Source organism: Gracilibacillus boraciitolerans JCM 21714 (assembly GCF_000521485.1).
Taxonomy (GTDB): Bacteria; Bacillota; Bacilli; order Bacillales; family Amphibacillaceae; genus Gracilibacillus; species Gracilibacillus boraciitolerans.
On the sequence record NZ_BAVS01000001.1, the window covers coordinates 173015 to 288357 of the forward strand.

The 115343-nt window shown below is 34.1% G+C and carries 123 protein-coding genes, 1 other RNA gene, 22 pseudogenes and 1 riboswitch (1 of these 147 cut by a window edge); of the genes and pseudogenes, 127 read left to right on the forward strand and 19 right to left on the reverse strand.

Features of this window, described 5'->3' with window-relative positions:
• The first annotated feature begins 1 nt into the window (after nt 1).
• The 3 genes from JCM21714_RS00880 to JCM21714_RS00890 all read left to right on the forward strand — a co-directional run bounded on the left by JCM21714_RS00880 (nt 2) and on the right by JCM21714_RS00890 (nt 2514).
• Complete coding sequence (locus JCM21714_RS00880; protein WP_035721788.1) at nt 2-1282, forward strand: dihydrolipoamide acetyltransferase family protein; 1281 nt, start codon at nt 2-4, stop codon at nt 1280-1282.
• 148 nt (nt 1283-1430) lie between these two features.
• The gene (locus JCM21714_RS20660) at nt 1431-1715 is read left to right on the forward strand and encodes a hypothetical protein (protein WP_052000309.1); all 285 of its coding nucleotides are present in this window, start codon (nt 1431-1433) and stop codon (nt 1713-1715) included.
• Nucleotides 1716-1875: 160 nt separating this feature from the next.
• Nucleotides 1876-2514 carry a trimeric intracellular cation channel family protein gene (locus JCM21714_RS00890; RefSeq protein ID WP_035720969.1) on the forward strand — a complete coding sequence of 213 codons (639 nt, stop codon included), beginning with the start codon at nt 1876-1878 and terminating at the stop codon, nt 2512-2514.
• Here JCM21714_RS00890 and JCM21714_RS00895 read toward each other — a convergent pair.
• Entirely contained in the window at nt 2501-3205 is a 705-nt protein-coding gene (locus JCM21714_RS00895; RefSeq protein WP_052000310.1) for a TerC family protein, read from the reverse strand. The two genes, JCM21714_RS00890 and JCM21714_RS00895, sit on opposite strands and share 14 nt — an antisense overlap.
• Before the next feature lie 205 nt (nt 3206-3410).
• Between JCM21714_RS00895 and JCM21714_RS00900 the strand changes: the two genes are divergently transcribed.
• The 3 genes from JCM21714_RS00900 to JCM21714_RS00910 all read left to right on the forward strand — a co-directional run bounded on the left by JCM21714_RS00900 (nt 3411) and on the right by JCM21714_RS00910 (nt 6759).
• Nucleotides 3411-4400: a BMP family ABC transporter substrate-binding protein gene (locus JCM21714_RS00900; protein ID WP_035720972.1), complete on the forward strand. Its 990-nt coding sequence runs from the start codon at nt 3411-3413 to the stop codon at nt 4398-4400.
• Nucleotides 4401-4430: 30 nt separating this feature from the next.
• On the forward strand, nt 4431-6230 hold the full coding sequence (locus JCM21714_RS00905; protein WP_035720975.1) for a sensor histidine kinase: 1800 nt from the start codon (nt 4431-4433) through the stop codon (nt 6228-6230).
• A 94-nt stretch (nt 6231-6324) separates the two neighbouring features.
• On the forward strand, nt 6325-6759 hold the full coding sequence (locus tag JCM21714_RS00910) for a BrxA/BrxB family bacilliredoxin (RefSeq protein WP_035720977.1): 435 nt from the start codon (nt 6325-6327) through the stop codon (nt 6757-6759).
• Nucleotides 6760-6835: 76 nt separating this feature from the next.
• Here JCM21714_RS00910 and prli42 read toward each other — a convergent pair whose 3' ends face one another.
• On the reverse strand, nt 6836-6940 hold the full coding sequence (gene prli42, locus JCM21714_RS20025) for a stressosome-associated protein Prli42 (RefSeq protein ID WP_158413458.1): 105 nt from the start codon (nt 6938-6940) through the stop codon (nt 6836-6838).
• Nucleotides 6941-7034: 94 nt separating this feature from the next.
• Here prli42 and JCM21714_RS00915 point away from each other — a divergent pair, with 94 nt between their 5' ends.
• Together JCM21714_RS00915 and JCM21714_RS00920 are read left to right on the forward strand one after the other, a co-directional pair.
• Nucleotides 7035-8159: a M20/M25/M40 family metallo-hydrolase gene (locus JCM21714_RS00915; RefSeq protein WP_035720979.1), complete on the forward strand. Its 1125-nt coding sequence runs from the start codon at nt 7035-7037 to the stop codon at nt 8157-8159.
• Between the two features lie 58 nt (nt 8160-8217).
• Nucleotides 8218-9275, forward strand: a pseudogene (locus tag JCM21714_RS00920) (DNA polymerase IV).
• A 232-nt stretch (nt 9276-9507) separates the two neighbouring features.
• Here the strand turns inward: JCM21714_RS00920 and rnz are convergent.
• Nucleotides 9508-10425 carry a ribonuclease Z gene (gene rnz / locus JCM21714_RS00925; RefSeq protein ID WP_035720981.1) on the reverse strand — a complete coding sequence of 306 codons (918 nt, stop codon included), beginning with the start codon at nt 10423-10425 and terminating at the stop codon, nt 9508-9510.
• 17 nt (nt 10426-10442) lie between these two features.
• The gene (locus JCM21714_RS00930; protein WP_035720982.1) at nt 10443-11174 is read right to left on the reverse strand and encodes a glycerophosphodiester phosphodiesterase; all 732 of its coding nucleotides are present in this window, start codon (nt 11172-11174) and stop codon (nt 10443-10445) included.
• A gap of 172 nt (nt 11175-11346) precedes the next feature.
• Between JCM21714_RS00930 and JCM21714_RS22630 the strand changes: the two genes are divergently transcribed.
• From JCM21714_RS22630 to JCM21714_RS00940, 3 genes are read left to right on the forward strand one after another with little or no spacing between them, the layout of a single operon-like run.
• Nucleotides 11347-11619 (forward strand): SDR family NAD(P)-dependent oxidoreductase, encoded by a 273-nt coding sequence (locus JCM21714_RS22630; RefSeq protein ID WP_268748259.1) that lies wholly within the window; start codon nt 11347-11349, stop codon nt 11617-11619.
• Nucleotides 11570-12136, forward strand: a complete 567-nt coding sequence (locus JCM21714_RS00935) for an SDR family NAD(P)-dependent oxidoreductase (RefSeq protein WP_268748260.1) — start codon at nt 11570-11572, stop codon at nt 12134-12136. Before JCM21714_RS22630 ends, JCM21714_RS00935 begins: the two co-directional genes overlap by 50 nt.
• A gap of 11 nt (nt 12137-12147) precedes the next feature.
• On the forward strand, nt 12148-12378 hold the full coding sequence (locus JCM21714_RS00940; protein ID WP_052000313.1) for an iron-sulfur cluster biosynthesis family protein: 231 nt from the start codon (nt 12148-12150) through the stop codon (nt 12376-12378).
• Nucleotides 12379-12763: 385 nt separating this feature from the next.
• Here JCM21714_RS00940 and JCM21714_RS00945 read toward each other — a convergent pair whose 3' ends face one another.
• On the reverse strand, nt 12764-13678 hold the full coding sequence (locus JCM21714_RS00945; RefSeq protein ID WP_035720983.1) for an aldo/keto reductase: 915 nt from the start codon (nt 13676-13678) through the stop codon (nt 12764-12766).
• A gap of 102 nt (nt 13679-13780) precedes the next feature.
• Here JCM21714_RS00945 and JCM21714_RS00950 point away from each other — a divergent pair, with 102 nt between their 5' ends.
• The 17 genes and pseudogenes from JCM21714_RS00950 to JCM21714_RS01030 all read left to right on the forward strand — a co-directional run bounded on the left by JCM21714_RS00950 (nt 13781) and on the right by JCM21714_RS01030 (nt 27849).
• Nucleotides 13781-14326: an NUDIX hydrolase gene (locus JCM21714_RS00950; RefSeq protein ID WP_035720984.1), complete on the forward strand. Its 546-nt coding sequence runs from the start codon at nt 13781-13783 to the stop codon at nt 14324-14326.
• Between the two features lies 1 nt (nt 14327).
• Complete coding sequence (locus tag JCM21714_RS00955; RefSeq protein WP_035720985.1) at nt 14328-15500, forward strand: endonuclease Q family protein; 1173 nt, start codon at nt 14328-14330, stop codon at nt 15498-15500.
• 99 nt (nt 15501-15599) lie between these two features.
• Nucleotides 15600-16247 carry a stage II sporulation protein M gene (spoIIM, locus tag JCM21714_RS00960; RefSeq protein ID WP_084040553.1) on the forward strand — a complete coding sequence of 216 codons (648 nt, stop codon included), beginning with the start codon at nt 15600-15602 and terminating at the stop codon, nt 16245-16247.
• Between the two features lie 104 nt (nt 16248-16351).
• Nucleotides 16352-16840 carry a ferric iron uptake transcriptional regulator gene (fur, locus tag JCM21714_RS00965; RefSeq protein ID WP_035720986.1) on the forward strand — a complete coding sequence of 163 codons (489 nt, stop codon included), beginning with the start codon at nt 16352-16354 and terminating at the stop codon, nt 16838-16840.
• A gap of 61 nt (nt 16841-16901) precedes the next feature.
• Nucleotides 16902-17120, forward strand: a complete 219-nt coding sequence (locus tag JCM21714_RS00970; protein ID WP_035720987.1) for a DUF4227 family protein — start codon at nt 16902-16904, stop codon at nt 17118-17120.
• Nucleotides 17121-17132: 12 nt separating this feature from the next.
• Nucleotides 17133-18019, forward strand: a pseudogene (gene xerD / locus JCM21714_RS00975) (site-specific tyrosine recombinase XerD).
• A gap of 168 nt (nt 18020-18187) precedes the next feature.
• A pseudogene (locus tag JCM21714_RS00980) lies at nt 18188-19496 on the forward strand (pyrimidine-nucleoside phosphorylase).
• A 163-nt stretch (nt 19497-19659) separates the two neighbouring features.
• Nucleotides 19660-20862 (forward strand): D-alanyl-D-alanine carboxypeptidase family protein, encoded by a 1203-nt coding sequence (locus tag JCM21714_RS00985; protein ID WP_235182531.1) that lies wholly within the window; start codon nt 19660-19662, stop codon nt 20860-20862.
• Between the two features lie 132 nt (nt 20863-20994).
• Nucleotides 20995-21351 carry an anti-sigma F factor antagonist gene (spoIIAA, locus tag JCM21714_RS00990; protein ID WP_035720988.1) on the forward strand — a complete coding sequence of 119 codons (357 nt, stop codon included), beginning with the start codon at nt 20995-20997 and terminating at the stop codon, nt 21349-21351.
• Nucleotides 21348-21788: an anti-sigma F factor gene (spoIIAB, locus tag JCM21714_RS00995; RefSeq protein ID WP_035720989.1), complete on the forward strand. Its 441-nt coding sequence runs from the start codon at nt 21348-21350 to the stop codon at nt 21786-21788. Before spoIIAA ends, spoIIAB begins: the two co-directional genes overlap by 4 nt.
• 9 nt (nt 21789-21797) lie before the next feature.
• Nucleotides 21798-22544, forward strand: a complete 747-nt coding sequence (gene sigF / locus JCM21714_RS01000; RefSeq protein ID WP_035720992.1) for an RNA polymerase sporulation sigma factor SigF — start codon at nt 21798-21800, stop codon at nt 22542-22544.
• A 150-nt stretch (nt 22545-22694) separates the two neighbouring features.
• The gene (locus JCM21714_RS01005; protein WP_035720994.1) at nt 22695-23312 is read left to right on the forward strand and encodes a stage V sporulation protein AA; all 618 of its coding nucleotides are present in this window, start codon (nt 22695-22697) and stop codon (nt 23310-23312) included.
• Nucleotides 23302-23740, forward strand: a pseudogene (locus tag JCM21714_RS01010) (stage V sporulation protein AB). The gene JCM21714_RS01005 and the pseudogene JCM21714_RS01010 overlap by 11 nt, the downstream one beginning before the upstream one ends.
• Nucleotides 23741-23755: 15 nt before the next feature.
• Nucleotides 23756-25225 carry a spore germination protein gene (locus JCM21714_RS01015; RefSeq protein ID WP_035720996.1) on the forward strand — a complete coding sequence of 490 codons (1470 nt, stop codon included), beginning with the start codon at nt 23756-23758 and terminating at the stop codon, nt 25223-25225.
• Between the two features lie 213 nt (nt 25226-25438).
• Nucleotides 25439-26770, forward strand: a complete 1332-nt coding sequence (gene lysA / locus JCM21714_RS01020) for a diaminopimelate decarboxylase (RefSeq protein ID WP_052000314.1) — start codon at nt 25439-25441, stop codon at nt 26768-26770.
• On the forward strand, nt 26751-27191 hold the full coding sequence (locus JCM21714_RS01025) for a peptidylprolyl isomerase (protein ID WP_035720998.1): 441 nt from the start codon (nt 26751-26753) through the stop codon (nt 27189-27191). Before lysA ends, JCM21714_RS01025 begins: the two co-directional genes overlap by 20 nt.
• Before the next feature lie 292 nt (nt 27192-27483).
• A complete protein-coding gene (locus JCM21714_RS01030; RefSeq protein WP_035721001.1) occupies nt 27484-27849 on the forward strand; it encodes a GNAT family N-acetyltransferase in 366 nt (121 codons plus the stop codon).
• A gap of 385 nt (nt 27850-28234) precedes the next feature.
• Here the strand turns inward: JCM21714_RS01030 and JCM21714_RS01035 are convergent, their stop codons facing one another.
• The gene (locus JCM21714_RS01035) at nt 28235-28318 is read right to left on the reverse strand and encodes a YjcZ family sporulation protein (RefSeq protein WP_035721003.1); all 84 of its coding nucleotides are present in this window, start codon (nt 28316-28318) and stop codon (nt 28235-28237) included.
• A 135-nt stretch (nt 28319-28453) separates the two neighbouring features.
• On the opposite strand from JCM21714_RS01035, the gene JCM21714_RS01040 reads away from it, so the two are divergent.
• The 16 genes and pseudogenes from JCM21714_RS01040 to JCM21714_RS01110 all read left to right on the forward strand — a co-directional run bounded on the left by JCM21714_RS01040 (nt 28454) and on the right by JCM21714_RS01110 (nt 40379).
• The gene (locus JCM21714_RS01040; protein WP_035721005.1) at nt 28454-29182 is read left to right on the forward strand and encodes a segregation/condensation protein A; all 729 of its coding nucleotides are present in this window, start codon (nt 28454-28456) and stop codon (nt 29180-29182) included.
• 20 nt (nt 29183-29202) lie between these two features.
• Nucleotides 29203-29787: an SMC-Scp complex subunit ScpB gene (gene scpB / locus JCM21714_RS01045; RefSeq protein ID WP_035721007.1), complete on the forward strand. Its 585-nt coding sequence runs from the start codon at nt 29203-29205 to the stop codon at nt 29785-29787.
• Nucleotides 29788-29888: 101 nt separating this feature from the next.
• On the forward strand, nt 29889-30998 hold the full coding sequence (locus JCM21714_RS01050; protein ID WP_035721008.1) for a D-alanyl-D-alanine carboxypeptidase family protein: 1110 nt from the start codon (nt 29889-29891) through the stop codon (nt 30996-30998).
• Entirely contained in the window at nt 30991-31569 is a 579-nt protein-coding gene (locus tag JCM21714_RS01055) for a nucleoside recognition domain-containing protein (protein WP_035721009.1), read from the forward strand. Before JCM21714_RS01050 ends, JCM21714_RS01055 begins: the two co-directional genes overlap by 8 nt.
• A 32-nt stretch (nt 31570-31601) precedes the next feature.
• Nucleotides 31602-32134: pseudogene (locus JCM21714_RS01060) on the forward strand (spore maturation protein).
• A gap of 103 nt (nt 32135-32237) precedes the next feature.
• Nucleotides 32238-32963 (forward strand): pseudouridine synthase, encoded by a 726-nt coding sequence (locus JCM21714_RS01065; RefSeq protein ID WP_035721011.1) that lies wholly within the window; start codon nt 32238-32240, stop codon nt 32961-32963.
• Between the two features lie 95 nt (nt 32964-33058).
• Nucleotides 33059-33604, forward strand: a pseudogene (gene resA, locus JCM21714_RS01070) (thiol-disulfide oxidoreductase ResA); the annotation flags it as partial.
• An 18-nt stretch (nt 33605-33622) separates the two neighbouring features.
• Nucleotides 33623-35251: a cytochrome c biogenesis ResB family protein gene (locus tag JCM21714_RS01075; RefSeq protein WP_035721013.1), complete on the forward strand. Its 1629-nt coding sequence runs from the start codon at nt 33623-33625 to the stop codon at nt 35249-35251.
• A gap of 35 nt (nt 35252-35286) precedes the next feature.
• Nucleotides 35287-36482, forward strand: a pseudogene (ccsB, locus tag JCM21714_RS01080) (c-type cytochrome biogenesis protein CcsB).
• A gap of 121 nt (nt 36483-36603) precedes the next feature.
• Nucleotides 36604-37319, forward strand: a pseudogene (locus JCM21714_RS01085) (response regulator transcription factor).
• An 8-nt stretch (nt 37320-37327) separates the two neighbouring features.
• Nucleotides 37328-37509, forward strand: a riboswitch (cobalamin riboswitch).
• Between the two features lie 102 nt (nt 37510-37611).
• Nucleotides 37612-37992, forward strand: a complete 381-nt coding sequence (locus tag JCM21714_RS01090; RefSeq protein WP_035721014.1) for a DUF4430 domain-containing protein — start codon at nt 37612-37614, stop codon at nt 37990-37992.
• A 1-nt stretch (nt 37993) separates the two neighbouring features.
• Nucleotides 37994-38278 carry an ECF transporter S component gene (locus JCM21714_RS20670; RefSeq protein ID WP_235182532.1) on the forward strand — a complete coding sequence of 95 codons (285 nt, stop codon included), beginning with the start codon at nt 37994-37996 and terminating at the stop codon, nt 38276-38278.
• A gap of 31 nt (nt 38279-38309) precedes the next feature.
• Nucleotides 38310-38498, forward strand: coding sequence for a hypothetical protein (locus JCM21714_RS20675; protein WP_235182533.1), 189 nt, complete (start codon nt 38310-38312; stop codon nt 38496-38498).
• A 135-nt stretch (nt 38499-38633) separates the two neighbouring features.
• Nucleotides 38634-39179 (forward strand): sigma-70 family RNA polymerase sigma factor, encoded by a 546-nt coding sequence (locus JCM21714_RS01100; protein ID WP_035721015.1) that lies wholly within the window; start codon nt 38634-38636, stop codon nt 39177-39179.
• Complete coding sequence (locus JCM21714_RS01105; protein WP_035721017.1) at nt 39166-39792, forward strand: hypothetical protein; 627 nt, start codon at nt 39166-39168, stop codon at nt 39790-39792. The genes JCM21714_RS01100 and JCM21714_RS01105 overlap by 14 nt, the downstream gene beginning before the upstream one ends.
• Nucleotides 39792-40379, forward strand: a complete 588-nt coding sequence (locus JCM21714_RS01110; RefSeq protein WP_035721019.1) for a hypothetical protein — start codon at nt 39792-39794, stop codon at nt 40377-40379. Before JCM21714_RS01105 ends, JCM21714_RS01110 begins: the two co-directional genes overlap by 1 nt.
• A gap of 462 nt (nt 40380-40841) precedes the next feature.
• Here the strand turns inward: JCM21714_RS01110 and JCM21714_RS01115 are convergent, their stop codons facing one another.
• Nucleotides 40842-41063 carry a ferredoxin gene (locus JCM21714_RS01115; protein WP_035721026.1) on the reverse strand — a complete coding sequence of 74 codons (222 nt, stop codon included), beginning with the start codon at nt 41061-41063 and terminating at the stop codon, nt 40842-40844.
• A 129-nt stretch (nt 41064-41192) separates the two neighbouring features.
• Between JCM21714_RS01115 and JCM21714_RS01120 the strand changes: the two genes are divergently transcribed.
• The 4 genes from JCM21714_RS01120 to JCM21714_RS01135 are packed head-to-tail and all read left to right on the forward strand — an operon-like array spanning nt 41193 to nt 44835.
• Complete coding sequence (locus tag JCM21714_RS01120) at nt 41193-42251, forward strand: YpbB family protein (protein WP_035721029.1); 1059 nt, start codon at nt 41193-41195, stop codon at nt 42249-42251.
• Nucleotides 42244-43788: a RecQ family ATP-dependent DNA helicase gene (locus tag JCM21714_RS01125; protein ID WP_035721031.1), complete on the forward strand. Its 1545-nt coding sequence runs from the start codon at nt 42244-42246 to the stop codon at nt 43786-43788. Before JCM21714_RS01120 ends, JCM21714_RS01125 begins: the two co-directional genes overlap by 8 nt.
• The gene (locus tag JCM21714_RS01130; protein ID WP_035721033.1) at nt 43775-44347 is read left to right on the forward strand and encodes a CPBP family intramembrane glutamic endopeptidase; all 573 of its coding nucleotides are present in this window, start codon (nt 43775-43777) and stop codon (nt 44345-44347) included. Before JCM21714_RS01125 ends, JCM21714_RS01130 begins: the two co-directional genes overlap by 14 nt.
• Complete coding sequence (locus JCM21714_RS01135; RefSeq protein WP_035721035.1) at nt 44347-44835, forward strand: LysM peptidoglycan-binding domain-containing protein; 489 nt, start codon at nt 44347-44349, stop codon at nt 44833-44835. The genes JCM21714_RS01130 and JCM21714_RS01135 overlap by 1 nt, the downstream gene beginning before the upstream one ends.
• 58 nt (nt 44836-44893) lie before the next feature.
• Here JCM21714_RS01135 and JCM21714_RS01140 read toward each other — a convergent pair whose 3' ends face one another.
• From JCM21714_RS01140 to JCM21714_RS01150, 3 genes are read right to left on the reverse strand one after another with little or no spacing between them, the layout of a single operon-like run.
• On the reverse strand, nt 44894-45463 hold the full coding sequence (locus JCM21714_RS01140; protein ID WP_035721037.1) for a manganese catalase family protein: 570 nt from the start codon (nt 45461-45463) through the stop codon (nt 44894-44896).
• An 18-nt stretch (nt 45464-45481) separates the two neighbouring features.
• A complete protein-coding gene (locus JCM21714_RS01145; protein ID WP_035721039.1) occupies nt 45482-45751 on the reverse strand; it encodes a spore coat protein CotJB in 270 nt (89 codons plus the stop codon).
• Nucleotides 45748-45972: a spore coat associated protein CotJA gene (locus tag JCM21714_RS01150; protein ID WP_035721042.1), complete on the reverse strand. Its 225-nt coding sequence runs from the start codon at nt 45970-45972 to the stop codon at nt 45748-45750. The genes JCM21714_RS01145 and JCM21714_RS01150 overlap by 4 nt, the downstream gene beginning before the upstream one ends.
• Nucleotides 45973-46132: 160 nt before the next feature.
• Between JCM21714_RS01150 and JCM21714_RS17910 the strand changes: the two genes are divergently transcribed.
• Genes JCM21714_RS17910 through JCM21714_RS01160 form a run of 4 tightly spaced genes read left to right on the forward strand, consistent with a single transcriptional unit; the run spans nt 46133 to nt 48396 of the window.
• Nucleotides 46133-46639 (forward strand): Glu/Leu/Phe/Val dehydrogenase dimerization domain-containing protein, encoded by a 507-nt coding sequence (locus JCM21714_RS17910; protein WP_052000315.1) that lies wholly within the window; start codon nt 46133-46135, stop codon nt 46637-46639.
• 34 nt (nt 46640-46673) lie between these two features.
• The gene (locus tag JCM21714_RS22635; protein WP_268748270.1) at nt 46674-47114 is read left to right on the forward strand and encodes a 2-dehydropantoate 2-reductase N-terminal domain-containing protein; all 441 of its coding nucleotides are present in this window, start codon (nt 46674-46676) and stop codon (nt 47112-47114) included.
• Complete coding sequence (locus JCM21714_RS22640) at nt 47107-47370, forward strand: Glu/Leu/Phe/Val dehydrogenase (protein WP_052000317.1); 264 nt, start codon at nt 47107-47109, stop codon at nt 47368-47370. Before JCM21714_RS22635 ends, JCM21714_RS22640 begins: the two co-directional genes overlap by 8 nt.
• Nucleotides 47371-47412: 42 nt before the next feature.
• Nucleotides 47413-48396 carry a YpdA family putative bacillithiol disulfide reductase gene (locus JCM21714_RS01160; RefSeq protein ID WP_035721045.1) on the forward strand — a complete coding sequence of 328 codons (984 nt, stop codon included), beginning with the start codon at nt 47413-47415 and terminating at the stop codon, nt 48394-48396.
• A 140-nt stretch (nt 48397-48536) separates the two neighbouring features.
• Here JCM21714_RS01160 and JCM21714_RS01165 read toward each other — a convergent pair.
• A pseudogene (locus tag JCM21714_RS01165) lies at nt 48537-49503 on the reverse strand (asparaginase).
• Nucleotides 49504-49597: 94 nt separating this feature from the next.
• Between JCM21714_RS01165 and prsW the strand changes: the two are divergent.
• From prsW to nth, 56 genes and pseudogenes are all read left to right on the forward strand, one after another.
• A pseudogene (prsW, locus tag JCM21714_RS01170) lies at nt 49598-50255 on the forward strand (glutamic-type intramembrane protease PrsW).
• Between the two features lie 162 nt (nt 50256-50417).
• Nucleotides 50418-51287: a spore cortex-lytic enzyme gene (sleB, locus tag JCM21714_RS01175; protein ID WP_052000318.1), complete on the forward strand. Its 870-nt coding sequence runs from the start codon at nt 50418-50420 to the stop codon at nt 51285-51287.
• Between the two features lie 17 nt (nt 51288-51304).
• On the forward strand, nt 51305-52639 hold the full coding sequence (gene ypeB, locus JCM21714_RS01180; protein WP_035721048.1) for a germination protein YpeB: 1335 nt from the start codon (nt 51305-51307) through the stop codon (nt 52637-52639).
• Between the two features lie 114 nt (nt 52640-52753).
• A complete protein-coding gene (locus JCM21714_RS01185) occupies nt 52754-53398 on the forward strand; it encodes a flagellar brake protein (RefSeq protein ID WP_035721051.1) in 645 nt (214 codons plus the stop codon).
• 27 nt (nt 53399-53425) lie between these two features.
• Entirely contained in the window at nt 53426-54088 is a 663-nt protein-coding gene (gene cmk, locus JCM21714_RS01190; RefSeq protein WP_035721055.1) for a (d)CMP kinase, read from the forward strand.
• 14 nt (nt 54089-54102) lie between these two features.
• A complete protein-coding gene (locus JCM21714_RS01195; RefSeq protein WP_035721058.1) occupies nt 54103-54696 on the forward strand; it encodes a lysophospholipid acyltransferase family protein in 594 nt (197 codons plus the stop codon).
• Between the two features lie 91 nt (nt 54697-54787).
• Complete coding sequence (gene rpsA, locus JCM21714_RS01200; RefSeq protein WP_035721061.1) at nt 54788-55933, forward strand: 30S ribosomal protein S1; 1146 nt, start codon at nt 54788-54790, stop codon at nt 55931-55933.
• Nucleotides 55934-56295: 362 nt separating this feature from the next.
• Nucleotides 56296-56601: a YphA family membrane protein gene (locus JCM21714_RS24625; protein ID WP_439644438.1), complete on the forward strand. Its 306-nt coding sequence runs from the start codon at nt 56296-56298 to the stop codon at nt 56599-56601.
• On the forward strand, nt 56594-56896 hold the full coding sequence (locus tag JCM21714_RS20685; RefSeq protein WP_035721065.1) for a YphA family membrane protein: 303 nt from the start codon (nt 56594-56596) through the stop codon (nt 56894-56896). The genes JCM21714_RS24625 and JCM21714_RS20685 overlap by 8 nt, the downstream gene beginning before the upstream one ends.
• Complete coding sequence (locus tag JCM21714_RS01210; RefSeq protein ID WP_035721069.1) at nt 56893-57780, forward strand: YIEGIA family protein; 888 nt, start codon at nt 56893-56895, stop codon at nt 57778-57780. Before JCM21714_RS20685 ends, JCM21714_RS01210 begins: the two co-directional genes overlap by 4 nt.
• Before the next feature lie 6 nt (nt 57781-57786).
• On the forward strand, nt 57787-57972 hold the full coding sequence (locus JCM21714_RS01215; RefSeq protein ID WP_035721073.1) for a capping complex subunit for YIEGIA: 186 nt from the start codon (nt 57787-57789) through the stop codon (nt 57970-57972).
• A gap of 135 nt (nt 57973-58107) precedes the next feature.
• Nucleotides 58108-59418, forward strand: a complete 1311-nt coding sequence (gene der / locus JCM21714_RS01220; RefSeq protein WP_035721075.1) for a ribosome biogenesis GTPase Der — start codon at nt 58108-58110, stop codon at nt 59416-59418.
• 11 nt (nt 59419-59429) lie between these two features.
• Nucleotides 59430-60473 (forward strand): NAD(P)H-dependent glycerol-3-phosphate dehydrogenase, encoded by a 1044-nt coding sequence (locus JCM21714_RS01225; protein ID WP_035721800.1) that lies wholly within the window; start codon nt 59430-59432, stop codon nt 60471-60473.
• 59 nt (nt 60474-60532) lie between these two features.
• Nucleotides 60533-60793: a stage VI sporulation protein F gene (locus tag JCM21714_RS01230; protein ID WP_035721079.1), complete on the forward strand. Its 261-nt coding sequence runs from the start codon at nt 60533-60535 to the stop codon at nt 60791-60793.
• A gap of 272 nt (nt 60794-61065) precedes the next feature.
• Nucleotides 61066-61263 (forward strand): DUF2768 domain-containing protein, encoded by a 198-nt coding sequence (locus JCM21714_RS01235; RefSeq protein WP_035721081.1) that lies wholly within the window; start codon nt 61066-61068, stop codon nt 61261-61263.
• Nucleotides 61264-61285: 22 nt separating this feature from the next.
• Nucleotides 61286-62014: a YphF family lipoprotein gene (locus JCM21714_RS01240; protein ID WP_084040534.1), complete on the forward strand. Its 729-nt coding sequence runs from the start codon at nt 61286-61288 to the stop codon at nt 62012-62014.
• A gap of 624 nt (nt 62015-62638) precedes the next feature.
• Nucleotides 62639-64116: pseudogene (spoIVA, locus tag JCM21714_RS01245) on the forward strand (stage IV sporulation protein A).
• Nucleotides 64117-64464: 348 nt separating this feature from the next.
• Nucleotides 64465-64737, forward strand: coding sequence for a non-specific DNA-binding protein Hbs (gene hbs / locus JCM21714_RS01250; RefSeq protein ID WP_035721086.1), 273 nt, complete (start codon nt 64465-64467; stop codon nt 64735-64737).
• Nucleotides 64738-64919: 182 nt separating this feature from the next.
• On the forward strand, nt 64920-65702 hold the full coding sequence (locus tag JCM21714_RS01255; RefSeq protein WP_035721087.1) for a heptaprenyl diphosphate synthase component 1: 783 nt from the start codon (nt 64920-64922) through the stop codon (nt 65700-65702).
• Nucleotides 65699-66409 (forward strand): demethylmenaquinone methyltransferase, encoded by a 711-nt coding sequence (locus JCM21714_RS01260; RefSeq protein WP_035721090.1) that lies wholly within the window; start codon nt 65699-65701, stop codon nt 66407-66409. Before JCM21714_RS01255 ends, JCM21714_RS01260 begins: the two co-directional genes overlap by 4 nt.
• 18 nt (nt 66410-66427) lie before the next feature.
• Nucleotides 66428-67399 carry a heptaprenyl diphosphate synthase component II gene (gene hepT / locus JCM21714_RS01265; RefSeq protein WP_035721092.1) on the forward strand — a complete coding sequence of 324 codons (972 nt, stop codon included), beginning with the start codon at nt 66428-66430 and terminating at the stop codon, nt 67397-67399.
• Nucleotides 67400-67414: 15 nt separating this feature from the next.
• On the forward strand, nt 67415-67864 hold the full coding sequence (gene ndk / locus JCM21714_RS01270) for a nucleoside-diphosphate kinase (protein ID WP_035721093.1): 450 nt from the start codon (nt 67415-67417) through the stop codon (nt 67862-67864).
• A 31-nt stretch (nt 67865-67895) separates the two neighbouring features.
• Nucleotides 67896-68673 (forward strand): annotated as a pseudogene (locus tag JCM21714_RS01275) (CheR family methyltransferase).
• Nucleotides 68674-68751: 78 nt separating this feature from the next.
• Complete coding sequence (gene aroC, locus JCM21714_RS01280) at nt 68752-69921, forward strand: chorismate synthase (protein ID WP_035721094.1); 1170 nt, start codon at nt 68752-68754, stop codon at nt 69919-69921.
• The gene (gene aroB, locus JCM21714_RS01285; RefSeq protein ID WP_035721801.1) at nt 69921-71000 is read left to right on the forward strand and encodes a 3-dehydroquinate synthase; all 1080 of its coding nucleotides are present in this window, start codon (nt 69921-69923) and stop codon (nt 70998-71000) included. The genes aroC and aroB overlap by 1 nt, the downstream gene beginning before the upstream one ends.
• A pseudogene (gene aroH, locus JCM21714_RS01290) lies at nt 70997-71361 on the forward strand (chorismate mutase). Before aroB ends, aroH begins: the two are co-directional and overlap by 4 nt.
• Nucleotides 71362-71481: 120 nt before the next feature.
• Entirely contained in the window at nt 71482-72177 is a 696-nt protein-coding gene (locus JCM21714_RS23420; RefSeq protein ID WP_369403411.1) for a pyridoxal phosphate-dependent aminotransferase, read from the forward strand.
• Nucleotides 72168-72488, forward strand: coding sequence for an aminotransferase class I/II-fold pyridoxal phosphate-dependent enzyme (locus JCM21714_RS23425; protein WP_369403412.1), 321 nt, complete (start codon nt 72168-72170; stop codon nt 72486-72488). The genes JCM21714_RS23420 and JCM21714_RS23425 overlap by 10 nt, the downstream gene beginning before the upstream one ends.
• Before the next feature lie 3 nt (nt 72489-72491).
• On the forward strand, nt 72492-73592 hold the full coding sequence (locus tag JCM21714_RS01300) for a prephenate dehydrogenase (protein WP_200868424.1): 1101 nt from the start codon (nt 72492-72494) through the stop codon (nt 73590-73592).
• Nucleotides 73593-73604: 12 nt separating this feature from the next.
• Nucleotides 73605-74904, forward strand: a pseudogene (gene aroA / locus JCM21714_RS01305) (3-phosphoshikimate 1-carboxyvinyltransferase).
• Nucleotides 74905-75056: 152 nt separating this feature from the next.
• Entirely contained in the window at nt 75057-76331 is a 1275-nt protein-coding gene (locus JCM21714_RS01310) for a tetratricopeptide repeat protein (RefSeq protein ID WP_235182535.1), read from the forward strand.
• Between the two features lie 18 nt (nt 76332-76349).
• A complete protein-coding gene (locus JCM21714_RS01315) occupies nt 76350-76913 on the forward strand; it encodes a ReoY family proteolytic degradation factor (protein ID WP_035721098.1) in 564 nt (187 codons plus the stop codon).
• Nucleotides 76914-76997: 84 nt separating this feature from the next.
• The gene (locus JCM21714_RS01320; RefSeq protein ID WP_035721099.1) at nt 76998-77459 is read left to right on the forward strand and encodes a DUF2487 family protein; all 462 of its coding nucleotides are present in this window, start codon (nt 76998-77000) and stop codon (nt 77457-77459) included.
• Nucleotides 77460-77578: 119 nt separating this feature from the next.
• Complete coding sequence (locus JCM21714_RS01325) at nt 77579-78103, forward strand: QcrA and Rieske domain-containing protein (protein WP_035721101.1); 525 nt, start codon at nt 77579-77581, stop codon at nt 78101-78103.
• A gap of 23 nt (nt 78104-78126) precedes the next feature.
• Nucleotides 78127-78801 (forward strand): menaquinol-cytochrome c reductase cytochrome b subunit, encoded by a 675-nt coding sequence (gene qcrB / locus JCM21714_RS01330; protein WP_035721103.1) that lies wholly within the window; start codon nt 78127-78129, stop codon nt 78799-78801.
• A 26-nt stretch (nt 78802-78827) separates the two neighbouring features.
• Complete coding sequence (locus tag JCM21714_RS01335) at nt 78828-79619, forward strand: menaquinol-cytochrome c reductase cytochrome b/c subunit (protein ID WP_035721104.1); 792 nt, start codon at nt 78828-78830, stop codon at nt 79617-79619.
• 74 nt (nt 79620-79693) lie between these two features.
• A pseudogene (gene lhaT / locus JCM21714_RS01340) lies at nt 79694-80274 on the forward strand (lipoprotein heptaprenylglyceryl N-acetyltransferase LhaT).
• Nucleotides 80275-80417: 143 nt separating this feature from the next.
• A complete protein-coding gene (locus JCM21714_RS01345) occupies nt 80418-80849 on the forward strand; it encodes a hypothetical protein (protein ID WP_035721105.1) in 432 nt (143 codons plus the stop codon).
• Nucleotides 80816-81145, forward strand: a complete 330-nt coding sequence (locus tag JCM21714_RS01350) for a sporulation protein YpjB (protein ID WP_035721107.1) — start codon at nt 80816-80818, stop codon at nt 81143-81145. The genes JCM21714_RS01345 and JCM21714_RS01350 overlap by 34 nt, the downstream gene beginning before the upstream one ends.
• Before the next feature lie 264 nt (nt 81146-81409).
• Nucleotides 81410-81757: a nucleotide pyrophosphohydrolase gene (locus tag JCM21714_RS01355; protein ID WP_035721110.1), complete on the forward strand. Its 348-nt coding sequence runs from the start codon at nt 81410-81412 to the stop codon at nt 81755-81757.
• A pseudogene (gene dapB, locus JCM21714_RS01360) lies at nt 81754-82556 on the forward strand (4-hydroxy-tetrahydrodipicolinate reductase). Before JCM21714_RS01355 ends, dapB begins: the two are co-directional and overlap by 4 nt.
• Nucleotides 82557-82567: 11 nt before the next feature.
• Nucleotides 82568-82961: pseudogene (mgsA, locus tag JCM21714_RS01365) on the forward strand (methylglyoxal synthase).
• A gap of 78 nt (nt 82962-83039) precedes the next feature.
• Nucleotides 83040-84170 (forward strand): N-acetyl-alpha-D-glucosaminyl L-malate synthase BshA, encoded by a 1131-nt coding sequence (gene bshA / locus JCM21714_RS01370; RefSeq protein WP_035721112.1) that lies wholly within the window; start codon nt 83040-83042, stop codon nt 84168-84170.
• On the forward strand, nt 84163-85344 hold the full coding sequence (locus JCM21714_RS01375) for a CCA tRNA nucleotidyltransferase (protein WP_035721115.1): 1182 nt from the start codon (nt 84163-84165) through the stop codon (nt 85342-85344). The genes bshA and JCM21714_RS01375 overlap by 8 nt, the downstream gene beginning before the upstream one ends.
• The gene (locus JCM21714_RS01380) at nt 85334-86311 is read left to right on the forward strand and encodes a biotin--[acetyl-CoA-carboxylase] ligase (RefSeq protein ID WP_035721805.1); all 978 of its coding nucleotides are present in this window, start codon (nt 85334-85336) and stop codon (nt 86309-86311) included. The genes JCM21714_RS01375 and JCM21714_RS01380 overlap by 11 nt, the downstream gene beginning before the upstream one ends.
• A 12-nt stretch (nt 86312-86323) precedes the next feature.
• Nucleotides 86324-87160 carry a 3-methyl-2-oxobutanoate hydroxymethyltransferase gene (panB, locus tag JCM21714_RS01385; protein WP_035721117.1) on the forward strand — a complete coding sequence of 279 codons (837 nt, stop codon included), beginning with the start codon at nt 86324-86326 and terminating at the stop codon, nt 87158-87160.
• Nucleotides 87161-87194: 34 nt separating this feature from the next.
• Nucleotides 87195-88034: a pantoate--beta-alanine ligase gene (panC, locus tag JCM21714_RS01390; protein WP_035721120.1), complete on the forward strand. Its 840-nt coding sequence runs from the start codon at nt 87195-87197 to the stop codon at nt 88032-88034.
• Nucleotides 88035-88047: 13 nt separating this feature from the next.
• Nucleotides 88048-88431 carry an aspartate 1-decarboxylase gene (gene panD, locus JCM21714_RS01395; protein ID WP_035721122.1) on the forward strand — a complete coding sequence of 128 codons (384 nt, stop codon included), beginning with the start codon at nt 88048-88050 and terminating at the stop codon, nt 88429-88431.
• 161 nt (nt 88432-88592) lie between these two features.
• Nucleotides 88593-91244 (forward strand): ATP-dependent DNA helicase DinG, encoded by a 2652-nt coding sequence (gene dinG, locus JCM21714_RS01400; protein ID WP_035721123.1) that lies wholly within the window; start codon nt 88593-88595, stop codon nt 91242-91244.
• 61 nt (nt 91245-91305) lie between these two features.
• Nucleotides 91306-92142: a ComEC/Rec2 family competence protein gene (locus tag JCM21714_RS01405; RefSeq protein WP_200868425.1), complete on the forward strand. Its 837-nt coding sequence runs from the start codon at nt 91306-91308 to the stop codon at nt 92140-92142.
• Between the two features lie 74 nt (nt 92143-92216).
• Nucleotides 92217-92405: a YpmA family protein gene (locus JCM21714_RS18980; RefSeq protein ID WP_084040535.1), complete on the forward strand. Its 189-nt coding sequence runs from the start codon at nt 92217-92219 to the stop codon at nt 92403-92405.
• A complete protein-coding gene (locus tag JCM21714_RS01410) occupies nt 92371-92898 on the forward strand; it encodes a cell wall elongation regulator TseB-like domain-containing protein (protein WP_035721125.1) in 528 nt (175 codons plus the stop codon). Before JCM21714_RS18980 ends, JCM21714_RS01410 begins: the two co-directional genes overlap by 35 nt.
• A 17-nt stretch (nt 92899-92915) precedes the next feature.
• Nucleotides 92916-94097: a pyridoxal phosphate-dependent aminotransferase gene (locus JCM21714_RS01415; protein WP_035721126.1), complete on the forward strand. Its 1182-nt coding sequence runs from the start codon at nt 92916-92918 to the stop codon at nt 94095-94097.
• Nucleotides 94098-94120: 23 nt separating this feature from the next.
• Nucleotides 94121-95418 (forward strand): annotated as a pseudogene (gene asnS, locus JCM21714_RS01420) (asparagine--tRNA ligase).
• Nucleotides 95419-95511: 93 nt separating this feature from the next.
• On the forward strand, nt 95512-96186 hold the full coding sequence (locus tag JCM21714_RS01425) for a DnaD domain-containing protein (protein WP_035721128.1): 675 nt from the start codon (nt 95512-95514) through the stop codon (nt 96184-96186).
• A 10-nt stretch (nt 96187-96196) separates the two neighbouring features.
• Nucleotides 96197-96880 carry an endonuclease III gene (nth, locus tag JCM21714_RS01430; protein ID WP_035721131.1) on the forward strand — a complete coding sequence of 228 codons (684 nt, stop codon included), beginning with the start codon at nt 96197-96199 and terminating at the stop codon, nt 96878-96880.
• On the opposite strand, the gene JCM21714_RS20690 is transcribed toward nth, so the two are convergent.
• The 4 genes and pseudogenes from JCM21714_RS20690 to JCM21714_RS20455 form a co-directional block, all read right to left on the reverse strand.
• A complete protein-coding gene (locus JCM21714_RS20690; protein WP_369403413.1) occupies nt 96868-98919 on the reverse strand; it encodes a penicillin-binding transpeptidase domain-containing protein in 2052 nt (683 codons plus the stop codon). The two genes, nth and JCM21714_RS20690, sit on opposite strands and share 13 nt — an antisense overlap.
• Before the next feature lie 36 nt (nt 98920-98955).
• Nucleotides 98956-99653, reverse strand: a pseudogene (locus tag JCM21714_RS20695) (transglycosylase domain-containing protein); the annotation flags it as partial.
• Nucleotides 99643-100257, reverse strand: a complete 615-nt coding sequence (gene recU / locus JCM21714_RS01440; RefSeq protein ID WP_035721133.1) for a Holliday junction resolvase RecU — start codon at nt 100255-100257, stop codon at nt 99643-99645. The pseudogene JCM21714_RS20695 and the gene recU, both read right to left, overlap by 11 nt.
• A 232-nt stretch (nt 100258-100489) precedes the next feature.
• A complete protein-coding gene (locus tag JCM21714_RS20455) occupies nt 100490-100603 on the reverse strand; it encodes a spore protein (protein WP_200868426.1) in 114 nt (37 codons plus the stop codon).
• 154 nt (nt 100604-100757) lie between these two features.
• Here JCM21714_RS20455 and JCM21714_RS20030 point away from each other — a divergent pair, with 154 nt between their 5' ends.
• From JCM21714_RS20030 to JCM21714_RS01470, 8 genes and pseudogenes are all read left to right on the forward strand, one after another.
• The gene (locus JCM21714_RS20030; RefSeq protein ID WP_158413459.1) at nt 100758-100910 is read left to right on the forward strand and encodes a hypothetical protein; all 153 of its coding nucleotides are present in this window, start codon (nt 100758-100760) and stop codon (nt 100908-100910) included.
• Between the two features lie 70 nt (nt 100911-100980).
• Complete coding sequence (locus JCM21714_RS01445; RefSeq protein ID WP_084040536.1) at nt 100981-101337, forward strand: DUF1798 family protein; 357 nt, start codon at nt 100981-100983, stop codon at nt 101335-101337.
• 90 nt (nt 101338-101427) lie between these two features.
• Complete coding sequence (locus JCM21714_RS18985; RefSeq protein WP_084040537.1) at nt 101428-101718, forward strand: CotD family spore coat protein; 291 nt, start codon at nt 101428-101430, stop codon at nt 101716-101718.
• A gap of 585 nt (nt 101719-102303) precedes the next feature.
• Nucleotides 102304-102864: an SLOG family protein gene (locus tag JCM21714_RS01455; protein WP_035721136.1), complete on the forward strand. Its 561-nt coding sequence runs from the start codon at nt 102304-102306 to the stop codon at nt 102862-102864.
• A 61-nt stretch (nt 102865-102925) separates the two neighbouring features.
• Nucleotides 102926-103213: a cell division regulator GpsB gene (gene gpsB, locus JCM21714_RS01460; protein WP_035721137.1), complete on the forward strand. Its 288-nt coding sequence runs from the start codon at nt 102926-102928 to the stop codon at nt 103211-103213.
• An 85-nt stretch (nt 103214-103298) separates the two neighbouring features.
• An RNA gene (gene rnpB, locus JCM21714_RS18990) (RNase P RNA component class B) lies at nt 103299-103691 on the forward strand.
• 115 nt (nt 103692-103806) lie between these two features.
• Nucleotides 103807-104967: pseudogene (locus tag JCM21714_RS01465) on the forward strand (THUMP domain-containing class I SAM-dependent RNA methyltransferase).
• A gap of 146 nt (nt 104968-105113) precedes the next feature.
• Complete coding sequence (locus JCM21714_RS01470; protein WP_035721140.1) at nt 105114-105389, forward strand: DUF6123 family protein; 276 nt, start codon at nt 105114-105116, stop codon at nt 105387-105389.
• Here the strand turns inward: JCM21714_RS01470 and JCM21714_RS01475 are convergent.
• Both JCM21714_RS01475 and JCM21714_RS01480 read right to left on the reverse strand, forming a co-directional pair.
• Entirely contained in the window at nt 105386-105781 is a 396-nt protein-coding gene (locus JCM21714_RS01475) for a ribonuclease HI family protein (protein WP_035721143.1), read from the reverse strand. The genes JCM21714_RS01470 and JCM21714_RS01475 overlap by 4 nt on opposite strands.
• Before the next feature lie 51 nt (nt 105782-105832).
• Complete coding sequence (locus JCM21714_RS01480; RefSeq protein WP_035721145.1) at nt 105833-106507, reverse strand: queuosine precursor transporter; 675 nt, start codon at nt 106505-106507, stop codon at nt 105833-105835.
• 357 nt (nt 106508-106864) lie between these two features.
• Here JCM21714_RS01480 and JCM21714_RS01485 point away from each other — a divergent pair.
• Nucleotides 106865-107739 (forward strand): annotated as a pseudogene (locus tag JCM21714_RS01485) (DUF72 domain-containing protein).
• Here JCM21714_RS01485 and JCM21714_RS23325 read toward each other — a convergent pair.
• Nucleotides 107731-108810, reverse strand: a complete 1080-nt coding sequence (locus JCM21714_RS23325; protein WP_035721148.1) for a C40 family peptidase — start codon at nt 108808-108810, stop codon at nt 107731-107733. The pseudogene JCM21714_RS01485 and the gene JCM21714_RS23325 sit on opposite strands and share 9 nt — an antisense overlap.
• Nucleotides 108811-108934: 124 nt before the next feature.
• Between JCM21714_RS23325 and JCM21714_RS01495 the strand changes: the two are divergent.
• The 6 genes and pseudogenes from JCM21714_RS01495 to JCM21714_RS01520 all read left to right on the forward strand — a co-directional run bounded on the left by JCM21714_RS01495 (nt 108935) and on the right by JCM21714_RS01520 (nt 112028).
• Nucleotides 108935-109888, forward strand: a pseudogene (locus JCM21714_RS01495) (thymidylate synthase).
• A 17-nt stretch (nt 109889-109905) separates the two neighbouring features.
• Entirely contained in the window at nt 109906-110406 is a 501-nt protein-coding gene (locus tag JCM21714_RS01500; protein WP_035721150.1) for a dihydrofolate reductase, read from the forward strand.
• Between the two features lie 88 nt (nt 110407-110494).
• The gene (locus tag JCM21714_RS01505; RefSeq protein WP_035721153.1) at nt 110495-110683 is read left to right on the forward strand and encodes a twin-arginine translocase TatA/TatE family subunit; all 189 of its coding nucleotides are present in this window, start codon (nt 110495-110497) and stop codon (nt 110681-110683) included.
• 86 nt (nt 110684-110769) lie between these two features.
• Nucleotides 110770-110943: a twin-arginine translocase TatA/TatE family subunit gene (locus JCM21714_RS01510; RefSeq protein ID WP_035721155.1), complete on the forward strand. Its 174-nt coding sequence runs from the start codon at nt 110770-110772 to the stop codon at nt 110941-110943.
• An 87-nt stretch (nt 110944-111030) separates the two neighbouring features.
• The gene (tatC, locus tag JCM21714_RS01515) at nt 111031-111786 is read left to right on the forward strand and encodes a twin-arginine translocase subunit TatC (RefSeq protein WP_035721158.1); all 756 of its coding nucleotides are present in this window, start codon (nt 111031-111033) and stop codon (nt 111784-111786) included.
• A gap of 11 nt (nt 111787-111797) precedes the next feature.
• A complete protein-coding gene (locus JCM21714_RS01520; protein ID WP_369403378.1) occupies nt 111798-112028 on the forward strand; it encodes a YozE family protein in 231 nt (76 codons plus the stop codon).
• A 21-nt stretch (nt 112029-112049) separates the two neighbouring features.
• Here the strand turns inward: JCM21714_RS01520 and JCM21714_RS01525 are convergent, their stop codons facing one another.
• The gene (locus JCM21714_RS01525) at nt 112050-112388 is read right to left on the reverse strand and encodes a YolD-like family protein (protein ID WP_035721166.1); all 339 of its coding nucleotides are present in this window, start codon (nt 112386-112388) and stop codon (nt 112050-112052) included.
• A 209-nt stretch (nt 112389-112597) separates the two neighbouring features.
• Between JCM21714_RS01525 and JCM21714_RS01530 the strand changes: the two genes are divergently transcribed.
• The 4 genes from JCM21714_RS01530 to msrA form a co-directional block, all read left to right on the forward strand.
• The gene (locus JCM21714_RS01530; protein WP_035721168.1) at nt 112598-113056 is read left to right on the forward strand and encodes a P-loop NTPase family protein; all 459 of its coding nucleotides are present in this window, start codon (nt 112598-112600) and stop codon (nt 113054-113056) included.
• A 46-nt stretch (nt 113057-113102) separates the two neighbouring features.
• Complete coding sequence (locus JCM21714_RS01535) at nt 113103-114035, forward strand: hypothetical protein (RefSeq protein WP_035721171.1); 933 nt, start codon at nt 113103-113105, stop codon at nt 114033-114035.
• Nucleotides 114036-114197: 162 nt separating this feature from the next.
• Entirely contained in the window at nt 114198-114704 is a 507-nt protein-coding gene (gene vrrA / locus JCM21714_RS17925; RefSeq protein ID WP_052000320.1) for a VrrA/YqfQ family protein, read from the forward strand.
• Between the two features lie 80 nt (nt 114705-114784).
• On the forward strand, nt 114785-115343 hold the 5' portion of the coding sequence (msrA, locus tag JCM21714_RS01545; RefSeq protein WP_035721173.1) for a peptide-methionine (S)-S-oxide reductase MsrA. 407 nt of this gene lie beyond the right edge of the window; 559 of the gene's 966 nt are visible here — the first part of the coding sequence; its start codon is at nt 114785-114787; the stop codon falls past the right edge of the window.

The following is a 115343-nucleotide window of genomic DNA, read 5'->3' on the forward strand; positions in this document are numbered from 1 at the left end:
GATGACACTACAGCGAATTAACATGCCACAGCTTGGGGGGGAAAGTGTGACTGAGGGGGGGACGGTTAGTAATTGGTTAGTTAAAGTCGGAGATTATGTAGAAAAATATGATGCGATAGCAGAAGTAATGACAGATAAAGTCAATGCTGAGGTTCCTTCTTCCTATTCTGGTGTTATTAAAGATCTAATTGCAGACGAAGGAGAAACGATTGAAGTCGGACAACTAATGTGTTACATAGAAGTAGAAGGACAATTAAGGGAACCAGTTACTACAGTATCTGAAACGCCGGCAAAAGAAGAAAAACTGGACAGTCAAAATATGAAAACTCGTTATTCACCAGTAGTTATGCGCTTAGCACAGGAACATAATATCGAACTACAAACAGTAAATGGAACCGGAAAGAGCGGGCGGATCACAAGAAAGGATATTGAGAAATATATTAATAATCAGCACCATACCAATGAAGCTGAGATTCAAGAAAATCCTACAGAGGATATGGAACAACATGGGTCTGATGCTGTAGAAGAGATTGAAGAATTCACACCACCTATTATTCGTCGAAAGCCGGTAAAGGCAAAACCAGGTGATCGTGAGATTCCTGTCACAGGTTTGCGACGTACCATTGCACAAAATATGGTGCGATCAAAGACAGAAATTCCGCATGCATGGATGATGATTGAAGTGGATGTTACTAATTTAGTTGCCTACCGAAATGATGAAAAGAATAACTTTAGAGAAAATGAAGGTTACAATTTATCTTATTTTGCATTTTTCTTAAATGCAGTTGCAAAGGCATTGAAAAAATTTCCAGAATTAAATAGTTGCTGGGCAGGCGATAAAATTATCCAACGTAACGAAATTAACTTATCTATTGCTGTTGCACATGAACATGAATTATATGTTCCTGTTATAAAAAATGTCGACGAAAAAAGTATAAAAGGAATAGCTAAAGAAATAGCACAACTTTCTAAAAAAGCACGTACTGGAACACTAGCAAAAGAGGATATGGAAGACGGAACTTTTACTGTCAATAATACTGGTTCATTTGGTTCAGTAGAATCGATGGGTGTGATAAATTATCCGCAATCAGCAATTTTACAAGTAGAATCCATTGTCAAAAGACCAGTTATTATCGATAACATGTTCGCTGCTCGGGACATGGTCAATCTATGTTTATCTTTGGATCATCGAGTTTTAGATGGAGTAATCTGCGGAGCATTTATGTCACATGTAAAAGCAATCCTGGAGAACATTTCAAGTGACACAACGCCTATTTACTAATTAAATGAGACGTGAAATTAGCGTTGCAATAAATAAAACTAACTGTTTCATTTTATGATCAAAAACAGTATACTATGTAAGGTAAGGGAAACCGACAATTAAATTATGAGGTTTCCCTTTACTTGTATATAGATGTGGTGTGATAAATATGCAAAATAAAGCGAGAATTTTTTATGACGTATTCATGATATTCTTAGTAATGCTCACGATATTAACTCTTTGGGTAGATCATACTGTTAATTCAACAATCAATGTTATAGTTTGGTTGATTTTTTTGATTGATTATATGATACGCATTGTGCTATCCCCCCCACGCAAATGGGAGTTTATAAAGAAAAATCCATTTTTACTACTTGCTGTTATACCGTTTGATCAATTTTTTCAAGTAGCTCGCATTGTTCGACTACTCTATTTATTTTTGCGAATAGTTTAGAAACGATTAATCACTTCCCAAGTATTTTATTATTAACAATTTCCTCTATCTTGGGTGTAATTATTCAAGGTTTAGTATTACAATGGTTATTTGATAAATTGGAAGTATTATGGCGGGATCGCAAGAAATTTTTGTCATCATTAAGAAGTGGGGGCTAATCATGTTTTTAATAGAAATGTTTGTTTACATCGGGACAATTGCATTTGCTATTTCTGGTTCTTTAGTTGCGATTAAAAAAAATTTAGATGTTTTTGGTGTTTTATTATTGGGATTAACGACGGCTCTGGCTGGTGGAGTCATAAGAGATCTAATGATTGGTAATATTCCACCTACAAATCTGGCAGATCCAAAATATTTTTTTGTTAGCTTATTGGCTAGTATTGCAACAATTATATTTTATGAAAGAATTAATCGATTTAAACATGGCATTATATTCTCCGATGCTATTGGCCTTGGAGTTTTTACAGCGGTTGGAGCCAATGCAGCGCTAAACTTAGATTATTCTCAACCATTTTTAATTGTTGCGATGGGATTAGTAACTGGTATTGGCGGTGGTGTACTAAGAGATGTATTTGTACGAGAAGTTCCACTGGTATTTCGTAAAGAAATCTATGGTATTGCTTCAATTGCCGGATCCATCGCACTAATTAGTACGTATGAATTAATATCCCCCCCAACGGTAAGTTTGTATATATGTCTTATCATCACCCTGACGATTCGAATACTTGCTGTAATATGGAAATGGAATGTACCGATTGTTCATAAAAAGCAAGCAAATAAAAGAACTATCCATTCATAATATTCTGTTCTTCTATTTGCTTGTTAGAAATATAACCGGAAATGATAACTGCTAAAGTTATAATGATACTAATTAGTACGGTAAGCATACCTGTTTGTAATTGAAAGAAACGATAAATAAATGGTTCGTGTACAAGCATATCAACACCTGTGTAAACTAATATCGCAGACCCTAAGTACATTAAGTAGCCATAACGTTGTAATAAATGGACGATAAATTTAGCTCCAAAAATCATTAGTGGTATACTGACCATTACGCCAATTGCTAATAAAGAAACACTTCCCTTCGAAGCGCCAGCAATTGCTACGACATTATCCAGACTCATTATTACATCTGCCATGATGATGGTTAGAATAGCTTTTAACAAAGATTGATGTGATGCGATTTTTTCTGTTTCTTCTTCTTTAATTAAAATTTTATAGCTGATCCAAATGAGTAATATTCCACCTATTAAATAGATCAAGGGAAACTTTAATAAAAAAATAATACCACTGGCAAATAAAATGCGCAATATAATGGCGCCTGCAACACCGATTAAAATAGCTTTTGTTTGTAGTCTCTTATCTAAACTTTTGGTTGCCATGGCAATAACTAAGGCATTATCTCCTGAGAGAACGATATCAATAGAAATAATCTGTAATAAACTGATTAAATCAAAATCAACAAAAGGCGTAGTTAATATGATAGGCATTTTATATTCTCCTTTGCATCATTTTTTGATATGTAAAAATTATAAAAGATGATTCTTTCACATTATATGCTTGTCTTCCTTTTATATATTACGATTATTTTTTTTTGCGTATTTTGTCGAAAATATTTGGAGATTTAAAATATATGTGCAAATTATGTCTAATTAGGTATTATGAAACTGTTATTAACAATGAAGGAGAAAGTCTATGGAGACTAATAATCATTTAAAATTCATATTAGGAATGGCTTTGCTTATTTCAACTCTATTTGTTGTGTTTTTAATTGTGAAATCTAATCAAATCATTGATAATATGGAAGTCTCACAAACAAAACCAGTCAAGGTATTAATTTTATCTGGTGATACTTTAAATGATCAAAGCTGGGGGGGAAGCTTAGCCTATAAAGGAAAACTCCTTGTAGAGGAGGAATTAAATGCAGAAGTAGAAGTTATAGGCGATGTCAATCTCAGTAATGACCTTACCCCTATTGTTAAAGAGTACGTGGAGAATAATTATCAACTGATTATTGGGCATGGCCGAGAATTTTCTGAACCATTCTATCGAATTGCCAATCAATTCAAACACACACAATTTGTGACCTTACATGGAGAATATGTAGATAAAAATCTAGCAGTATACACGTTTAATCAAAGGGAAATAGAAGTAGTTGCAGGGATGGCAGCAGCTCTTAAAACAAAAACTAATAAAATAGGGATTATTGACACACATGATAATGATTATTCAGACTGGGGGGGGTTTCCTCAGGGTATTAAAAAGATAGATACAAACATCGAGCTTATATATGAAGTAGTCCCTGAAAGGACAGACAAGTCAGCTGCTAAGCATGTAACATCCAATATGATCGATAATGGAATTGATGTCATTTACACTAGAGGAAATAGCTATAATCAAGAAGTGATTAACTTCGCTAAAGAAAAAGGGGGGGTCTATCTGATCGGTTATCTGGAGGATCAATCGTATATGGCTGAAAATGCAATATTAACGAGCGTATTAAATAATATTCCATATGTTTATAAGACTATTTTAAAGGATCATCTTAAGGATACTAATATGATATCTGAGAAAAGAATACTGGATTCAAATGATGGTGTTTATGGTTTAGCACCATTTGGTCCTATGTTCACTCAAGAGGAAATTACCTTTTTAAATAACTCAAAAAAACAATTGAATCAATAGTAAGTAGATAGAGGTTAGGAGCTATGTCATATGTTATCTTTTTTTAATAAATTCTCATTAAGAAATAAAATATTGAGCATGCTCCTGTTTGTGATGATAATTTTTAGTGGATTTTCTCTTTTATTAATTCAATCAATAGATGATGTGAATACAGTAACCCACTCTATTAAAAGAGATAATATACCAGCTTTGGTGTGGTATAGTCAATGGGAAAAAGAACTGAAAATTAAAAAGCAATTAGTTATCAAGCAGGTTGAAATAAATTTCGAAAATGATTTCCAATCTGATTTCAACAATTATGATACCGTCCATAATACAGCAGTTCTGCAGAAAGAGGTGCATATTCCAGAAGAATTAAAGTCTATACAAAATCAAATAATGGCTTTGGACTTTACAATAAGAAATAAGGTGTTTGGTTTATTAGAATATCAGGAAAAAGATGCTGCGAAAAACGTAATCGAAACGGAATATTTACCTAAGTTAGAAACTTTAACAGAAACGATAGTTACAAAGCGTAATGCAGAATTTAATGCGCTCCAGAACAATACAGGTTCCTATCCAAAAATTATCGAACAATCCCTTTATTTCTTGTTGATTATTACAGTTGCAGGTTTCTTCATTTCTATGTGTTTTTCATTTAAAATGAGTAGAAATATTACAAAGCCTATCGAGACAATGATAGAGAAAGTTAATAAAATTGCCAATGGTAATTATGGTGAAACAATATCCAGTTCTACACAATTGGAGTTTCAAAGTTTAGCAAATTCGATTAATCAAATGTCTATTAGTTTGCAACAATCCTTTCAGCAAATCATTTTTGACAAACGGAAACACGAACAAACTTTAAATTCATTACCTGTTGGTATTATTACATATGATATGAAAGCAAAAAAATATTTAGCAAATTCTTATGCAAGAGATCTCTTGGATTTGAATCAAGAATTAATTAATGACAATGATATTATCGAAAAACAAAAACAATTTCCATTTCTCCAAAAGCTTTTATCTGACCAGTCGTTTCAAAACAGTAAATTTAAATTAACGATTAAAGAGAAACAATATGACCTGCTAGTATCTCAGAGTATATTAAAAGACCATTCTAAAATAACGACAGGAAAAATTCTTTATTTTATTGATATAACAGAATCGGCAAAATTAGAAAACAGGATGATTCAGTCCGAAAAGTTAGCTTTAGTAGGTGAAATGGCAGCTAGTTCAGCACATGAAATACGTAATCCATTAACTGTAATTCATGGCTTTCTAACGCTTTTAAAAGAATCCTTAACAAAACAGGAAATTCAAAAATATAATATTGAATTAATGATGAAGGAAATAGAAAGGTTATATTCGATTGTGGAGCAAATGTTATTAATGTCCAATCATCAAAAGCCAGAAAAAGTTGTGATAAAATTGTCTAATTTATTAGAGGATTTATTACCATTAATGAACAACACATTAGAGGCAAAAAATATAAAAATAAAGACCAATTTAACGGAACAATATTTATTTGCTGATCAAAAACAAATAAAACAGGTGTTTTTAAATTTAATTCGCAATAGTAAAGATGCAATAGAACAGAATGGAGAAATAACCATCGTTTCTGAAGTGGAAGGAGAAAAATATATTATTTATTTTTCTGATACAGGGTCTGGTATTCCTAGTTCCATCAAACAAACACTGTTTGAACCATTTTCTACTTCGAAATCAAATGGAACGGGTTTGGGTCTAAATGTGGTATGTCGCATTATTAAAAATCATCAAGGTAAAATTATATTATATTCAAGTGATCAATCTGGTACTACATTTAAAATTGTATTACCTCTAAATTAAATTCGCACAATTTGAAGCTTTGAGAATTGAAAAAAATAATAGATGTTGTTATTCTTTAAGAAAGGTATTTAAATGTGAGGGGGGGCGATGTAAAATGGAATTTAATCTATTTATGGATGATATTGTACAATCAGCGAGAAATGAAATTTCCCAAGCTGGTTATGATGAATTAAAGACTACTGAAGAGGTAAGAACGGCATTAGAAAAAGAAGGTACTACATTAGTGATGGTAAACTCTACATGCGGTTGTGCTGGAGGGGGGGTTGCTCGTCCTGCAGCAGCGAGTGCTATTCACTATGATAAACGCCCAGATCAATTAGTCACTGTATTTGCTGGTCAAGACCGAGAAGCAACTGAATTGGCACGTCAATATTTTGAAGGATATCAGCCGTCTTCTCCATCATTCGCATTATTAAAGGACGGGAAAATTCAAAAAATGGTCGAAAGACATGAAATTGAAGGCCATAGTCCAGTGGAAGTTGTTAATAAACTGCAAGAATTATTTGATGAATATTGTGACGAACTATAGGTGAAAGAAGAAGACATCCAGCAAGTGGATGTCTTCTTGTATTCTTGTAAAGTTTTAAAAATATAAATGATATATTTTAATTTGCAATCATTGCTAAGCCTGCTGTAAATGTTGATAAAACCATTGCAAGAATCATAATATACACAATTAATTTAATTCTTTTCTCTCGTTTTGATGCCATTGTAATTCCTCCTTTATCAGCACAATACATATATCCATTTTACAACTTCTCTATTCATAGGACAAGTAAATTATAGTTAAAAGGAGATTAAAGTGTGATAAATAAAGAAAGAGTTATCCAGCAATTTTTAAAATTAGTTCAAATAGATTCTGAAACAAAGAATGAAAGAAACATAGCAAATTATTTAATCGACCGTTTTAAAGTTATGGATTTAGTAGTATTTGAAGATAGCTCCCATCAAGAAAATGGGCATGAAGCGGGTAATATTATTGCAAGGTTAGAAGGAACTAATCCTCAACTTCCAGCTCTTTACTTTACAGCACATATGGATACGGTTGTTCCCGGAAAAAATATTAGGCCAGAAATTCATAATGGTGTGATTCATTCTGACGGATCGACGATCTTAGGTGCTGATGATAAAGCAGGAATTTCTGCTATCTTAGAATTAATTCATCTAATTCATGAAAATCCAATTCATCATGGTGATCTATATTTCGCTATTATGAGTGGTGAAGAATCAGGTTTAGTCGGTTCTCAGCATTTTGATATTTCTTCGTTACCAGTCAAGTATGGTTATGCACTGGATAGTGATGGTGAAGTGGGTACGATTATCACAGCAGCACCGTCGCAAATAAAATTATTTACAACGATTAAAGGAAAAGCATCCCATGCAGGTCTTAGTCCGGAAAAGGGAATATCAGCTATAAGTATGACTGCAAAGGCGATTACTAAAATGCCATTAGGAAGAATTGACGAAGAAACTACAGCTAATATTGGAAGTTTTGAAGGGAAAGGTCCAACCAATGTTGTATGTGATCAGGTGCTTTTAATTGCAGAAGCACGCTCATTATCAAAAACTAAATTAGACAAACAGATAGACAAAATGTGCAGTGCACTCCGAGAAACTACTTCTCAAATGGGTGGTGACGTTGACATAGAGTTAAAGTATATGTATCCTAGTTATCATTTTGATAAATCTGATCAAGTTGTTCAAGTAGTGAGTAATGCGATTCGTGCCTTAGGAAAAGAACCTCTCCTAAAGGTAAGTGGGGGGGGTGGCAGTGATGCCAATCATTTATCCGGAAAAGGAATTCCTACCGTTAATTTGGCAATGGGGGGGTATGAAAATATTCATACTAAAAATGAACGGATAAGTATTTCTCATCTATTAGAGGTTCCAGTTTTACTGTATGAAATAATAAAAGAATCAACTAAATGAGAGTGATGATATGAAGCAATGGTATCCGAAAAGTGGACGAGTGATCTTGCATGTAGATATGAACAGTTTTTATGCATCTGTTGAAATAGCTGACGACCCTGCTCTTAAAGGAAAACCAGTAGCAATTGCCGGTAATCCTGATGAAAGAAAAGGTATTATTGTGACAAGTAGTTATGAAGCAAGAAACAAAGGTGTAAAAACAACGATGTCGCTTTGGCAAGCTCGCAAGCTATGTCCAAATTTAATTGTTTTAAGACCTAATTTTGAGCGCTATCGAGAAGTATCTCATCACATATTTCGCTTGTTAGAAGAATACACACCTATCGTAGAACCAGTATCAATAGATGAAGCGTTTATGGATATTACGGATAGTTATGAGTATGGCACACCCATTGAGATTGCAATAGATATTCAAAATCAACTAATGGAGCAACTATCTCTTCCTTGCAGTGTGGGTGTTGCACCAAATAAATTTTTGGCGAAAATGGCATCAGATATGAAAAAACCAAATGGTATAACAATTTTAAGAAAAAGGGATGTTGCTACTAAGTTGTGGCCTCTTCCCATTGAAGAAATGTATGGAATCGGTAAAAAAACGAAGGATAAATTAAAAATATATCAAATAGAGACGATAGAGGACTTAGTTAAAACCGATACGATGTTATTAAAAGGCATATTGGGAGTAAATGGAGAAAAATTAAAAGCCAGAGCATTAGGAGAAGATCCTAGAATAGTAGATCCAGAAAATGCAGCTAGTTTTAAAAGCATCGGCAGTTCCCAAACTTTTCCGAGTGATATTACTCAATTTGACATTTTAATAGATCAATTAAGGAAGCTGTCAGAAACTGTAGAAAAACGGCTGGCAAGAAAATCAGCAGTGGGGATACTGTTCAAATTATAATTCGATACAGTGATAGGAAAACGATCACGAGAAGAATGAAACTATCTCAATTTATTGAAAAAGCTTCAGATGTTTTATATTATAGTGAACTACTTCTGGAGGAACATTGGAATGGCGAACCGATCCGACTATTGGGAATAACAATTCAAAATGCTCTGCCCAAAAACGACTTAACCTATCAACTCGATTTATTTCGATATTTAGAGGAGCAATAAAACAAAAACTAGAACATAATTGAATAAAAGGACAATAGTGGTGGTTATGAAAGAACTAATATGCGTTATTTCCGCTCTGGCATGCCCTCAGGAAGGGAAAGCGGGCAAGCCGGATCGGTTGTTAAGCGATACTTTCGTTTCATAATTACTCTTAGTGAACTTTAACTTTCTGATGTGTCGTTAGTTACTCTTTTGCTAATATAAGGTCTTCGTAATCAGTTCAAACTAGCTCTTATAAGGGATAGGTATAGAAATCTTCTGCTATCGTTGCATTTTCAAATTGTTGTTTTGCTTCTGTTTCCAATTGGACTGTGTCATCCTTTTGAAAACGAGAAGATATATGAGTGAGAATTATTTTTTTAACTTGAGCTCTCGCAGCAATTGTTGCAGCTTGATCAGTTGTGGAGTGAAAATAATCATAAGCTAATTGCTCCTGTCCTTTAGCGAACGTTGCTTCATGCACTAATAGATCTACATTAGCTACAAACGGAATGACATCCGTCTTTGCCCTTGTATCACCAAGAATCGCAACACTCTTTCCTTGTTTAGGATCGCCGATATAGTTTGATGATGGAACCACGGTACCATCAGTTAATTTTACAGTATCCTGACTTTTAAATAATTGATATATTGGACCAGGATAAATCCCGTCGGCTTTTAACTTATCAACCAGAAGAGATCCCTTCGACTCTTTTTCATCAATGCGAAAACCAAAGGACTCAATCACATGTTCCAGCCTCTTAGCTTTAACGATAAATTGGTCATCTTCATATATAATTCCTTCTTTAATTTCTATGATGTCAATTGGATAAGAAGGTTTTGATTTATTAACAGATAACGACGTATTAATAAATGACTTTATCCCTGCAGGACCAAAGATTGTAACTGGATCGACGCCACCCTGAAAGGAACGACTGCTTAAAAATCCCGGAAGTCCATAAATATGATCACCATGAAGATGGGTTATAAAAATTTTATTAATTTTTCTGGGTTTAATTGAGGTATATAAAATTTGATGTTGTGTTGATTCCCCGCAGTCAAACATCCACATATTATTGGTTTCCTGTAAAAGATCTAAAATAATTGATGTTACATTTCTGTTTTTACTCGGTAAACCAGCCCCCCCAGTTCCTAAAAATGTTACTTTCATATTTAAATTCCTTTCTTTTATTTTGTTTGTTGCTTTAACTTTACTGCAAGGTTTGGCACATCGGTTATTAATGCGTGACATCCTAATCGTAATACTTTAGCGATCAATATCGGATGATTAACAGTGTAAACTGCTACGTATAAATTGTTTTTCGTTGCATTTTCAACTAATCGATAGGACAAGAGGCGATATCGAATATGGATTCCTTTGGCGTTAATTTCTTTGCTGAAAGGAATCAGATTTTTCATCTGCTTACTAGTTAATAATGCATAGTCAATAGTAGTTTTCATTTTATCCAGTTTAGCAATACTAGTATGATTAAAGCTAGAAATAACTGTGTGTTCCACCATCTTATGTTGTTGCAATTTCTCGCAAACAATTTCTTCGATATCTGGATAGGATATCAAATTATTTTTCAATTCTATATTTAATTTTAAATCTTTATCCTTATTCCAAGCAAGTAATTCGTCTAATGCAGGAATTTTTGAATCGGAATAGACCGGTGATTTCCAACTACCTGCATCTAAGCTTTGTAATTCCTGATATGTCAAATCTTTTATGTAACCAGTTCCGTTTGTTGTTCTATCTGCTGTTTCATCATGAATTAAGACGGGTATGCCGTCTTTAGTGAGTTGTACATCTGTTTCAATACCATTTGCCCCCTGATCATAAGCAAGATCAAAGGCAGCCATCGTATTCTCCGGAGCTTGTTTACTAGCTCCACGGTGCGCATATATAATGATAGACATTTTCTCCCCCCCCTCGTAAGGAATGTACTTCTCACTGATTGTCATAAAAAAATACAAAAAAGTCAACGACTGAGGTATTATTTTTTTGAAAAATTACAATCTTTTAACATGAAGCATGTTCATTATCAGTAAAATTAGTAATATGTTATCCTTAATTTGTGGAGTTGATGTGATGAGTAAGTTAAAAGGAAAATTTGTATTGATAACAGGAGCTTCAAGTGGAATTGGGAAATCATTATCTTTTCAAGTCGCAGCACATCAAGCAATCCCAATTTTAATTGCTAGATCAGAAGAAAAACTCGTTTCTATTTCTAAGAAAATCGAACAAGAATATCAAATAAAAGCACTATATTATGCTGTTGATATTACGGATCAGGAAAGATGGGGGAGCTATATTGCAGGAAATACAATTAGCTGTTCATCCAATAGATGTTCTGATCAATAATGCGGGTATTGGTTATTTTGAGTCTTTTGAAAAGATGGAATGGGATTATGTTAATTCAATGCTGCGCCTTAATCTTGAATCCCTTTATTTCACCACATACAAGCTTTTACCAAACATGAAATTGCATTCACCAGCACATATTGTGAATATTGGATCACAAGCAGGTAAAATAGCTACACCAAAATCTGCTGTGTACAGTGCGACTAAAGCTGGTGTAATAAATTTTTCTAATGCTTTAAGAATGGAATTAGAGCCCGAAGTATTTGTGACATCTGTAAATATTGGTCCGGTAAGAACGGCTTTTTTTGATCAAGCAGATCCCAGCGGCAGTTATCAAAAAAGTATCTCAAAATATATGCTAGATCCAGACGATGTTGCAAAAAGTATCGTGAAATACTTGTTTACAAAAAAACGGGAGATTAATTTACCTTATTGGATGCACATAGGTAGTAGATTTTATCAGAATTTCCCAAGAATTATGGAGCAATTGTTAAAGCCTGCATTTAAGAGAAAATAAGGAGAGATAAAATGGAATTAATGATAACAAATCAAGCTCTCGATAAGTTAACTGAACTGGATAGTAGCCGTTTGATGATTTTAGCGCTCACATACGATACAGAGGGTTGCGGCTGTGGCGTTAATGGTATGCCAACCTTTGCTCTTATTACAAAAAAGCAAAGAAATCATATCGACGTGATGTGCAAGGACCGGGAAGTTGTTGTAGATAAAATGGAATCGGTTTTTTTCGCAGAAAAATAACTCTGGATTATAATGGAGCAACTTTTCGTCTAACAAGTCCAAATGAAATGTTGAATCCCTTTATTCACACTAACTCTGTACTGATTAAAGCATAAGAAAGATAATGTAAAATAACTTCGATTTACTAAGTAGTTATTTTGAAATGTATATTAGCTGTAACAACAACTCCGGCTTGCCCACTTCGCTTTCCGGGGGGGCGATGCTCTTTAGCTAACTTTGAAAAGAAGATCACTTTACAAAGTGGATCTTCAGATCACGCTGATCCCCCAGGAGTCGAAGTGGACGCCTGCGCTGTATAATATCTACAATGAACGCAAGCAGTAGAATTTCGACCTTTCAATCTCGATTTATAGTCATCTTCCTTTTGTGTCGTAAGTTATTTTGATTAACGATGTTGTTGATATGTGTTAGCACGTGTTATCTCTTTTACTTGATCGAATTGCTTTTGATCAAAATTTTGTTCCAGTGCATTCACATTTTCTTTTATTTGATCCATGGAACTTGCACCAGAAACAATGGATGAAACAGCGTCATTCTGTGCAACATACTGTAAAGCAAGGCCTGTTAATGTCTGCCCTTTATTGAGTATTTCATTTAATTTATTTACTACTTCAATTAAATGGTCAGGCTGATAGTCTAAATAACCTTTCTGACCTTTTTGCTTAGCTATTTCAACACCTTTTTTACTTAATATGCCTTTAGCCAGTGAGCCTCTTGTAACGACACTAATGTGATTTTGATGCAATAGATCTAACATTTCCTCTTCGGGGCGGCGATCTAAAATGCTATATTGCATCATTACACTGACTATTTTAGATTTCATTACATATTCCCGGATCACATTAGGTCTAATGGAAGAAATACCATAGTATCGGATGGTTCCTTCACTTACTAGTTCATCAAATGCTTCAATTGTTTGCTCAATCGGATCTTCAATTGTCCCTCCGTGTAATTGATATAAATCAATATAATCGACTTGCAATCTTCTTAAGCTTTCTTTTACTTGTTCTTTAATATAAGCTTTACGAGGATCCCAAAACCAGCTTCCGTCATATTTTAGATGGTTGCCAACTTTAGTGGCTAAGATAAATTGATCGCGTTTATTTTTGATGGTCTGACCGATAATTTCTTCATTTTGTCCACTGTCGTATAAATCAGCCGTATCCAAATAATTTATGCCAAGATCTAATGCTTCATCAATTATGTTTGATGCTTTAGTTAAATCGGTTCCTAGTGACATACAGCCTAGCGAGATTGGTGAAACACGTAAATCTGATGATCCTAATTGAATTTTATCCATATTATTCAACCTTTCCATAAGTTTTTTTATAAATTCATTGTACAAATATAAAGAAAGAAATACAATAAAAGGGATTGTTCTAATATAGAAGGGATGAAAAAAATGAATCAATTTGAAGAAAAAACAATAAAATCAGAAACTGTTTTTAACGGAAGAATAATAGATGTACAAGTAGATGATGTGATGTTACCAAATGGAAAAACCTCGAAGCGTGAAATTGTAAAACATCCTGGTGCAGTAGCAATTATTCCAGTCTCTAAGAATAATAAAATAATCTTTGTTAAACAATATCGTAAGCCATTAGAAAAAGTATTAGTAGAAATACCAGCAGGAAAACTAGAAGAGGGAGAATCACCGGAAATAACAGCATTAAGGGAATTAGAAGAGGAAACAGGATTTACTACTAAAAATATGAATTATGTCTCTTCCTTTTATACGTCTCCAGGCTTTGCAGATGAGATCATTTATCTATATGAAACCAATTCCTTAGAAAAATTAACAGAGCTAAAAGAACTGGATGAGGATGAATTTGTCGAATTAATCGAATTATCGATAGATGAGGCAGAAAAATTAATTGCTACTCAAGAAATTCATGATATAAAAACGATATATGCAATTCTATATCTGAAATCCAAAGGTATGAAATAGAATGTTACATGACTTTTTTGTTGATTTACATATTCATGTTGGCCGCAATTATAAAGGAAAACCAGTAAAGATTACGGCCTCTAAAAATCTTACCATTACAAATATTATGGAAGAAGCAAGTCAAAGGAAAGGGATAGATATAGTGGGTGTGATAGATTGTCATGCACCGACTGTTCTAACAGAAATAGAAGAATCTATAGCAATGGATAATGCGTTTGAATTGGAAGAGGGAGGAATTCGTTATTCGAATACTACCTTAATTTTAGGCTCCGAGATTGAAGTGTACGATGAGAACTGTAACGGTCCCATTCACGTGCTTTGTTATTTCCCTTACTTAGATAATATGCAGCAATTTTCTAACTGGCTTTCTCAGCATATGAAAAATATTGAGCTTAGTTCGCAACGATATTATGGCAGTGCGATCGATCTGCAGAAGAAGACAAAAGAACTTCAGGGTATCTTTATTCCTGCACATGTATTCACCCCTTTTAAGAGTTTATTTGGAAAAGGGGGGGTGTCTAGCACTTTAGAGGAGATATTTGATCCCAATTTAATTGATGCAATAGAACTTGGTTTAAGCTCTGACAGTTTCATGGCAGATCAAATAGCAGAATTACACAGATTCTCTTTTGTAACTAATTCTGACGCGCATTCATTAGGTAAAATAGCGAGAGAGTATCAGCAGATGTATCTGGAAAATCCAACCTTCCTTGAATTAAAAGCGGCTTTATTGACACAAAATAATCGAAGGATCAAACAAAATTTTGGTATGAATCCTCGCTTAGGTAAATATTATGCAACGGTTTGTTCTCAATGTTTATCACGAACATCTGAAGAAGGAAAATGTTCAGAATGTGGATCAACTAAGTATATTAAAGGGGGGGTAGCAGATCGAATTCAAGAGTTATCTTCACAGCAGAGCGATCCTCCTGTTAGACCTGACTATATTTATCAGGTTCCGCTTGAATACTTACCAGGTTTGGGACCAAAAACACTGGATCGTTTATTACAACATTTTGGTACCGAAATGAATGTCATCCACTATGTTCCTGAGCAAGCTTTAATAGAGATAGTGGGAGAAAAACTTACCCAATTAATTATTAATCTGCGACAAGGGAGGATCAATTTAACAGAAGGTGGTGGCGGAAAATACGGAAAGATAAGAAATGAATGAGAGTAATTTGTTTGTCTAAATAGCATACTTTGATCAGTTCTATTTCTATCTAGTATTTCATAGATTGAAGAAAGAACTTAATTGAAGGATGTGGAAAGTTTGAAACTAGCAAAAAATAGAAAACCTTTGACAACACATTTCACTAAATATCATACCATCTATATATTTACGGTAATTCTTTTTATTACCGGTATTATCTTTGGTGCTATTATTGTAAATAGTATGACGTTTGTCCAAAAACAAGATTTATTTTTTTATTTAGAGCGTTTCTTTCTGAGCTTTTTACAAGAGGATCCTATTGCAAAACAAAGTTTATTTAAAAATTCGTTTCTTTACCATATGCAATTTCTGTCCTTACTATTTTTTTTAGGCTTAGCAGTTATTGGATTGCCAATTATCTGGATCCTGTTATTTATAAAAGGTGTAGCGATAGGATTTACAGTTGGCTTTTTTGTGAATCAGTTAGGTTTATTAGAAGGTCTATTATTTTCGTTTTCAGCTATTGCGCCACAAAATTTGATTATCATACCGATTTATATAATTGCAAGTAGCTTTGCCATGATCTTCTCATTAACACTATTGCAAAGCATGTTTTCTAAAAGATATAAGCAACCTATTTTACAATTATTTTCTCGTTATATTGGTCTGTTTATCTCCCTGGTAATAGTAATTAGCCTAGCAGCATTATTAGAATCCTTCATTTCATTTGAAGCGATGAAGATGATTTCAGATCGAATTATTAAATAATAATAGTTATTAAATAATAATAAAAAATAGCCTATTTTATAATTATTTTAATTGACACCTTACATATGTCTCTTTATAATTAGCTTTGTAAGGAGGTCTTCGAGATGGAACACCGTTTAGACCGTATAAAAAAGGAATTGCATGCACAAAGTTATAAATTAACTCCACAACGTGAAGCTACAGTACGTGTTTTATTAGAAAGAGAAGAAGATCATCTCAGTGCAGAAGATGTGTATTTATTAGTTAAAGATAAATCACCTGAGATTGGTTTAGCTACCGTATACAGAACCTTGGAATTGCTTACTGAATTAAAAATTGTAGATAAAATAAATTTTGGTGATGGAGTATCTCGTTTTGATCTTCGTAAAGAGGGTGCTAAACACTTTCATCATCATTTAGTGTGCACGGAATGCGGATCGGTAGAAGAGATCATGGATGACCTGTTAGATGATGTAGAAGAAATTGTACAATCAGATTGGGGGGGATTTTTGGTGAAGGATCATCGATTAACATTTCACGGGATTTGTCAAAAGTGTCAGGATCGAATATGTAAAAATTGCGAGGCCAAAAAATTAGCAACAAAACAGGTATAATTTTCAATAATCTCGGTATAAATTCTAATAGAGTATATAAATTCTATTAGGAGAATGTACTATGTCGTCTTTTATCAAGATATCGATGGAAATGATTAAGTTTTTTATTATTTTTGTGCTATGTACGCTCTTATTTTTTTATGTTATAAAGGCAGTACACAGTGAATATGAAAAATTAGATCGTTATGAATATCCTCAAGGGAATGCTGTTAAAGTATTTCAGCAGGAAGACCAGAATGTTTGGGAGCGTTTAAGTATTTTTTTTCGATTGGGTGAATAAAATATGAGTGAGATGCAATATCCCATAGAAGAGTTTTTTCACTTTGTGCGGATTGAGAGAGGTTTATCTAACAATACTATTCAAGCGTATAAACGTGATCTATCACACTATTATGAATATATAAAAGAGAAACAGAAGATAACCAGCTGGCAAGAAGTTGGGCGACATGATGTACTGAAATTTATTTATATGTTAAATGACCAGGGTAAATCTGCTGCCACATGTGCAAGAATGCTATCTACTTTACGATTATTTCATCAGTTCTTAATAAGGGAGTATCAATTGAAGGTAGATCCAAGCTTACATATTGAAACTCCTAAAGCAAACCGTAAGTTACCGAAAGTATTATCACCTAAAGACATTGATAAATTACTTGATATACCTGATACAGATAGATATTCCATACGCAATAAAGCATGTTAGAAACCTTGTATGCAACAGGATTACGTGTGTCTGAATTAATCAATTTAAAAATGGAGGATTTGCATTTAACGATGGGATTTGTTCGTTGTTTCGGCAAAGGATCAAAGGAACGAATTGTTCCATTGGGAGATATTGCAAATGATGCTTTAGAAATCTATTTAAATAAAGCTAGATCACAATTCGTCAAACAAAAGGCTACTGATACAGTTTTTGTTAATCATCATGGTAATCCCTTATCACGACAAGGCTTTTGGAAGATTATTAAAGATATCGCAGCAACGGCAGGGATAGAGAAGAATTTATCACCTCACACATTGCGGCATTCATTTGCAACGCATTTGTTGGAAAATGGAGCTGATTTAAGGGCTGTCCAAGAAATGCTTGGACATGCTGATATTTCTACTACGCAAATATATACACATGTTTCCAAATCACGATTAAAGGACATCTATAAGACACATCATCCAAGAGCCTGAAAACGTCACGAATTAATTCGTGACGTTTTTCTGGTATTATAAAATAAAGAAATGTAGGCATATTATATAGATGGACAGGGTATAGAAAATTAGTAGCAAAATTTATAAGAAGTACTATTTAATAATATTAAATGTGAAATTCAGTAAGAAATATTGGAGGTCATTATCATGAGAATGGTAGATATTATTGCAAAAAAAAGAAATGGTGAATCTTTGGATGAAAAAGAAATAGCTTTTTTATAGAAAATTATATGGCAGGAGTAATTCCAGATTATCAGGTATCCGCTTTAATGATGGCTATTTATTATCAAGGTATGTCACAAGAGGAGACTGCATATTTAACGAAACACATGGTCGCGTCAGGGATATAATAGACTTATCTCCAATTAAAGGTCATAAAGTGGACAAACATTCAACAGGTGGCGTAGGAGATAAAACCACGTTTATTGTAGGACCATTAGTAGCAGCGGCTGGACTTCCTGTTGCCAAGATGTCTGGACGAGGTTTAGGTCATACTGGGGGGGGAACCATTGATAAATTAGAATCTATTCCTGGATTTAGAGTTGAATTATCTAATCAACAATTTATTGATAATGTGAATACTTATAAATTAGCAGTTGTCGGACAAACAGGCAATCTTGCACCGGCTGATAAAAAATTATACGCTTTAAGAGATGTTACAGCGACGGTTGACTCTTTACCGCTTATTGCCAGTTCTATTATGAGCAAAAAGATTGCCTCCGGAGCTGATAGTATAATTTTAGATGTAAAAACAGGTTCTGGTGCTTTTATGAAAACGTTGGAAAACTCAAAAAAACTGGCTGAAGAAATGGTTACAATTGGTAAGCAATTAAATCGTAACACTATTGCTGTGATTAGTGATATGAATCAACCTCTCGGTTTTGAAATCGGAAATGCAAGTGAAGTGAAGGAAGCAGTAGAAATCTTACAAGGAAAGAGAATTGATGATTTAAGAGAATTGGCAATCGAACTGGCAGCACATATGACAATTGTTGCTGGGGGGGTCTATTCTGATTATGTAGAGGCGACTAGTTCATTAAATGAATTAATCGATAATGGGGGGGAGGCATTAAAATGCTTTAAGAATTTTGTCAAGGCGCAGAATGGAGACGTGTCTGTAATAGAAGATTTAACAAAACTTCCAACCTCTCAATATAAAATCCCAGTAAAAGCAGAACAACAAGGTTACATTCATGAAATGGAAGCTGATCAAATTGGAATTGCTGCTATGCATCTAGGTGCTGGCCGCGCAACGAAAGAAGATAAAATAAATCATGGTGTTGGCATTACTCTCAAAAAGAAAATTGGAGATTTTGTAAATGCAGGAGATACGATTGCTATTTTAAATAGTGACCAACAACAGGTCGATGAGATTGCATCTATCGTAAAAGATGCTTATACGATCAAAGAAGAAAAAGCAAACAAACGGAAGATGATATACGAAGTAATTAAATAACACAGGAAAAGAGCTCAGATGATATTCTGAGCTTTTTTGTTGTCTGGTTTCCGTTAACTATTTTTAAGATCTAAGAACATAAATAAATAAGATTCTTGTAAAACCAGTTATACTTTTTAGTATTTTTGGAAAAAATAGAATTAGTATTAAGCGGAGGTGACAAATGTTGAAAAAAATAATTTTTACAATGACTTTAGTAATATTGAGTATTTTGCTTTTTACAAGCGGAAATGTACTTGCACATCATAGTGACGCACATGTATCAATAGAAGTTAATGAGAATCAATCTCTTGATCTGGCTAATCATTCGAAATCAGCAATATTAATAGAACGCGATACTGGAAATATCCTATTTGATAAAAATGCAGAAGAAAAACTACCACCTGCAAGCATGACAAAAATTATGACGCTGTTATTGATTATGGAAGCTCTCGAAAAAGGTCAATTATCACTTGATGAAACAATAAGAGTTAGTGAAAAGGCTGCATCAATGGGTGGTTCGCAAATCTTTTTAGAAGCTGGAGAGGAAATGTTGGCTGAGGATATTTTAAAAGGAATTGCTGTTGCATCTGGAAACGATGCAAGCGTGGCGATGGCAGAACGAATTGCCGGAAGTGAACAAGCATTTGTAGAGATGATGAATAATAAAGTAGATCAATTAGGTTTAAAATCTACTAAATTTCAAAATGCTACAGGTTTACCTGCTGAGGATCACTATAGTACCGCACACGATATGGCGATCATGGCACAAGCGCTTTTAAAATATGAAGATATTACGAAGTACACTAGTATATATGAGGATTATTTGCGAAAGGGTAAAGATAATGAGTTCTGGTTAGTTAATACAAATAAACTGGTACGTTTCTACGAAGGGGGGGTAGATGGACTAAAAACAGGATATACCCGTGAAGCTAAATATTGTTTAACAGCTACTGCAGAAAAAAATGGTATGCGTACAATCGCAGTAGTATTGGGGGGGGCCAATAGCACGAAAGAGCGCAATAGTGACGTTAGTCAACTTCTAGATTACGCCTTTTCCAAATACGAAACGAAGCAGCTTTATGAAAAGAATCAAACGGTGACTTCTTTTGAATGGTTGAAAGCAGACAAGCAGAAAGTAGATGTGGTTACAAGTGATTCTGTTTCTGTATTATTTGAGAAAGGAACTGATTTAAGCAAGATAGATACTAAAATTACCATCAATCAAAATATTGATCTTCCATTGGAAAAAGGTACGATGGTGGGGAAACTTCAGGTTTTGGATGATGATAAGCTGATTAGCGAGACAGATTTAGTGGTACATGACGATATCAACCATGCTAATGTTTTTCAGTTATTCAAACGGACATTTCAGTCATTCTTCTAAAAGAGATTGATTCGACAATATTATGATAAGAGGTAAATTTTTGACGATTCCGTTCTACTTTTGTCATCTGGCAGGATTTTAATAAATAGATAGAGAAACTATAAATATAGAACAGTAATGGGAGGGTTTCAGATGCAATTGTTTACACAATTTAATACGGTAGAAAATGTATTAATTGTCAGGTTAAATGGAGAATTAGATCATCACTCTGCCGCTCGATTAAAAATAGACTGGCAAAGTCAATTGAACAAAAAAGGAATCAAACATGTGGTTTTAAATTTAAGTGAATTACATTTTATGGATAGTTCTGGTTTAGGTGTGGTGTTAGGACGCTACAAGGAAGTAAAGCAATTAGGTGGAGAAATGATTGTTTGTTCGATTAACCCAGCGGTAAAGCGACTATTTGATATGTCTGGATTATTCAAAATTGTCCGGTTGGAGTCAGATGAAAGTTTCGCATTGACCAGCTTGGGGGGGGTAGCGTCATGAATAATTCGATGGAATTGAAATTTAAAAGCATTAGCGCAAACGAAGCCTTTGCACGTGTTTCTGTAGCAGCTTTTCTATCGCAAATTGATCCAAATATGGATGAGTTAACAGAGATTAAAACGGTTGTATCAGAAGCTGTCACAAATTCAATTATTCATGGATATGAAGAAGATCCTACTCAATTTATTTACATTTCTTGTACATTAACTGATAATAGTTTATCCATTGTGATTGAAGATGAAGGTATAGGAATAGATAACATCGATTTAGCAAAGGAACCGTTATACACTTCGAAGCCGGAATTAGAACGTTCAGGAATGGGATTTACTATTATGGAAAACTTTATGGATAAAGTTGAAATTATATCGCATCCAGGTGAAGGAACAATAGTGAAGATGACAAAAGATTTCGAGACTTCGAAAAGTATGTGTAATTAGGTGACCTCCATGAAAACAAAAATGTCGAATGCAGCACCGTTGGAAGATAAAGAAGTCAAAAAATATCTTGAATTAAGTCAACAAGGAGATCAGGTAGCAAGATCATTATTAGTGGAAAAAAACATTCGATTAGTATGGTCAGTTGTTCAAAGGTTTATGAATAGAGGTTACGATCAAGACGACTTATTTCAAATAGGGTGCATTGGATTATTAAAATCAATCGATAAGTTTGATTTGAGTTATGATGTTAAATTTTCCACTTATGCCGTCCCAATGATTATTGGAGAAATTCAGAGATTTATTCGTGACGATGGAACGGTAAAGGTAAGCAGGTCTTTAAAAGAAATAGGAAATAAAGTCAGACGAGTGACAGATGATTTAACGAAAGAGTTAGCCAGAGCACCAACTATCAATGAAATTGCTGATAAGTTAGATATAGCTCCAGAAGATATTGTCCATGCACAAGAGGCAACGAAAAAGCCTCAATCGATACATGAAACAGTTTATGAGAATGATGGTGATCCAATTACGTTATTGGATCAAATTGCAGATGTAAATGATAATTGGTTCGATAAACTGACAATGGAACAGATTATTAATGATTTAGATCAACGCGAACGTTTGATTGTTTATTTGAGATATTATAAAGATAAAACACAGACAGAAGTAGCACATCGACTAGGAATTTCACAAGTTCAAGTTTCACGGATTGAGAAGAAAATATTGGAGAAAATTAAAGAGGAAATATTAAATTAAGACTATCGATATGATTAGTCTTAATTTTTTTGTGATGTAATAAAGAATTGTTTGCCATGCATGATTAACTAAAAAACATCTCATACTAGTAATACATATTTAACTCAACCACTTTTAAGATAGCGCTTTTCCTAAAAAGGATGATTAATAATGGAAGAGGAAAAGGTTTACATTCGTCTAAAAAAGAAAATAGCAGTTGCTTCTACTCAATTAATAAGGCTCCGTGATATTTCCTATATAACAGGAAATATTAGCTATTTACCACAAGTGGAAAACTTGAAAATTTATCAAATTACAGAAGAGGATAAAAATGTATCCATTATCGACGGTTTTCACTTATTAAAAACCTTAGTTCATCAATATCCATTTCTTACGGTGGAATTACTGGGTGCTACCCAAGTTATTATTGAAATTAAGAAAAATAACAAAAAGGCAAATATTTTTATCATTTTATTAGTATGGTTATTGCTATGTATTGGGTCTGCAATGGCTATTATTAATTTTCATTATGATGTTAGTATGAAAGAAGTGCATCAAGGACTATATTATTTATTAACAGGAGAAAAGATAGAAAAACCGCTTTGGATTCAAATTCCTTACTCGATTGGATTAGGTTTAGGTATGATATTATTTTTTAATCACATTTTCAAGAAAAGATTCAATGAAGAACCGAGCCCACTAGAAGTTGAAATGTTTAATTATCAACAAGATTTGGATAATTATTTAATTTACCACGAAAATTCTTTGAATAAACAGCATGATACTTAATACAACTTATGTTGTAGTCCAAATTATTATTGGTTTTGGCTCAGGTTTAATAGTTGGCTCAGGATTTGTCGCTTTTTTAACAGTTTTAGGGATTATACCCCCCCGCCTTGTACAGTTAAGTAAGTCCTTTAAATCGCTGGACTTATATCAAGCAAGCGTCATTATAGGTGCCTTACTTGGAACGTATCTTACTTTTACTGATTACACGTTTGATTTACCTTATTATTTGTTAGCTTTTTGGGGGGATTTTACATGGAGTTTTTATTGGTATGTTGGCAGCTGCTTTAACTGAAGTTCTCAACGTATTTCCTTTGTTAATGAGAAGGTTGGGAATTGACAAAGAGCTTTTATGGCTGTTAATGGCAATTGTTATTGGGAAAATAGTTGGGTCACTGTTTCATTGGATCATTTTTGTAGATATCATCTAGTGGAAGGAGTTTATTATGGTTAAAAATAAAAATACTACACAAATCGATTCATCGATCGAAAAGAATCAAGAGTTTCTTAAATCAAAGCTTGGAATAGGAGTTTCCTTCGATGTAGGTTTTCGCGAATTAGTTGTACTTAAGAAAACAATTCAACTGTATTACGTAACAGGATTGGTGGATACGTCCTATATCATAGAAATAATGAAAAAATTAATTTCCATTAATGATGTTGAGAATGTTCAAAGTAATTTACTTGAAGAATTAAATAATAGGATCATGCATCAACAAATTTCTAAGGCGAAAACCATGGATGAAGCGATTGATCAAATGTTGTCTGGACTTCTTATCATTTTTATGGATGGGGAATCGGAATGTTTTATCATTGATGTACGCCATTATCCAGGCAGAGCTCCACAAGAGCCGGACACAGAGAAGGTAGTTCGAGGATCTAGAGATGGATATACAGAGAATATTATTGAAAATACAGCTTTAACAAGAAGAAGAATTAGAGATGATCGTTTAAGACACGAAATCATACAAGTTGGCGAACGTTCGAAAACCGATATATGTATTTCATACCTTCAGGATGTGGCGGATCAGGGACTTTTAGAAGTAATTAAAGCTGAATTAAACCACATAGATGTTGATGGACTATCCATGGCAGATAAAACGGTTGAAGAATATTTAGTAAAGCAGGGATTAAATCCATATCCAATGGTACGATATACCGAACGGCCGGATGTAGCATCGACACATCTTTTAGAGGGCCATATTCTAATTATGGTGGATACGTCACCAAGTATGATCATAATGCCCACTACCTATTTTCATCATGTACAACATGCCGAAGAATATCGCGAGTCACCAGCAGTGGGTACATTCATTCGCTGGGTTCGTTTCTGTGGAATTGCAGCATCTTTATTTTTATTGCCATTATGGTTATTACTTGTTTTAGACCCTTCATTATTACCTGAAAATCTTCAATTTATTGGTCCTAATGAAACAGGAAACATTCCTATCGTAATACAAATAATATTAGCTGATATAGGAATCGAATTTCTAAGAATGGCTGCTATTCATACACCAACGCCGCTATCAACTGCAATGGGTTTAATTGCAGCTGTCTTAATTGGTGAAATAGCTATAGAAGTAGGATTATTTAGTGCAGAAGTTATTTTATATGTTGCTATAAGTGCAATTGGTACGTTCGCAACACCTAGTTATGAATTAAGCGTAGCAAATAAAATGGCAAGAATCTTATTAGTCCTTGTGACCTTTGCTTTCCAAGTGAAAGGTCTGGTTATTGGATTCACATTATTTTTATTGCTTTTGATATCAACCAGATCACTTCAGACACCATATTTATGGCCATTTATTCCTTTTAATGATAAAGCATTATGGCAAATCTTATTCCGCGTTTCCATGCCAATGTCTAAGACAAGGCCAAGTATTGTACGACCGAAAAATAATAAGAACCAGGCTTAACTTTGAATATAAACACTTGAACTACTAGAGTGGCTGTGATAAATTAACGTTATACTTTGTTATCAGATATGGAATGGGAATAATTTTATCCCTTGTCCCCCCCGCTTTCAATGTAAAGGTGAGGATAAGGGATTTCTAATTGTCCTAATTTCTTATTTTATTTGAAATATCAATGATAATAAATATGTTAATGGTAGAAGGCGAGGTAATGTAATGTTTCACCCATTTGATGTAAGCGATAATGGTCACTTAACTATTGGTGGCATTGATTCCGTTTATTTAGCAAACAAATATGGCACGCCCTTATTTGTTTACGATGTAAATAGAATAAGAAATAATGCGAGAGCGTTTGTAGATACTTTTAGAGAGTTAGGTGTAAGAGCTCAAGTGGCCTACGCAAGTAAGGCATTTTCTTCTATAGCAATGATTCAAATTGCAAAACAAGAAAACTTAAGTTTAGATGTTGTTTCTCAGGGAGAGTTATACACTGCGTTAAAAGCGGAATTTCCTGTGGAAAGAATACATATGCACGGAAATAATAAAAGCCGTGAGGAAATTTCAATGGCTGTTAAAAACCATATCGGTTGTATTGTAGTAGATAATTTTCATGAGATTGATCTTTTAGAACAGACATTAATCGATTATAATCAAAGAATGAATGTTCTAATTAGAGTTACGCCTGGCATTGAAGCACATACACACGATTATATTTTAACAGGTAATGAAGATTCAAAATTTGGATTCGATTTATCAAATGGACAAGCAGAAGAAGCTTTACAAAGGCTATTAAAAATAGACTCCATTCATGTCATGGGTTTACATTGTCATATTGGTTCCCAAATTTTTGAAACGAACGGTTTCACAATGGCTGTTGAACGCTTATTCCAAAAGCTAAAAGATTGGAAAGATCGTTATCAATTTGAATCAGAGGTTTTGAATTTGGGGGGTGGATTTGGTATTCGTTATACCAAAGAAGATGATCCCTTACCTCTATCTCATTATGTAAAGGCATTAGTGAATACTGTAGAAGAAAGTACGCAATCATGTTATATGTCTTTCCCTGAAATCTGGATTGAGCCAGGTCGTTCTATTGTAGGAGATGCGGGCTTAACCATATATAAGTTAGGCGCAGTTAAAGATATTCCAAATGTCAGAAAGTATGTATCAGTCGACGGAGGAATGACAGATAATATAAGACCTGCGCTATATCAGGCAAAATATGAGGCAGTAATTGCTAATAATGTTTATGGTGCGCATAAAGAAGAAGTGTCAATTGCAGGAAAGTGCTGTGAATCTGGTGATATGTTAATATTGGATATAGAATTACCTAAAGTAGAAGAAAATGATCTATTGGCTGTTTTTTCTACTGGTGCTTATGGTTATTCTATGTCTAATCACTATAATCGCTTTCCAAAGGCAGCAGTGGTGTTTATTGAAAATGGACAAGATCAATTAGTGATTAAACGAGAATCTTTTGAAGATATGGTCCAAAATGACCTGTCATATGAATTAGGAGGAAAAAATAATGAAGCAAGCAGTAATTGAATTTGAAAATGGTGAAAAGATAGAGATTGAATTATTTGATGAAGCAGCTCCGAATACGGTAGCTAATTTCGAAAAACTAGCTAATGACAAGTTCTATGATGGTGTTATTTTTCATCGTGTAATCCCTGGTTTTGTTGCCCAAGGAGGAGATCCAACTGGAACTGGAATGGGCGGACCTGGTTATACCATTAAATGTGAGACAGAGGGAAATCCACATAAACATGTAGCGGGTTCATTATCAATGGCACATGCTGGAAAAGATACTGGGGGGGGAAGTCAATTTTTCTTAGTACATGAGCCACAACCCCCCCATCTTGATGGAGTGCATACGGTGTTTGGTCAAGTTACCGAAGGATTGGATACAGTTCTACGTATACGTCAAGGAGATACGATGAAATCGGTACGCGTCACTGAACTGTAATAAACCGGAAGTGAAATTGCCTTAAATAAAAATTGACATCACTAAAGTAATATATTATTGTTAAATACAAGTATGTCTTAAGAAATTGAAGGACGATAGTAATGCGTAAAAAAAATATTTTATTATTTGTTGTTTTAATGGTTTTGGCTATTTTATGGGGGGGCTGTTATTATTGGTTCGAAATTGTATTATCTCGCTAGATTTAGGGAATAATATATAAATAGTAACGACTTTCGGATGAAAACATAACATATCTATATATATTGTTATGAATAATGAGGGGGGGTTCAATATGTTAATTCGCTTTAAAAAAAGATTTGAAAAGATAGCAATGGGATTACTTTCTTTAATGCCTGATGAAAAAGAAGTGAAAAAATTACAAGATACGATAAATGAGTACGAAACCAATGATAAATGGCAGCTTTTCCTTTGGAAACCGGAAGAAGATGTCCTCGGAGCTATTGGTGTATATTTAGATTCTGAATCTGAAACAGCAGTCGTGCAGCATATCACGGTAAATCCTTCTCATAGAAATATGGGAATCGGAAAAGAAATGGTTCATGCTTTAAAAGAACATTATGGTTTATCGTATGAAGTGATTCCAAATGAATTGACAGATAAGTTTTTACACAAATGTTTGGGAAAGACGAGTGAATAAAAAAAGAGCCTTTGCTAATCACAACTAGCAGAGGTTCTTTTACATAAAATAGATATAAATAAACCAGTAAAAACTCATCCAATCATCTTAACTATTAAACTAAATTTTGTGAATATAAGAACGATTATGCGTCATAACTTCGATTTAATAAGTAGTCATTTTGAAATTTAAATTAGTTCTAACAACCGCTTTGGCTTGCCAAAGTTAGCTGAGGAGAAAAACCCGTGGAAAGGGAAGCGGACAAGCCGAAGCGGTTCTTACTCTGTATTATCATTTCATAATTACCAATTCAGTAATTGAATATTATCTTGCTGTGATTCATTATATAAGTTATTATTGCTCATAAAAAATTGCTTATCGCCCGGAGACGATAAGCATGCATTGTTTAGAGACAAGCTGCACCAACAATGATTAATAAAATAAACAACACAACGATTAACGCGAAGCCGCCGCCATAAGAATATCCCATTTTAAAACCTCCTATTGATTTAAATATAATCGATTATTGATCTTTCAAGATTAATGTATGCTTCAGCCTGTAAAACGTATAGGCATCTATAATGACTATGCCTATTTTTATAATATTTTAGTTGGAGGAACTGGCATGTTAAATCATTATCAAGTTAAATTAGAAACATTCGAAGGACCGCTAGATCTGTTGTTACACTTGATAAACAAGTACGAAATTGATATTTATGATATCCCAGTTTCGGAGATTACTTTACAATATATGAATTATATACATACCATGCAACAACTTGAACTAAATATAGCAAGTGAGTATTTAGTGATGGCGGCAACTTTACTTGAAATAAAGAGTAAGCTGTTATTACCTAATCCAACGGTTGAAATGGAAGAGGAATATGAAGAGGATCCTCGTGAAGAATTAATGAGCAGACTTATAGAATATCGCAAATACAAAGAAGCTGCTGAGCATCTCCAACAAAGAGAGATCGAACAAAGTCAGATCCACACTCGGCCACCTGCTCCTTTTAGTACTAACGAGAAACCAATATTACCAGAAGGTGCTGCTAATATTTATGATATGATAGAAGCAATAAGTAAAGTGATGGAAAGAAGAAAGTGGAATAGACCGATGGAAACCTCTGTTCAAAGACAGGAAATTCCCATTGATCAGCGTATGGATGAAATTATGAAAAAAATAGATACTATCGATCAACCAATCTCGTTTTATGAATTATTTTCAAATAAAACACGTACATATATTGTGGCAACGTTTATTGCAATATTAGAATTAATGAAACAAAAAAAGATTAATTGTAAACAAGAAAGCAATTTAGATGAACTGTTTATTTATCGTTACCAAGCATAATATTATTGGAGGCTTATAATTTGGATATAAATGATATTAAGGCAATTATCGAAGGGTTAATATTTGCTGCTGGGGGGGATGAAGGTATTCATAAAAGAGATATACGAAAAGTCTTAGATTTGGATAAAGAGATGGCGAACCATCTTTTAGAAGAGTTGAAATTTGAATATGAGCATACCAAAAGAGGTATTATGTTAATGGAATCGCAGCAAGTACTTTTTTTAACGACAAAGCCAGAGCATAGCGAATATTTTTCAAAATTCAAGGAAGCCAAAGTTCACACTAAGCTTTCTCAGGCAGCATTAGAAACCTTAGCGATCATTGCATATCTACAACCAATTACCAGAGTAGAAATCGAGCAAATTCGAGGTGTTAAGAGTGAAAGACCATTGCAAACACTTATTTCTCGAGCATTAATTGAAGAAGTCGGTAGAAAAGAAGGCGTGGGAAGACCAATTCTATTTGGAACCACTATTGAATTTCTGACCTATTTCGGTTTAAGTTCAATTGAAGGATTGCCACCCTTACCAGAAGATATCCATGCAATTGATGTCGAGGAAGAAGCTGATTTGTTTTTTGATCGATTACAGGACCTTAATAATTAACCCTGCAGGCCTTTTGCTGCAGGGTTAATCTTTTGTGCATAAGCATTGCTTGTCTGCATAGAATGATACAAACGTTATTGTATTGCGAGAAGAGGTGTATTATGCGAAAAGTAATTTGCAGCATTTGTGTCGTGTTAAGTTTTTTAACTTTTGTCCCTACCATACAAGCAAGTGTATCTGTTTCAGCAGAAAGAGCGATTCTAATGGATCAGACAACAGGTAGAGTACTTTATGAAAAGAATGCAGAGAATCCAACCTTGATAGCAAGTATTACTAAAATTATGACAGCAATCATCGCAATTGAGTCTGGAAAATTAAATGAAAAGGTAAAAATAAGTGATAATGCCATTTTAACAGAAGGGTCCTCCATTTATTTGAAAAAAGAGGATGAAATGAACCTGAAAGATCTTGTTTATGGTTTAATGTTACGATCAGGGAATGATGCCGCTGTCGCAATTAGTGAGCATGTCGGAGGTAGTTTGGAAGGTTTTGCTTTTTTAATGAATGAAAAAGCAAGATGGATTGGGATGAACCATTCTCATTTTGATAATCCACATGGTCTTGATTCCGATACTCATTTTTCTAGTGCATATGACATGGCTCTTTTAACTAAATATGCAATGAATAATCCCTTATACAAAGAAATTTTTGCAACTACATCCTATAAGGCAAACGCAAGAGATTATCCGTGGTTAAATAAGAATAAATTACTGACCCATTTATATGAATATAGTACCGGTGGGAAAACTGGCTTTACCAGAGCAGCTGGAAGGACGCTTGTTTCAACCGCAGAAAAAAATGGACAAACTTTAATTGCTGTAACGATAAATGCGCCAAATGATTGGCAAGATCATATTCAATTATTAGAATGGGGGGGATTTGAGAAATTCCCACTTCGTAAATTACAAGAACCAACTACCTTCCCATTGATATCAGCAGTTAATCAGGAAAATATTATTATTGCTAATATTACAGATGAAGTATTTTATCCCTTAGCGGACGAAGAGATACAGAACGTACAGAAAAAAAACTATATGCTAGAGGAGCCCGGGACATATCAACAAATAGGAAAACGTGGCTATTATTTAGATGGTAAATTGATTACAGATACCACGATATATCAAATATCGGCAGATGAAAACCAGGACGAATCTTTTTGGAATAAGGTAGGACAGCAGCTTAAACGGATTTCAGGTATGAATAGTGATTAATATTATTTGGGCAATGATGGCGATTATTGGAATTGTTTTCGCTATGTTTAATGGCACGATGGAACAAGTAAATGAGGCTTTATTCAAAGGTGCAAATGAAGCAGTAACTCTTGTGCTAAGCTTGACAAGTGTCTTAGTTTTTTGGGTAGGTATAATGAGAGTTGCAGAAGAGGCTGGGATCTTAAGACAGTTTGCAAAAATGTCACGACCTTTAGTAAAACGATTGTTTCCAGAAATACCTCAAGATCATCCAGCAATGGGATATATTCTGGCTAATTTCTCAGCTAATTTATTCGGACTTGGTAATGCGGCTACGCCAATGGGAATCAAAGCAATGGAAGAAATGAAAAAATTAAGCCAATCTGATCGAGCCAGCAATTCTATGATTACTTTTCTTGTTATTAATACATCAAGTATTACGCTTATACCTACAACCGTTATCGCAATAAGAATGCAATATCAATCTGCAGCACCAACTGAAATAGTAGCAAGTACTATCTTAGCAACGATGATAGCCACAATTTCAGGTATCATTATTGACCGCATCTTTAGAAAAATCAGAGATCGTTAATCGATGATCTTTGAGGGAAGGAGTCTCTTGAAATGATAGAATGGATGACGACAATCAGTATTTGGCTGGTACCAATAACAGTGATGATGGTCTTGTTAACCGCCATTATAAAAAAAGTACCAGCATATGAGGTGTTTGTAGAAGGAGGGAAAGAAGGCTTAAAAATGTCTGTTTCTCTTCTTCCTTTTTTATTAGGAATGTTAGTTGCCATTGCAATACTCAGGAGTTCAGGTGCGTTAGAAGCTTTTATCTCATTTATACAACCACTGTTATCGTCCATAGGATTCCCGGCGGAAGTTGCGCCACTAGCTATCTTACGGCCAATTAGTGGAACGGCTGCTTTAAGTGTAACTTCAGAAATCATACAAACATATGGTCCAGACTCATTTCTAGGCAGACTAGCTTCGACCATGCAGGGAAGTACGGACACCACGCTTTATATTTTAACCGTTTATTTCGGTGCAATAGGCATAAAAAAATGGGAGACGCCCTAAAAGTTGGACTGATTGCTGATTTTATTGGTATAATGGTCTCTGTAATAATTGTTACGTGGTTATTTTTGTAGTAGCGTTCTAAATGAATCGCTACTCCTTTTCATGTATATGTTATCATCGAATTGGACGACAATATAAATATAAATATAAATTACAGAAAGAAAGTGTGAAAAGATGGAACGGTTACAGAAGGTAATTGCAAAAAGTGGGATAACTTCCAGACGAAAAGCAGAAACAATGATAGAGAATGGTTTGGTAGAGGTTAATGGGAAAGTAGTAACAGAATTAGGCACTAAAGTGTCGAATCAGGATGAAGTAAAAGTAGAAGGGGGGGTACCAATCGAAAAAGAAAAGCTTATCTATTTTTTATTTTATAAGCCACGTGGTGTGATAACAAGTGTTGGTGATGATAAAGACAGAAAAACTGTCATTGATTATTTCGAAGAATATCCCGAGAGAATTTATCCTGTAGGACGACTGGATTATGAAACTTCCGGGTTGTTAATCATGACAAATGATGGAGATTTCACCAACTTATTATTACATCCCAGTTCTCAGATTAATAAAGAATATGTGATGAAAACAGCAGGAATTCCTTCAAAGGAAAACTTACAGCTTTTTAAAAAAGGAATACGGTCTGAAGGAGATTTGTTAAAAGCTAACTATGTAAAAACGTTATCTGTTGATCCAAAAAAGAATACAGCGATCATTAAAATTGTTTTACACCAGGGGGGGAAAAATAGACAAATCCGCAGAATGTTTGAAGCGATTGGAACACCTGTTTTAAAATTAAAGAGAGAAAAGTTTGGTTTTCTAACACTAGATGGATTAACAGCTGGGGGGGAACATCGTGAGCTTACTCCAAAAGAAATCGCTGAATTGAAAAAATTAGCAAAATAATTGTTGAATAACTGTCACAATATTTGATCAATGTTAATGTTAAAATGATCGAAGGGAGTGAGGTTTATGGATCATACTGAAAAGGCGAATAAAAAAAGCAAAATAAAAAGAGAAATCGCTTAGTATTTCGCTTTTCTATTTTAATAATCTTATTTGCAGCATTAGTATTTGCAGTCGTGTCAAATTTAACAGCAAAAGAAGACGCAAACGTAGCTATAGGTGATCATGCAAAAGATTTTCAACTAAAACAAGTCGTTACAACTAATGATAATATAATAAAATTATCTGATTTAAGAGGTAAAGGTGTCATGTTAAATTTTTGGGCGACATATTGTGGACCATGTAAAAAAGAAATGCCTTATATGGAAAAATTATATCCCGAATATAAAGAAAAAGGGATAGAAATTCTTGCTGTAAGTGTTGATGCTACGGAATTAGTTATTACTAATTTTGTCGAAGAATATGACTTAACTTTTCCAATACTTCACGATAAAAATAGTCAAGTCTTGGACGCTTATGGTATTAGACCATTGCCTACAACCTATTTTATTGATGAAAATGGCATTGTGGTAGAACGAGTATTGGGAGAATTAAGTCTGGAAAAATTAGAAGGTTATTTGAAACAGATAGAACCGAATTGATGGTGAGGGGGGGTTTGAATGAACACAAAAACATGCAGTACATGTGGTCATCCTAATAAAGAAGGCACCACCATTTGCGAAAAATGTGGAAAACCATTAGATAATGACCATAAAAATAAATTATTAAATATGCGTTACGATGGCAGTGCGATCCGTTCCAAAACGAAAAACCGCTCCATTGTTGATAAAACGTGGAATTTTTTCTCCTCTGTTAAAATAGGCGTTACATTAATCACGATTGCATTAGTTGTTTCTGCGTTAGGTACTATATATCCTCAGAAGATGTACATACCAACAACGGTAAACCCTGCAGAACATTATCGTGATCAATATGGTATAACGGGACAAATCTATTATCAACTAGGACTTCATGAGTTATATAGTTCATGGTGGTATATGATTTTAATTGCCATGATTGGCATTTCGATTTTTATCGTTAGTATCGACCGTGGCGTGCCATTATACAGAGCACTGAAAAACCAAGCAATTAAACGACATCCTAACTTTTTAAAAAGACAAAAACTCTTTTCGGAAATTCATGACTATTCAGCTGATGATAAAGATCGATTCATTAAAAATCTGAAAAAACATCGATATAAGATTTCCGAACAGGACGGCCATATTTTAGCAGAAAAAGGAAGGTTTTCACGTTGGGGGGGTCCGTATATAAATCACGTAGGACTGATTATCTTCTTATTAGGTACACTTTTTCGGTTTGTGCCATTTATGTATGTGGATGAGTATTTATGGGTGCGTGAGGGTGAAACAGCTGTCATTCCAAGTACGAATCAAGAATTTTATGTAAAAAGTGAAGAATTTATTTTCGAAACCTATGGTGAGGACAAAGAAGATGCTATTTTTGAAAAAGCCCTTCAAAATAATAATGCACCAGTACCTAAGCATTTTGAAACTAAAGCGGTGATATATCGGGATGTTTCTGAAGATGTCATAGGTGCAGAACCAAAATTAGAAGAAGTGAAGCGTGGAGGCATAATCGTAAATGAACCATTGAAAGTAAATGGATTAGCACTTTATCAGGATGGTTATCAATTAAATGAATTTAAGAGTATGTCATTTAAGCTACATATGGCTTCAGATCAGCAAGAAGAAGCAATTGCAGAATTTACAGTAGATTTAACCGAACCAAATAGTGAATATCAATTTGATAATGGTTACCGGATTGAACTAGGTAAATATTATCCAGACTATGAATTAAATGATGGACAACCCAGTTCTGTATCAAATTATCCAAGAAATCCAGGATTCGTATTCTTTGTTTATGGCCCAGATATAGAAGATAGAGAAGCAAGCTTCTTAGCAATCGGGCAAAACATACCTTCTGGTAATAATCAATATAAAATCGGCTTAACTGATTTTAGCGTTCGGGATGTTAGTGGGTTAACAGTTCGCAAGGATTTAACATTACCTATTTTAGGTATTGGTGCATTTATTTTTATGATTGGCGTTATCCAGGGTATGTATTGGCAGCATCGTAGAATTTGGATACATCCAGGGGGGGATGGCAAACTATTAATTGCATGTCATACCAATAAAAACTGGTTTGGCCTATCAAAAGAATTCGAAAAAGTAATTGATGGTACTTCGTTTTCAATGGTAGAAGATCAAGAAAGAAAGAATGACTTGTAATTTGCCCGATTAGGTAATGAAAGGAGGAATAAATAGTGGATTTTACTGCATTAAGTGGGGGGGGATTATTATATACAGCTTTTATTATTTATTTAATCGCCATTGTCTTTTTTGCTGCAACTATCAAAGATGCTAGGAAAAAAAGCAATATACTATTGTCAATAAACTTGCTATAGGATTTACAATTTTAGGTTTTTTTGCTCAATTAGGTTATTTTATAACGAGATGGATAGCTAGCGGGCATGCTCCCGTCAGTAACATGTTTGAATTTGTTACATTTTTCGGCATGATGCTTATATTAGCGTTTATCATTTTGTATTTTATCTACCGCATTGAATTATTAGGTTTGTTTGCACTGCCGATAGCTTTATTGGTTATTGCTTATGCGAGTATGTATCCTAAAGAATTATCACCATTAGTACCATCTTTAAAGAGTCACTGGTTATATATTCATGTGACAACAGTTGCTTTAGGTGAAGCTATTCTGGCTGTTAGTTTTATTGCGGGGGCTTATTTATCTGATTCGTCAAATTGATCAGGTAAAATCAACAGCAAAAACCAAATGGTTAGAAATTATTATGTATTCTTTATTTGCCACAATAGGTTTTATCGTTATTACAAGTATATTCTCTTCAATGGACTATAATGCCTCTTTTTCTTATAATATTGATGGCAAGGAATCAACTCTAGATTATAAATTGCCTGCCATATTTGGTCCGGAAAATGGAGAATTACTAACCACAGATAGAATGGATGCTATCATTATTGCACCAGACTGGCTGCATGGGGGGGCAGAGGCTCCACGTAAATTAAATACATTAGTATGGTCTCTAATAATTGGTTTATTCTTTTACTTAATAACTAGATTAATATTACGAAAACGCGTTGCAGCAGCTATTCAACCACTGGTGAAGAAGGTGAATCCTGAATTGTTAGATGAAGTATGCTACCGAGCGGTGACGATTGGCTTCCCGGTATTCACATTGGGGGGGTCTGATTTTCGCTTCCATTTGGGCACAAGAGGCTTGGCAACGCTATTGGGGGATGGGATCCTAAGGAAGTGTGGGCTTTAATAACTTGGCTATTTTATGCTGTGTTCCTGCACTTGCGTTTGTCCCGCGGTTGGCATGGAGAAAAATCAGCTTGGTTAGCAGTGGTAGGATTTGCAATTATCATGTTTAATTTAATTGTGGTTAACTTAGTATTAGCTGGTTTACATTCGTATGCGTAAATTGTAAGAAAGATTGCATTATGAATAATACAATATAATTTTCTGTAAAAAAGTACAAGCGATAATTGTCTCTTGTGCTTTTTACATATATACTTAAGAAAAAGGTAGGGGGGGGATAATGATGGAGGATGAAATTCAAAAAATACTAGTTGTGGATGACGAAGAAAGAATTAGACGTTTGTTAAAAATGTACCTAGAACGTGAAGGCTATCAGATTGATGAGGCAGAAGATGGAGAACAAGCTCTGCAGATGGCTTTATCTGAAGATTACGAAGTTATTTTATTAGATTTGATGATGCCAGGAAAAGATGGCTTAGAAGTGTGTAAAGAATTACGAACAAAAAAATCAACTCCAGTCATCATGCTTACCGCAAAAGGTGAGGAATTAAATCGTATCCATGGATTTGAAGCTGGTACCGATGATTATATCGTGAAACCATTTAGTCCTAGAGAAGTAGTTCTTAGGGTAAAAGCACTATTAAGAAGGTCTAGCAGCATGAGTGTAATGAATGCTTCCAATCGTTCTAAAGATATGATAGAATTCCCACATTTAGTTATCGATAATGATGCACACCGCGTTTTAGCTGATAATAAAGAAGTAAGTTTAACGCCAAAAGAATATGAATTATTAATGTTTTTAGCCAAATCACCTGATAAAGTTTTTGAAAGAGAAGAATTATTAAAAGAAGTATGGAAATATGAGTTTTTCGGTGATTTAAGAACAGTTGATACCCATGTTAAACGATTAAGAGAGAAGTTAAATAAGGTATCTGAAAATGCAGCAAAGATGATTGTAACGGTTTGGGGGGTGTTGGATATAAGTTTGAAATAACATAAACATAAGGAATTAGTGTATGTTAAATGGTGAAATACTTAATAGGGAATCTGGTTAAATTCCAGAACTGTCCTCGCAACTGTAAGTGCAGACGAACTAGCTGATGTCACTGTATGTATGATTGCATATGGGAAGACGCTATAGTAGATATAAAGCACAAGTCAGGAGACCTGCCATTAAACATCGAAATTCATGCTTCGGGGGGGATTAAGCATGTGAACTAGTTGTATCAGGAAATACATACTAATAACATGGCTTTTATCCTCAACTATAATAAATTGAGGAGAATAATAAATGAAAAAAATAATACAATTCTTATCTGTCATTGTCATAGCAATATTTTTAGGAGCCTGCGGTAATGAAGAAAAACAATCAACAAGTGAAGAAGTAAATGTTCATGTCACTATAACTGATCAAACAAGTGATAGCACCATAAGTGATGAAAACTTCACGGTACAGGCAGATACCAATCTCCTAACTGTATTAGAAGATAATTATGAGGTAGAAGTATCAGAAGATGGTTTTCTAACCGCCATTGAAGGTCATAAGCAAGAGGTGGAAAAGGGAGTATATTGGTTGTATGAAGTAAATGGTGAGATGGCGAGTGTAGGAATTTCGGATTATCTGATAAAGGATCAAGATCATATCACCTTTGATCTTGAAGCTACTGAGTAAAGTGTCGAATATCTACAAACTCACATTAATCTCTTTGCTGGCTGCTATATGTGTCATTGGGAGAATCGGCTTTCAATTTTTACCGAATATTCAACCAGTTACTACAATTATTATTATTACTAGTGCAATGCTTGGTGTTTTTCCTGGAATTAGTATAGCTATCATTAGTACCTATCTTACAAATCTATTTTTGGGAATGGGGGATTTGGACAATATGGCAAATGATTGGTTGGTCATTCATTGCACTATTATCAGGATTATTAGGAAAAAGACAAATAAACAATAGGAGCATAATTCTCTTCACGGTTTTTTCTTTTTTGGCGGCATATATTTATGGATTAATTGTGAATTTAGGCACCTTTACGTATGCAGGTAATTTCATAGCTTATTATTTAGCGGGTATTCCATTTGATTCCATGCATGCTATAGGGAATGTAGGTTTTATGCTGGTATTGTATCCAATCCTAACTAAATTATTAAAAAAACAAGAGAAATACTATATCTGAAATTTAATTACCACTACCACAGTATATAATACTGTGGTATTTTAGTGTGTAGGTACCCATTAATTCATTTTATCTATTTTTGTAACTTTCTTTAATCAGAATCGACCAATATAATAGGGTAAGGGGGGTCTGAAGGTGAAGACCACTTTTGAGCACTTTTATGATAAATATCATCAGGATTTATTCCAGTTTATTTTTTATATGGTGAAGGATAAGGAACAAACAGAAGATATTGTGCAGGATGTCTATATTAAAGTACTTAAATCTTACGAAAGTTTTAAAGGAGAGAGTACAGAGAAAACATGGTTATTTTCTATTGCAAGGCATGAAACATTTGATTATTTTAGGAAACTAAAGCGTAAAAGAAATAGATTTTTAGAATTTTTTAATTGGGGGGGTGAAGAGGGAGAGCAACTAAAATCTACTCTCGCTGAACCCGAACAATCCGTATTACTCAATGATCAAATGAAGCACATATATCATTGTATGGAACATTGTTCGATTGATCAGAAGCAAATACTTATTTTACGATATATCCAAGAGTTTACGATTCAAGAATCGGCTGAAATATTGGGATGGTCGATTAGTAAGGTTAAGACAACGCAACATCGCGCATTAAAAATCCTGCAACAGTGTGTTCAGTCAACGAAAAGAGAGGAGGATGATGATGACAAACCATAATGATAAAGAATATTTAATAAACCAGCTAAAAAACATGCCAAAAATAGAAGATCAACAGTCAAAAGAACAACTATATCAAAAGATTCAGAGAAAATTAAATCATAACCAATCTGTTTTATCTAAAAAAAGAGTAGCCGTATGGATTCCAACACTTGCATCCATTTGTTCTATTATATTACTTTTCATAATCATTCAAACTCAAAATTTTTCTAATCAATCTGACCAATCCTCATCTAATAGTGCAGAAGATTCTTCGATGGAATCCGCAAAATTAGAAAACTCTGATCAGACTGGTGAATCCTCAATAGCAGAGGATCAAGATGAAAGTAAAAGCATAAATAACAGTCAGGATACTGAAGCAGTTGAAGAGGAAAGTAGTCAGAAATTAGATCAAATGTATAACTATATGATAAACATTAAAAATGAATCAGCAGTATATACTGCCTTTATAACAGAGCAGGCGCAGCATATTGTTCCTGTCACTCTATTAAATAGTAAGGAAGAGACCTATTCTAACTATATTGAACAAATAGATGGACAGATCAATTTAGACCAGAATGGCTTGTATGATATTGGAATAAAAGATATGGAATTCACAATAGAAGAAGCATAGTGCGTGCCCGCTTTAATAATACGTTTGATGTCATTGCAAGTGGTAGCAATATTTCGAATTTTGAATGGATACTGGCATATATGTTTCAACCCTTAGACATAAGTGAAATAAGCTTTGAAAATAATCATTCAATAGCGGAAGAATTAGGGGCAATTGAAAATCCCTATTCATTATTAGAGACGAAGCAAACACCATATAAATTGTATCAGGCAGACAACACTGGTTCCTCTGAATGGCTTGTTCCGATTACAAACAATCAATATAAGACACTAAATTCAGCATTAGAAGAAATGAAAAATAATGAACAGACTTTCCTAGTGTGGGCCACTATACCAAATGATGCCAATATTGCTGTAGAGAATTTAGCTGAAAACCACGTATTTGTTTCGATTTCTTCAAAACAAATAGGAGATAATCAATTAACGGTATCAATGGTGGAATCAATTCTAGCAACTGCGTATACGTATGGTTTTCAACAAGTAACGTTGGATATTGGTCTGGATCAAATAGGGAAGTATGACCTAACGGCTCCAATAGATACGACTAATCAGATAAATATAGTGGACCTAAATGAAGCTGCTAGTTAAAATTTTAAATAAACGTAGCATTATGATCTTAATTTCAAACTTCTGATGATAATAAAAAGACTGAGACAAAAGTAAATTGATATAAGTAAATCCGAACGATAAAGCGAATTCTGCAACGAGAATTTGTTATCGTTCGGATATTTTAGTTGCATAGCAAAAAGATACCCGGTCATAACCGTTGTAGAGCATTCCAATAGCGTAGGCGTCCGCTTTCACTCCTACGGGATGTTTTTTTCCGAAGATCCACTTTGGCTTGCCAAAGTTAGCTGAGAGAAAAATCCGTGGAAAGGGAAGCGGACAAGCCGGAGCGGCTTGTTAAGCAAAACAGTCAAGTCATAATTACCTCATCAGTTAGTGCACATTATCTTTCTCATGTGGATCTTAATTTATTATAACATTCGCTTTGTTGTGAAAAATAATAGATATAAACCATCTATTTTTATAAAAAGGAGCTTTAGTCGATCATCTTCTGAAAACTCTCACAGATCCTGTGGGGGGGCAGCCTTCTTCTGCATCTAATAAATCTTCTTCCAGATGCACTGGAACCATTTCTTCTCCCTTGTTCCTGTCGCGTTTTGCGTAAGCAATCCCTTCCTCATCGTAATCAAACAAATCCGGTGCTGTTGCACCACATACACCACATGCAATACAAGTTTCCTTATCTATACAAGTTATATATGGCATCGAAGCCACATCCTTTAATTAGTCTAACTAAAAGAGTATCAAATCAAAGTAAATCTGACAATGAAGGTGTATTAATTTTAAACAATACTTGCTAAAATAGAAAAGAGATAGATTCGGGGGGGTGAAACGATGTTTACATACATTATATTAGAATGCGTAAAACAACTAAATGGTCAACGAACCATGTATAATATTTATCATTTGTTAACAGCTAAAAAATCGATACAAACCGTTCAGGACAGTAATTTATTCGGACTAACACGATATTATGGGATTTATAAGTCTTTACCTAGAGAGGAATATAATCAATTTGTCAATGATTTAGCTAAAGAACAATTAATTAAAAATGATGAAAATCAGCACTTATTTATAACAAGTCATGGAGAGAACATGTTAATAGAACTACATGGAAAATTAGCACCATACTTTGCTTTCGATGGGATGCGGTTCTATGAAGTATCCTATCCATTTTCAAAGCATTTAATATTGTTTATTCAAATTATCACACATATCCATGTTAAGAAGACGAACTTTATCCCAATTATTGAAGATCGCAGCATTCAACAATTTGTTAAAAAAGTATGGAGCGTACATAAAAATAACTCTACTACTCTGTTAACATTAATCTATCGAGATTTGGATAAAGTTTTACAATTTTTTCCTGATGTTTATAGTGCTTTGTTTGTTGATCAATTAACGACTTCTAAACAAATTGGGTTAAGCAAGTATCAATTATCTACTAAATATAATATAAATCCTCACGATTGCTATTTATTCTTTATGAATACCATACATTATATATGCTTTAAAATAGAAGATGGCGAAGCATTTCAATTTTTAGCCAATCTTTATCCGAATCAGGCCAAGTATAGAATACTTAGTGATTCTGCCAGAAAAACGTTATACTATCTGAATGAAGGCTTTGTTCTTGAGAAAATAGCTGCTAAACGTCATCTGAAAGAAAATACCATTAAAGATCATATTGTGGAAATTGCCTATATAAACAAAACATTAGAGTGGAAACGATATATAACGAAACAAGAATACGATATAATTACAGAAAAAATAAATACACTTTCAACAAAAAAGTTAAAAGACATTAAAGAACAATTACCTGAATCAATTTCGTATTTTCAAATCAAGCTCGTGATGGCACTGGAGCAAAACGGAGAGACTGCATATGACTAATTATTCTATTGAAGATTCTTTGTATTTTTATTTTGGTTACAAATCGTTTCGTAAGGGGCAACGTGAAATCATAGAAGCTGTATTAAATGATAAAAACGTATTTGCTATCCTGCCAACAGGTTCAGGCAAATCAATTTGTTACCAGCTTCCTGCTATAATGAATTCAGGGATGGTAATTGTTATTTCACCGCTATTGTCACTAATGACGGATCAGGTGAAGCAATTAAGAGCAACAGGTTTTAAAAAAGTAGCGGCATTAAATAGTATGATTTCCTGGAAGGAAAAAGAAAACACTATTAAAAATTTAGATAGCTATCAATTAATTTATTTGTCACCTGAGATGTTACAAAGTGAACGTATCTTGCAGAGTTTATCGCAGCTTTCAATCCATTTATTTGTCATTGATGAAGCCCATTGTATTTCACAGTGGGGGGGACATGAGTTCAGACCTGATTACTTAAGAATTAAAAAAGCACATATCCGCTTGAATTCACCTACGATCTTAGCATTAACGGCTACAGCGACACCAGATGTTCAAAAGGATATCGTAACAGCATTACAGTTACATGATGCTAAAAAAATCATTTATCCTATGGATAAGCCAAACATTTCATTTGTAGTAGAGCATGTAGAGCATATGGAAGAAAAACAACATAAAGTAATCGATCTTGTCCAAAACTATCATGTTCCCACACTAATTTATTTTTCAAGTCGTGATGAGGCTACAAAGATTGCCATCTCTCTTCAATCTAAGTTTCCCAAGCGGAATATTGCTTATTACCATGGAGGATTAGACAAGCAGGATCGTCTGTTAATTCAACAACAATTCATGAATCACCAATTAGATGTTATTTGTTGTACCAATGCATTTGGTATGGGTATTAATAAAAAAGATATTCAACTTATTATCCATTACCATATACCGTCTCAAATTGAATCATTTATTCAGGAAATTGGCAGAGCAGGAAGAGAGGGACAGGAATGTGTCAGTGTTACACTTTATCATGACAGAGATACATTTATTTCATTACGCTTATTGGAAACCGAATTACCTCAATCATCCTTAATCGAATATTACTTAAAATTAATATATGAAAATAAGATACCTATTGAACAATTAAAAGAAGACTTTATGGTTCAAACAAATGGAATAGAAGCACATTGGCGCTTTTTTCGCTATCAATTAGAGAAAATAGGCATTTTGCGACAAAATCTAATAGTTACAGATACGCTTCGATTTACAGAGGCATTATCGACAATTCAGACAACAATTAAAAAGAGAATCGCATATAAACAAAGAAAACGACAAGAAATGCTTCAGTGGGTCTTTACAAAAAATTGTAGAAGATTTGAATTATTTAAACACTTTCAAGATAGTTTTCAAACACCAGACTATATGTGTTGTGATCATTGTGATTTTGAATGGAATAAATGGTCTCCTCCGTCACAACTTACTGTGAAATCTAAACAAAATTGGCAAGCAGTATTAAAGGATATATTATATCAAGGAGATATCGAAAAAAATGAAACAAGCTGAAATAATAAAGCATTTATCAAATAAACAATTGAAACAACAGGTATGGCTTTCGCAATTATTGATGATTATCATAGCCATTATCTTGTCGATCATCTTTTTTGATAATTGGAATGTATTTTTATCATTATTTCAGTTAACACTATCAGATTTTCTTATTTTTGGAGTGGGTTCGGCTGTCGTGATTGTATTTCTGGATATCTTAATGATGAGAGTATTCCCTAAGAATTGGTGGGATGATGGAGGAATTAATCAAAAATTATTTCAGGAAGGTTCTTATTTTGAAATAATACTATTGTGTGTTGTAGTTGCTATCAGTGAAGAATGGTTATTTAGAGGTGTTATTCAAACAAATTTTGGTATAATGATAGCAAGTAGTATATTTGCTATCATTCATGTAAGATATCTTTCTAAGCTTCTTCTTTTTACGGCAGTTGTTGCATTAAGTTTTTGGTTAGGACTGGTATATCATTGGACCAACAGTCTGCCAGTAGTAATAATGTTACATTTCTTAATAAATGTTACATTAGCAATTATGATTAGGACAGGGGGGAATTCGTGATGCAACATGATACAAGAGATGATCAAGCATCATCACTACGTAATCAATTGGAAAATCGTCAGGAAAAAGCTCCATTACCACCAAGAAGTGAAATACACCAATCTATCAAGAAAAAAATAAAATGGAAGTTATCTTTTCCATTCATTCGCTTTATTTTACTATTATTTATTGTCATTATTCTATTATTATTAACGATTAAGTTTTGGGGGGGAGAATATTTATCCTCAGCAGAAACTGAAAAGGTAAATCACGAAGTAGAGCAAGTCTTTGTGAAATTTAATCAATCGACTACTTCGAAAATTAGTACTGTTTCAACGAAAAATGAAATAACGATGCATGAAGTAGAACGAATGGATACTTTATTTTCTATTTCTAAAGAATATTATGGTACGGAGGATTATGTGAAAGCGATAATAGATGCTAATCAAATACAAAATAAAACGATCATCGTCGGTGAAAAAATCATAATTCCTACGATTACTGATTGATAGCAGTTCTTTTTTAAATAATACCCCCCCTCAATTTATAAATCGAGGGGGGTATTATTTAAAATACTTTTTTGCGGTCGCGTTCTTCTTTTAAGATCTCTACTGCTTCATGAAAACGTTGCGAATGGACAATTTCTCTTTCTCTAAGAAATTTTAATGAATCATTTATAAACGGATCATCTGATACATCAATAATCCATTGATAAGTGGCTCTTGCTTTCTCCTCCGCGGCAATGTCTTCATATAGATCTGCTATCGGATCACCCTTTGCTTGTATATAAGTAGCCGTCCATGGCGCTCCTGCGGCATTATGGTAAAATAATGCATGGTCATGATTAACAAAATGAGCTCCCATTCCTGCTTCTACCAGTTGTTCAGGTGTTGCATCTTTTGTTAATTTATAGATCATAGTTGCAATCATTTCCAAGTGCGCAAATTCTTCCGTACCAATGTCATTTAATAAGCCGACAACTTTATCAGGTATGGTATATCGCTGATTTAAATAACGTAATGCTGCAGAAAGCTCCCCATCCGCTCCACCGTATTGTTCAATTAAATATTTTGCTAATCTTGGATTACATTGACTGACTTTTACGGGATACTGCAATTTTTTTTCATAATACCACATGTATATTTTCCCTCCTCTCTATACTTGCCATGGCCATGGAGCTTCTTTCCAATCCCAAGGATAATTTGAAAAGCTTTGGCCAAATTGCATTAAAGGACCAAATTGTTTTTCAAAGGTATTCTTCAATTGGCGACTCTCGTATGCAGCTTGGTTAAATTGATTGATAGCATCCAAGTCATCAGGATGTGTATCAAGATATAAAGTGAGTTCCACTAAAACAAAATCAACCTGCTGAATCTGTTCCATCAATTGATAATAGCTGTCAGGCAATGTTTTCTGATGTGTCATTCGAGATTTTCCTCCCTTTTCAATGGATATGGATCATACAAACAGGTCCATAAAGTTCCCTTATAAAGTGCTTCTCTTGCGGTAGGAAATTGTTCACTGTTATAGGGCTGAAATGGTATATATAAATTTGGTGGAGTAGAAAAACATTTTTTCAGCATTGGTGGACAAGGGTCCATTTTACTAATATATGGCGAATAGCATTTAACTAGTGTATACGTCATGATGATGATCTCCTTTCGTCATATTATTTTAAAAAAGTCTGCTTCAATTTCATTTTATGGGTAGATAACATGTCCTATTACAACAATAGTAAATTAATTTCACTTTATATCCGGTTCATTGTATACTTATTCTATTGTGCTATGTTAGGGAGTGACATGAATGCAAAAGGCATATACACATTTACAAGAAATGATGTTAGAAATATTAAAAAAATTAGGATATCCTAATGAAGTATACCAATTTTTGAAAGAACCAACTATGTCTATAAAGGTAAGAATCCCTGTCAGAATGGATGACGATACTGTCAGGATATTTACCGGTTACCGAACGAAACATCATGATGTATTTGGCATTACTCAAGGAAATGTTCATTTTAGACCTGATTTAACAGAAGAAGAAGTGTCACAATTAGCCATTTTAAGAAGTGTAAAAACAAGCAATTTGCAGATACCTCTAGGAGGAAGTAGTGGCGGGGGGGTAGTCTGCGATATTAGAGAATTATCCTTTCATGAATTGGAAAGAATCTGCCGTGGCTATATTCGAGCTATTCATCAAGTAATTGGACCTGAAATTGATATTTTATCTTCAGATGCTTCTATGGATCCACAATTGATAGCGTGGATGATGGATGAATACAGTCAATTAAATCCCCCATACAGATCCTAATTTTATAGCTGGTAAACCCTACGTTTTAGGAGGAATAAAAAATAAAGAAATAGCTATTGAGAAAGGAATTCTTTCTACTATTCAATCATTAATACCTTATTCCAATCATCAGGAAAGTCAGGGTATCATGATTCATGGAATTGGACAGGTAGGTAGCTATCTGGCGTCAGAATTGTATCGGCTAGGTTACAAAATTATTGGTGTATCTGATCCACAGGGAGCGATTTATAATTCATCAGGTTTGGATATTCCAAATATATTAAGAAAAAAGGACAGCTTTGGTCTTGTTACAAAATCTATTCCTAATAGTATAGCTCTTGATGAATTTATGCAAAAAGAATGTGATATGTTGGTTTTAACAGCTAAAGGTGAGCAAATAAAAACGATAATAGCAGAGCAAATAAACGCTCATACTATTTTAGAGACGGTAACACATTCCGTTGAGAAATCTGCTTTAAAAAATACTGATGGATAAAAATATATCTGTCATACCTGAAGTGTTAACCACAACAGGTGGAATCATATATTCATATTTAGAATGGCAGGAATACAAGCGGGGAATAAAATACACAGAAGAAGAAATAGAAACAAAATTGCACGAAATAATTAGTAATGCGATCAGACAAGTTCGCTACATTTCTCAAAATAAAAATGTTAATATGTATATGGCTAGTTATATGGTTGGCTTAAAAAAACAAGCAGAAGCCATTCGTTTTAGAGGTTGGATCTAATAAAAAAATGATATTAGCAAGTAAAAGGAGTGTTTGATTTTCATGCAACAAGAAAAAGCCATTGTTATTGGAGCAGGTCCTTGCGGGATGTCTGCAGCAATTGAATTACAAAAAATTGGAATAGAACCGCTAATAATTGAAAAAGGAAATATTGTGGATTCCATTTATAAGTATCCTACACATCAAACTTTTTTCAGTTCAAGCGATAAATTAGAAATTGGGGGGGAAGTTGCTTTTGTAAATGAAAGAAATAAACCGGTACGAAATCAAGCGCTTGCTTATTATCGCGAAGTTGCTACAAGAAAGAAACTTAGGATAAATAATTTTGAAGAAGTGACAAAGCTAGAAAAAGAAAATAATCAGTTCATACTAGAAACCGTTAATCCGCAAAATGAAAATCATACATATCAATGTACCTATTGTATAATTGCTACAGGGTATTACGGCCAACCTAATTATATGGGGATTAAAGGAGAGAAATTAAATAAAGTTTTTCACTACTTTAAAGAAGCACACCCTTTTTATCAACAGGATGTAGTCGTAATAGGCGGGAAAAATTCTGCCGTGGATGCTACAATTGAATTACATAAAGCTGGTGCAAATGTTACGGTATTATACCGTGGAAGTGAGTATTCGACGAGTGTTAAACCATGGATTTTACCCGAATTTGCTTCATTAGTAAACCATGGAAAAATCAAAATGGAATTTCAGGCAGCTGTTGAAGAAATAAAAGAACATGAATTAGTCTATCGTGTTAACAATGAAAGAAAAAGGATTAATAACGATTATGTCTTTGCAATGACTGGGTATCAACCTGATCAAGAATTTTTGAAAAAAGTTGGGATTTCCATTGATTATGAAACAGGCAGACCTGAATTTAAAGTGGAAACAATGGAGACAAATGTTAAAGATATATTCATAGCTGGAGTAATTGCTGCAGGCTATGATAATAACGAAATTTTTATCGAAAACGGAAGATTTCACGGTGGTTTAATTGCTGAAGAAATTCAAAAGAGAGAACAATAAATAAAAAAGTTAATTTTTTAAAAGTTCTTTCGTTATATCTTAGAAAAGAATGAATGGTTAATAGAGGTTATTAAAAAAGGATCTGGAAATATAATATGTTATATGCCAGTTCCTTTATTTCTAGTTATCGAGCTTGTTGCTTAATCTTTAAATGCCAATATAATGTCATCATTGGAAGCACCCTTTTCTAGTAATAACATTAATTTTAATCGTGCCTTCTGTCCATTTAAGTGGTTGGCAAAAATTACTCCTTTATCAAGTAATGTACGTCCGCCCCCCCTTTATATTGATAGGTGGGCTGGACGATTCCTTTATAGCAGCGCGATACAAATAATACAGTTAGACCGTTATTTATTAAGTTGGTTAAGCCTGGTACAATAGAGGTGGAATGTTACCTGCTCCTAACGCTTCAATTATCAGACCATCTATGTTAGTTAAGGATATAGAGTCAATTAATTCCTTTTCCATTCCTGCATAAGCCTTTAATAACAGGACTTTTTTTGTTAGTGAAGAAACAGAAATTATTTCTTCATTATAGATTTTTTGATAGAAGTAAATATCTTGTTTCGTTACCATTCCCACGGGACCAAACTGTGGGCTTTGAAATGTTGCTACATTACTCGTTGCTGTTTTTGTAACATATTGTGCAGTATGTATTTCATCATTCATAACAACTAATACTCCACGATCACTTGCTTTAGAATCTGATGCTACCCTTAATGCAGAAATAAAATTATAGAGACCATCAGAACCAATTTCATTGCTTGAACGCATGGCACCAGTAAAAACAATTGGTATTTTTGTTTTTATGGTTAAATCGATAAAGTAAGCTGTTTCTTCTAATGTATCTGTTCCATGAGTAATGACGATACCTTTATACTGTTTAGTGTTGATCTTCTCATTCAAAAATTGAGTTAGTTGAAGCATATGATTTGGGGGGGTAATATGTGGTGAAGGCAGATTAAATAAATGTATCTCATCCATTGGATAATCATTTAAAAGATCCATTTTAGATAATGGATGTATATCTGTCTCCATGACACTTCCATCCTGATTTTCTTTCATTGAAATAGTACCACCTGTATGAACTACTAAAATCTTGCTCATAAATATCCAACTTTCTTTGTTTTTAGTATGACATTAAATAATGTTTAAAGTTAGTATCCCATATTTCGTTAAAGATAGAAAGTAGGTGAATTACTTGTTTGCGCTTATCTCTGTTTCCATTGCGCCTGCCTTTGCATTACTTTCCTTTTTTTATTTAAAAGATGAATATGAATTAGAACCGATTTTTTCTATTTTTCGTACCTTTTTATATGGTGCATTGTTAGTATTTCCAATCATGTTTATTCAATATACCTTTAATGAAGAGGGAATCGCACAAACGGTCTTTTTGCAGTCCTTTTTTTGTGTACGGTCTTTTTGAAGAGTTTTTTAAATGGTTTATCTTCCTCTTCACAACATATAAATATTCTAAATTTGATACGGTATATGATGGTATTGTCTATGGTGTTTCCATAAGCTTAGGTTTTGCAACGGTTGAAAATATATTATATTTATTTGCTAATGGAATTGAATTTGCAGTTAGCAGAGCAATTTTTCCTGTCTCATCGCATGCTTTATTTGGAGTAATAATGGGTTACTATATTGGCAGAGCTAAGTTCGCAAAAGGTAAAGGCGTAATGTACTTGCTATTATCATTATTATTACCTACTCTTCTACATGGATTCTATGACTTTATTATTGAGAGTATACAGCAAAAGTGGATATATGGATTAGTTCCTTTTATGATTTTGCTATGGGTATTATGCTTACGTAAAGTCAAAATAGCAAATGAATTTAGTCACTACCCAACATAAAAAAAGAAGCTCATTAGAGCTTCTTTATGTTGGGTAGTGACTATAATATAAATCGACAGTTTTTACTTGTTATTTAAAAATTATGATGAATAATTTTCTTTATTTATTAAAAGCTAACCATAAATAGAAATCACTTAGACTATTAGATGGAGGTTAGCTTTCATGTTAAAAAAGATAACGGTATGTACCCTATTCTTTATCATATTTTCAATCTTTATCGTTAATATAGAAGACGATAATAAAGTGAAGGGTTTCTCCAATCAGATTATTCAACAAGGAGCAACTGGTGATGATGTAATTGAGTTACAAGCGAGGTTACAATACTTAGGCTACTATAATGGAAAAATTGATGGAGTTTTCGGTTGGGGTACGTATTGGGCATTGCGTAATTTTCAATACGAATTTGGTCTGGAGATAGATGGAATGGCAGGACAAACAACAAAACAAAAACTGGAAAAGGCAAGTGAATTTGATAAAAAATTTGTACATCAGCAAATTCAACAAGGGAAGAAATTCTCTCATTATGGTGGAGTTGATAAGCAGAAGCAAACGGACTCAAATCAATCTAATTTGAACCAAGGCTCAACAGGTAATAAACCACAACAAGAGCAGCAACCAAACAAAACTGCAGAGGCAGATTTACAACCAACAGCTGTAAATATACCACAAGGTTTTTCTCAAAACGATATACAGATAATGGCAAATGCTGTCTACGGAGAAGCAAGGGGGGGTGAACCCTTTGAAGGGCAAGTAGCAGTAGCGGCGGTTATTCTAAATAGAGTAGAAAGTCCAACTTTTCCTAATACGGTTTCAGGTGTCATTTTTGAACCACGCGCATTTACAGCAGTAGCGGATGGTCAAATTTATTTAACTCCCAATGACTCCGCAAAGAGAGCAGTATTAGATGCAATTAACGGCTGGGATCCTACAGGTGAAGCAGTCTATTATTTTAATCCTAATACCGCAACATCTGGATGGATTTGGTCCCGTCCACAAATTAAAAGAATTGGGAAACACATATTCTGTATGTAATAATTGGAGGTGGAAATATGTTTCGTTGGATATTTATTACAGTATTAAGTATTGGAATAATTGGTGTTTCAGTTTGGGGTTATCAAGAGCACCAGGAAAAAAATGCAATTCTAATTCAAGCAGAAAATAATTATCAAAGATCTTTCCATGAGCTTACTTATAATTTAGATTTGTTACATGATAAAATTGGCTCAACCTTAGCAATGAACTCAAGAAAACAATTGTCTCCTCAACTAGCAGAAATATGGCGATTAACCTCCATGGCACATAATGATGTTGGTCAACTGCCATTAATACTAATTCCATTTAATAAAACAGAAGAATTTTTATCACAAATGGGTGATTTTAGTTATCGAGTAGCAATAAGAGATCTGGATAAAGAACCTTTATCAGAAGACGAAATAAATACATTAGAGTCGTTATATGAAATGTCAGGAGATATTGAGTCAGAACTTAGAAAAGTCCAAAATATAGCTTTAAAAGAAAATTTACGATGGATGGATGTTCAGTTAGCTTTAGTAAATAATGATCAACAAGCTGATAATACGATTATAGACGGATTTAAAACAGTAGAAAAAAACGTAGAGGGCTATTCGGAAGGGAAATTAAATGCAAGTTTAATGGGAACATCCAGCAAAAAAGATGGTTTTAAGATGTTAGGTAAAGAAAAAATATCGGAAGAAGACGCAAAGAAGAAGATGCGTACATTACTTCAAATAGATAATGAAACAGAGTTAACGATTGCTGGTACAGGAAAGGGAGCAAATTTACCTTTATTCAGCGGATCTTTTAAACAAGACAATAAATCAGGATATATTGATATAACACAACAAGGTGGATATCCGCTTACTTTAATGATAAATCGTGAGGTATCTGAATCGAATAAAAGTTTGCATGAAGCGATGAAAGCAGCTGAGAAATATTTATCAGAATTAGACTTCACGGCTGATTTAGCTATGATGGAAAGTAATCAATATGATAATGTCGGTGTGTTTCAGTTTGTGCCAAAATACGAAAATGTCTGGATTTATCCTGATGCTATACAAGTTAAAGTGGCCTTGGATAATGCTGAAGTATTAGGTTTTGTTTCAAAAGACTATTTAGAAAATTACCACGAAAGAAAGATTCCTCAATCTGGGATTACAGAAGAAGAAGCAAGAGAAAAGGTTAATTCTAATCTAAAAATAGAAGAACATCATTTAGCTATTATCGAAAATGATATAGGTGAGGAAGTAATGGCCTATGTTTTCTTAGGTACGCTAAATCGGGATACTTATAAAATATTTATTGATGCTTCTAATGGAGACGAAATACGTGTAGATAAATTGAAACAAGCTGAAATAAAATATTAAAAAGTATGAAAGAAGGACTTTTCCTTCTTTCTTTTTTTGAGATAATATAGATGCGTTATCCAAAAATTATCTATTTTATAAGACAAAATTCATAGCACAGAAAGAGGATGAACCTTGATAAAAATCGGCAACTTCTTACAACTTGAACAACTTAATGAAGAGAGCACAACTTATAAATGTCGAGTAATCGAAACCAAAAACAAAAAAATATTTATCGATTATCCAATAAATGAACGGACTAATCGTACTGATATTTTTCCTGTTGGTACTCATTTTGTTGTAAGTTTTATTGATAATAATTCAATTTACAGTTTTAACAGTGAAATTATAGGTAAAGGAAAAGTAAAAAATATACCAACCTTAATGTTGTCATTTGAATCTGATAATTTAAAGAAAATTCAACGAAGAGAATTTGTGCGTATTAGTGTTTTACTAGACGTATCTGTGCATAGTTTAGAACAAACGTTTGAATCTTTTACAACTGTTACCCATGATATTAGTGGTGGAGGGATGGCAGTGCTAGTTAACTCAGATCTTAAAGTGATGGAAGGAGAATCTTTAGATATTATGTTAGTATTATCTCTAGACGATAAATTAGAGTATTTACATATCATCGGTAAAGCGATCAGAATAATTGATCGTAAAGAAGATAAAAATATTCTGTCGATTAAGTTTGAAGACATTGAACCGCGAGATCAACAGTTGATTGTCCGCTATTGTTTTTTACAACAATTAAAAGAACGTCGCAAAGGACTTTAAAAGGATATTGGGAGGAAGAAAAGCCATATGAAAGAAAAAAAAATAGCAATCGCAATTGATGGACCAGCAGCAGCAGGGAAAAGTACAGTAGCAAAAATTGTCGCAAAAAAATTAGGATATATTTATATTGATACTGGAGCAATGTATCGATCATTAACCTATTCTGTTCTCCATCATCATATAGATATTCAAAATAAAGAAGAAGTGGTTCGACACTTACATAATCTTTCTATTGATATTAATAAAGAGCAACAAGTTTTTGTCAATAATGAGAATGTTACGGATGCTATTCGTTCAGAACAAGTGACAAATAATGTGTCAATAATTGCCAGTATTGCTGATGTCCGAAAAGAAATGGTGCAGAGACAACAAAAATTAGCAAATAAAAGAGCGGTAGTCATGGATGGCAGAGATATTGGTACCCATGTCATTCCAGATGCAGAAATAAAAGTGTTTTTAATTGCCAGTGTCAGCGAACGGGCTAAACGAAGACATGAAGAAAATACACAGAAAGGTTTTCCGTCTAATTTGCATCAAATTAAAAATGAGATTGAAAAAAGAGATAAAATGGATTCAGAAAGAGAAGTTTCCCCATTAAAAAAGGCAGAAGATGCCATTGAGATCGATACAACCCACTTATCCATTGATCAAGTAGCAGAAAAGATTTTAGATTTAGCAATTTCTAATTAAGGGGGGGATTAGCTATGAGTTTTTACCAATTTGCCAAAAATGTAGTTAAAATTGTTTTGAAACCTAAATATAAAGTGAAAGAGATGGGACTAGAAAATATTCCGAAAACGGGGGGGCCGGTTATTATCTGTTCCAATCATATCTCCAATTATGACCCACCAATAGTTGGTATGACTTGTCCTCGCGACATTTATTTTATGGCCAAAGAAGAGCTGTTTGAAAATAAGCTGTTCGGATTTATTTTAAGAAATGTTCATGCATTTCCTATAAAACGGGGGGGAATGACAGATAGAAATGCATTGCGTCAAGGATTAGAGGTATTAAAAGATGGGAATGTTTTGGGACTATTCCCTGAGGGAACAAGAAGTAAAACTGGTGAAATTAAGAAAGGTCTGGCAGGTGCAGGTTTTTTTGCTTTAAGATCTCAAGCCACTATTGTACCCTGTGCAATTATAGGACAGTATAAAAGTAAAGAACCACTTTTAGTCGTTTATGGTTCACCAGTTGAAATGGAATCCCTAAGAAAGAACAAAGCTTCTGCGCAAGAAGTGACAGATGTAATTATGAATGAAATTAAAAAAATCCAAGAAAAACATTTAGATTTATAGATATATAACTTGACAATTCATGCTAAATGTTAGAAGTTAGAAAAAAGCACATTTTTGTTTTTTGTGTAGGAAATCGAAGGAGGTCTTTGTCATGGAAGAAATGAATCAAGAAATTTCTGAAATTAAGGAGCTTTCAGTAGGAGATATCGTACGAGGAAAAGTGGTTAAGGTTGAAGAAAAACACGTACTTGTAGATATCGGATATAAGGTTGAAGGAATTGTTCCAATCAGTGAACTTTCAGCATTGCGTATCGATACTGCCAGTGATGTTGTGAATGAAGGAGATGAATTGGAACTTCAAGTCAAAAAACTAGAAGATGAAGAAATTGTACTATCAAAAAAGGCAATTATTGCTGAAAAAGCTTGGGAAGTATTAAAAGAGAAATTCGAAAATAATGAAATAATCGAAGCTACAGTCCGTGACGTTGTAAAAGGTGGACTTGTCGTAGACGTCGGTATTAGAGGGTTTATACCTGCTTCTCTAGTGGAAACACACTACGTTGAAGATTTTGCGGACTATCAAGATCAATCATTAGCTTTAAAAATTGTAGAATTAGATAAAGAACAAAACCGAATAATTTTATCTCATCGCGCAGTTATTGAGCAAGAAACAAAAGAGAAAAAGAAAATGTTGCTAGACTCTCTTGAAGAAGGACAAGTATTAGATGGAACTGTTCAACGTATTACTAACTTCGGTGTGTTTGTAGATATTGGTGGATTAGATGGACTAGTACATATCTCACAATTGGCACATGCACACGTAGAAAAAGCTTCCGATCTTGTTTCAGAGGGAGATACTTTACAAGTGAAAGTACTATCTATCGATAAAGAAAATGAAAAAGTTTCTCTATCACATAAGGCAACTCAACCTGGACCGTGGGATAATATTGAGGAAAAAATTTCCGTCAATCATATTGTAGAAGGAACAGTGAAACGCTTAGTTAATTTTGGGGCATTTGTAGAAGTACTTCCTGGAGTTGAAGGGCTAGTTCATATTTCTCAAATTTCGACAGAACATATTGGAACACCCGGGGAAGTTTTAGAAGTGGGACAAAAGGTTAATGTGAAAGTTTTAGATGTAAATGAGTCAGATAAACGGATTTCATTAAGCATTAAAGAAATCGAAGAAGAGCAAAATCAAAAGGAAATTAAAAAGTATGAAAGCAATGATGAGCAATCAGGTTTCCAATTAGGAGATATGATTGGTAATAAACTGGATAAATTCAAAAATAACTAATTTAAAAAAGCACGCTACTTTAAAGTAGCGTGCTTTTTTATGCTTTAATAATCCTATCGTGTCGATTATTATAACTTTCCACATAAAATACTTTCACTTTTTTAATATTAATTATTAACGTATTGCACATAAGGAAGACAATGCGACATACTTGTAGCCATTATGAGATTTATATTAGGTGTAACACCGCTGCGGCTTGTTAAACAGTAAAGTCAAGTCATAATTACCTCATCAGTTAGTGCACATAATCTTCCTTTTGAAAAAGAATAGAAAGTGTTATCTACTTTAGTTCTGATACTTTGTCATTTAATTTTAATGGTTAAAAAATAATAATTCAGTACATACTGTTAAAGGTGATGACAATGTATCAAATTATTATTGTATGGTTATGCTGGTTATTATGGTGTTTTGCAACATTCTTTCTTCAAAAAACGAAGATTAGAATAATTTATGCAATTGGATTGCTCTTCTGTTTGATTTTACTTCCCTATCAAATATCTATTGTAGATCTTCCTGTCAATCTCAGCTTTTTAGTTATAGTATTCTCAGTTAGTATAGGAATTATTTATTCCAGACTACCATTAAAAAAACTCTTTTTTATACTTTTTATAATTTATTTGTATGTTATTTATTTTCTTTGGAGACTGACGAGCCCCCATATTGAATGATTTCACTTTCATTTTAATAGCTGTAGTGTTTGTATTTTTTATAATCAAATTTTCCGCAAAAAAAATGAATGTACAAATTCTAATCTTAATTGCCGGCCTCTCCTATGGACAAGTATTGTTAGATGTTATTTTCAATAGCTATAATTTACAGCAAACCATAAATTATCACTATTACTTTTTAATTTTACTTTTCGTTCTTTTACTCCTTTCCATTCAGCATAGTTGGGAATTCTTAATTGTAAAAATAGAAAACAGAGTGACAATCATCGAATTTAAAAAGAGGTGGAATTCATGAACGAGTATACATATCCGATACTTTTTGGGGGGGTAACGATAGGGACCCTTGCAAGGATCATAATACTGAAAACAGATTACAGACAATATCCTACTTATCTACATGGTAAGATTATACATATTGCATTGGGATTTATAGCTGCTAGTCTAGGAGCAGTAGCAGTTCCAGCTATTATGGAAAAAGAATTCACCGCTGTTACGTTCTTAACAATAGCTGCTTCACAATTCAGAGAAGTAAGAAATATGGAACGAGGCACCCTAACTGAAATGGATGGTTATGAATTAGTACCTAGAGGAAATACTTATATAGAAGGGATCGCAGTTGCATTTGAAAGTCGAAATTACTTGGTTATTTTCACTGCCCTTTTTGTTACAATGGCTTATTTAATATGGAACGTTTATTTTGCTATTTTTGTTACAATTATTTGTTTTCTGTTAATAAAGAAATATATGAGTGGATCAACGCTCGGTGATATTGTGTCGATTAAAGAAGCGACTGTTTCTTTTGATGGTGCTGGATTATATGTGGACAATATTTACATAATGAATATTGGTCTACCAGCAAGACAAGCTGATATTATGAAATATGGGATGGGCTTTGTCTTAACTCCTAAAAACTTTGATGTTCGTTCAACGATTGCTAATCTTGGTCAACGACAAGCAATTTTACATGATGTCTCTATTTCTTTAGGAGTAATACGTGATTCAGGTACTCCTGCTTTAGTTCCCTTAATTAAACGTGATCTGGATGATGGCCGAATCGGAGTATTCGTTTTACCTCAAGACAAAGATGTAAAAAAGGCAATAAAAGTAATTAGTTCTGTACCCGTTTTAGAAAATGCTATTCGAATGCCATCTGAATCAAAGGCGCAAAACAAGGAGTGATAAATGTTGGTTTTGGAAAAAGCGATTTTGGCAACGATAACTACTAATGCAAGTAAGGTAACAGCTGGTACTTCTATATTTATTTGTGAGAGTAAAGAAGAAATGGATAAAGTAGCTGCTAATCTTGAAGCTATTTTAGATGGTATTAGTCATGCGTTAAGTGATGAAATATATATTATTGTTAAACATTAGTAATTAACAATAATATAATTATGTAAAGTAAATTCGAATTAACTTGTCTTTCGTAGCTTAGTTGTGGTAATTTAGTAAAGGGAAACTATAAAGGGACAACTTTGAAGTAAATTTATTTAGGAAGGATGTGCCTTCATGAGAAGTTCTGTAGTTGCAATAGTTGGAAGGCCAAATGTAGGGAAATCAACGATATTCAATCGATTAGTTGGTGAACGGATTTCAATAGTAGAGGATATCCCAGGTGTAACAAGAGACCGAATATATGCAAAAGCTGAATGGTTAAATACAAATTTCCGCTTAATTGATACTGGTGGAATTGAAATAGGTGATGAACCATTATTAATTCAAATGAGAGAACAAGCAGAGATTGCTATTCGTGAAGCAGATGTCATCATTTTTTTAGTAAATGGCAGAGAAGGAATCACAGCTGCAGATGAAGAAGTCTCTAAAATATTATATAAATCGAATAAACCTGTTGTTCTTGCTGTAAACAAAATTGATAATCTTGAAATGAGAGAACAGATTTACGAATTTTATGCGTTAGGTTTTGGTGAACCTTATCCTATATCAGGAACTCATGGATTAGGGCTTGGAGATTTATTGGATCAAGTAGTAAAGTTATTTCCTGAAAGAGAAAATGAAAATATAGAAGAAGACGTAATTTATTTTAGTTTAATCGGCAGACCCAATGTAGGAAAATCATCGTTGGTTAATGCATTATTAAATGAAGAACGTGTAATCGTAAGTGAGATTGCTGGTACAACAAGAGATGCAATTGACACCAATTTCACGAAAGATGATCAAGATTTCGTTATTATTGATACAGCGGGCATGAGGAAAAGAGGAAAAATCTATGAATCTACTGAAAAATACAGTATATTGAGAGCCCTAAAGGCGATTGAACGGTCAGATGTCGTATTAACACTAATTGATGCTGATACAGGGATTATTGAACAAGATAAAAAAATAGCAGGTTATGCACACGAAGCAGGGAAAGCAGTTGTTATTGTCGTTAATAAATGGGATACGATCTCTCAGCATGATCAAGCGATAAAAGAATTCGAAAAGAATGTAAGAGCACATTTTCAATTTTTAGATTATGCGCCAATTGTATATCTCTCTGCCATAACTAAAAGACGTCTTCATACCCTTTTACCAAAAGTTATTGAAGCAAGCGAGAATCATACCAAACGAGTCGAAACAAATGTATTAAATGATGTGATCATGGATGCGCTTGCCATTAATCCAACTCCCTCTAGACATGGGAAAAAGTTAAAAATATTATATGCAACACAAGTAGCTGTAAAACCGCCAACATTTGTTGTTTTCGTTAACGATCCCGAATTAATGCATTTTTCTTATGAGCGCTTTTTGGAAAATCAAATACGGGAAGCCTTTGGTTTTGAAGGAAGCCCAATAAAAATCTATGCCCGAAGAAGAAGTTAGAGGTGATTCATATGTCAAAAGTAGCAGTATTAGGTGCAGGAAGCTGGGGGGGTACAGCGCTTGCGATGGTTTTATCTGACAATCACCACGATGTACGCTTGTGGACTCATAATTCTGAACAAAAAGCAAGAATGGAAATAGATGGAAAAAACTCAAAATACTTGCCCAATGTTACACTACCTGAAACATTACGTATTTATGATGATTTAGCTTTAGCAATAGATGAGGTTGAGTCTATTGTTATAGTTGTTCCGACAAAAGCAATAAGAGAAACTTGTCAAAAGTTAAATAAAGTACTAAAGCAAAAAGTTATTATTGTCCATGGGAGTAAAGGAATTGAACCTTCTACTCACTTCCGCATTTCAGAAATGATTAAAGAAGAAATGTTCTCTGAGTTATGTGATGATGTAGTAGTCTTATCGGGTCCAAGTCATGCGGAAGAAGTCAGTGTCAAACATCCAACAACAGTTACAGCAGCATCTTTAAATAATCACTCCGCCATTTATACTCAGGATCTATTTATGAATGATTATTTTCGGGTATATACAAGTTCTGATATTATTGGTGTCGAGTTAGGTGGTGCCCTAAAAAATATAATTGCATTAGGTGCTGGAATTTCTGATGGTTTAGGTTATGGCGATAATGCGAAGGCAGCATTAATAACCCGGGGGGGATTAGCTGAAATAACTCGCCTCGCTGCGATAAAAGGAGCAAATCCGTTAACATTTATCGGCCTTTCTGGTGTAGGAGATTTAATTGTGACCTGTACAAGTGTACACAGTCGAAATTGGCGCGCAGGTAATTTGTTAGGTCAGGGCCAAGCAATAGATGATGTATTGGACCAAATGGGAATGATTGTTGAGGGTATTAGTACAACCGAAGCAGTCAATCAAATGGCCCAAACATACAATGTTTCCATGCCAATAACAGCAGGGATCTATGATGTTATTTTTCAAAGAAAAACACCAAAAGAAGTAGTAGATGACTTAATGACACGTAATCGAACAAATGAAATTGATGATATTTCATTATTATTAAAAAGGAATATGGATTAACTGTTCTACTCCTTTATGCATACTATAGAATGTGACTATAGTAGTTAGGAGGAGTTATTTTGAGTGATTTTAAACAAAATATGTTTGATCAGATTCAAAAAAAATCAAATGTTAAACCAGATGATATTTTTAAAGTAGCACAATCCGTACAAAATGCCGATTTTTCTGATGAAAAAACGGTAAGGCAATTGGTAAAACAGTTAGCAAATATCTCTGGTAAAACAGTTTCTAAACAAAAAGAAGATAAAATTGTAAAGGCGATTACAAATAATAAAATGCCAAAAGATATGAATTCGCTAAGTAAATTATTTAAAAATTAACATTATTAGGCACATGAGGATGCAAGATATTATTGCTTCGCATAAAATAAATCGCACAAGCATTCACTTTCAGGGTGATTCTGGGTACTTATTTAGTCATAATCGAAGTAGATTTGCCCCTTCTACTTCGGTTTTTTGATGTTTCTGAATATATATTTAATTTACAATTTCATTTTTATCAAGATGGATGTACCTATTTGTGTAAGAATATTATCGGAATAATATGTTATAATTATGATGATTGAGATTTCATATGAAAGGATGAACAACTCGTGTCAGATGCTTTAATGAAAATGTGGATTTCTTTTGGTGGTATGGGCGCCCTTATTCTATCAATGGTATTGATACTGCTTAGCAGATATAAATTGAAAGGAATTATCTCAGGAATTGTTGCTTTTATCGCATATATATGTTTAATTGTTGGTGGATTAATTATTGCTTTTATAGTAATTAGTGGACCATCATCTTAATATGAAGGAGTTAAGGATTGGAATGGTACATAAACGAATCATTATCTTACTTAGTATTTTCTATCTTACAGGATGTATGTATCCTTCTGAAAATCTAAGCCAAAATCAAATTTCTAATGATGCTCAGTTACAAATGGTACAACTGGCAATAGATCAATACCAGGAGCAGAAGAATGGATTATTACCTATTTTAACGAAAGAAAGCGATACACCCCTATATCAGAAGTATTTAATTGATTTTAGTTTATTGAAACAACAAGGTTTAATACAGGCTGTACCCGGGACTGCATTTGAAAATGGTGGTAGTTATCAGTATGTCCTTGTGGACGTAGAAGAGAATCCAACGGTTAAAGTAATTGATTTACATTTATCTGATGAAATTAGATCAATCCAACAGCGTCTTTCCATATATAGAAGTGAACATACTTATCCACCTTTTGGTGAACAAGTGGAGAAAAATATTTTTGAACTAGATATTGAAGAGCTCAATTTAGAAGGACCGCCTCAAGTAAATAGTCCATACTCAGAAAATAAATTACCGGTATATATTGATACAAATGGTGAGTTATTAATTGACTATCGAATTGAGCTGTACAAAAAATTAAAGGAACTAGATCATCAGTATGAAAATGGTGATGATATCAGACCTATTTTATTTAAAGATCACCCGGTAGTACCCGCATACAGTATACCATTTACAATCAAAGACAATGAACCAGTCTTCGCACCAGATATAGAAGAAGAATGGTAAAAGATATAACTACCATATGATAAGAGAGGAACTCATTCTACACTAGAACGAGTTCCTTTTTATGTAAAATTAACCATAATGATAAAAAATCTACTGCATAAAAGGAAGATGATGTGACATAACCTCGATTTAATGAGTAGTAATTTCGGCCTTTCAATCTCCATTTATAGTTATCATCCTTTTAGAAAGGTCAAAAAGATATTTCTCATAATCGTTGTAGAGCAAATCAAGAGCGAAGGCGTCCGCTTCCACTCCTGTGGGAATGTTTTCTTTGAAGATCCACTTTACCAAGCGATCTTTGATTGAGAAAGTTAGCTGAAAAGAAAACCCCATGGAAAGGGAAGCGGACAAGCCGGAGCGGCTTGTTACGCAGTTATAATTATCTTATCAGTTACTGCGCATATTCTTCCTTATGCGTGATGTGGTATTTTTATTTTAAATTGACATATCAATATCCCTTTTTTCATATGCTTGTGATAGAGCTTTATCATTCGTTATTTTAAAAAAATATGAAAGTTTATTTAATATACGAATTATTAGCATAATTTAATAGGACAACATCATAGAATAGAATTGTCAAAGATTAGTAGGATGATGAGGTCGAATAGATCGGGAGGGGATCACTTGGAAAGGGTAGATATTTTTAAGGATATTTCTAAACGAACAAATGGTGATATTTATTTGGGTGTTGTTGGAGCAGTTAGAACTGGAAAGTCAACATTCATTAAAAAATTTATGGAAAAAACAGTATTACCCAACATTAAAAATGAAAGTGACCGTTTAAGAGCGCAAGACGAATTACCACAGAGTGCAGCAGGAAGAACAATTATGACCACAGAACCAAAATTCATTCCAAACCAAGCTGTTTCTTTAACAGTAGAAGACGGTTTAGAAGTAAACGTCAGATTAGTTGATTGTGTCGGATATACAGTGAAAGGTGCACAAGGTTTTGAAGATGAAAATGGCCCGCGCATGATTCATACTCCATGGTATGAAGAACCTATTCCCTTTCATGACGCAGCAGAAATAGGAACGAGAAAAGTCATTCAAGAGCATTCTACAATGGGGATTGTCGTTACGACAGATGGTAGTATTGGAGAAATTCCAAGAGAAGACTATGAAGAACCAGAAGCAAGAATTGTTGAAGAGCTGAAAGAAGTTGGCAAACCTTTTATTATGATCCTTAATTCGGTACAACCTTACAATCAGGAAACGGAATTGCTACGTCAAAATTTAATAGATAAATATGATATTCCGGTATTATCAATGAGTGTAGAAAGTATGACAGAACATGATGTGAATAATGTTCTTAGAGAAGTACTTTATGAATTCCCTGTCTTAGAAGTTAATGTTAATTTACCTAGTTGGGTATTAGTACTAGATGATCAACACTGGTTAAGAAAAAACTATCAACATGCAATTGAAGAGACTGTAAAAGATATTAAAAGACTCCGAGATGTTGATCATGTTATCGGTCAATTTGATCAATTTGACTACATTCATCAAGCATCCTAGCGGGTATTGAAATGGGTGAAGGTGTTGCAGATATAGATCTTCATGCACCTGATGAATTATATGATCAAGTGTTAAAGGAAATAGTTGGTGAGGAAATTAGAGGTAAAGATCATCTGTTACAACTTATGCAAGAGTTTACAAATGCGAAAAAAGAATATGATCAAATTGCAGATGCTCTGAAGATGGTAAAACAAACAGGCTATGGTGTAGCTGCTCCTGCTATCTCAGATATGGTATTGGAAGAACCAGAGATTATTAGACAAGGGTCTAGATTTGGCGTTCGATTAAAAGCAGTTGCTCCATCTATTCATATGATTAAAGTTGAAGTAGAATCCGAATTTGCACCTATTATTGGAACCGAAAAGCAAAGTGAGGAATTAGTACGATATTTAATGCAAGACTTTGAAGAGGACCCATTATCTATCTGGCAATCCGATATTTTTGGTAGATCCTTAAGTTCAATAGTAAGAGAGGGAATACAAGCTAAGTTATCCCTAATGCCTGAGAACGCTAGATTCAAGTTGAAGGAGACCTTAGAACGGATCATTAACGAAGGATCTGGAGGATTAATTGCGATTATTTTATAGTCAAAGTGACAAAAGCGTTGATGCTATAGCATTGCGCTTTTTTATGTTTAAATAATAATTTTGTGGTAATAATAGGTAATAAATAGATGCGAACATCCTACATCTACGAGATTGCTTTTATAACAAGGTTTGAAAACACTTGCATAGACAAATGACATATGATAACATCTTGTTATCTTGGAAATTACTTAACCGAAATATAATTTTTTTTACAGAAACGCGAATAATTGTTGAATTATCTTTGATTCTCAGTTATTATAAGCCTTGTCATCCTTTGACAGATGACAATAGTTATTTATATTTCTTTGTTAAGAAATAGATAGCTTGTAGTGGGAGGAGGTGAATATCATGAACAAGACAGATCTAATTAATGCAGTTGCAGAGAAAAGTGAACTTTCTAAAAAAGATGCAACAAAGGCTGTTGACGCAGTTTTTGAATCTATCATGGATTCACTTAAAGATGGCGAAAAAGTACAATTAATTGGTTTTGGTAATTTTGAGGTGCGTGAACGTGCTGCACGTAAAGGGCGCAATCCACAAACTGGAGATGAGATTGAAATTCCAGCAAGTAAAGTACCTGCTTTTAAACCAGGTAAAGCCCTTAAAGATATCGTAAAATAGTATGGTATTTACATATGGGCAAAAAGGGTGCATTCAATGCATCCTTTTTTATTTCCTCAATAAATCGTAATCCACTGAAAGTTTCTTTCCAAAAAAGCAATGATTATCTAACCTGTAAGATGTAAACTTATGCTATACTATGTTAATATAGAATAGGATTTTGAAGAATTGTGGTGAGTCTGATGAAATACATAGAAGTGATCAATCATTATAACGATCAAATAAAAGAATCAATTAAGCAAGTCTATCTTCAACAACATCTGGAACAACCTCAGATTGAAGAACATAAAATTGTTGCGTTGCATTTGTTAGCCCAGACTACTAAGAATCATGAGAATCTTGTGTTAACCACCATGTTAGTGCAAATTGCTCTAAATACTCACGATCAAATATCGACTCAGTACGAGGACAATATTAATTCAACCCAACAGCAGTTAACTGTATTAGCAGGAGATTATTATTCAGGAATTTATTATCATTTATTAGCTAATAGTAATGATTTAAGTCTTATAAGTGTCTTGGCCGATGGAATTAATGAGATGACTCAAGAAAAAATGCATGTATATTATAACGATTATCATACAATTAAAAGCTTTCTAGATGACTTTGAAAAAATTGAATCAAAGTTAGTTATAAAAATTGCTAATTTCGTGAACAAAGATGATGCTAGTCCTTATATAAGTAAATGGTTAATGTACAAAAGAATAGAATTTGAACTAGTGCAATTATCTAAGAATCATCATACGTTCTTTCATCAATTATTAAAAGAAACGGTCCAAAACATTCATGATAGTAATCAAATAGAAAATTCATTAATATTATGTTTAGAAATTTTAGAGAATGAGCTTTTAAAATTAAAAAGCGATAAATGGATGGATATATTAGATAAAGATTTGGATATATATCCTATTCATGACAAACAAAAAAATTGGAAGATCATGTTGGAAGAAGGATTATCTCAATGAATAAGCACTCAAAGGAAGAAAAAGTCCATCAGGTATTTGAAAAGATATATAATAATTATGACTTTATGAATTCTGTCATTTCTTTTCAGCGGCATAAAAAATGGCGCAATGATGTTATGAAAAGAATGCAGGTAGAAAAAAAATCAAAAGCACTTGATGTCTGTTGTGGAACAGGTGATTGGTCTTTCTCACTATCACAAGAAATTGGTGAGGGTGGAGAAGTAATCGGTTTAGATTTCAGTCAAAATATGTTGTCAGTTGCTAACGAAAGATTGAAGGAACATCCATTTCACAATGTGCAGTTTATTCATGGTAATGCTATGGATTTACCATTTCAAGATAACTATTTTGATTATGTAACGGTTGGTTTTGGTTTGCGAAATGTTCCTGATTACTTGCAAGTATTAAAAGAAATGTATCGGGTCGTTAAACCAGGTGGTATGGTGGTTTGTTTGGAAACTTCTCAGCCAACTGGTATTATATTTAGAAAATTATATTATTTTTATTTTAAAAATATTATGCCATTATTTGGTAAAATATTTGCTAAAAGCTATCAAGAATATGTATGGTTACATGAATCTGCAAAAGATTTTCCTGGTAAAGATGAATTAAAGCAATTGTTTCAAGATGCTGGATTTATTAATATTCAATATAAAAGCTATACTGGTGGAGTAGCTGCCATGCATCTAGGTGAAAAACAAGTGTAAAAGTAAAGGTGACGTCAAATGAAGCTTGCTAAAACATATGCATTTCTAAAAAAAGATCTATCCGTAATAGAAGACGCGTTAGAAGAAACCGTTTATGCTAATCAACCAGTACTACACGAAGCGTCTGTACAGTTGCTGAAAGCTGGCGGAAAAAGGTTAAGACCAATATTTGTATTACTCGCATCTAAGTTTGGTGAATACAACCTTAGTTATATTAAAAATGTCGCCAGTTCATTAGAATTAATCCATATGGCTTCATTGGTACACGATGACGTAATTGACAATTCAAATATGCGAAGGGGTAAACCAACGGTAAAGGCAAAGTGGGATAACCAAGTCGCAATGTTAACCGGTGATTATATATTTGCGAAAGCTTTGCAGCAATTTACTGAGATCCAGCAACCAAGAGCTCATCAAATACTATCAGATACTATGATTGAACTTACAATGGGTGAAATAGAACAAATAAAAGATAAATTTAATATAGAGCAAAACTTTCGGACTTATTTAAGAAGAATTAAACGAAAAACTGCTCTATTAATATCTTCAAGCTGCCAATTAGGTGCGATTGTAGCAAATACAGATAAAAAAACAGAAACAGCTCTGTATCGATATGGATACTATATGGGAATGTCTTATCAAATTATTGATGATATATTAGACTTCACGGCTTCTGAGAAAGAATTAGGAAAGCCAGCAGGAAGTGATTTGCTTCAAGGTAATATTACTTTACCAGTATTATTTGCAATAGAAGATCCTGCTCTGCATAAAGAGCTATCTACTTTATTCAGAAATCCTGCCCACATAAAAGGTGAAACCTTACTACCAATAATAGCTAAAATTAGCTCTTCAGATGCTATCAAAAGAGCTCGGAAAGTAAGTGATATGTATTTACAAAAAGCATATGATTCTCTTCAGGTATTACCAAATAATCAAGCAAAAGAAGCGTTAGAAAACATTGCTAACTATATTGGCAATCGACAAATATAATGAGGTGAATAAAAAATGGAAAAAACATTTCTAATGATTAAACCAGACGGCGTGCAACGTAATCTAATTGGAATGATTGTGTCTCGGTTTGAACAAAAAGGATATAAGTTAATCGCATCAAAATTGATGACAATTACGGAACATCTTGCTAAAACACATTATGCGGAACACGATGGGAAACCTTTCTTTAATGATCTTGTATCCTTTATTACGTCAGGTCCAGTCTTCGCAATGGTCTGGGAAGGTGAAAACGTGATCGATATGTCAAGAAAGATGATGGGGGGGAAAACAAATCCACAAGAAGCAGAAATAGGTACAATTAGAGGAGATTATGGTGTCGTGATGCACCGAAACATTATTCATGGTTCAGACTCATCGGAAAGCGCTGATAGAGAAATTAATTTATTTTTTGACCATGCCGAACTTCAGCAATATAACAAAAATATAGATAATTGGCTATCATAATTTATTCGCATCTAGAACAAGGAGAAAAGACATGTCAGAGTATCAAGCGTTTATTGGACAAATTTACAAAAAAACAGGCCTGGACCTTTCCTTATATAAGGAAGTTCAAATGAAAAGACGGCTTACATCATTACGTGATAAACGTGGATATGAGTCTTTTCAAGATTACTTCAAGGCTATTAATGCAGATCAACAATTATTACAAGAATTTTTAGACAAAGTTACCATCAATGTTTCTGAATTTTATCGTAATCCAACAAGATGGAAAGTATTAGAAGATACTATTTTTCCATCTTTTAAAAAACAAATGAAAAAAATTAAAATTTGGAGTGCAGCTTGCTCCACAGGTGAAGAACCATATACACTTGCTATCATAGCGAATCAATTTTGGGATTTGAAAGATATCGAGATTATTGCTACTGATATTGATCCTAATGTATTAGCAAGGGCTAAGCAAGGTATTTATAATGAGCGAGCATTACAAGAAGTTCCAATAGCAATTAAGGATAAATACTTTCATCAAGAAGGTGCTACTTTCAAGGTGAATGAAAGATTAAAGAAAGCCATCAGTTTCAAGAAGCATAATTTACTAGCAGATAAATATCCTGCAGATGTAAATTTAATTGTTTGCCGAAATGTATTGATATATTTTACAGAAGAAGCTAAAACGAAAATCTATCATAACTTTAATGAAGCATTGGATGATGATGGTATATTTTTTGTCGGAAGTACAGAACAAATTCAGTCCTGAAAAATATGGATTTGAAGTGTTGGATACTTTTTTTTATCGGAAAAATTACAACACATAAAAATCAGAAAATTTGCACACACATTTTTTGTTAGCTATGTTATAGTAATAAAAAAATATTTCAGGGGGGGGATAATAAATGCGCTATTTAACAGCGGGAGAGTCGCATGGTAAACAACAGACGACTATTGTTGAAGGTTTACCCGCGGGAATGCCTATTACAAAAGATGATATTAATGATTCACTGCTACGACGCCAAAAAGGGCATGGACGTGGAAAAAGAATGCAGATTGAAAAGGATTTAGTAGACATTGTAGGTGGAATTAGACATGGCTATACCTTAGGATCACCAATAGCACTAGTGGTTCATAATGATGATTTTAAACACTGGATCGATGTTATGGGTGAGGATCCCTTATCAGAAGATCAGGACATTCGTAGAGTGGTAACTCGTCCACGACCAGGTCACGCTGATTTAAACGGTGCCTTAAAGTATGGACATCGAGATATGAGAAATATTTTAGAACGATCTTCAGCACGTGAAACAACAGCACGTGTAGCGGCAGGAGCTGTTGCAAAAACGCTATTAAAAAACCTTGATATTAAAATCGTCGGTTATGTGAATGAAATAGCTGGTATTAAAGCGGAAGAAAATCTTGAGTTATCCATAGAAGATAAGATTCGTATTTCAGAAGAATCCCCCCCAGTTCGCTGTTTGAATGAGGAAGCAGGCAAACAAATGATGGATGCGATTGATAAAGCAAAAAAAGATGGTGATTCTATTGGTGGCATTTGTGAAGTTACAATAGAAGGATTACCAGCCGGTATAGGATCATTTGTGCATTATGATCGGAAACTGGATGGTCGTATTGCAGGTGCTGTCCAAAGTATCAATGCTTTCAAAGGTGTAGAATTCGGAATCGGGTTTGAAGCTGCACGCAAGAATGGGAGCCAAGTACATGATGAAATTCTCTGGTCGGAAGAGAGAGGTTATTATCGTCGTACAAATCGCCTTGGTGGCTTTGAAGGCGGTATGACAACAGGTATGCCTGTAATTGTGAAAGGTGTTATGAAGCCGATACCTACCTTATATAAGCCATTACAAAGTGTAGATATTGAATCAAAAGAACCTTTTAACGCGAGTATCGAAAGATCGGATTCATGTGCTGTTCCAGCAGCAGCTGTGGTTATGGAACATGTTGTAGCATTTGAAATAGCTACAGCGATCTTAGAACAATTTCCTAATGACCAATTTTCTAAGCTAAAAAATGCAATGGATCAATATCGAGAGGAAATTAGGTGTTTCTAATGCATAAACAGTTAATAACGACTAGTACTAACCAGTATAACGTGTTCGTTGGAAATGGAATAATCGAAAATTTAGCAGATTATCTACCGAAAGAATATCAAAATATTATGATTATCACTGATTCTATTGTGCATGAATTATATACTGAAGATGTAAGGAAATATCTACCGCAATCAGCTCAAGTATCAGTTAGCGTAGTGCCTGCAGGAGAAAATTCCAAAAGCATTGAACAATATTATCATCTATTAACAGAAGCGATTAAAAATAATTTAGATCGAAAATCTCTTATTGTTGCTCTTGGAGGAGGAGTAATTGGAGATTTGGCAGGTTTTGTTGCAGCAACATATATGCGAGGAATTGATTTCGTACAAGTGCCAACTACTATTCTAGCTCATGATAGCAGTGTAGGAGGAAAAGTAGCAATCAACCATCCTGAAGGTAAAAATTTAATCGGGAATTTTTATCCGCCGCAAGCTGTCATATTTGATACGGATACATTAAAAACTTTACCAAATATCGAAAAACGATCTGGTTATGCTGAAGTGATCAAACATGGTTTTATAAGTAACGAAGCTTTTTTAGAAGATGTTTTGGAAACAGATATAACGACCGATATTCCTCCTATGAAACTGAATGACCATTTGCAGAAGGGAATTGCAGTAAAGGCTGATATTGTAGAGAAGGATGAAAAGGAAGCGAATATTCGGAAATTTCTGAATTTTGGCCATACATTAGGTCATGCTATTGAATCTGAACTCGGTTATGGAAATATTACTCATGGTGAAGCAGTAGCTATCGGCATGTTATTTGCTATCGAAGTTAGTGAAGCAACTTATCGAATATCGTTACCATATCAAGCCTATTATCATTGGCTATCAGCAAATCAGTATCCGTTATCCTTACCACCACTTTCTGTACAGAACTTAATAAATCGTATGAAAAAAGATAAAAAATCAGAAAATGCAATGGTACAAATGGTATTGTTAAAAGAAGTTGGAAGCCCTGTAACAGAAACTATATCAGATCAAGATTTAACCAATCTTCTAGATAACTTTTTAGGAAAGTTGGGTTCAGAATGATTAGAGGAATACGTGGAGCAACTACAGTAACGAACAATAATGCCGATGAAATTGTGGCAGAAACTAAAAAAATGATAGAACAGATGGCTCAACAAAATGATGTTGATCCTGAATTAATCGCTTCTGTGATGATTTCTGTTACACCTGATCTTAATGCTGCTTTTCCTGCTAAAGCTTTACGCTCATAGAAGGGTGGAAATATGTCCCAGTTATGTGCATGCCTGAAATTAGTGTTCCCGGGAGTTTACCATTTTGTATTCGAGTCATGATGACAGTTAACACTACAGCAGCACAAAACCAAATGGAACATATTTATTTAAATGAAGCCAAAAAATTAAGACCTGATTTAGTACAAGAATAGTAATAGTGACGCGAAGGGAGTTTTCTAAGTGCAGGTAAAACGTGTATTTCAAAATATGGCTCCATATACCCCCCAGGTAAACAGATAGAAGAAGTAAAGAAAGAATACGGTCTATCTAAAATTGTTAAATTAGCATCAAATGAAAATCCATTTGGATACTCCGAACAGGTAAAACAAGCTATTCCAAATATGCTTGATCATTTAGAAATTTATCCAGATGGTTATGCAACACAGCTTAGAGCAGCACTTGCAAGTAAATTAGGTGTTGGAGAAAAGCAACTAATCTTTGGTTGTGGATCAGATGAAGTGGTAGATATTATTTGTAGAACTTATTTAGAGAACGGAACAAACACAATCATGGCTACTCCGACATTTCCACAGTATAAACATAATGCATTAATTCAGGGTGCGGATATAGTAGAAGTGCCCTTAGTAAATGGCTATCATGATTTGCCGAATATGCTTAAAGCCATCAATAAAGATACACGAGTCATCTGGTTATGCTCACCTAACAATCCAACAGGTACATTAATTAATAAAGAAGAACTCGTCTCTTTTTTAAATAAATGTCCATCAGATACAATGGTTGTTTTAGATGAAGCATATTTTGAATATATTGAACAAAGAAAAAATCCTAATAGTATTAGCTTATTAGAAACATATAACAATTTAGTTATTTTACGCACCTTTTCCAAAGCTTATGGTTTAGCGAATTTACGAGTTGGTTATGGTATTGCGTCTGAAGAAATTGCCACCTATTTAAATATCACACGTGGGCCTTTCAACACTACTTCTGTTTCGCAATTATCAGCCTAACCGCTTTACATGATACGGAATTTTTACAAAAAACGCATTCCAGAAATTTAGAAAACAAAAAAGCATTTATGACTGCTTGTGACAATATGAATTTAGAATATTACGAATCAGAAGCCAATTTTCTTTTTGTTAAACTACCAACAACCGGTGATGAATTGTTTGAATATTTGTTAACGAAAGGTTTTATTGTGCGTTCTGGTGAAGCTTTAGGTCATCCTAATGGAGTAAGAATAACAATTGGTTCCAAAGAGCAAATGTTAGAACTAGAAACGAATATAAAGGAATTTTTAGCATTTAATAAAGGAGTATAAATTGTGAAAAAGACCGTTTTAATAGCGGGTCTCGGTCTAATCGGAGGCTCGCTTGCTTTAAGCATAAGAGAAACAGAAGATATTCATCTTATTGGTTTTGACTCAAATTATAGTACGCTAGAGTATGCCAAGATGAATAAAATGGTAGATGAAGTCTATAGTGATTTTAAGGAAGCTATTTTACAATCAGATATCTGTATATTGGCTGCTCCGGTTTCAGTTACGATAGAAATGATTCATCAACTTAGTAAATTACCATTAACGAAACCGATTATTATAACGGATGTAGGTTCTGTTAAAGGTCCAATTATTGATGCGGCAAATCAAATTAATTCTGAAATGATTTCCTTTATTGGCGGGCATCCTATGGCAGGCTCTCATAAAAAGGGAATACAGGCAGCGAAAAAAAACCTGTTCGAAAATGCTATCTATGTTTTATCTCCAACCACTAGTAGTTCGAACAAAGATTTAGAACAATTACAAGCATTATTAACCCCAACGAAAAGTAAATTTCTGATCTTAGAACCAGAAGAACACGATGAAATGACAAGTGTTATTTCCCACTTTCCACACTTGATTGCATCTTCACTTGTTCATCAGGCGCGTAGTTGGCAAAAAACTCATCCATACATACCAAAATTAGCTGCTGGTGGTTTCCGTGACATAACCCGGATTGCATCAAGTAATCCATTAATGTGGCGAGATATTTTCTTTCAAAACAGACCAAAAATGAGTCGGTTACTCGGAGATTGGATTGAAGAGATGATTCATTTAAAAACCCTTATAGATACAGGAGAAAAATCTCAAATCCAAGAATACCTGGAACAGGCAAGAGAATATCGAGATGGTCTTGATAGCAGAAAACAAGGGGCGATTCCATCCTATTATGATATCTATGTTGATATATTTGATCAACCTGGTGCAATACTAAAAGTAATTGAATTATTATCCAGTCATGATATTAGTATTAATAATATTGAAATTCTCGAATTAAGAGAGGGAATTACAGGCGTATTACGATTAAGCTTCCAAAATAAGAACGATCAAGAATTTAGTCAAGCAATTTTAAAGAAAAATCATTATGATACAGTGATTGAAGAATAGGAGAGGACTATCTTGACAAGTAAAATTTTAAGCTATAATCAACCGGCGCTTTCAGGTAAAATTAGTGTTCCTGGAGATAAATCGATTTCACACAGAGCTGTCATGTTTGGCTCTTTAGCAAAAGGACAAACGAATATTAGTAATTTTTTAGCTGGTGAAGATTGTCTTTCCACTATTGGAGCATTCGAAGCAATGGGGGTTTCCATTAAGCGAAATGAAAATACGGTTTGTATTGATTCTGAAGGTATTGATGGACTTAAGGAACCAATACAACCAATAAATTTGGGTAACTCTGGTACAACGGCGCGATTATTATTAGGAATATTAGCTGGTTTACCTTATCACTTTACGCTATTTGGTGATGAATCATTATCAAAGCGGCCTATGGATCGAATTGCAAATCCTTTACGAGAAATGGGAGCAATAATTGATGGTCGCGATCATGGACGATTATTACCCATGTCAGTAAGAGGTGGAGAATTATCATCGATTCACTTTAAGCCTCCTGTTAAAAGTGCACAGGTGAAATCAGGTGTATTATTAGCTGGTCTTCTTAGCAGTGACGGTGTGACAACAGTCGAAGAAGAGACGAAAACACGTGATCATACGGAAAATATGTTAAAAGCTTTTGGAGCACAAATAGATATAGAAGGAAATACGGTTAGAATTAAAGGCAACCAAAAACTTTATGCTTGTGATATAGAAGTGCCTGGAGATATTTCCTCTGCAGCATTCTTTTTAGTTGCAGCAGCGTTAACAAAAAATAGTAATATAACTATAGAAAATGTTGGGTTGAACAGTACACGTACAGGTATAATTGATGTATTAAAATTAATGGGTGTTACCATTGAAGTTGTGGAAAAACGTACCATAGGTGGGGGAATCAATAGGTGATATAACGGTTATTACCTCTAATCCAAAAGGTGTAATAATAGAAGGAGACATTATTCCACGTATTATTGATGAAATACCTATTATTGCTTTATTAGCTACGCAAGCAGATGGTCAAACTATTATCCGAGACGCAGAGGAATTACGATTCAAGGAAACAGATCGAATCGCCTCCGTTGTGACCACCCTTACAAAGTTTGGTGCCAAGCTAACAGGTACAAAAGATGGAATGATCATTGAAGGAAACACTTTACTTCACGGTGCTGTTGCAGAATCGCATGGTGATCATCGAATCGGTATGATGATAGCCATTGCATCGCTAATTACAAATGATCCTATAGAATTACATAACGATGAATGCATCGCTATTTCCTATCCAACTTTTTTTGAAGACTTGGATAAATTAATTGAAAACTATTAATTTATATCTAAAAGATCCAATAATAGAAATCCTGATTTCTATTATTGGATCTTTTTCATTTATAAAGCTCTCATAGTTGCTCGTATTATTTTATTTCGTTACTATGAATATAAGTGAAGTTGAATAAGTGATAAATAGAAAGGTTGAAATCTTTGGATAATACTATTGAACAAGCTATTGAAATGATTCATATTGGTGAAATAAAAGAAGCATTAACACTTTTACAAGAAGCAGCGAATAATGCTGATATTAATACAAAAATTGAAATTGCTCAGCTTTTTATCGAATTAGGAAACCAGGATCTTGCAGAAACAATATTGGAAGAAATTATACAACAAGAACCAGAAAATAGCGATGCGAAACTAATGTATGCGGACATTATGATCGATGATAACCACGATGAGCAAGCAATTGAAATCCTAAATGAAGTGAAAGAGGAAGATCCTAACTATCTCCAGGCATTAATACAATTAGCTGATTTGTATCAAGCGCAAGGGTTATTTGAAGTAGCTGAAAGAAAATTGTTAATTGCAAAAAACATAGCTCCGGAAGAGCCTATAATTGACTTTGCTTTGGGAGAATTAACTTTTTCATCAGGTGACTATCATAAATCCATTATCTATTATGAGAAATTATATAAAATAGCAAAAGAATTTGCAGGAGTAAACATAGCTGGCAGATTAGCCGAAGCTTACGCATTCAATGGAGAATTCGAAGAATCCTTTCAGTATTATCAAACAATTGAAACTAATGATCCAGAGACACTATTTCGCTATGGTTTTTTAGCATATAAATCTGAACGTTTTGAAATCGCGATTCAAGCATGGGAAAAATTGCTGGAAGAGGAATTGGAATATCCCTCCGTTTATTTATATTTAGCAAATGCCTACGAGGAAGAGGGTCTTATCCAAGAAGCTATCGAAACAGCCACTCAAGGAGTTGATATGGATCCATTTAATAAAGAAATATGGTTTACTGCAGGAAGATTAGCATTAAAAGACGGTGAAACAGATAAAGCAATCGAATTTGCCAATAAAGCAATTTCTTTGGATAGTGAATACCAGGAAGCATTGTTATTCCTGATAGAAGCGCATAAAAACCGGGATAATCATAAGGAAGTTATCGCCCTCCTTAGTGATACCGTAGATATTGAACATCTTGATGGAATATTTTATTGGGAGCTTGCAAAAGCATATAATGAGGAAGAAGACTTTAAACAGGCATTAAATGCTTATCAAAACGCATACAATAAAATGAAGGATGATACGGACTTCTTAAAAGATTATGGATACTTTTTAATAGAAGAAGGGAGGATCGAAAAAGCAGTTAAAATATTTGAGAAATATATGACAATAGAACCATCAGATTCTGATATACAACATTATGTCCAGCGTTTAAATGAACAAAATAATGATACTCTCTTATAGATGGAGGGGAAAGATAACTTGGAAACTACTATTCGGGTTGAAGATAAAAAAATATTTATTCAATGGTTTTTAAGTCATTATCAATTAAAAAAACGAGAAAGTGTGTGGATTTTAAATTACTTATTGAATCATGAGTTGCTCCTAGAACAAGTTCATTTTGTATTGGAGGCCCGCTTTTGTCCAAGAGCAATGATAATTTCTACTCATTGTTCTAAAGAAATAGCTTTTCGTTTTTATAAGAAGCATATTGTAACAACAGATGCAGATAAATCGTTCCATGATATTCGTTTACATGCTAAGGAACCAATATATGTTCAATTAAATTTCAAGAATTCGAATCAGAGTATTCCATATATAAAAGTGTTGGAGGATAATCCATTTATCCCGGACGACTATTTTCTTACTAAGAGTGATAAAAAAATGGCAGATGAATGGTTGGAATATTCATTATATGAGTATCAAAAAGAAGTCTTAATTAGTAAAATAAATGAAGCACTAGATCAAAAAGATCATCAATTATTTAACTATTATTCAGATCAATTAAAGGAATTGGAAAGTTCATTTATTATAAAAAGTGAGTAAAAAGAGTAACGGGAGAGCCAACAAGTATGGTGCATTCCGTTTCTTTTTATGTTAAATTAGGAGCATGGATCAGGAGGTGTAAAAATGAAATGGCAACCTAAAGACATTGCGTCATACTTTCAATCTGAAGAATATATTGACACACTTTGTATTCCGCTTATTCCAATCACTTTAAATAATCAGCCAGAGACTGCAAAAAAAGCAGATCAACAAAAATCCTTACAAATAATAGCAGACGAATTAGAAAGAAACTTTAAGGGGGGGAGAATATTTTTAAGTCCTAGTTATACATATATTTCAGGAAATAATGATCGACAGGAAATTAATCGTCTTAATAATTGGACAAGCTCTTTATCAAGTGATCATTTCACATATATCTTTTATTTGACATATGACGTCAATTGGAAAAGATTTGAGCAAGATATGGATGGTAATTTAATCTGGCTAACTGCACCAATAATAGAAGATTATCAATCACAACAAACAAAAAAGTGGGTGCAGGAACAATCCATTCAAATCAGTGCACTTATTAGAAGCTATTGGTAAATAGAAATATTTATAGAAAAACATCTTAAAAGAATAGAATTTATTGACCACAGCTTTAGTTTAAGCTATCATAGTAATGTCCTAGTAACATAAGAGTTTATAATCCATGAAGTCGGAATATGTGTAGAGGGGGGGTAAACAATGTCAGAGAAAAAGCACAAGTGTCCCGTCGGCAATTTTTAAATTATACATTAACAGGTGTTGGTGGTTTTATGGCTGCAGGAATGCTTGCACCAATGGTTCGTTTTGCAATTGACCCAGTGTTACAAGCATCTGGTACTGAAGATATGCATGCAGTAGTCGAGGTATCAGAAATTACTACAGAACCACAACGCTTTGATTGGACAATTAAACAAGTTGATGCTTGGTACACATCGGATGTAATCCATAGTGCTTGGATATATAAAAACGAAAAAGACGAAATAATTGCTTTGTCACCAATATGTAAGCACTTAGGATGTGCGGTAAGTTGGGCATCTAATGAAGAATATCCGAACGAGTTTTACTGTCCATGTCACGGAGGACGCTATTATAAGAATGGTTTAAATGTACCAAACACTCCACCAAATGCGGCATTGGATCTTTTTCAAAAGGAAGTAAAAGATGGTACATTATATCTTGGAGCGCAATGCCAAACCCTGTAACGGAAGGAGGGGGGGCATCATAAATGTTACAAAAAATGTATGATTGGATTGATGAACGTGTAGATATTACTCCACTCTGGCGTGATATTGCAGATCACGAAGTTCCAGAGCATGTAAATCCTGCACATCATTTTTCAGCATTTGTTTATTGCTTTGGTGGCTTAACTTTTTTTGTTACAGTCATACAAATCTTATCTGGAATGTTTTTAACGATGTATTATGTTCCTGATATTGAAAATGCTTGGCGATCTGTTTATTATTTACAAACACAAGTTGCACACGGACAAATCGTAAGAGGAATGCATCACTGGGGAGCAAGTGTTGTAATTGTCATGTTATTTTTACATACTTTACGTGTTTTCTTCCAAGGTGCTTATAAGAAACCGCGTGAGCTAAACTGGATGGTTGGGGTACTGATCTTTTTTGTAATGCTTGCATTAGGTCTAACAGGTTACTTGTTACCATGGGATAATAAAGCATACTTTGCAACAGTGGTTACACTTCAAATTGCAGAAGGTATACCAGTAATCGGTGAAATGGCAAAAACACTATTAAATGGTGATCCAAATATAGTAGGTGCCCAAACATTAGCTAGGTTCTTTGCGATTCATGTGTTCTTTTTACCAGCTGCACTTTTTGTCTTGATGGCTGTTCACTTTATTATGATTCGTAAACAAGGAATTTCTGGTCCACTATAGAATGTAGCTAAGAAGGAGGTAAATCTGTGAAGAGAGGTAAAGGAATGACGTTTGTTGGTGATTCACGTATACCTGCCAATAAACAAAAATTTATTCCAAAAGACTATTCAGAATATCCTGGTAGAACGGAAGCATTTTGGCCAAACTTTCTTTTGAAGGAATGGTTAGTGGGAGCTGTATTCTTAGTCGGATTTTTATGTCTAACTGTTGCTCATCCGGCGCCGTTAGAAAAAATGGCTGATCCAACTGATACTGCGTATTTACCGTTACCAGACTGGTATTTCTTATTTTTATATCAATTATTGAAATATAAGTTTGCAAGTGGTGCTTTCTTCGTAATGGGTGCAATCATTATTCCTGGTTTGGCATTTGGAGCGTTACTGTTAGCTCCTTTCCTTGATAGAGGAAAAGAACGTCGGCCACATAAGCGACCCATTACAACAGGACTGATGCTGTTAGCTTTTATTGCTGTTTTTTGGTTAACATATGAAGCTGCAGGTCATGTTGATTGGAAGGCAAAGGCAGAAAACAATAAACCTGTCTTGCCTGAAGAAAATGCAGTTGAGATAGATGAATCTGACCCAGGTTACGCCATTTATGAAGCTAATAGTTGCATTCAATGTCATGGTGGTGACTTAAATGGCGGAGCTGCTGCTCCTTCTTTAATAGGAATTGATAAAAGTGTCGATGAAATTAAAGATATCGCAGTTAATGGTATTGATACAATGCCAGCAGGTCAATTCGAAGGTACGGATGAAGAACTGCAACAACTTGCAGAATTTATCGTTTCAGTAAATGAACAAGCTACAGAAGAATAAGTTTTTTCTCACCCTCGCTCATCACAAAATGAGCGAGGGTTTTTATCTAGTTTATAGGAGTGGAAGATACTTTAATGATTAAAAATATATTGTTTCACCCTCAATTTATTGTCATTTTATTAATAATTAATTTATTTGGAACTATTTATGGTTATCTATGGTATGGAAATCAATTAAGTAATACTCCGATCTATTTCCTTCCTTTTGTTCCAGATAGCCCAACCGCCAGCTTATTTTTTACGATTTTTTTGTTTTTTATTTTAAAAGGGAAAAATATACCCTTAATAGAAGCATTGGCATTTACTACTTTGGTGAAATATGGATTATGGGCTGTAGTAATGAACATGTTAACATTATTAGTTAATGGAAGTCTAAGTTGGCAAAGCTATATGCTGATCGCTCCCATGGAGCAATGGCTATTCAAGCCTTCCTTTACGCACCACTATATAAAATTAAAATATCACATTTAACGATTGCGGCAATATGGCTATTACATAATGAAATAATAGATTATATTTTTGATATGATGCCAACCTATGGAAGTTTATCGAATTATCAAAATCAAATAGGTTATTTTACTTTCTGGTTATCTATCGTCGTTATTATTGTGGTTTATCAAATATCTGTAAAAAAACAAATAAAAAACATGTCGTAACGAGCGATTAAAATGGTTCAATTATCTACTTGAATGCATAACTACTTATTCCTTTTCATATATTTGTGTAAAGTAAGGCTTTTTATAAGCATCTGTCTTACCAAAGAATGATATCGTAATAAACGGAAGAAGGGGGGGTATGTGTGTGCATTCGATTATTTACAGCAGTTTTATTTTCTTTACTTATAATACAAGCTTTTGCTTCCTCTAATCTTATGGCAAAAACGGAAACAGATACCTACTATATAAAATCATTTGAAAGACTTGTTGAAGAGCAGCGCTATGATATTGCTGCACAATTATTGGAAAAGAATAAAAAACAGCTTGTTAAAAGTGCTGCCGGTATTAATGATAAAAGTGCATTACTTCTGAAACAATATATGGAAGATAACATTACTATTTTGCAAAGTGACACAAAAACACCAACTGAGAAAACAATTGCTACCAAACAGACTATTATTCTATGGGACGCTATTGTTTACGAAAATGCACCACTTTGGATGACATGGAAACAAGAACTAGAGAGTAAAATGGATAGCTTTTGGCCCAGGAAGAAGTCGATTCAAGTGACTTAACGGAGATCGCTTATTACGTTACTGTTTTATCCCCCCCTGTTGCTCAATTGCATTTGGATGATGATCAATTTAAATCATACCAGCAATCTATATATTTATTATCAAAAGATCATAATAATTATAATGAAATAGAAATTGAAGAAACGTTTGCTCAAATTTCTCAATTAAATATAGATACATGGAGTAAAGCAAACGCACATTATACACATTGGCTCATATTCATAGTTATGGGATTTATTTTTCTTAGTTTATCTTATGTCGCATGGGCAAAATACAAAGCAGAAACAACCGGATAAATAAATTGATCTGTCAACATAATTTGACTAATCTTTGTGTGTAATGAATCATATTGTTATTGTATACTCAAGAATCTTTTAAATAAGAAAAAAAGGTTTTCAATGAAGCAGCTTCAACCTATGTTACGGCAACACTCGTAACAGTAGCTGAATTAATTTGCTTTGCATCAATGTTTTTCCTTGCAAATGATGATTAATATTAAATATGATAAAAGGCAGATGGGTATCTATCTGTCTTTTTATTTTGTCAAAGGAGGATGTGCCATGTATAATAAAGAAAGTATTCAAGATATGCAAGAAAGAGTAGATCAGTACATTTCACAATTTAAAGAGGGGTATTTTTCTCCGTTAAGTATGTTAGCACGATTCACCGAAGAAGTTGGAGAATTAGCTAGAGAAGTGAATCATCTATATGGAGAAAAGCCAAAAAAGAATTCTGAAGCAGAAAACAGTATGGAAGCTGAATTAGGCGATCTATTATTTGTTATGATTTGTTTTGCTAATTCACAAGGTCTTAGTCTTAGTGAAGCATTTGAAAAAACAATGAAAAAAATCAAAACACGTGACAAAGATCGTTGGACAAGATGGGAAGACAAGGAGGCAGAAGAATGAGTAAAGTGAAAGTAATAATCGCTGGTCCCAGAGGAAAGATGGGAAGTGAAGCATTGCGCATGATAGAAAAAAATGATGATTTAGAACTAGTGGCATGTTTGGATCATAAATTCGATGGAATGAGCATTAAGGAATTTGAGAACCTTCCCAATTTAGATGCGAAGATTTATACGGATATAGAAAGCTGCTTTCAGTCTGTTGAGGCAGATGTGTTGGTAGATTTAACAACACCTGAATTTGGTTACTTACATACAAAAACGGCCATAAACTATGGTATCCGACCGGTAGTTGGCACCACTGGTTTTACAGAAGAACAACTCCAGGAAGTGACAGACTTAGCAGAGGAGAAAGGTATAGGTGTTATTATCGCACCAAACTTTGCTTTGGGTGCTGTTTTAATGATGCAATTTGCTAAATGGGCAGCAAAGTACTTCCCTGATGTGGAGATTATCGAGAAACATCATGATAACAAATTAGATGCACCTTCTGGAACTGCTTTAAAAACAGCAGCATTAATTAAAGAAGTGCGCCAGTCGAAACTGCAAGGACATCCAGATGAAAAAGAAACCATTCCTTGTGCCAGAGGGGGGCAGATATTGATGGAATGAAAATTCACAGTATGCGATTACCAGGACTTGTTGCACATCAAGAAGTTGTATTTGGTTCGACTGGTGAGAACCTCACAATTAAGCATGATTCCTTTCATCGTGAATCTTTCATGACAGGTGTTAAATTAGCAATTGATAATGTAATGAAATTAGATATATTAGTATATGGTTTAGAAAATATTATGGAATAGGAGTGATTGACATGAACATTGCTTTAATTGCACACGATAAGAAGAAAAAAGATATGGTGAATTTTATGGTTGCATATACATCTATTTTAGAAAAGCATACTCTATATGCAACCGGTACAACAGGGAAAAGGATACAAGAAGCAACAGGACTTCCAATTGAACGCTTTCAGTCTGGTCCACTTGGCGGGGGATCAACAAATCGGTGCTAAAGTCGCCACCAATGATATGGATTTACTTATCTTTTTTCGAGATCCGTTAACCGCTCAGCCACATGAACCAGATATTAGTGCCCTAATGCGTTTATGTGACGTCTATCAAATACCGCTTGTAACCAACTTGGGTGGGGCAGAAGTTATGGTTAGAGCTCTGGATGCAGGCTTTTTTGATTGGCGAAATTTACAATAGTTTAGAATCTTTTTATGTTGATTATGGACACTGTAAGGACATAAATAAGTATATTTTAAATGTAGGTGGGTAGCTATCATGTTAAAAATTGGGATTATTTGTTATCCATCTGTTGGTGGATCTGGTATTATTGCGACAGAATTAGGAAAAATGCTCGCAAAAAAAGGTCATGAAATCCATTTTATTACGTCAAGCGTGCCATATCGATTGAATTCTTTTGACCCAAATATTTATTTTCATGAAGTAGAGGTAAATCATTATCCGGTATTTCAATATCCACCTTATGATTTAGCACTGGCAACTAAGGTGGCAGAGGTAATTGATACAGAGCAATTAGATATTATCCATGCTCATTATGCCTTGCCGCATGCTATCTGTGCCATACTAGCTAAGCAAATGGCACATCATCAGGTGAAAATCGTTACAACTCTACATGGAACAGATATAACTGTTCTAGGAATTGATTTAAGCTTAAAGAAACTGATTCGTTTTGGAATCGAACAATCAGATGCTGTCACCGCAGTATCAAAAAGTCTTGTCAAGCAAACACAAGATATGATACAAGTAGATTGTCCTATCCGTGTCGTCTATAATTTTGTTAATGAAACAGAATATCAACGACAAAAAGTAAACTTAAAACAAAGATACGGGATCAAATCTGATGAAAAAGTACTTGTTCACATTTCAAATTTCCGTAAAGTGAAACGGTTAGAAGATATTATTCACACCTTTCATTTAATTAATAAAAATAAGCCAGCACGGTTATTACTTATTGGTGATGGCCCGGAATATGGCAGAATTCATGAACTGGTAAAAGATTTAGATTTAGATAAATGTGTTCATTTTTTAGGAAATCAAAAAAATATCCCTGAACTTCTATCCATTGCAGATATTAAGCTTCTCTTATCTGAGAAAGAAAGTTTCGGTGTCGTTTTATTAGAAGCTATGGCATGTGGTGTACCATGTATAGGCTCTAATGTTGGAGGTATCCCTGAAGTAATCGAAGATGGGGGTAACAGGTATATTGAGGAATTAGGAGACATTGAGGCTTTTGCTGCCCGAACTCAGGAGTTATTAGATGATCGTGTTAAATGGGAACGTTTTTCTGCCAATGCTAAGAAAAGTGTGTTAGAAAAATTTTCTTCAGAGAGAATTCGAGAAGAATATGAAGCAATATACGATGAAGTATTAGGAAAAACGAATGGATAACAAGCTCTTTTCATTAGCAAAAGAAGTCATACAGAAGTTAGAAATCCATGGCTATCAAGCGTATATTGTTGGAGGGGCTGTTAGAGACTCACTGTTACAACGGTCAGTTGGTGACATCGATATTGCCACTTCTGCCTTTCCAGATGAAGTTCAAAATATATTTCCAAAAGTAATCCCAACTGGTATCCAACATGGCACAGTGATGGTTCGATATCAAAGTGTATCCTTTGAAGTGACGACGTTTCGAACAGAGTCTGCCTATAGTGACTCGAGACGGCCTGATCAGGTGAAATTTGTATCAAATCTTATAGAGGATCTAGCCAGAAGAGATTTCACGATGAATGCCATTGCGATGGATCATTCGAAGTGTTTAATCGATCCATTTGCTGGACAACAGGATATTGATAATAAATTAATACGTACTGTAGGTGATGCGAACGATCGTTTTAGGGAAGATGCTTTGAGAATGATGCGGGCCATCCGTTTCCAAAGTCAATTAGGATTTGAAATAGATCGTTCTGCACTTGTTTCAATCGAAAAAAACAGTCCGCTAATGCGTAATATTTCGATCGAGCGAATTGCAACAGAATGGGAAAAGATGATAAAAGGAGACCATTTTCATATAGCGAAACAGACCTTAATTGAAACTGGTTTATATCGTTTTTTACCGATTATATCAAATCATCAAGTAGTGAAGATACTGAAAAATACAATGATATCATTCCCAAGTTTCTCTGCCTTTATTGCCTATATGCATATCAAGGTAAATGACATCTTAATTTCAGATTGGACGCAACAATGGAAATTATCAAATCAACTAAAAAAAGAGAGTAAACTACTTGTGCATCTGCTTCAGGACTATCATAAAGAAGAGATTGCTTGGGTTGTTTATAATTTGCCAGAGCAATTAATGGAAGATTTTTATTTAGTGTTGATACTATGTACAGATACGTCTTTTTCACTATCACAGCTGAAGATGATAAAGAGATCGCTTCCCATTAAAAATAGAAATAAACTTATAATCAACGGATCTGATATCGTTGCTTTCTTCCCGGAACGAGAGAAAGGTGCTTGGATTCACGAATTACTTCTTCGTATCGAAAAAGCAGTTGTGACAGGAAGATTAGAAAATTCTAAAAAGGCAATAAGAGAGTGGTTACATGATGACCAATAATAAGAGAAATGAAATCATTGCTATACTAGCGAAGCAAGAACAACAGTTTATCTCAGGTCAAATGTTATCAGAACAACTACAAATTTCTCGTACTGCGATCTGGAAACATATGAATGAGTTAAAAAAAGACGGGTATCAATTTGAATCCGTTCCTAAAAAAGGTTATCGCTTATTAGCTAAACCAAATCAGCTTAATGAAAGTTCAATAAAATGGGGACTTGATACAAATTGGTTAGGTCAAACCATTATATTTAAGGAACAAATAGGTTCTACACAAGATTTAGCGCATGAATTAGCCAGAAAGGGAGAAAAACATGGCACCGTTATTATTGCAAATCGTCAACTAGCTGGACGAGGTCGCATGGAAAAGCGCTGGCTGTCAGATGATAATGGTGGTATTTGGTTGAGTATGGTACTCAGACCGACGATTCCTCCACATCAAGCTTCTCAGATGACATTATTCGTTGCCGTGACATTAGTTGATACTTTAGAACGATTAACAGATCAAACCATCCAAATAAAATGGCCTAATGATCTCTTTATTAATGGGAAGAAATTAGCTGGTATTTTAACTGAAATGCAAGCTGAATTAGAAGCAATTCAATATTTGATTATTGGTTTTGGAATTAATGTAAATCAAAATATCAACAACTTTTCAGAAGATATTCGTCACAAATCAACTTCTTTAAAAATAGTTTCAAGTCAGGAATGGAACCGGACAGAGCTTATCCAATTCATTTTACAAGACTTTGAAGGAGCTTATCAAAACTATCTTCGCACTGGTTTTGAACCGATTAAACAAAAATGGTTAAAGCATGCTTATAAATTCAATGATTCTATTTTTATTAAAACAGGTCAAGAGGCTTTTTATGCTACCATTAAAGGGATTACAGATGATGGTGCTTTAATGGTATGTGATGAACAAAAACAGGATCGAGTGATTTATAGTGCCGAAATATATTGGTAAGGAGTTATACATGTGAAAAACACCTTTTTATTTCAAAAAATGAAACAAGAAAAAGAAAAAATAACCATGGTAACTGCCTATGATTTTCCCTCTGCAAAGATTGCGGAAGAAGCGAAAATTGATATGATTTTAGTTGGAGATTCATTGGGAATGGTCGTATTAGGCTATGATTCAACAATTGAAGTAACCGTTGACGACATGATTCATCATGGGAAATCAGTTACAAGAGGTGCACCAAATACTTTTAAAATAGTCGATATGCCTTTTATGTCGTATCATCTTTCATTAGAAAAGGCCATGGAAAATGCCCAAAAAATCATACAGCAAACGAATGCACAAGCGTTAAAAGTGGAAGGTGCAACAAAAGAAATATTATACTTAATTCAACGACTTACAGATGCAGGTGTACCTGTTGTTGGACATATCGGCTTAACACCACAATCTGTCCATGTTTTAGGAGGATATCGTGTCCAGGGTAAAAACAAACAAGCTGCAGAAAAATTAATCACAGACGCGAAGCATTTGGAAGAGAGTGGTGCATTCAGTGTGGTATTGGAATGTGTCCCAGATCAACTTGCGAAATACATCAGTAAACAACTTACCATTCCTACGATTGGTATTGGTGCAGGCCGTGATTGTGATGGGCAAGTATTAGTCTATCACGATATATTACAATACGGTGTAGATTATAAACCATCCTTTGTAAAAGTGTATCAAGAAATTGGCAGTGATATTAAAAAAGCCATTCAACAGTACCATTATGAAGTTAAAAATAAAGAGTTCCCAAGTTCTTCCTATACATTTGCTATGGATAAGGATTTAGTCAATGAACTAAATTTGGAGGAATAAACGTGGAGATCATACGAACAGTAAATGAGTTAATATCTGTTATCAGCAACTGAAATTGGAACAGAAGACAATTGGTTTTGTACCTACAATGGGATATTTACATGAAGGTCATACGCGATTAATGGAAGAAAGTAAAAAATATGCAGATATTCTAATTGTAAGTATTTTTGTGAATCCACTCCAGTTTGGGCCAAATGAAGATTTCGATCGTTATCCGCGAGATGAACAAAGGGATCAAGCGATTGCTGAAAAGCATGAGGTAGACTATTTATTTATCCCTACTGTAAAAGAAATGTATTCCGGTAAAGAGATTGTAACCATTAATGTTAAAGATCGCACCGATGTCCTCTGTGGCAAAAGTCGACCAAATCATTTTGATGGTGTTGCAACCGTATTAACTAAATTATTTCATTTAACCCAAGCAGATTTTGCATTTTTTGGATTAAAGGACGCACAACAGGTGGCAATTGTTAAAGGACTTATTGATGACTTTAATTTTTCTGTAAAACTTATAGCTGTTGCAACGGTTAGAGAAGATGATGGTCTGGCTAAAAGTAGCCGTAATATCTATCTAACTAAAAATGAAAGACATGAAGCTGCTTTCCTATCTAAGGCCTTATTAGAAGGACAAAAATTAATGATTGACGGCGAAAAAAATCCTGATATGATAATAGAGAAAGTTAAAAAATATATTGTGGAACATACTAACGGTACAATAGATTATGTTGACTTATTATCTTTCCCAACTCTTTCTACTGTTGAGGTGATAGATCAGCCAATTATTATTGCCATTGCTGTTCAATTTAAGAAGGCCAGACTAATTGATAATATAATAATGAATACAGATGGAACAGTACCTCATGAGGTTGTTTAGGGGGGGATCGAATATGTTTCGAACTATGATGAAATCAAAAATTCATCGCGCTCGTGTAACAGAAGCAAATTTAAATTATATAGGAAGTATTACGATTGATGAAGAGATCATAGAAATGGTGGGTATTTTACCTCATGAAAAAGTTCAAATTGTCAACAACAATAATGGAGCACGGTTGGAGACCTATGTGATTGCTGGTAAACGCGGGAGTAAAGTATTTTGTTTAAATGGTGCTGCTGCAAGACTTGTACAACCAAATGATATTATCATTGTAGTATCATATGGGTTATTTTCAGCGGATGAGTTGACAACGTTCAAACCTAAAGTTGCAGTGATGGATAAAGATAATAATGTCAAGCAAATTTTAGAGCAAGAACCACCACTTTCCAGTCTTTAATTACCAAACTCTTATCCTCTCCTGATAAGAGTTTCTTTTATAATAATTTTTCAAAATTTAGCTGTATGACATCATTTTAGTTATTCTCATTATCTAATTCGTGTTTTCATACATATATAAATAGTAAATAGTAATATGAAAGAATCGGGGGGGATGATTGTTTGCAAAAGTTTGTTGTTATAGATGTAGAAACAACCGGACAATCCGTGGCTAAAGGGGGGGATCGAATGATAGAAATAGCGCTTGTTATGATTGAAAATAATCAAATTACCAAACAATACAACCAACTTATTAATCCAGGTAAACCAATCCCTCCCTTTATCTCACAATTGACTTCTATTACAGATGATGATGTAATAACACAGCCGAGTTTTGCAGAGGTAGTAGATGACTTTATGGATTTTTTTGAAGATGCAGTGCTCGTAGCACATAATGTGCCTTTCGATCTAACGTTTTTAAATGGAGAATTAAGTCGGATTGGAAAAAATAAAATTAACCCATTTGTGTTAGATACAGTAGAATTGTCAAGAATCCTGTTCCCTAAAGCACCTAGTTATAAACTTAATGAGCTTGCTGAATTTTTACTTATTACCCATGAAAATCCTCATCGGGCAATATCTGATGCATTAGTTACAGGAGATTTGTTAATTTTACTTTTAAATAAGATACAAGCATTACCCAAAAATGTAATAGAACAATTGTTAACGATTTCTTCTCCATTAAGAACAGACTTTTCGCTTGTGTGTAAATTAAGCGAAAACACTACGAATCGAAATGATATAGAGGTATACAGAGGATTTTCATTAAAAAGAACATTGGATCATCTAGTTAATAACGAAACAATAGAGAGTGATTTCAATACATTTTTAGAGAAAATGTATAAGAATGATGGACAGTTAGCGCAAGTTTTTCCTTTTTATGAAGAAAGGAAAGGGCAGGTTTTCATTAGTGAAACGATTTATGATCATTTTCAAAAAAAAGAACATGCTCTTATAGAAGCTGAAACAGGTATAGGAAAAACAATTGCATATTTGATTCCAGCAGTCTATGAAGCATTAACAAATAATAACAAGGTAGTAATTAGTACCAGTAATACCAATTTGCAGACCCAGCTAATAGATCAGGACTTGGAAAAATTACAGCTACCGATCTCCAGTACTATTATCAAAGGGAAAAGTCATTATCTAAGCTTACAAAAATTTGAACATTATTTTCATGACACAAGTTACCGGTCCTATCAGGATACTTTATTAAAAGCAATGATATTAGTTTGGTTAACAGAAACAACTTCAGGAGATTTAGATGAAATTCAATTTCCTATCGAAAAGCATCCGATTTTTCATCAAATTGTGGTTGGTAATGAACGAGTCCATGAGAATTGGAAGGATTGGTGTTTTTATCAACGCATGTTAAAGATGGCAAGGCAATCTTCGATTATCGTTACCAATCATGCCTTATTGGCTATAGATATGATGACTGAACAACGAATTCTGCCTGATTATCAACGCTTAATTATTGATGAAGCCCACCAGTTAGAACAAATTGCAACAAATTACTTTGGTGCATCTGTCAGTTACTTTGAACTTATAGCCTATTTTCAACAATTAGAAAAAAATTATGCCAATAATCCTTTATTTCAAGAACAATTAGAACTGGTGAAATATGAGCTTGATCATCTTTTTCGAAATTTATTTCAATTTGTTAAAAGGAAGAATCAACAGTCAAAAGCAGTGACAGATGTGGGGGGGCGATTAAAAGCAGTCTGGGAGATAGATAACGAACAAGTAATCAAGGATATCTTGGATCGAACGATTCTAATGTTAAAACAACTGTCCTTATTATTAAGTCAAACTGCTCCACATGAACAAGAACAGTTCCAGCAATTGCAGCAACTAATTCGGAAACTCTTAATTAATTCCGATTCAGCAGCTGTTACTTGGTTGGAAATTGATCAGCAAGGTGCTGAAAATGCAGTATTTATTCATCGTGAACCATTTTCAATACAAAAAGAATTAAATGATCATTTATTTCAAATAAGGGAATCAATTATTTTAATAAGTGCAACTCTTACCATAAACCAATCGTTTGATTATATAAAGGAAAAGTTAGGAATTTATGCGTTATCATCAAATGACTATATAGTGAACCATCACTTTGATTATCAAAAAAATGTTCAATTATTAATTCCTAATGATCTGCCAACTATTCAATACCCTGATAATGATGCTTTTATATATGCTGTAAATGAAGCTATTATATCGATAACAGAACGAACAAAAGGTAAGATTCTAGTACTTTTTACGTCATATGATATGTTACGTAAAAGTTTTTATCTTCTTAAGGAAACAGATCTGTTATCTGATTATCTGATTATTGGTCAAGGCGTTTCCTCCGGTAGTCGCAATCGATTAATTAAACAGTTTCAGGGATTTGATCAATCGATTCTCTTAGGTACAAATGCATACTGGGAAGGGATTGATATCCCCCCCGGCAATGATTTAACATGTTTAATTATTGTGAAGTTACCTTTTCGATCACCACAGGATCCGGTTTTTGTGAAGAAATCAGATTATTTTAAAGATAAGGGAATCAATCCATTTATGGAATTAGCCCTACCTCAAGCTATTTTACAATTCAAGCAGGGATTTGGACGTTTGATTCGCAAAGAAAGTGATTACGGCTCTATATTTGTCTTTGACGATAGAATTATGACTAAACGATATGGAAAATCATTTATCAATTCGATTCCGACAATACCTATCGAATACGATACGATGGATAACTTGTTAATACATCTGGAAAAAAGACATTGATAATGTAACTCATTTTGTGTAAACCTACATAGTATCATGAAAGAAAAGGCAGGTTTCCAAGATGTATAAATTAAATTTAATAACTTTTGTTATACTATTAAGCTGTTTAGTCTGCTTTCAGAAAGCAGGTGCAATGATATCGATTCCAGATTTGCAATCCGATCAATTAGACGTGGTTTTTTTAAATGTTCCTAACGGTGAAGCGAGTTTAATATCAAATCATAAAGGAGAGCACATACTAATTAATACAGCTAGCAAACGTAGTCAAAAAAGCTTGCAAAAACAATTAGAGGAACTACATGTGAATCAAATCGATACCATCATTATTACGAATCAATCGGAAGAGTATATCGGTAATTTATTATACTTTTTAAAGCATTATCATGTTAAAAAAATTATTATACCAAATAAAATGAAACTTGATTTCTTAGAGGATATTGAAGTAGCAAATTGGAAGTCTGATGATATTTTTGCGTTATGGGAAGATTTTTATATTAAAACCCTTGCTGGAACAGATGGTGGTCATATATCTTTCCTGCTCCAATATGGAAGTCAATCGATCTTATTTTTAAATGATAAAGAAATAGCAATGGAACAGAAGCTATATACTCAAATATTAGATGTCGATATTCTTAAAGTGGCTGAGTTTGGAAGTGGCCATTCGCCATCACAGCAATTTCTGGAGCATATTGATCCATACATGAGTATAATTTTTCCGAGTAACACGCATAAAATCAATGAATCCTTGATTGAACGACTAAATGCTACATGGATTGATGTTTACTTTCTAAAACAAACTGGCACAGTATATGTGCGCTTAAGTAAGGATGATTATGAAATATTAACAGAAAACCGTTCTGTCAGTATAGCAAAAACATATTTGCGTTGCTATATTTAAAAATATCACATGTTTTTAGTTGAAAAAATGTCGAAAGTCTATCAAAATATAGAGTGATATTTGTTTTATAATATATGGAGGTGTTCCAAATAAACCACTCAAAAATAACAACATTATCTACCGTACAGTTAGACTACTCTGAAGAGTTATATAAAATAGTGGATAGTTTAAATCGGACTCTAAAAGAAGATAACCTAATGTTTGGGTTAACATTAAGTGAGGATAAGAATGAAAAAGCTATTTTTACCATTTACAGAACCTAATAAAATATTTCTAATCATCGGTTTAAGTTTTCTTGTTTTAATTGGTTTTGGTTATTATTTCTTTTCGATTTATCAGGATGTAATGACAAGTAAAAGAGCTGGGTTTGCAGATGTCGAAGAGTTCACACGCGCTAATTCAAATCTCAGTGTGATACATAGCATTGAACGCTATCATGGTGATCAATTATATTATGTAATCGATGGCGAGACAAAAGAAAACAAAGCTTATTATGCCTTCGTATATCAAACGGAAGGAAATTTTGATTTGAAATTATTTGAGCAAGAATCCCTCTACCAGGAAGATATCTTACGATCAGAATGGCAAAGTCGATGTAATAGTTGTGAATATTTAGGTTCATCCATCGGTTTGGATAACGGTGTACCAGTTTTAGAAATTAAATATTTAGATGATAGTGACAGACTTGTGTATGAGCATATTTTATTAGAGGATAAATCGCACTATCGATTAACATTAACTCCCACATTTCAATAATAGAAAGGTGATAAACGATGGAATTAGCAAACAGAGTGCAAACATTAACTCCTTCCTCCACATTAGCGATTACTGCAAAAGCAAAGGAATTAAAACAAGCAGGACATAACGTAATTGGCTTAGGTGCAGGTGAACCAGATTTTAATACACCAGAACATATTTTAGAAGCAGCGTCCAAAGCAATGTATGATGGCTTTACAAAATATACACCTTCTGGTGGAACGATAGATTTAAAACAAGCTATTCAAAAAAAATTGAAAGAGGATCAAGGACTTGGTTATGATTTGGACCAAATTATTGTTACAATTGGTGCTAAACACGCTTTATACACGCTTTTTCAAGTATTGTTAAACAAGGGAGATGAAGTGATTGTTCCCGCCCCGTATTGGGTAAGCTATCCTGAACAAATTAAATTAGCGGAAGGAAAACCTGTTTTTGTTGAGGCACAGGAAGAGAATGAATTTAAATTAACACCAGAACAATTAGAAGAAGCGATCACTGATAAAACCAGAGCTGTAATTATTAACTCTCCCAGTAATCCAACTGGTGTAATGTATGAAAAAGAAGAACTAAAAGCTTTAGGAGATATATGCTTAAAACACAACATTTTGATTGTATCAGACGAAATATATGAAAAATTGACTTACACTGCCACGAAGCATTATTCAGTTGCAGAACTATCACGAGAGCTCCAGGAACAAACAGTTATAATAAATGGTGTGTCTAAATCACATTCCATGACAGGCTGGAGAATTGGGTATGCTGTTGGAAATAAGCAAATTATAAAAGCCATGACCAATTTGGCATCACATTCCACATCTAATCCTACTTCAATTTCACAGGTTGCTGCAGAAGCTGCATATAATGGCTCGCAAAAGCCTGTTGAAGAGATGCGCGAAGCATTCAGTGAACGATTAGAGAAATTATATAACTGGATAACAGCGATTCCAGGTATAGAATGCGTAAAACCTAAAGGAGCATTTTATTTATTTCCAAATGTGAAAAAGGCAGCAGAGATGAACGGTTTTGAGTCTGTTGATGATTGGGTTACAGCACTACTTGAAGAAGAGAAAGTAGCACTTGTTCCAGGGTCTGGTTTTGGTGCACCTGATAATGTCAGACTTTCCTACGCTATTTCACTTGAACAACTAGAAGACGCAGCAAATCGTATCAAACGCTTTGTCGAGAATCATCAGTAAGATCGATAGTGGAGGTATTTTAAATGAAAACAACAATTAACCAAGCAGCTAAATACCTTAATCAGGAAGTAACATTAGGTGTGTGGCTTGCTAATAAAAGATCAAGTGGAAAAATTGCATTTCTGCAATTACGTGATGGTACTGGTTTTATTCAAGGAATCGTCGTGAAAAAAAATGTCAGTGATGAAATATTTCAATTAGCAAAATTCGTGAGTCAGGAATCCTCTTTATATGTAAGAGGTACCATAGTAGAAGATACACGGTCACCGTTTGGTTATGAGATACAGGTAGAGAATATTGAATTAATTCACAAATCTTTAGATTATCCGATTACGCCCAAAGAGCATGGAACTGAATTTTTAATGGACCATCGTCATTTATGGCTACGCTCAAAAAAACAACATGCTATTATGAAAATCAGAAATCAAATCATACAGCAACGTATCAATTTTTTAAACAAGAAGGTTTTATGAAAATAGACCCACCCATTTTGACGGGGGGGTCCGCTGCCGAAGGAACAACTGAATTATTTCACACGAAATATTTTGAGGAAGAAGCATATCTCTCTCAAAGTGGACAATTATATATGGAAGCTGCTGCGATGGCACTAGGACGTGTATTCTCATTTGGGCCAACGTTTAGAGCAGAAAAATCTAAGACAAGAAGACATTTAATTGAATTCTGGATGATCGAACCAGAAATGGCTTTTGTGACTCATGAGGAAAGCCTTGAAATTCAGGAAAATTATGTGCAATTTATTATCGAATCTGTTATAGAGCATTGTGAATTAGAATTAAATACGCTTAATCGAGATATCCAAACACTAAAAAAAATCAAAGCACCCTTTCCACGTATCACTTATGACAAGGCTGTTGAAATGCTGAAAGAAAAGGGATTAGAGGATTTACAATGGGGGGGAGAAGACTTTGGTGCTCCACATGAAACAGCGATAGCAGAAAATTTTGATCAGCCAGTATTTATAACACATTATCCAAAGAATATTAAAGCATTTTATATGAAACCAGACCCTGAACGTGACGATGTCGTGTTATGTGCAGATTTAATTGCTCCGGAAGGATACGGTGAAATTATTGGGGGATCTGCACGCATTGATGATTTAGCATTATTGGAACAACGATACCAGGAGCATCAGTTATCTGAAGAAGCATATGGCTGGTATCTTGATTTACGTAAATATGGAAGTGTCCCACATGCTGGTTTTGGTTTAGGTCTAGAACGAACAGTAGCATGGATTAGTGGGGTAGAGCATGTAAGAGAAACGATTCCATTTCCACGATTACTCAACCGGCTATATCCATAAGAATAGACCTATGTATAATCCTTTGCAATCCGTTGTAAAGGATTATACTATTTTAGGATAGTTATTGTATTTAACAAAAGGTGGTTTCATAAGATGAACCAAATGTTTCAGCATATTTTACAAGATCAGATTAATATTCCCATGCAATTGATTGAAAAACATGCGACACTGGGAATAACAGAAAGTCAACTAGCAATCATTTTACAAATTCATGTTGCAAGACAAAAGGGGAATTTATTTCCTACACCTGAAGAAATCGCTGAACATTTAACGATTTCTAACGAAGAATGTTCCACTATGCTACGACAACTGATTCAAAAGGATTTTCTGTTAATTGAAGAAGATAAGGATAATCACATCATTAAAGAAGCTTATTCATTAGAACGATTATGGCAAAGATTATATACTGAAAAAGTTGCAGTAAAACAAAAGGATCCACATATCGGGGAAGCTTTTCAAAAATTTGAAAGAGAATTTGGTCGACCATTATCTCCTTTTGAAATCGAGATGATTAATAACTGGTTAGACGAAGATCAACACGATCTTTCATTAATTTATGCAGCATTAAGAGAAGCGGTCTTAATGTCAAAAGTCAATTTCAAATACATTGACCGAATATTAATAGAATGGCAGCGGAAAGGGATAAAGTCCGTGCAACAAGCACAGCAAACCAGCAAGGATTTCCACCATAATAATCAACCTATTAATTCAGAGAAAAAGGAACATCCGTATGATAAATCCTTATATTATAATTGGTTAGAAGAGTAGGGGGAGCATAATGTTAACAGTAAAACAGATAAATACCGTTCTGGAAAGAATAGAAGAAATGTTTCCAAATGCAGAATGTGAATTAGTGCATGACAATCCATTTGAATTATTAATTGCAGTTGTTTTATCAGCACAGTGTACAGATAATTTAGTTAATAAAGTAACTAAAGAACTGTTTCAGAAGTATAAAGCTCCTGAAGATTATCTCAGCGTACCAATAGAAGAGTTACAACAGGATATTCGATCAATTGGCTTATATCGAAATAAATCTAAAAGTATTCGAAAGTTATCAGCAACTCTCATAGAAGACTATGATGGGGTTGTTCCTCATTCTAAAGTAGAACTTGAGAAGTTAGCAGGTGTTGGTCGTAAGACAGCTAACGTTGTTGCATCAGTAGCCTTTGGTGAACCAGCGATCGCTGTTGATACTCACGTGGAACGCGTCTCGAAACGGTTGGGTATCTGCCGATGGAAAGATAGTGTTATCGAAGTAGAAAACACGTTAATGAAAAAAGTTCCAAAAGAGGAGTGGAGTAATACTCATCATCGCTTAATCTTTTTTGGCAGATATCATTGTAAAGCAAAAAGTCCACAATGTGATATATGTCCATTATTAGATCTGTGTCGAGAAGGACAGAAAAGGATGAAAAAAACAGCAAGGTGTAATACCTTGCTGCTTTTTTATTCATCTTGATCATTTTGGCCTTGATTTCCTTGTTCTGGCTGCTCTTGATTATCGCCTTCATCAGCCGGCTGCTCTGGCTGCTCTGGTTGTTCAGGCTGTTCAGGTTCTTCAGGTTCTTCAGGTTCTTCAAGTTCTTCAAGTTCTTCCTCTTGTTCTGCAGGATCTTCTTGCTCATCTTCTATTCCTTGTGTGGAGACCTGAATTGTTGATGTTGGACCTCTCACGTCATTATTTTTCATGAATGGTGTTACGTTAATCGTATACGTTTTATTCGGTTGCAATTGTGTGATATTTACCGATTTTTTATTTGTATTAAACTGATCAATTGTTTGTCCACCATCTTGAACAGTAATTTCAAATTCAATTGGTCCATTTTCGTTATATGCCCAACTAATTAAAGCAGAACGATTTACAGGATCAAAAGTTTGCTGTAGTTGGCTAACCTCGGGAAGTTGTTCTGGTTCGTCATCAGGTATTTCGACGGTAACAGTTACAGGATCACTTTCCATATCATCGCTTATGGCAATAACTTCAAGGGTATAGGTGGTACCTTTTTCAACTTCTGATATTTCTACTTGACGATCTTCTGTTGTCGTTAATTCATTAAGCGATCCATTCGCTCCAGCTGAGACTTTGAACTGCACTTCCTCATCGACATGATCCCATTGTGCGGTAATTATCTCCTGTTCTTCATCATAGGACGCTGTCAGATCGGTAACCGTTTCTAATTCTTCAAATCTTTCGGATACTGCATCAGGCTCTGTTCCCTTGACAAATAACTCGGTAACAATTGCAGAGCTAGGGGTATACTCACTTGGACGCTTAGCAGGATTAGAGCCTTTTTCCACTTGCACTTCCACTACAGAATCCGGCTTTACAAAATCAGCTGTATCGATTCCTTGCGAAATAAAATTCATCGTTTCCCTAAATAAATCCAGGGCAATTTTTGTGTTATTTAGTGCTTTACGTTCTTTGTCATATCCTGTCCAAACAGCGACCGTATAATCGGTAGTATAGCCACTAAACCAGGAATCAGGACTTCCTCCGCCTTCTTCATCCGAAAGATTGGTTGTGCCGGTTTTACCAGCAAGAGGCAGACCTGAGACATTTGCTCTCGTACCTGTTCCTTCTCTTATCACAGATTTTAACATATCTGTTATCATATAAGCTGTATAGTCAGACATAGCAATTTTTGAAGTCGATTGTAAATCCTCTGAACGTCTATTACCATAATCCACTCTGATAACCGAGAAAGGTTCATTATATTCTCCTTGATTGCCAAATGCTGCATAGGCACCAGCCATTTCTACTGGAGTAACACCTGAACCTGTTCCACCTATCGCATCAGTAATGGTAAAATCATCTTCAAAATCCATTCCAATTCCTTCTGCAAATTCCTTCGCTGCACTGTTGCCTACTTCTTCTAACGTTTTAACTGCCGGAACATTTAGCGATTGTTGAAGAGCATACCTGATCGACATCCACCCTTGATAATTACGATTCCAATTTCGGATCGAACTGTCAGTACCAGCAATTGGAAATGGTTTATCATCATTGATTTGATGATAAGTTGACCATTTTAGCTCTTCAATTGCAGGTCCATAAGCAACAATCGGTTTCATGGCAGAACCACCCTGACGGCCATCACCATCAATCGCATAATTCCATCCATCACTTTCACGATTTCTGCCTGCCCCCCCAATAGCTCGGATAGCACCTGACTTAGTATCAAGCACGCTAAGACCAACTTGCATCTGTTCATCTTCACTGTAGTCTATTGGATTATCCTCTCGCTCACTTAAAAGAAATTCCACATGTTCCTGTGCCTCCGGATCTAATGTAGTATAAACGTCTAAGCTGTCTTTATAAATATCGGCTCCTGTTTTCTCTTGCACTTCATTACGTACTTGCTGGATAAAGCCTTCGAATTTTACAAACTCTGGTTTTTTCTTCGTCAACAAATCTTTAATAGTTACATTTTTGGCTTCCTCAGCTTCTTCTTGACTAATTTTATTGTGCTGTACCATTAAGTTTAGCACAGTGCTCATTCTTTCTTTAGTCAAGTCTGGATTTACAAAGGGATCATAGGCAGCAGGACGTTGGGGGGGCAGACCTGCTAAGATAGCTGCTTCAGCTAATGTAAGTTCATTTAAATCAGTTTTTCCAAAGTAGACTTCTGCTGCCATGGCAACGCCATATGCTCCAGCACCATAATAGATTTTATTTACATACATTTCCATAATTTCTTCTTTACTATATTCTCTATCTAATTTTAGAGCTAACCATTGTTCTTGTACTTTACGTTTTAGTTTTTTATCATTGGATAAAATGAACCCTTCACAACCTGCTGGGTAATTGTACTGGCACCCTGAGATCCAAAGCCATCCCTGAAGTTTGCAATAATTGCCCCCCCACCAATACGTTTTAAATCAATTCCCATATGATCATAGAAACGAACATCTTCGGTTGCCAGAATAGCATCTTCTAACAATTTTGGTAAATCTCCATGTTGAATTTTCGTTCGTTTTTCTGCACCTAATTTTGCAAAAACTTCTTCATTAATATCATAAAGATTTGTTGATCCAGGGTCAGATAGTAATTCGGCATCAAGCTCTGGAGCAGTACTAATATAATAGATGAATAGTCCACCTATCCCTAATCCGATTAGTAGAATCGCAATTAATGCATACTTGATTACTTTTTTCCAAATGGGTTTTTTTTGAGATTTAGTTTTCTTTAATTGTTCTCTTCTTGCTATTCTCGATTGGCTTTTATCTGCCATTAGTAGTTCCTCCGTTCTCCATATAACACTGTTCAATAACAGTCAAGTAGTCAACCTTTGCCTGATAACGAACTGGTATTATATATCCTTGCTTTTTCACAGTTTCATAACGAATTGATTTTTTGCCGTTTCTAATCTGTTGATCCCAATAATAAAACAGCTTATCAGCAGGGAAGAGATATGTCTCTTGATACATGCTAAACCGGATAATTAGAAAACAAATGCCTTTTTGGAAGATAACTTGCTTCATATGATCAATTTGATGCTGATGTATATTTCGAAAGGGAAAAGAATGTTTACTCTTCGTTTCCTTTGCTTCAAAATCGATATAGTTCCCTTTATAGACGCCGTTATAATCTGTTGTAGATGCTTGCTTAAAATAGGCTTCTTTGATTACTGCTGCACTTCGTTTTGGATAATCCACATGTACAATTTGCACCGGTGTAGGCTTCTTATGAATGATTGCTAAATTATGTGCCATGTAATACGTATTTGTATCATTTATATCATCTTCTAGTGACATGCCGCGGTTACTGTAATCTGTTTGATTTAGATGTGCCCTTTTTGTTAGAGATGATGACTTTTTACCATTTGGATATTGCATAAAACTCCCCCCTACGTCACCAACCATCCATCGCAAGTTTTCACCATGGATAGATACATCATACGATATACCGTAAGAATCTTCAATTAAAATAGATGTTAAAGCTTGTGATAACAGGAATATCCTAACATTAATATTCGATAAATCGTAACAATTATCAGGGGGGGGTAATTAAAAAGTTAATTTTTTTCGATAAAAGTCGACATTACCAATTGTAATGTCGACTTTTGATCTAAGTTGATGGACGATTCGGCCCATTCAGTTTTTTATCATTTTGTGTTGGAATTTCTTTGTTTTGTTCCTTCTCACGACGATTATTGAGCTTCGGTTTTTTATTGACTCGCAAAATAAATCCCTCCTTTATTATATAGTTTGACTATATTTGTTTAAAAAATACGTATTTTGCTTAGTTTATGTCAAGTTATTTCTAGTTTTGTCACGAACAAGGTAATTCAAACTTCGAAAGCGAATAATATATAAAAAAGGTGGAGTGATATTTAATGAAAAAAGAGCTTGTTATATATACAAAAGAAACCTGTGAAACAAAATTAGATTATTTAATTGCGATGGTGGAAGAGATTGAATATACGTTTGAAATAAAAATCTCCCATGATTTAGAATATTCTTATTGGAACAAAAAAGAAGGTGCTTAATAGTATTTTTTTCTTTTTAATCGTGTTACAGTAATGTGAGTTACAATCGGAACAGGAAGGTGGTAAAACATTGTTACTGTTAACCTACATGAACGAACTAGAAGAGGAACTAAAGACTTTAAAAGGGTATTATCTTTCCCATGAAAAGCCTGAGCATAAAAGAGATCCAGAGTTCTTTGCTTATGTTAAAGAACAAACTGAGCCTGTCTTTGACATCGTAGATAAATGGCATGAAGAGGCTTTAGCTTTTGTAAAAAATCGCGAGGTCCAAGTCCATCCACAACAAGTAGAATCGACTGAAGAAAATATTAAATTATTACTTCTTCACAGTTATTACATTGATGTTCGTAAGAAAAGATATATGGAATTACATCAATCTGTATTATATGTTTTTGACTTATTAAAAAATGACCTCAATAAAAATTAAAAAATATGTGGCTTATAGGTTGATGCCATAGACAATCTCACTATCGTGACATACGCTAGTATGGAATAATAATTAGTGAGGTGACTATTTATGAGACATCGAAGACCTTTTGGCTGTGGAATGCCAGTTCAAACAATTGTCCATCCAACAAAATGTAACCAAGTAAACACATGTACTGAAAGTCAAGTAAACCATATTCATCCATCGCACACTACTTGTGTGAATCATCACTTAATAAAGAATGCTCATTTCTTCCCGCATACCACTTCTTATCAAAATACTGTAGATCAAGTAAATGTTTATGGTAGATCCATGCCAGGTGCAATGGGAGGATTTAACCAACCAGGTCAATGGAACTCACAAAACAATATGATGCGTTAACCAAGACTATATAACAAGATTCTTTACCTCGGTTAGCTTAATATCAAAACTGCTATGCAAATTCATAGCAGTTTTTTTTATTTTAAACTAACCTTTACTTACGTAATATAACTAAACTGTGAAGTAACAGTTTATTTTGAGATTTTGGTGAGTGAGCTACAACGTTCGTGAGAAATAGTATTTTGATATGAAAGCTTATTACTTCTCGCTTAAACCGAGATCTATCCAAAGCGGAGGAAAAATGCGACACTCCTGAGGGATCAGTGCGAGCTGAAGATCCACGTTGGAAAGTGCCTTTCTTTTCAAAGTTAGCTGAAGCCGCACCGCTAGGAAAGGGAGTGTTTTTCCGCAGCGTTGGTTTTAAGCTCATCAATATACTTTAAGAATAACTATTCATAAAGTTTTCACTAGTTTGCAGTTTGTGTCTATTTTGATTGACGTATTCGTGTAAAGGCGAGGGAAGATGTAGATTTGTTTTTTTGTTATTATAAGAAATTGAATTGGATGTGTGCACTAGAATATATTGGACATATGTTTTATACTAATACATAATGTTTCTTTAATTGATGAAAGTAGTGTATAACAATGAACGTGATTACAATCGCAGGTAATAAACCAATGGAATTAAATATTAAGAATGAAAATGATCCGCGAATTAAATTTGTTAAAATAGCATTCAAAAGAAGATTAATTGCACTAATTGAAGATGGATTAGAATGGGTAATCATGTCGGGACAAATGGGTGTAGAGTTATGGGCAGCACAGGTAATAATAGAATTAAAAGATTTATACTCCATCAAATTAGGAATATTTCCTCCATTTCTTGAATATGAATCTAGATGGCCAGAGATTTATCAGGAATCATTCCTAAAAGTAATCGAACAGGCAGATTTTTATCAACCTTTATACAATGAAAATTATAAGGCACCGTATCAATTTATTAATAAAGATTACTGGTTGATCGAGAAATCTGATGGATGTTTACTGCTTGTTGATGAAGAGTATCCAGGCACCGTAGGATATTTATTGGACAAAATAAAAAAAGAGCAAGATAAAAGTAACTACATGATAATATATATTACACCTGAAGATTTGGAAGAAATCGTCAGGGAGAAACAAGAAAATAATCAAATGGAATTAGATTAAAATTGACAACTTATATCTTTTTTGAAAAAATAAAAAGTAATGATTAAATGAGGTGGAACTAATGTCAAATCAATTAACTGGGAAAGATATCTTAGAGAAAAATTTCAAAACATCAATGAGAGGGTACAATCAGGAAGAAGTCGATGAATATTTAGATGCTATTATCCAGGATTATGAATACTTTCAGCAAGAAATTGTTAGATTACAGCAAGAGAATGACCGTTTACGAAAGCAATCAGATCATACGCGTGTTCGTCCAAATACTTCTAATCATCAAGTGAATTATGATATTTTAAAACGACTGTCCAATTTAGAAAAAGCAGTATTTGGAAAAAAATTCGAAGAATAACAAAGAATGATAATGGGGGGGATTTTTCCATTGACTAATTATAGATCCATGTTACAATAATGTAGGCTTAACAATTGAAGGACTGAATGTGAAGTAATCGCTGCACATATTCATGTGTAGAGGAAAGTCCATGCTCACACAAGCTGTGATGCTTGTAGTGTTCGTGCTTGACGAAATCATAAGTCAAGGTAACCATTAGGTTAACGGCAGGGAAAATACCTAAGTCTTTTGATATGGTATTACTACCTTGAAAGTGCCACAGTGACGTAGCTAAATAGGAAACTATTTAGGTGGAACGCGGTAAACCCCCCCTCGAGTGAGCAACCCAAATATTGGTAGGGGCATCTTCTATTAGGTAACAAAGAACCGAATGAAGGACAAGTAATGTGATAAACTTACTTGTAGACAGATGATTACACCTTTGGTACGAGGCTGACCACCGTTTGCAGTACGAAAGAACAGAACATGGCTTACGGACATTCATCCGGTCATAAAACAATCTTTAACCCCTTTTCTCTTGTGAAAGGGGGGGTTTTGTTATACATAAAATTGTAAACACTAATTTGAAGAATAGAAGTGAAAGGAATGCTGATATGAATACAAAAGTAAAGTTAATCGCTACAGCAGCCATGGGATTGGAAGCTTTAGTAGCAAAAGAAGTACGTCAGCTCGGTTATGAAGATACAGTTGTTGAGAACGGAAAAGTCATTTTTGAAGCGGATCATCATGCGATTGCAAGATGTAATCTATGGTTACGTACGGCTGATCGTATTAAATTAGTAGTGGGTGAGTTCCAGGCAACAACCTATGATGAGCTTTTTGAAGAAACAAAAGCATTGCCATGGGAGCGCTATATTACTGAGGACGGAAAATTCCCAGTTACCGGAAAATCTCATAAATCCAAATTATTTAGTGTTCCAGACTGTCAGTCCATTGTAAAAAAAGCAATCGTCGAAAAGTTAAAACAAAAACATGGTATTGCCAATTGGTTAGAGGAAACTGGTGCTGAGTATAAAATTGAAGTAGCTTTATTGAAAGACAATGTCCTGCTTACATTGGATACTTCTGGTGCAGGTTTGCACAAACGTGGTTACCGGATTGGACAGGGGGGATGCCCCCCCACTGAAAGAAACATTAGCAGCTGCACTAGTGCAATTAACGAACTGGAGAGTCGATGAACCGTTCTATGATCTTTTTTGTGGTTCAGGAACAATACCAATTGAGGCCGCTTTGATTGGACAGAATATCGCTCCAGGATTTAATCGATCTTTCGCTGCAGAACAGTGGGAATTCATTTCCTCTTCTGTTTGGGAAAAGGCCTTAGAAGAAGCAGAAGATTTAGCTAATTACGACCAGCCCCCCCTTGCTATTTACGGATCTGATCTTGATCCAAAAGTAGTTGAAATTGCTAAAAATAATGCAATTGAAGCGGGTTTAGCAGATTTAGTGGGTTGGAAGCAAATGGAGGCAGCTGATTTTCATTCCAGGCAAGAGGGAGGATATATTGTAAGTAACCCCCCCCATATGGAGAGAGGATAGGCGATAAACAAGAAGTAGAGACAATTTATCGGAATCTAGGCGCTGTTCTAAAAAACTATCCTACATGGAGTATTTACATCTTAACAGCCAATGAAAATTTTGAAGCTATATTTGGTCAAAAAGCTTCAAAGAAACGAAAACTGTTCAATGCATTTATTAAAACAGACTATTATCAGTATTTTGGTAAAAGACCAGATAATAACATTACAAGGTAGAAATTTAAATTTGTACCAGTATTTTAGAAAATATAAGATCATTTCCTAAGGATAGAGCTAGACTTCTTTTATGAAAAAATCTATACTATCCTTAGGAATTATTTTAATTTTGGGATAGATAGTTGTATAAGGATGAGGGATATACAGTGAAGGATAGTGAAGAATTGGCTTATTTTTTGGAAAATTTATGGTCGAAGGGATTTAAGCTGACAGATGAAGAAGTTCGCTTTATTTACTTTGGTCAGAAATACACCAATACATCAGTCAGTCATGCCAAATTAGCATTACAATTCACGCTGTCATTACAAATGACATTTGACAGAAGTTTTTATATTAGTTTATTAGAAATATTCGCAAAAAATAAAATTGCAAATAAAAATCAAGCCATTTCACTGTTAAAAGAAAATGGCTTGATGGCTTAATTTTTATTTATGATAGCTTTTCGTGCTAAAGAATCTGCACGCTTATTTTGTTTTTGAGGTATCCATTTTATAAAAAAGTGCGGGAAAATATTAATTAAAGAATTGATCTGGTTAAGGTAACTAATAAATATTTGATTTTTTACATAATTCTTTTCTATCGCATCGACCACTAATTTCGCATCTGAACGACATGAAATAATCTCAGTTGGAAAGTGCTCCCCCCCACAATATTCCAGTGCTTTTATTACCGCCAAAAATTCAGCTTCATGATTAGTATACACTCCTATATAATGATATTCCTCTATTTGATTTTCACCTTGCTTTATATAGATACCAATACCACTAGGACCTGGATTCCCTTTACTTGCTCCATCTGTATAGACTTCAATCATTCTTTTCTTCCTCCTAACAGAAAAACAAAACATAGCGATACTCTTGAACGATTAGAGATCTTCTTTAAGTTTCGAATTCATGTTTTTTGCAATATATAGAAAAGGTGTGTCCAGCACTGATACTACAAATTTAATCACATAAGTAGTAAATAAAATACTAAGCCATACCTCGAAGTCATGGACATTATAAAAAGCAATTGAACAAAAGATAAGCGTATCTACAAATTGACTGATCATTGTACTGCCATTGTTTCGAATCCATAAATGCTTTTGAGAGGGTAGTAGCTGTTTGAGCTTTCCATAAATCCAGACATCAATATACTGGCTTACTAAATAAGCAAGCATGCTGCCAATCGCAATATTAGGAATTAAATCAAAGATCGTCTCCAAGGACTCTTGAGCAAAGTCGTCTGCATGCGGGGGGGTAAACCTAAGTGCTATCTGCATGACAATGGTCATAATTAATAGAGAAGAGAACCCCATCCAAACTGCTTTTTTCGCTTCTTTCTTGCCGTGGTTTTCGTTCAGGATATCAGTAGCTAAAAACACGGTGCCATATGTGATATTTCCCAGAGTTGCTACAAGACCTACCATTTCCACTGTTTTTAATACTTGTATGTTCGCAAGTACCGTAGACATGCCGATCCACACAAATAAACCTGCTTTTCCGAATAATCGGTACATTAAAATAAGAAGTGCAAAATTAATAACGGCAAATACAAGCATAATAGTTCATTTCCCAATTTGTTTTCCTTCCTTCCATTACAATATGTATCCTTAGTCAATAAATAAAATTACCACAAATCGAGTAAAAATGTAAATAAAAAGATGTTATCTATTTAAACTATATCTTTTTTCGGCATTATAAAAGGCGATGAATGTAATCATCGCCTCGTTTTTTCATTTACTTCTATGTTAGAAGCTACCTTATAATAATGAACTCATTACAATTTCTTTGTTTGTTACTAATAAAACTTATTTTGTCAAAATAGTCATAAACCTATACAGGAAAAGTCCTTTATCTATAAGGCTTAAACCCTTCTCATAACAAGTGAAAAATGGTATCTTAAAGAGTAGTGATATATGAATGAGGTGGGTTCTGTGACAATTCTAATTGGATTAACCGGTTGGGGAGACCATTCCTCCCTATATAAAAATACCCAGGACAGACAACATAAGTTACTTGCCTATAGTTCTCACTTTCCAGTGGTGGAAATCGATAGTTCTTTTTATGCTATTCAATCGAAAGAAAACTACAATAAGTGGATAAATGAAACCCCCCCTGCTAACTTTTCCTTTGTGATTAAAGCCTTTCAAACACTTACAGGACACGATCGGAAGGTGTTGACAAATCGTGAAGTTAAACAATTAGTTGATGAGTTTATTGCATCGATTACCCCTGTAATAAAGGCCGATAAATTAAACACGGTGTTATTTCAGTTTCCGCCGTGGTTTTCCATGAAGAAACAGAATATTCAAAGGCTTAAAAAACTAAAGCAATGGATGGGGGGGACATTCCAATATCCATCGAATTCCGAAATAGAACTTGGTTTAAAAATAATATAGATGAAACGATATCGCTTTTAAGAGAATTAGAAGTAACACATGTTGTTTGTGACGAACCCCAGGCTGGAGAAGGTTCTATTCCAATTATTTCAGAGCTTACTAATGAGAGGGTTTTAATACGCTTTCATGGTCGAAATGTCAACGGTTGGAACAATTATGGCCAGGAAAATTGGAGAGAGGTACGGTTTTTATACCGATATAATCAAAATGAATTAATAGAGTGGGCCAATCGTATTAAAGCCTTACATCAGCAAGCAAAATCGATTACCGTTCTATTTAATAATAACTCAGGTGGTGATGCTGCTGATAATGCCAAACAGCTAATAGATTTATTAGATATTAAGTATAAAGGATTACACCCTAAACAAATTGAATTGTTTGATTTATGGTAAGGCGATACGTTTTGCTCCTAAATAACGTGGTGACCAATAACTATTATCCATGTTGGTAATTTCAACGCCTTTTGATTCTCCGGCATGTATAAATTGTCCATTACCTAAATAAATTCCAGCATGGGATGGCCCTGGTTTATACGTTTCAAAAAAAACAAGATCTCCAACAGATGGCTGATTGACTGGTTTAGTTGCATTCCACATATCACTAACCGTTCGCGGTAATGATACACCTATCTGTTGAAATACATATTGCAAATAGCCGCTACAGTCAAAACCAGCTGTTGTAGTTCCACCCCCCCAAAGGTAAGGTGTACCAATAAAGGCTTTTGCATTTGCCACAAGTCCAGGAGCTGAAGCTGTTTTTATTTCATCTTGAATTGGCATATCTGCTTCAAGTATTTCCTTCTGTTTATCTTCTTTCTTTTTAGTTTCTTCTGTGGAACCATCTTTCTCATTAGGAATGTTTTTCTTTACAACTACTTGAACAGCAGCAATTTTTGGAACAACAACTTTTTCTTCTTTTATTTCTGTTTTAATATGATGGATTTCCAAACCTTTATCTTGTTTATATGCTTTTAATGCTTGATCAGATTTGTCACCAAAAACACCATCAACATTTGCACGATAGTAACCAAAATAAAGTAACGCCTCTTGTAATAGCTCGACCTGATCACCTTTGTCACCTATTACAAAATCTAAACCAATTTCCTCTAACTGCTGGAGATAATAATTTTCCTCCTTTTCAATGATCTGCTTTATTGTTTTTTGATCGGCCTTTCCAGTTTGCTCCAATAAATGATCCTGCTGGAACTTTTTTAATGCGTATTCCGTTAAAGCTCCGAACTCTCCATCAATGGATGAATCATAGTAGGACAATCTTTGCAATTTATGTTGTAGCATTCGAATCGATTCATGCTGCATACCATATTTAAGAATATTCGATTGCTCTAGAATTTGATTCTGCATCATTGGATACGCATCAACATAAAAAGAAAATGGTTGACTAAACGCAAAACTGTAAGCGACGGAATGTTTTACTACTTGTGATAATTGCTCTTGTAACATCATAAAACCACCCCCCCTTACAAATATTATTCCTCACGACAAATTTATGTTAAAATGATACAAATATGAACTATCGTGACGTTTGTTACGAATTTGTAATAATTAAGAAGCAGGAAGGAAGAAAAGCATGTTAACAAGTGAAGCTCAATATTTGGATGTATGTAAGAAAATATTAGCGGAAGGTACAAAAAAAGACGATAGAACAAATACGGGGAACTTTTTCTATATTCGGTCATCAAATGCGCTTCGATTTAGCAGAAGGATTTCCTTTATTAACCACTAAAAAAATTCCATTTCGTTTGATTGTAAGTGAATTATTATGGTTTATTAAAGGAGATACCAATATTCGCTATTTATTGGAGCATAATAATAATATATGGAATGAATGGGCATTTAAAAACTGGGTGGATAGTGAAGAATATCAAGGTCCAGATATGAATGACTTTAGCCACCGATCTCTTGATGATCCAGAATTTATGAAAGAATATGATCAACAAATGGATCTATTCAAAAAGAGAATTTTAGAAGATACTGCTTTTGCAGAAAAATTTGGAGATCTAGGCAATGTTTATGGTTCCCAATGGCGCAGATGGAAAACAACACAAAACGAAACAATCGATCAATTAAAAGAGGTAATAGAGTCCATTAAGCATAATCCTAATTCAAGAAGACACATTGTTTCTGCCTGGAATCCAGAGGATGTGCCCACCATGGCTTTACCACCATGTCATACCATGTTTCAGTTTTATGTTGCAAATGGTAAATTAAGCTGTCAATTATATCAACGCAGTGCTGATATTTTTTAGGTGTGCCTTTTAATATTGCTAGTTATGCATTATTAACTCATCTTATCGCCAATGAATGTGGACTGAAACCGGGTGAATTTGTACATGCTTTAGGGGATGCACACATTTATTTAAACCATATTGAACAAGTAGAAACTCAATTACATCGAGAGCCAAGATCATTACCGACCGTATCTATTAAGAATCATGTTTCTATTTTCGACGTTGATATCAAGGATATCGTATTAGAAAATTATCATCCACATCCTGCTATTAAAGCACCAGTAGCCGTTTAAGAGGAGGAAAAATAAGTATGATTTCATTACTTTTTGCTATGGATAAAAATCGAGTTATAGGTAAGGATAATAGATTACCTTGGCATTTACCAAGTGATTTGAAATTTTTTAAAAAACTCACAACAGGTCAATCTATTATTATGGGACGCAAAACATTTGAATCGATGAACGGCCCTTTATCAAATCGAGATAATATTGTGTTAACCTCAAAGATGGATTTTAATCATGAACATACTACGATCATCCATTCCATTGACAAGATTAAAGAACTGAACAATGACACACCTGAAAAAGAATGGTTTGTAATAGGTGGGGGGGAAGAAATTTTTAAACAAGTCTTATCATTTGCTGACCGTATGTATATGACATATATTGATGAAGTCTTTGAAGGAGATACATTTTTTCCGAATTTTAATGAGTATGATTGGAAAATAACTTCTAAAAACAAGGGAACAATAGATGAAAAAAATAAATATGATCATTATTTTATACAGTATGATCGAATAAAGTCACAATAATTTGATCGTTTTTAAAGACAAGTTTTGTAATTCATGATAAGATGAAGGTAATAAATGATTAACTTTTTTATTAAAGGGGCTATTAAATATGTTATCTGCAATTGGTATTCCGGGGGGGTTAATTTTAATATTAGTGATTGCCTTAGTTATTTTTGGACCAAAGAAATTGCCGGAAATAGGTAAAGCAACTGGTGATACATTGCGTGAATTTAAAAAATCTGCACGTGATCTAGCAGAAGATGATACAGCGGAGAAAGATCAAAAACAAGAAATGTAAATCGTCGTTAAATATAGTGAGACTTTCAACAGCGGAGGTTCTCACGGATAATGAGTGGTGTATAAACGTAAAATGGGGTGATGTTGATGTTATCTAGTATTGGCTTTCCAGGCTTAATATTAATTTTAATTACAGCACTGGTGATTTTTGGACCTTCTAAACTTCCGGAGATTGGTAAAGCGGTTGGCAGTTCATTACGCGAATTTAAGAAAGCAACCAACGATATGATGAATGATAATAAAGATGAATCAAGTAAATAATAGTTAAAGATGTAAAAGATTGTTCTTTTACATCTTTTTCATGAACAGAAGTTATGTATTTTTGTCTGATATGAAGGGACGTTACATATGGAGCAAGATAAGTCGTTACCAAATGAAAAAGAAATGGGATATCTAGACCATTTCGCTGAATTAAGAAATCGATTACTATGGACAGCCTTAGTATTTATTATTTTCTTTGCCGGTGGTCTCTATTTTGTTGAAGATATAAGGGATTTCTTTTTAAATGATATTGATATTACGTTAAATCTAATCTCTCCTGAGGAAATTATATGGATCATTTTTATGATTGCATTTGTTGTGGCATTTGCTGCAACATTACCATTTTTATGCATACAATTATGGTTTTTCGTTAAGCCAGGGCTTACTAAAAAAGAACGGCGTGTATCCTTAGCATATATTCCTGTTGTGTTTTTGTTATTCTTGTTCGGATTAACATTTGGTTATTATATTTTCATTCAGCTTATTTTACCATTTGTATTATCACTTAACGATGGTATGTTTAATACGATGTTTACAGTGGAAAATTATTTTAGATTCATATTTCGTGTTACCTTACCTTTTGCTATTTTCTTCGAGGTACCAGTTGTCACGATGTTTTTAACTAGTCTGGGAATTGTAACACCTCAATTCTTAAGCAAAACAAGAAAATATGGCTACTTTATTTTGATTATTATCGGTACAATGATCTCACCTCCTGATTTTATTTTACAGATTGTTGTTGCGATTCCACTAATTATTTTATATGAAATTAGCATTTTGCTTTCACGAATGGTTTATCGAAAAAAGAATAAAAATCATCATGAATTTATGGAAAATCAATAAAAAAGGAATGTATGGCTATAATGAAATCTTTTTATCAGTTTATGATGCAATTTAGAGGGAATAAGCAGTTAGATAACGCCAGAAAATTGGCAGATTGGATGTTTTACGATCATGATTTTCCAAAGCATGCGAAGGATTATGATGTAATCAGCAATTATTTAGAATGGCATATTCCATTTTCAGAAGCTGTTATAACATTTGATCAATTATGGGAACAATATATAGAAGAGGTAAAGCCATGAGCACAGAGCTTATGGCTTTTTCTAATCTTCAGATAAATAAGCAGCAATGATATCTTTAAGCCTAATTATTTTTTTCTCTTGTTGTTTGTCGAGCTGCAGAACTAATTGCCTTTGATCCACTTTGAATTTATCGATAATTCCAATATATTGGAATATATAACCTTCCTGATAAAGTTCTAATGTAATATGTTGCTTCGTTTGGAGAGCCTTTTGCAAGATGTAGTCCATTTCCAATAAATAATCCTCACTCATGTTAGGTTTTTCAATAGGCGTAGTTTCCATAAAGAAATTCTGTAACATTGTAACATGTTCTGGCAGCATCAGTGACGTCCATTTTATTTTTCCACGATCATGTACCATACACATCACCCCCTCATCCCATTATACACAAACGTATGTTCTTTTTCAATAGACATAGATCGTTTGTTCGTGTATAATAACTAGTGAAAATATCGAAAGGATGGTGATCACTTCATGAGGATTTTTCATACAAGAGCTTGGAATTTATTTGCTCACTTAGTTTTATCACGAAGATATAGTAGCTATAAATGTAGAAAGGGTGAGATAACTTGCGTGCCGTAGAGCTGAAAGTTCAGACATTTGGATCTCGTCAAGACAAACAGAGAATTGATTTTTCTCATGTAGATGAAAAAGCCTATTTTTTTATTACAGAACCAAAAGCGGCTCATAAAATAACATTGATTGATGCTATTTGCTTTAGTTTATACGGAAAAGCGCCACTTCAAGATCATATCGTTCATTTACTTAAAAATAGTGAGATTACTTATACCTTTTGGTTACATCAACAGAAATACCTTGTCACGCGTAGACCTAAGCGAAAAAAACTAATTGCTACAGTAGAAAGATATACAGAAGTAGCGGCAAGTGCTAATTTACAATGTTGGAATCAAAAAGACGAATGGAATTTGCTTCATTCCAATATAAAAGATGTGAATGAAGCAATTGAAAAAATGATTGGTCTCAATTATCATCAATTTAAAAGAATGATTTTGAGCCCCCCCAGATGAATTTCAACAACTCATTTCTAGAAGCAGCACAGAACGCGAAGAAATTTTGCAGAAAATATTTGATACTTATTTTTATAAAAATAAGACGACCGCTATTAAGGATAATATAAAAACATTGAAAGAAAAAAGGAAGACATTAGAAGGGCAGTGGAATCAAGAAAACAAGAATTCATCAATAGATTGTCTTGATGAACATACTGATAACGAGATAAAAGCACAATTGGAAGATCAACTTACCAAACTTACCGAGCAAAAGATAAAACTATCCTCTCATCTAGAAAAGGTTTCTAGGCAATTTACCATCCTAAAAGATAAATACCATCAAACGAAACTAAATGAATTAGAAGAAGAATATCAGACTTTAAACATTTTAAAAAAAGACTATGAACAGTATAAAAACGTCGTCCATAAACTGCACATAGAAAGAGATATGCAAAAAAAGAAATGTGATCGATTAAAACAAGAAAGAGAGAGTCATGTACTAAGCCAGCTAGCAGTAATAACAGAAGGAAAAGCTTGTCCTGTATGTGGATCACTTTATCATTCACACCTAGAAAGTTATCAAGAACAAACACCATCTGAAGCGATAATAGAAAAAGAAATGAAAAAGCTTACGACTTTGGATGAAGAAACGAAGGAAATGGAAAAAATATTAAGTCACATAAGGATAAGCAACGACAAGAAAAATCTGCTTTTCTCTCAATTGTTACGCAATACAACCATAGGAGGAGATCAATTAACGAACGCCTGGAAGAATGATATACAAGCTATTCTTCAAAAAAAAGATGAGTTAATAACAAAACAACAAATTATTAACGTACAAACCGAGCAGTTGGTAGGAACAATTCAACGAATCAGCGATTTAGAATTACAAATGAAAGATATCAATAAAGAGTATAAACATATGGTGAAAATGGCAACTGTAGCAAGAGAGGTCATACGGCAAGAATTCTATATAAACCCAGATATCGTTACCTAATTAAAACAAAAGATTACAAAATCCAACATCGTTTTCTATCATACTGTCAGATCATGCGCTTACCCAGGAAATATTTATTTTCCGTATTTGATTGAATGCCTATACATTTATTAGTCTGCTTTCATAGACTATAGCAATACGTATATAGAAAGGAGAATTTTGATGTTTCGTCCACCAAACCAAATGCCTAATTTTTTTCAACAACAACCTCCAACCCAATCGTTTTTTAATGGGTTTCAAAATGGTTTTCCAAATGGATTTCCACAGCGATCATTTTTACCAAATCAAGCGATAAATCCTAAAGGACTTCAAGGAATATTACAAAGAATTTTTCCTTCTCAGGCTGTAAATGTTGCTTCAACTGCTACTGGAGGAGGATCCAATTTAATGGGTACTTTGAACAATGTCCAACAAGTATTAAAAGTAGCTCAACAGGCTACACCATTAATAAAAGAATATGGTCCCATGCTTAAAAATGCTCCACAATTGATTAATATGATGAAGGCATTAAAGGATATAAATAATGAAGAAGATAAATCGGACACAGAGGAAGAGGAAATTACTATTTCAGAGGATGAGGAAACTTCTTTCCAAACCAGCAATCCGAAAAAAAAACCGGCTTCTAATAAGATAAAAACTAGCGGATCACAGCCAAAACTTTTTATTTAATAGATCTCCTGAACAGACCACTTGCATTTTTTCATAGTGAAGAGCACAATAAAAGTATCATTGAATTAGGAGGGTTTTCTATGACAAAGAGAGCGTTAGAAAAGGCAATATTTGCAGGTGGATGTTTTTGGTGTATGGTAGAGCCATTTGATCAACAGCCAGGTATCGAAAAAGTTGTATCGGGATATACTGGTGGAGATAAACCAAATCCAACCTATGAGGAAGTATGCACAAACACTACCGGACATCGTGAAGCTGTTGAAATTACCTTTAATCCTGATATATTCCCATATGAAAAATTACTGGATCTCTATTGGCAACAGATAGATCCGACAGATCCAGGTGGACAATTTCATGATCGTGGTGAATCCTATAAAACAGCTATTTATTTTACGAATGAAAGACAACAACTATTAGCTGAAGCATCTAAGCAAAAATTACAAAAAAGTAAAAAATTTAATCAGCCCATCGTAACTGATATTTTACCAGCTAAAACCTTTTATGAAGCGGAGGAAAAACATCAAGATTATTATAAAAAGCAACATTTTCATTATAAAATGTACAAAAAAGGATCTGGCAGAGCCGATTTTATTAAGAAAAATTGGCGAAATTCCTTTACGAAAGAAGAGCTTAAGGAAA

What these genes read in the sequence shown, in the direction of transcription:
- JCM21714_RS00880 (WP_035721788.1), top strand. Translation starts at nt 2, where the DNA reads ATGACACTACAGCGAATTAACATGCCACAGCTTGGGGGGGAAAGTGTG.
- JCM21714_RS20660 (WP_052000309.1), top strand. Translation starts at nt 1,431, where the DNA reads ATGCAAAATAAAGCGAGAATTTTTTATGACGTATTCATGATATTCTTA.
- JCM21714_RS00890 (WP_035720969.1), top strand. Translation starts at nt 1,876, where the DNA reads ATGTTTTTAATAGAAATGTTTGTTTACATCGGGACAATTGCATTTGCT.
- JCM21714_RS00895 (WP_052000310.1), bottom strand. Translation starts at nt 3,205, where the DNA reads ATGCCTATCATATTAACTACGCCTTTTGTTGATTTTGATTTAATCAGT.
- JCM21714_RS00900 (WP_035720972.1), top strand. Translation starts at nt 3,411, where the DNA reads ATGGAGACTAATAATCATTTAAAATTCATATTAGGAATGGCTTTGCTT.
- JCM21714_RS00905 (WP_035720975.1), top strand. Translation starts at nt 4,431, where the DNA reads ATGTTATCTTTTTTTAATAAATTCTCATTAAGAAATAAAATATTGAGC.
- JCM21714_RS00910 (WP_035720977.1), top strand. Translation starts at nt 6,325, where the DNA reads ATGGAATTTAATCTATTTATGGATGATATTGTACAATCAGCGAGAAAT.
- prli42 (WP_158413458.1), bottom strand. Translation starts at nt 6,940, where the DNA reads ATGGCATCAAAACGAGAGAAAAGAATTAAATTAATTGTGTATATTATG.
- rnz (WP_035720981.1), bottom strand. Translation starts at nt 10,425, where the DNA reads ATGAAAGTAACATTTTTAGGAACTGGGGGGGCTGGTTTACCGAGTAAA.
- JCM21714_RS00930 (WP_035720982.1), bottom strand. Translation starts at nt 11,174, where the DNA reads ATGTCTATCATTATATATGCGCACCGTGGAGCTAGTAAACAAGCTCCG.
- JCM21714_RS22630 (WP_268748259.1), top strand. Translation starts at nt 11,347, where the DNA reads ATGAGTAAGTTAAAAGGAAAATTTGTATTGATAACAGGAGCTTCAAGT.
- JCM21714_RS00940 (WP_052000313.1), top strand. Translation starts at nt 12,148, where the DNA reads ATGGAATTAATGATAACAAATCAAGCTCTCGATAAGTTAACTGAACTG.
- JCM21714_RS00945 (WP_035720983.1), bottom strand. Translation starts at nt 13,678, where the DNA reads ATGGATAAAATTCAATTAGGATCATCAGATTTACGTGTTTCACCAATC.
- JCM21714_RS00950 (WP_035720984.1), top strand. Translation starts at nt 13,781, where the DNA reads ATGAATCAATTTGAAGAAAAAACAATAAAATCAGAAACTGTTTTTAAC.
- JCM21714_RS00955 (WP_035720985.1), top strand. Translation starts at nt 14,328, where the DNA reads ATGTTACATGACTTTTTTGTTGATTTACATATTCATGTTGGCCGCAAT.
- fur (WP_035720986.1), top strand. Translation starts at nt 16,352, where the DNA reads ATGGAACACCGTTTAGACCGTATAAAAAAGGAATTGCATGCACAAAGT.
- JCM21714_RS00970 (WP_035720987.1), top strand. Translation starts at nt 16,902, where the DNA reads ATGTCGTCTTTTATCAAGATATCGATGGAAATGATTAAGTTTTTTATT.
- JCM21714_RS00985 (WP_235182531.1), top strand. Translation starts at nt 19,660, where the DNA reads ATGTTGAAAAAAATAATTTTTACAATGACTTTAGTAATATTGAGTATT.
- spoIIAA (WP_035720988.1), top strand. Translation starts at nt 20,995, where the DNA reads ATGCAATTGTTTACACAATTTAATACGGTAGAAAATGTATTAATTGTC.
- spoIIAB (WP_035720989.1), top strand. Translation starts at nt 21,348, where the DNA reads ATGAATAATTCGATGGAATTGAAATTTAAAAGCATTAGCGCAAACGAA.
- sigF (WP_035720992.1), top strand. Translation starts at nt 21,798, where the DNA reads ATGAAAACAAAAATGTCGAATGCAGCACCGTTGGAAGATAAAGAAGTC.
- JCM21714_RS01005 (WP_035720994.1), top strand. Translation starts at nt 22,695, where the DNA reads ATGGAAGAGGAAAAGGTTTACATTCGTCTAAAAAAGAAAATAGCAGTT.
- JCM21714_RS01015 (WP_035720996.1), top strand. Translation starts at nt 23,756, where the DNA reads ATGGTTAAAAATAAAAATACTACACAAATCGATTCATCGATCGAAAAG.
- lysA (WP_052000314.1), top strand. Translation starts at nt 25,439, where the DNA reads ATGTTTCACCCATTTGATGTAAGCGATAATGGTCACTTAACTATTGGT.
- JCM21714_RS01025 (WP_035720998.1), top strand. Translation starts at nt 26,751, where the DNA reads ATGAAGCAAGCAGTAATTGAATTTGAAAATGGTGAAAAGATAGAGATT.
- JCM21714_RS01030 (WP_035721001.1), top strand. Translation starts at nt 27,484, where the DNA reads ATGTTAATTCGCTTTAAAAAAAGATTTGAAAAGATAGCAATGGGATTA.
- JCM21714_RS01035 (WP_035721003.1), bottom strand. Translation starts at nt 28,318, where the DNA reads ATGGGATATTCTTATGGCGGCGGCTTCGCGTTAATCGTTGTGTTGTTT.
- JCM21714_RS01040 (WP_035721005.1), top strand. Translation starts at nt 28,454, where the DNA reads ATGTTAAATCATTATCAAGTTAAATTAGAAACATTCGAAGGACCGCTA.
- JCM21714_RS01050 (WP_035721008.1), top strand. Translation starts at nt 29,889, where the DNA reads ATGCGAAAAGTAATTTGCAGCATTTGTGTCGTGTTAAGTTTTTTAACT.
- JCM21714_RS01065 (WP_035721011.1), top strand. Translation starts at nt 32,238, where the DNA reads ATGGAACGGTTACAGAAGGTAATTGCAAAAAGTGGGATAACTTCCAGA.
- JCM21714_RS01075 (WP_035721013.1), top strand. Translation starts at nt 33,623, where the DNA reads ATGAACACAAAAACATGCAGTACATGTGGTCATCCTAATAAAGAAGGC.
- JCM21714_RS01090 (WP_035721014.1), top strand. Translation starts at nt 37,612, where the DNA reads ATGAAAAAAATAATACAATTCTTATCTGTCATTGTCATAGCAATATTT.
- JCM21714_RS01105 (WP_035721017.1), top strand. Translation starts at nt 39,166, where the DNA reads ATGACAAACCATAATGATAAAGAATATTTAATAAACCAGCTAAAAAAC.
- JCM21714_RS01115 (WP_035721026.1), bottom strand. Translation starts at nt 41,063, where the DNA reads ATGCCATATATAACTTGTATAGATAAGGAAACTTGTATTGCATGTGGT.
- JCM21714_RS01120 (WP_035721029.1), top strand. Translation starts at nt 41,193, where the DNA reads ATGTTTACATACATTATATTAGAATGCGTAAAACAACTAAATGGTCAA.
- JCM21714_RS01125 (WP_035721031.1), top strand. Translation starts at nt 42,244, where the DNA reads ATGACTAATTATTCTATTGAAGATTCTTTGTATTTTTATTTTGGTTAC.
- JCM21714_RS01130 (WP_035721033.1), top strand. Translation starts at nt 43,775, where the DNA reads ATGAAACAAGCTGAAATAATAAAGCATTTATCAAATAAACAATTGAAA.
- JCM21714_RS01135 (WP_035721035.1), top strand. Translation starts at nt 44,347, where the DNA reads ATGCAACATGATACAAGAGATGATCAAGCATCATCACTACGTAATCAA.
- JCM21714_RS01140 (WP_035721037.1), bottom strand. Translation starts at nt 45,463, where the DNA reads ATGTGGTATTATGAAAAAAAATTGCAGTATCCCGTAAAAGTCAGTCAA.
- JCM21714_RS01145 (WP_035721039.1), bottom strand. Translation starts at nt 45,751, where the DNA reads ATGACACATCAGAAAACATTGCCTGACAGCTATTATCAATTGATGGAA.
- JCM21714_RS01150 (WP_035721042.1), bottom strand. Translation starts at nt 45,972, where the DNA reads ATGACGTATACACTAGTTAAATGCTATTCGCCATATATTAGTAAAATG.
- JCM21714_RS17910 (WP_052000315.1), top strand. Translation starts at nt 46,133, where the DNA reads ATGCAAAAGGCATATACACATTTACAAGAAATGATGTTAGAAATATTA.
- JCM21714_RS22640 (WP_052000317.1), top strand. Translation starts at nt 47,107, where the DNA reads ATGGATAAAAATATATCTGTCATACCTGAAGTGTTAACCACAACAGGT.
- JCM21714_RS01160 (WP_035721045.1), top strand. Translation starts at nt 47,413, where the DNA reads ATGCAACAAGAAAAAGCCATTGTTATTGGAGCAGGTCCTTGCGGGATG.
- sleB (WP_052000318.1), top strand. Translation starts at nt 50,418, where the DNA reads ATGTTAAAAAAGATAACGGTATGTACCCTATTCTTTATCATATTTTCA.
- ypeB (WP_035721048.1), top strand. Translation starts at nt 51,305, where the DNA reads ATGTTTCGTTGGATATTTATTACAGTATTAAGTATTGGAATAATTGGT.
- cmk (WP_035721055.1), top strand. Translation starts at nt 53,426, where the DNA reads ATGAAAGAAAAAAAAATAGCAATCGCAATTGATGGACCAGCAGCAGCA.
- JCM21714_RS01195 (WP_035721058.1), top strand. Translation starts at nt 54,103, where the DNA reads ATGAGTTTTTACCAATTTGCCAAAAATGTAGTTAAAATTGTTTTGAAA.
- rpsA (WP_035721061.1), top strand. Translation starts at nt 54,788, where the DNA reads ATGGAAGAAATGAATCAAGAAATTTCTGAAATTAAGGAGCTTTCAGTA.
- JCM21714_RS24625 (WP_439644438.1), top strand. Translation starts at nt 56,296, where the DNA reads ATGTATCAAATTATTATTGTATGGTTATGCTGGTTATTATGGTGTTTT.
- JCM21714_RS01210 (WP_035721069.1), top strand. Translation starts at nt 56,893, where the DNA reads ATGAACGAGTATACATATCCGATACTTTTTGGGGGGGTAACGATAGGG.
- der (WP_035721075.1), top strand. Translation starts at nt 58,108, where the DNA reads ATGAGAAGTTCTGTAGTTGCAATAGTTGGAAGGCCAAATGTAGGGAAA.
- JCM21714_RS01225 (WP_035721800.1), top strand. Translation starts at nt 59,430, where the DNA reads ATGTCAAAAGTAGCAGTATTAGGTGCAGGAAGCTGGGGGGGTACAGCG.
- JCM21714_RS01240 (WP_084040534.1), top strand. Translation starts at nt 61,286, where the DNA reads ATGGTACATAAACGAATCATTATCTTACTTAGTATTTTCTATCTTACA.
- hbs (WP_035721086.1), top strand. Translation starts at nt 64,465, where the DNA reads ATGAACAAGACAGATCTAATTAATGCAGTTGCAGAGAAAAGTGAACTT.
- JCM21714_RS01255 (WP_035721087.1), top strand. Translation starts at nt 64,920, where the DNA reads ATGAAATACATAGAAGTGATCAATCATTATAACGATCAAATAAAAGAA.
- JCM21714_RS01260 (WP_035721090.1), top strand. Translation starts at nt 65,699, where the DNA reads ATGAATAAGCACTCAAAGGAAGAAAAAGTCCATCAGGTATTTGAAAAG.
- hepT (WP_035721092.1), top strand. Translation starts at nt 66,428, where the DNA reads ATGAAGCTTGCTAAAACATATGCATTTCTAAAAAAAGATCTATCCGTA.
- ndk (WP_035721093.1), top strand. Translation starts at nt 67,415, where the DNA reads ATGGAAAAAACATTTCTAATGATTAAACCAGACGGCGTGCAACGTAAT.
- aroC (WP_035721094.1), top strand. Translation starts at nt 68,752, where the DNA reads ATGCGCTATTTAACAGCGGGAGAGTCGCATGGTAAACAACAGACGACT.
- aroB (WP_035721801.1), top strand. Translation starts at nt 69,921, where the DNA reads ATGCATAAACAGTTAATAACGACTAGTACTAACCAGTATAACGTGTTC.
- JCM21714_RS01320 (WP_035721099.1), top strand. Translation starts at nt 76,998, where the DNA reads ATGAAATGGCAACCTAAAGACATTGCGTCATACTTTCAATCTGAAGAA.
- JCM21714_RS01325 (WP_035721101.1), top strand. Translation starts at nt 77,579, where the DNA reads ATGTGTAGAGGGGGGGTAAACAATGTCAGAGAAAAAGCACAAGTGTCC.
- qcrB (WP_035721103.1), top strand. Translation starts at nt 78,127, where the DNA reads ATGTTACAAAAAATGTATGATTGGATTGATGAACGTGTAGATATTACT.
- JCM21714_RS01355 (WP_035721110.1), top strand. Translation starts at nt 81,410, where the DNA reads ATGTATAATAAAGAAAGTATTCAAGATATGCAAGAAAGAGTAGATCAG.
- bshA (WP_035721112.1), top strand. Translation starts at nt 83,040, where the DNA reads ATGTTAAAAATTGGGATTATTTGTTATCCATCTGTTGGTGGATCTGGT.
- JCM21714_RS01375 (WP_035721115.1), top strand. Translation starts at nt 84,163, where the DNA reads ATGGATAACAAGCTCTTTTCATTAGCAAAAGAAGTCATACAGAAGTTA.
- JCM21714_RS01380 (WP_035721805.1), top strand. Translation starts at nt 85,334, where the DNA reads ATGACCAATAATAAGAGAAATGAAATCATTGCTATACTAGCGAAGCAA.
- panD (WP_035721122.1), top strand. Translation starts at nt 88,048, where the DNA reads ATGTTTCGAACTATGATGAAATCAAAAATTCATCGCGCTCGTGTAACA.
- JCM21714_RS01405 (WP_200868425.1), top strand. Translation starts at nt 91,306, where the DNA reads ATGTATAAATTAAATTTAATAACTTTTGTTATACTATTAAGCTGTTTA.
- JCM21714_RS18980 (WP_084040535.1), top strand. Translation starts at nt 92,217, where the DNA reads ATGGAGGTGTTCCAAATAAACCACTCAAAAATAACAACATTATCTACC.
- JCM21714_RS01410 (WP_035721125.1), top strand. Translation starts at nt 92,371, where the DNA reads ATGAAAAAGCTATTTTTACCATTTACAGAACCTAATAAAATATTTCTA.
- JCM21714_RS01415 (WP_035721126.1), top strand. Translation starts at nt 92,916, where the DNA reads ATGGAATTAGCAAACAGAGTGCAAACATTAACTCCTTCCTCCACATTA.
- JCM21714_RS01425 (WP_035721128.1), top strand. Translation starts at nt 95,512, where the DNA reads ATGAACCAAATGTTTCAGCATATTTTACAAGATCAGATTAATATTCCC.
- nth (WP_035721131.1), top strand. Translation starts at nt 96,197, where the DNA reads ATGTTAACAGTAAAACAGATAAATACCGTTCTGGAAAGAATAGAAGAA.
- JCM21714_RS20690 (WP_369403413.1), bottom strand. Translation starts at nt 98,919, where the DNA reads ATGAGCACTGTGCTAAACTTAATGGTACAGCACAATAAAATTAGTCAA.
- recU (WP_035721133.1), bottom strand. Translation starts at nt 100,257, where the DNA reads ATGCAATATCCAAATGGTAAAAAGTCATCATCTCTAACAAAAAGGGCA.
- JCM21714_RS20030 (WP_158413459.1), top strand. Translation starts at nt 100,758, where the DNA reads ATGAAAAAAGAGCTTGTTATATATACAAAAGAAACCTGTGAAACAAAA.
- JCM21714_RS18985 (WP_084040537.1), top strand. Translation starts at nt 101,428, where the DNA reads ATGAGACATCGAAGACCTTTTGGCTGTGGAATGCCAGTTCAAACAATT.
- JCM21714_RS01455 (WP_035721136.1), top strand. Translation starts at nt 102,304, where the DNA reads ATGAACGTGATTACAATCGCAGGTAATAAACCAATGGAATTAAATATT.
- gpsB (WP_035721137.1), top strand. Translation starts at nt 102,926, where the DNA reads ATGTCAAATCAATTAACTGGGAAAGATATCTTAGAGAAAAATTTCAAA.
- JCM21714_RS01475 (WP_035721143.1), bottom strand. Translation starts at nt 105,781, where the DNA reads ATGATTGAAGTCTATACAGATGGAGCAAGTAAAGGGAATCCAGGTCCT.
- JCM21714_RS01480 (WP_035721145.1), bottom strand. Translation starts at nt 106,507, where the DNA reads ATGCTTGTATTTGCCGTTATTAATTTTGCACTTCTTATTTTAATGTAC.
- JCM21714_RS23325 (WP_035721148.1), bottom strand. Translation starts at nt 108,810, where the DNA reads ATGATGTTACAAGAGCAATTATCACAAGTAGTAAAACATTCCGTCGCT.
- JCM21714_RS01500 (WP_035721150.1), top strand. Translation starts at nt 109,906, where the DNA reads ATGATTTCATTACTTTTTGCTATGGATAAAAATCGAGTTATAGGTAAG.
- JCM21714_RS01505 (WP_035721153.1), top strand. Translation starts at nt 110,495, where the DNA reads ATGTTATCTGCAATTGGTATTCCGGGGGGGTTAATTTTAATATTAGTG.
- JCM21714_RS01510 (WP_035721155.1), top strand. Translation starts at nt 110,770, where the DNA reads ATGTTATCTAGTATTGGCTTTCCAGGCTTAATATTAATTTTAATTACA.
- tatC (WP_035721158.1), top strand. Translation starts at nt 111,031, where the DNA reads ATGGAGCAAGATAAGTCGTTACCAAATGAAAAAGAAATGGGATATCTA.
- JCM21714_RS01520 (WP_369403378.1), top strand. Translation starts at nt 111,798, where the DNA reads ATGGCTATAATGAAATCTTTTTATCAGTTTATGATGCAATTTAGAGGG.
- JCM21714_RS01525 (WP_035721166.1), bottom strand. Translation starts at nt 112,388, where the DNA reads ATGGTACATGATCGTGGAAAAATAAAATGGACGTCACTGATGCTGCCA.
- vrrA (WP_052000320.1), top strand. Translation starts at nt 114,198, where the DNA reads ATGTTTCGTCCACCAAACCAAATGCCTAATTTTTTTCAACAACAACCT.